This window comes from Paenibacillus koleovorans NBRC 103111 (assembly GCF_004000845.1).
Lineage (GTDB): Bacteria > Bacillota > Bacilli > Paenibacillales > NBRC-103111 > Paenibacillus_AA > Paenibacillus_AA koleovorans.
In genome coordinates this window covers 1-89,881 of the sequence record NZ_BIMA01000014.1, presented here as the reverse complement: position 1 = coordinate 89,881, position 89,881 = coordinate 1, and the positions used below count along the sequence as shown (strand labels likewise).

Below are 89,881 nucleotides of genomic sequence, written 5' to 3'. Positions count from 1 at the left end.
GCCGTGCTGGCGGCTCCGACGGCGCGGCGGGCGGCGGCTCCGCCCGTGCAGCAGGCCGTGCTGCAGCGGCTGGGGTCGCTAGCGGCGACGTGGCGGATGGCGTATCAGGCCACTCTGCCGACGGTGCGGCCGGCGACCGCGCTGCCTCCGCCGGCCGGCTGCTCGCAGGCGCAAGCGATCTCGGCGCACCGGGCGGGCTCGTGCTGCAGGTGCACGGCCACTCCGCCTGGCGCATCGAGGCGGCGCTCGCGGACGCTTGGGCGGAGCTGCGCGCTGCTTTGCTTTAGCGACTCGAGAAAACAGCAAAACTAAACCCGTATTTCCCCAAAAAAAACACGGTCACTGCAGCCGGTCTGAGCCACCATTTATACGAAAAATCGTACAAAGGAGTCACGGGGATGCTCCGCAATCCGAAATAACCTGACTACAGACTCCCATACCCCGAGGCGGCACCATCGATGATGAAAATCAGGCGGATTTTCAGGTAGAACAAGCATGGTTACCTGGAGGGCGGCCGTTTGGGTTGCAGCTACAGGTACTCTCGACTTCAATCACCAGTTTCCCGTTCGACACTTTCAGACTCTGCCAGTAGCCAAGCTTTGAAGTCATATCTCCTCCCCTCCACCCGATTCAGTCCGACTTTTTCGGTTTACGTAACGGGGGCGTGGAGGAATGAGGCTCGTAGTCCGATTCTACCCACTTGCAGAGCCGTTTTCGCCCATCCCCTTCGAAACTCGGCTCTCCAATTCGGCTAATTCGGACTACGTGGTCCATCCGGAAGACGACCGCCTCTCCAGTCCGACTTTTTCGGACTATGAGACTCCCATGCCCAGAGGCAGCCCATAGATGAGGAAAATGAGACGAATTTGTAGAGTACGCGAGCCTCACCGCCCGAAAAAGCTCTCTAGTCCGGATTTGCCGAATGGGAGCGACGTTTTCCGGGAACGGCAAAAAGCCGCTCCCCCAACCATCCGGGAGAGCAGCGACAGCGCCAAGGAACGACCCCGCCTAACTCCAAACAGAAACAAACACATACTGTCCCGAACCGACCTCAAACTCGCATCGATCCTGCTCCTGCCGAATGTGCTCCACATCATCCAGAGTGCTCAAAGGAACCGTCATCCCCAGATCGGCCCACACGGCGGCTTTCGAAGGAATGCTCACGAGCGCCGTGCTATTCACAGGGACGCTGATCTTATAAACGAAGCGCTTCCCCTCGATCGCCCAATCGCTGACAATTTCCCCATATGGGGACTCGTACACGGCTTGAACTCGAGACAGCTTCCCGCCCGGACGCGGCTTGAGCAGAATACGTCGGAACCCCGGAACCTCCGGGTCCAGCTCGATTCCCGCCATATACCGGTACATCCACTCTCCCACCGAACCTAGTGAATAATGGTTGAAGGAATTCATCACCGGCGAGTAGAATCCCGAGTCATGGGTCCATCCGTTCCACCGCTCCCAGATCGTTGTAGCCCCCTGCAGGACCGAATACAGCCAAGACGGGAACGTCTCCTGCTGCAGCAAACGATAGGCCAGTTCCAGATGCCCTGCCTCGGTCAGGACCGGGAGCAAATAGCTGACGCCGATAAAACCCGTGGAGAGATGCTCCCCCTTGGCTTGGATATCGTCGACTAAATGCCGGATCGCTTTCTCCCTCAATTCCTCTGGAAGCAGCTGCATGTGCAAGGCCAGCAAGTAACCGGTTTGCGTACCGCCCTCCACAGTGCCGTCGGATTCCACGAACGCCACTTGAAAAGCTTCCCGAATCTCCCGGAACCAACCGCGATATTGCTCGCTTTCAGCCTCATAACCGAGTACCCGCGCGACTTCAGCTAAAATATGAGTGCTATAGGCGAAATAAGCAGTCCCCAGCAAATCCTTCGGCGTATCGGCTTCAATGGACAACCAATCGCCAAACCCTTCCGCAGGACGCACCCAGTAAACACTGTGCTTCTTCATATAGTGGACGTGCCGAACCATCGCCTCATAATTTTCCTCCAGCAAGCTCCGATCGCCGTACATTCGATACAAGGTCCAAGGCACGATCGTAATCGCATCCCCCCATGCGGCCACTCCCGCCCAAAGCCAGCCCAAAGTCGGCGCAACATTCGTAACCGCTCCCGATTCGTGCTGCGCATCCCTAACATCAAGCAGCCATTTCCGGAAAAAATTCAGCGTATTACGGTTGTAGGAGGCCGTTCTTACAAATATCTGCGCATCTCCGGTCCAGCCGAGACGTTCATCCCGCTGCGGACAGTCCGTAGGAACACTGAGAAAATTGCCGGTCTGCCCGAGCACAATATTGGCTTGAAGCTGATTCAGCAGCGGATCGGATGTGGTGAGGTCCCCTCCAAGCGGCAAATCGGAATAAACCATGATCGCCATCACGTCCTCGGGCTTCAGCTCGCCTGGATATCCGGACACCTCGGCATAGCGAAACCCGTGAAACGTAAATCTCGGTTCATACACTTCCTCTTCCCCGTCACCTCGCATCACATATACATCCGTCTGTCGAGCACTACGCAAATTCGTTGTATACAGGCTCCCGTCAGCCAGCAGCATTTCGGCGAATCGCATTCGAATACGTGTCCCTCTCGGTCCGATCGCCCGGATCTTTACCCAGCCTGAGATGTTGCGGCCGAAGTCCACGATATACCGATCCGGATCGAGCCGCTTCACGGAAAAAGGAGGCAGCTGCTCCACCGCACGCACCATCGGGCCCGGGTGAAACCCGATCTCCGGGTGAGACTGACCCAGGGCCAACCGTTCGACAGGCTGCCAGCCGGAGTCATCGAACCCGGCTTCATCCCAGCCTGCGATCTCCTGAGTGGCGTCATATATTTCGCCCATCAACAAGTCCGAATACTGGATCGGCCCCGAGCTTGTGGTCCACGTGTCATCCGTCGCGATCACTTCCACACGGCCGTCCGCATACTCCACATGAAGCTGCAGCAGGGCGTACGGGCGCTCCCCGTACTGATAAGGCCCGAACATGCCGACGCTTCCGGCGTACCAGCCCGGCCCGACTGCTAGACCGACGGCATTGGCGCCTGGCTCTAACAAAGACGTCACATCATAGGCTTGCGCGATCACTCGCTTCCGATAATCCGTCCAGCCCGGGGTCAACAAATCTTCCCCCACCTTGCCCCCGTTCAAGGTCAGCTCGTAAACGCCAAGCGCAGACGCATACACTGTGGCTCGTTTGATCGTACCGGAGATAAGGAAAGTTTTCCGAGCGTAGAAATTGTGATTCCGGTTCAAATGCGTCGGCCGAGGCGGTACATGGAACGGACCGAGCCATGGAACTTGTCCGAAGGCTGCCGCTCTCACCGCCGCGGGCCAATGAGTGTCATCGAAATCCTGCTCCAGCCACCCGCTTTCAGGAGACGGCGCTCGTTTCCAGTTCTCGTCGGTCGCCACCAGAATCTCTCGTCCGTCGCTCAACTGAACACGCAGCTTGCCGACGAACGCCGCACAATCCAATCCAACCCCGTAGCTCGCTCCAATCGAAACCGACGCCCCAAGCACATTACGTCCAGGTTGAACCAAGTCCGTAACATCGACCCAGTGCAAATACTGAAAATGATACCCGCAAACGATCAGCTCGCCGTTCAAATACACATAGGCCCGGCAATCGCCGGTCCCCATCCAATGCGCTGCCCTTACATGCAACTCCTCCGGCAAGTCGAACGCGAGTCGAAACGCAGCTTTATCCCCTGAGTACACATCTATCGTCTTCGGCTTCCGCCATGTTTCCTCATGCACGATCCAGCTCTCACCCGTCAAATCCATACGCTCCGTGAGATGCAGCTCGGGCTTCGTAATCCAGCTCGCCTTCCAATCATGCTTCTCCAGCAATCCGGTCGACCAACTGTTGACTGCGCTCCAAGGCGAGGGCTTGCCGCTCCGATCCCAAACCATCACCTTCCAATACACTTTCGTATCCGACGGTAAAGGAATGCCCTCATAGGCAATCTGATTGGAAGCGCATGAGCTCACCACCCCGCTGTCCCATGCGGAGCCCAAGTCCATTTCCAGCTTAGCCGGATCCGAATCTACCAAAACGCGATACGCCGTTTGTCTCTGCCCTCTGATGGCGGAAGTCAGCTTCCAGCCAAGAAATGGCTTCGGATTCCCTACCCCTACCGGATATTGCTCGGCATCCACCGTGAGGCCCGCGACCTGAATGGTTGCAGCTGTTCTCTTATTCATCGTTCACCCACCACCTACCCGATTACTAGACACAAGTTCCTCATGATCTAGCTCTATTGTAAAGCGGAAGACTTCAGGCAACTACTTGCATTTCAGACATGCCCACCGGGAAACCGGACATTTATTGTTCGAAAACGATGACTTCGTATTCCCTCAGTTCCTCCAACATCAGAGATAACACCCCGTCCTCACAAACAAAGGCAGGGCTATATGGTATTGGGTTCTCGCCGCTCTCCCGGCTCTCCCGGCTCTCTCAGTTCTCTGAGTACCTATGTATCCACACGGAGTACCATATCTCCAGTTTCGAGGTTGCAAACGGTGATCTGAGAACCAAAGTAAACAAAATCGAAATCTAGCTTCGCGTTCTGTTTACTTTGGTATCCAGTTCGGCTATGAACGCGACAATGAACGAAATTAGGTACTCCAATCGCGAAATTTGGTAATCAGTCGGGGAACTGATGGTCAATCGTACCTCTCATCACTTGCCGCCGCTCTGTCCATCCCACCATGTCGAGCTCCCCACTTCAAAAAAAGGACCGCTTGGGCCTAAGCTCCAGCGGTCCTTGCCTGTTTATTCTACATGATAGCTAACAATATTGACGACTCGCGTGATGACGAATTTGTATTTATCCCAATCCTTAAGAATTTGCCCCATACCCGAGCTGAACAAGGCGATGAGCACCTGGATGCCGATTTCCGTCCGATAGTTGTCGAACACGGCATCGATGACGTCCGTCACGCCATACCCGGCCATGAAGAGAATAAGGGCGGCATCCTTGTAGTCGCTCACGCCACCGGCGCTCTTCAGCGTGACGGCCGCTTGCTGCGCGCTCCGCCCGATGGATTTCATCACGGTGAGTCCCACGACATTCGGCACGTGATCGCCGACCAGGAAGTTCGCGACGCCAAGCTGATTGCGCAAGGCTGCCTGCTCCGCTGTCGAAAGAGTTTTCACGATCCCGAAGGTCTCGTTGTAGTTGTTGCCGTTCGCGTAGTTGATCAGCCCGGCCAACGTAACCATATTGATCGGCTCATTTGACAGCAGCTGATTCACGACGTCTTTCAACGCCCAACGATGGGTGATTACGCCGTTTATGTTGGTTGAACCGTATTGGTACACATCGCGGATAACCCAGAGCACCGGCTGGCCGGAACGATAATAGGCTTGAACCAGAGTCGGCAAATCCGAAAATCCGCCTTCGTCCAAATATTTCAGTATCCAATACCAGCTTTCGTTGCTGCGATACATGCCTTGCGCAATTTCGATAGCCGTAAATCCTTGCCGTTTCAAAATGGGAACGAGCTTACCGTAGCCTCCGAGCGTATGGAAGTACTCTGAGAGCGGATACCCCATGGTCTTCAACCGGATCACACGCTCCTCTGTGGAGTAATCGGCCTCCTCGAGAATCGACGACGCTTTGGCGGCCGGGTAGCCGAGTTGCTTGAGAAGGACCGCGACCGTATCGTCGAAGCCGAATGTTAGCAGACCGCTGATAACGGCCGCACTCGTAAAGCCGGCATTCCTCATGCCGAGCGCGATCGCCCCATGGCTTGCCGCAGGCAGAGCCAGAATCAGAATACGGGCCGGCCTCACGCCTTCGTTCGGATTGTACTTCGTCCTTAACAGCTGCTTGGCGATGCTCGCCGCATCCGTGAAGCCGGTCGTTACGAAGTGCTGCGCAAGCTCTTCCTCCGAGGCGAAGGTCGAGAATCGATTGAGCAGCTCATAAACGATGCTCTCCTTGCTGTAGCCGAGCTTCATCAAGGTGCCGACCATGAAGGTGCTTTCAAGTCGGCCCTGCTTTTCCAGCTCGTTCGCGATCTGGTACGCTGAAGCGCCTTGGAGCTTCAATGTGCCCAAATATCCGAAGAGCGGATCCGTGCCGGAAGCTTGCTGGACGGCCAGAAGAATTCGCGTATTCGTATATCGCGGAATGTAGCTCATGTAGTTAATAGCCGCCGTCATCTCCTCATGGTAAATCTCATGAAGCACGCGGGCTGTCAAATCTATGCCGGCCTCCTGCTCAGCCAAGTAACGGACGGCCGACAGCGAATCCGTAATTCTGGCGCCGATCAACAGCTGAGCCGTTCGGCCGATTTCTTCATTCGCGTGATACACGGCTGTAATGCCGGCGCTGATCATGACTGTAGAGTAGACCGCATCCTGAATCAGCAGCTCCGTCGCTTGCGCCTCGTTCTGGCCGTACCCGTTCTTGAGCACCCGGGTAATGATCGTCAAATCGCCCTGCTCGTTGACTTGATCATAGCCCAGCTGGCGCATCGTCACGATAGCCGCTCGCGGAGTCGTCACATTGCTGGCAGCAAGCACGTCGAGAATCGTACTCTCTTCGTTGGAGCTGTACCCGAGCGCCACCTTGTTCAGAATTTCATTCAAGGTGTACACCCGATTCGGCAGAAATTGGTTGCTTAGCAAGGTCGTAGCCTCTCCGGATGTTCGGCTAAATACGGTCTTCAACACGACAACCATCTGCTGCAACGTGTAATGATGCATCTGCATGAACGGCAGAGCCTGTTCCGGGGTTGTAATCGAAGCGCCGGCCAAAACTTCGCTCATGCCCAGCTCTTGTTGACCATAAACCGAGCGCAAAGCCGCAACCGCAGACGGCAAGTCGTTCACGCCCATGTTGCGTTCCAGGACGACCTTCGTTACCTCGCTCTTGGAATAGCCCGCCATCGCCATGTAATTGATGAACACTCCGAGATCGGTCACGTTCCGGTTGCTTAAATAAGTAGCGACTTGAGCGGCACTGTAGCCTTGGAGCTATCCCAACAAAGATATAGACTTATGTGCAATTTTTTTATAGACTATTATGTATCCATACCTTTTTTAGGATTGACCGTTCATTCCCTGCAAATATAAAAACCGGCACTATCAGTGCCGGTTTTATTTGTGTTGTTAGAGTCTTTTGAACAGGACCGGGAAAAACTCGCCCTCAAATCGTTGCCCGGCATAAGGCCGCGGGCCGAGCTGCTTGATGTTCGGATGGAACTGAATGCCCGGTCGGTATGCGGTTCCGCCCGGCATTACGTGTGCTACGATCGACAATCGAGCCTCATTCGTCCGGTTGGCGCCGGAGCCATGGAACGTCAAGGCGTGATGGAAGCTCGCCTGCCCCGCTTTCAAGATGCACGGCTCCTCCACCCAATCGCGGCCGCCGGCATATTTCTCCTTCAGCTCCTCCATGTTCTGGTTGAAAAACGAATCGCTGCCCGGCACCAAGCCCCATTTGTGCGAACCCAATATCGTCGTCATGCCGCCATTCGTCAAATCCGTATCCTGCAGCGCGATCCACACTGTAACCATATTAGTCGTGCTGGAGCATTGCCAGTATCCGAAATCCTGATGCCAGCCGACATTGCCGGAGTTCGTCTCTTTCTCACCCACCCCTGGCTTGTAAATCACCTGGTCGTGCCACAGCAGAGTCTCATCCACACCGAGCAGGTCGGCGGACAGCTCTCCGATATAAGGGTCAGTCACCGTCGCTCGTATCTCATCGTTGAACCACCAGCCGTTGTCCACCTTGCGCAGCGCCTCCGGATTCGAGGAGCCGAACGGCCTCATCGGCATTCCGTCGCCGTCAAAATCGTTGGTCCAGATACGCTGATGGGCTTGACGCAGCCGCTCAATCTGCTCGTCGCTGATAAGCTTCGGGCTGATCCAGTAGCCGTCTCGATCGAATGTCTCCTTATCCTGCGCGGTAATTTTGTATTTCTGAATCGTTTGTGTCATCGTTGAACTCCTCCTAGTCGGTATTGAGCTTATTATAAAAGGAATCCGGAGGGCTTGACGTCCACACGACTGCCAAGTAGTATCAGAAACAAATGAGTAGAATGGTGTACAAAAAGGGGGACCTTATGGCAGAACCGAAGCGTCACCGCTGGACTTACAACCGGAGCAAGCAAGTCCCCCTGCCAGCCGTTCCCGAGCTGGTTGAGTTCGGTTACGACGAAATTCACAGCGCCATCCAGCTTGGCTATCATCAGCATGAAGGCTACGAATTCGTCTATGTCGAAAAGGGCAAAGCAAGCTGGGAGCTCGACGCTGCCATCTATGAAACCCGCGCAGGCGACGTCTTCCACACCCGTCCCGGCGAAATTCATCGCGGAGGCTTCAATACGATTGAGCCGAGCCGCTTCTGGTGGCTGAACGTGGAGCCGCCGGTCCGCGACAACTGGATGATGCTGCCTCCCGCCGAGGTCGCCGCCATCAGAGCCAAGCTCGAGCACTTTCCTCGGATCGTACCTGTCGGTACGCGTCCGGTTGAAGCGCTCCGACGGATCCGCTCCGCGATCCTGTCCCCCCGGCTCCCTGCAGCCTACGGTTATCCGTCAGGCTATGCTAGATATGGTCTTGCATATCGTCCAACCGGTGGAGGTCGATGATGCTCCTGCCACGGATCTACTGGAGAAGTTCGATATGCTCATGCGCCGCCTCCAGCACGAGCCGTACTGGCGCCCTACAGTGGAAGAATTGGCGAGACTGACCGCCATCAGCCCCTCGCATTTCATGCGGACCTTCCGACAGTACACCGGCTTTTCGCCGATGGCCTACCTCGAACGGCAGCGCATCAAACAGGCTAGCGACTTGCTTATGAACACGTCCCGATCGGTTTTGGAAATCTCGACTGCCTTGGGCTACGCCTCTAGCCAGCATTTCGCCACCGCCTTCAAGCGTGTGACCGGGATGACGCCCCTCGCCTGGCGCAAGTCGTCGCGTTGAGTGCCAAACAATTGACTTTTCCGCCAAAACAGAAAAACCTGCCCGGAGATCGAAGATCACCGGGCAGGTGCATGGTCGTTGAGTTTTACTGTTTCAATTGATCTATTTCCCCAATGGAACGGCCGGCATATCCGGCAGCCGATTGACCGACACCACAGCCTCGGTTCGTTTGACCGGCTTCGTCCAAAACTGCTCGTTCTCGGGCAAGTCATCGAACCAAGCCGCATCCTCCGGGCAATCCAGCACCATAAATTTCCCGTACTGGTTCTCCCTCGACTGGTGGTATTTCAAATACGCTTTTCCATTTTCGATCGATAAAATTTCGATTTTGCCCGATGTATGGCTCATCGAAAGCCTCACTCGTTTCCCGAGCCCGGATGTGAGCGATTTGGCTTTCTCCACAATGGCATACACTTCCCGCAGCGGCAAGACAAAGGACCGATTACCCGCCACAGGGCGGTTGATGAAAAAGTAGTACGGGGTGACGCCCGCCCAGGAGAGCTTGTCGAGCAGTTCGCCGAGGATGTGCGGGTCCGCATTAATGCCTCGAAGAATCGGCGTTTGGTTGACCAGAATGGCTCCCGCTTCGTGCAAGGCTTGAAATCCTCTGACGGCTTCGGGTGTAATTTCTCGGGGATGATTGATATGGCACATGACATAGATGCGTTTCTCGGGTGTGGAATAGGCGCGGATCGTCTCGAGCAGGGCGTCGTCCTCATAAATCCGCATCGGGTTGAACACCGGAATCTTCGAGCCGAGCCGTATAATGCGGACATGGTCGATCTCGCGCAGCCGATGAAGAATGGATCGGAGCTTCGAAGCGGCCAGGATCAAGCTGTCGCCTCCCGTCAGCAGCACATTGCTGATCTCCGGGTGATTGGCGATGTAGTCCAGGCCCTGCTCCACATCGGCCGTCGATTCCTTCACATCGTTGCGGAACAACCGCTTGCGGAAGCAATAGCGGCAATAAGCGCCGCATACTTCGGAGACCAGGAGCAAGGCGGTGGACTTGTACTTGTGCTGGCAGCCCGGGACTACATAATTCGTATCCTCGTCGGAGGCATCCCAGCGTCCGTACTCGAGCAGCTCCTCCTCGTTCGGGATGACGAGCTTGCGGATCGGATCGTCCGGATCGTTCCAATCGATCAAACCCAGATAATAATCGTTGACGCGAAAAACAAATTTATCCGTTATCGCTCTGAGCCGGTTGCGTTCCGACTCGGGAATGTGTGTCAGCTTTCCGATATCGGTGATATACTTCGGTAGAGTCATGCAGCTCCTCCTTCATATATAGGGATAGTCGGAATACGCGTACAGCGAATTCCTTTGTTTGCTACTATATCAGAAGTATCGCATACTTACAACTTTTAATTATTTTAAAGGTTGTTAGTTCATCGGCGGTTCGTTACGTTCTCCAGCCCACTTTAGCTGCCGGAACAGACATGCTATACTCGAAGTAGCGTTTCGACGGCGACGCCTTCTCACTCGCTGGCGGAACCCATCGTTTACCTTACACGCAAAGGCAGGCGTCACTTATGCCGGACTCCACCGGATATAAATCCATCGCGCTCGATATCGCCCACAAAATTGTAAGCGGAGAATTTGCAGTAGGCTCCAAAATATCCGGCCGCTCGTTGCTCGCCAGCCAATACCATGTCTCTCCGGAGACAATCCGCAAGGCAATCGGCCTGCTCAAGGATGAGAACATCGTACTAGTCTCGCAAGGCAAAGAAATCGAAGTCGTCTCCGATCGTTTGGCTCATGAATACATCCACCGCAATGAATATTTGAAATCCGTCTACTCGCTGAAGCAGGATTTGCAGCAGCTTCTGCTGCAGAAGCTCGAGGTGGATAAAAAATTCGAAGCGCTTATAAGTGAAATTATTAACGCTTCGGATCGGCTGCAAAACTTGAAGCCGTATCATCCGATAGAAATTAAAGTGGACAAACAATCCCATGCCGTCGGGAAAACCATTGCCAACTTGCAGTTCTGGCAACATACCGGCGCAACTATAGTCGCTCTGCGGCGTGGAACCGAAGTATCGATCTCGCCTGGACCGCATGTCATCCTTAGGGCGGACGATGTACTTGTCGTTGTAGGCGATTGGCAGGTGCAAGAACGAACGGAGCGATTTTTGAACGGTGCCTGATCAATCGAAAGCGTCCCTCACCGAGGTGGAGAGGGGCGCTTTTTTTGCATACGCGAAATCTTTTGATTAACTAACATCTTAATTTTATTTTAAGGTTGTCAGTTGACAAGGTCTTTGCTATAGTGTTGTCTGTGACTCCCATGTCAACTATACAGTTGGAGTGTTTGAACATGCTGCTTCGTTTGATTCGATTTCCGTGGTTGTTGGATGCGGTTTTGCTGCTCCCCCTGCTCTGGATCTCGTTGAAAGTACGATTGCAATACTTTTTCTACTTGCTCTCCACCCCCCAGGGCCTCCCTGACTCGGCGGACAGCCGCTGGTATCTCAGCTATGCGCGACGGCTGCTGGACGATTTCCAGATCGGCGCCCAGATGAATGACCTGTTCTACCTGAGCTACAACTTGCTGCTGGCCTGCTTGTTGAAGCTGCTCGGCAGTCCGGCCAAGATCGTATTCCTCCAATCGGTGACGGCCGGTTTGAGCGTGGTCCTCGTTTATCTGATCGCTAGAAGATTGTTCAACCGCACGACGGCGGTGATCGCGGCATTCGTTTACGCGTACATGTGGGAAATCACGCTTTGGTCTACGTACATCTTGACGGAGAGCTTCTTTATTAGCCTGTTATTGCTCTGTGTTTATTTGCTCTTGCTGGCTGTGGAATCGCCAAAACTTCTTTTTCGATGGTTGTTTGCGGCAGCTGCACTCGTCCTCTTTTTCTTCCGTCCGACCGGGATGCTTGCCGTTCTCTTTATGCTGTTCTACATTGGGGTTCGGATCGGGCGCGCCAAAATAACCGCATTCATCCGGCCCTATCCTTACACTTGGATCGGGATTGCGATGGCGGTTCTTTTTCTATTCCTGCTTGCGCTCGGCAACGGGCTGCTCGACCCGCTCCTCGCTTCGATGAGATACAATGTGAAGCTGGTGTTGTACAATGTGTACGCCAAAGGCTGGATCTACGATCACCCCAGTGCCCATGACCTTGCCTATCGTCCGGACTATCGGATCGATATCGGCAACAGCCTGATCCTCAGCTTCCTGATTCATAACTGGGACCACATCATGGTACTCTACGCGAAACGAGCCGTCGCTTTTCTCGGTCCTTGGGTGTGGAAGCTCGATTTGACGACTGGTGCGGGGATTCAAAAAGCCGTACGCTTGCTGTTGCCGTCGCTTCTGTTCGCACTTGCTTCGATCGCCGCTCTCTGGAACGGTACCCTTCGACGCGCCAGCATCTTATGGCTGATGCCGGGGCTCGTCTTCCTCTGGTGTTTGTTGTTCTTCATCGACGGCATGTACCGCTATCGCGCGCCCGGCATGCCGTTCATGGCGATCGTCGCCGCCTATGGAGCGGATCGTGTTGTGCGATGGGTGCTGCTGCTTGTGAGAACCCTCGTTGAGCTAGCCCGCCACAAGCTGGCCCGGCGGGATTTTTCCTCCAACGGGTAAAGAACCAGGAGCGGATGTGAGAGGAGCCGCAGAGTCGACCCTCTCCATCTACTTCTGCATCTACATCTACATATACATCTACATCTACATCCTCATCTCCATCTCCATCTAATCTACATCTACATCAGGATCCTCATCTACACCTCCATCTACATCTACATCTACATCTCCATCTCCATCTACTTCTGCGTCTACATCTACATCTGCATCTACATCTGCGTCCTCATCTACTTCCATATCTACACCTGCATCGCACCTTCAACTACACCTGCATCCTCACCTACATCTATATCTACACCTGCATCGCACCTTCATCTACACCTGCATCCTCACCTACATCTATATCTACACCTGCATCACACCGCAGCTAACTGCCCCGATAGAAACCAAAGTATACAAACGATGAACCAAATTTCCTTCTATCAGGTACAAATTTGGAATCTATGAACCTAAGTTCACTGTTCAAGAAGCCAGCTTCCCGAACTATATACTTAGGTTCATAATTCAGTGATTTCAGCGGTTGCTAACGAAAATCGGTTCATAAGCAGCGAACTTGGGTTCGTACGGTTATCCGAGCCGACCGCTCCACCTATCAAGTAGACCAATTATAGCCTTCTTCGACTTCCGCCGACCGTTTCGCTCTCCAAGTAGACCAATCTTCACCCCACTTTTCCTGTGGAAGGCCAAAGCGGAGTATGGAAGAATAAGACAACTATTTCCGGACACACTATCAGCATCAAATTCATTTATGGGCTGAGAGCAAAATGGAGACATCCAATACCGAAATCAAAAACATCGACCAACTTAAGCAAATATTCCTACAATCAAGCGACTTTAAAACCATTCATATCCAAGTTTCCAACCGGCAAGTGAGCCTTTCCTATTTGAAATCGTTAATTGACGAGAAGGCGTTACAGACCAACGTCCTCTTGCCGCTCCAAAACCGCGCGCTGTTCTCCGAGCTAGGAGAGCTGGAACGAATCCAAGAGTGGATTCCCGTATACGACATTGAAGTCACCGATCAAGTCGAGACGGTGCAGTCGAAGCTGCTGAGGGGACATGTCCTGCTTGAATTCGAAGAGAACGGGCGAGTCTGGGCGCTGGTGAGCACCGGGAACAAGGAAGGACTGCGCAAGGAAAACAACACCGAAAACGAGTTCAGTGTCGTCGGACCGAAGATAGGATTCGTCGAGGACTTGGATACGAACATCCGCTTGTTAAGAGCGATGGTCAACATCCCGCAGCTCTATGTAAAAGAAATGATTATCGGCTCTACCTCCCAAACCAGAGTAGCCCTGATCTACATCGACGGGGTAACCAACCCCCAAATCGTACAAACCGCAGAGCAACGGCTGCGTGCGATCGACTACGATGTGATCTGGGATTCAGCCGTACTGGACCAGTTCCTGTCCGACAATTCGTCGACGCCATTCCCACTCTTTCTAACTACGGAACGCCGAGACCGGGTCGTATACGCGCTTGTCAGCGGGCAAGTGGCTATCGTCAGCGACGGTTCGCCTTATTTTATAACCGGCCCCTCCAACTTGTTCGAATTTTTCATTTCGCCCGAGGACTATTATTTGCCCTGGATCCTGGGATCCTTTTTTAGGATGATTCGTATATTGGGTGTTGTGTTTTCTTTATTCGCCTCGTCCATGTATATCGCCATGACCACATTCCATTACGAGGTCATCCCGCGGGATCTATTGGAGCCCCTCATCGCCTCCAGGAAAAACGTCCCGTTCCCTCCCTTGATGGAGGTGCTTTTCCTGGAAATAACCGTCGAATTCCTAAGGGAAGCAGGAGCCAGGCTGCCGACCAAGATCGGTCAAACGTTAGGCATCGTTGGCGGTATAGTGATTGGACAAGCCACCGTCCAGGCCGGCTTAACCAGCCATATTCTGGTCATTATCGTAGCCTTCTCGGCATTGGCCTCGTTCGCTACACCGATATACAAGATGTCGAATGCCATCCGGTTTCTACGCTTCCCTATGATCGTGATGACCGCCATCTGGGGCGGGGTCGGCTTGTTGCTCGCAATCGGGTTTTTGCTTGTACATCTTTCCCGGCTGTCGTCATTCGGCACCCCATACACGGTTCCGCTATACCCCTTAAGAGTAAAAAGCTTGAAAGACAGCTTCCTGCGCCCATCGTATCAATTCATCAACACCAGGTTCAATTTTTTGAGGCCCCTTACTTTCGTCAGATACAACCCCAAGCAGGTGAAGCGCAAAAAGAATGACCTAGATAATGAATGAAGGAGAAAGCGGGAGTTCGAGTTGAAGAAAGCGATTCTGATTTTCGTCCTGATTGTACTGCTCGCGGCTTGCGGCAGCCAGAAAGTAGTGAACAACCTGAAGCTGGTCCAAACCGTCGGTTTTGATATGTCGGAGAAAGGGGTACGCACCGTCGCGATTATTGCCGACTATGAAGAAGGCAAATCGAATTTGGAATATTACTTAACGGAGTCCAACAGCGTGTTTGACAGTTTGCCTCGGCTAAGGACCAAGCTTGATTTTCCCAATGAATATGGGCAATTGAGAATGGCGTTATTCGGCGAAGCCTTTGCGCGGAAAGGGATCCGAAGCGTGACGGATACGATGATTCGCCACCCGGTAATCTCCTCCAGAATGCAAATCGGGGTTGCAGATCGGGAAGCTTTGGACATCTTGCGTGTAATGAAGAACAAAAAAGACCCTTACTTTCTTTTTGACATGATCGAAAACAATATCAAAAATGGCAATTTGCCGTTGATGAATCTGCATATTACCTTGTTTAACTTTTACGGAGAGGGAAGAGATGTTTTCTTGCCCTATTTCACGGTCGAAGATGAAGAAATTAAGATTGACGGACTCGGTTTGTTTAAAGGCGATCAATTCAAAACTCATATCAACATTAGGGAAGCTTTCCTGCTGAAACTGCTGCTCGGCAGCTCTAGAAATGGAAGCTTGATGATTCCCGTGAAAGGTGCGAAACCGCAGAGCGGCGACTATTTCCTGATGAACAGTATTCGTGCCAAGTCAAATTTGAAGGTAACGAATCTGGGACCTCCGGCATCCGTCTCCATCCAGCTGAAGCTGCGTGTAACCGTAAAAGATGCACCGGAATGGATGGACCTCTCCTCGGAGACTCAGCTTGACTCGCTGGAGCAAACGATAGAAACGTATCTGGAGGAAGAAATATCTCGCTTCGTATCGCAATGCCAAAAAAATCAAGTGGACCCGGTTGGTTTTGGCGACCTGATTCGCAGCAAATCGCAGCATTGGGATGCCCGACAGTTCGCTAGCCAGTATGAGGACTTACAAACTACCGTGGATGTCAAGGGCACAATCAGTCATACCGGTGCCAGCCAGTAAAGCAATCATGTAGAGGGAGGCGGGATGCAGCATGACCAACGAAATCCAAGAAAACCATACCATCTCGCCCTTCTTCATTATGTTCCCACTTTATGTCGGTACGGTCGGTGTCGGCATTCTGACATACCAGAGCAAAGTAATTGAGCATGCAGGGTACAACGCATGGATATCCGTGCTAGTAGCAGGGCTAGGCATGCAAATCGTGCTTGGGTTGATTTATTACATCCTCTCCGCCCACCGAGACAGTCCGGAAATCATTACGATCAACCGTACACTGTTCAGAACCATTTTGGGCGGTTTGTTCAACGCAGGCATTGTGTCCTACTTTTTCTTCGGAGCCTTTTTGAAGCTAAAGGTGTTTATCGAAATGATCCAAATCTGGCTGTTCCCTACCATGAATATTTTACCCCTGAGTATGGGAATGGCGCTTCTTATTTATTACGCGGTATCCGGTGGATTTCGAGCGGTAATCGGCATCTGCGTGTGGGGGGCTATCCTGTCCCTTGCTTCTGAAATTCCTGAAGTTTTACTGGCCGTCCCTTTCCTGCACCCCCAGAACATTTTCCCGCTTCTAAACCACTCGGGAGGCGAGCTCCTGCTCTCCTCTAAGAGCATGGCGCTGGAGTTCTTAGGGTTCGAGACGCTGCTTCTCTTTTACCCATTTATCCGCACGCCGGAAAAATCTCGAAAATGGGCTCATCTCACACTCGGATTCATTACCTGTCTATATCTCATGATCCTGGTCTTGACGTTTATGTTCTTTAGCGAAGGGCAGCTGCGTCATTCGATTTGGCCAACCATCGATGTGGTCAGTATTTTCGAGGTGCCCCTGCTTCAGAGGCTTGAATACTTCTTCATTTCCTTGTGGCTGATCAAAATCGTGGCCGGTGTCAGCCTCTACGTCTGGGCCGCTTGCCGGGGAATGAAGACCGCTTTCCACTTCGGAGCGACATACTGTTTGATCGGCTTCTTGATCGTGATGGTCGTATTGAATTATTTCATCGCGGACCACCGGACGATCCATCATATCTCCGATCTATATGGAACGATTGGCTTTTACTTTATATGCGCCTATATTCCGTTTATCGCCGTTTGCGTGTGGATTAGGAAAGGGCTGATGCGACGTTTCCCCGGTAGGCGGCAGGTGTAGAAAGACGAGGCGCTCCTTATCCCCAGTCGATCTGTCCTTTTCTCATTTTGACGATGTAGCACAGTTGCCCGACATGGCTCGGTAGATGCCTGAATTGATGCAGGAGCATCTCCAGCACGGTGGATTGATTGTTCAGGCCGGCGCTATTAAACTCGGGGTAGCTTCGATACGGTTGATCCAGCAGCTTCTCCGGATTCGCCTCGATCCTCTCTAGAACCTTGATGGCACTCTCGTACGACTTCTCCAAAAGCTCTAAGGCTTGCGTCTTAGTCATCTGCAGCCCACGGTCGAACTCATTACTCCTATCCACATAGGGAGCCTCAAAATAAGCAACCTCAAACCAGTAGTACAACGCACCTGATATATGCGCGACTAGATTGGCGATGCTATTGCTCTCAGGTGTCGGCCTCCACACGATATCCTCATCGGACAACTGCTCGATCGCGATTCGAGTCCACTTCTGATCCGCCTTGTACTTCCTCAAGAGATGGTCAATTACAATGGCTGAAGCATCCAATCTTTTCACGCTCCAAGAGTAAGTTTCGTTCGTGTACTCGATTCCCACGATAGTTCGGAAGATAGACAAATACAAACATATGTTCCTGTTTTCCATTATACACGATCATTCCAAACAATTCCAGCAATTTATTCATATTTCCTTTGCCACTGCGCTGCCCATTCCTGATAAGTCAAACCCGTTACTTCCTCTACTGTTCTCCCATCCATGGAGTACACGGCCCCAACCATATTTTTATTTGGAAATGAATATCCTCCTATCGCCTTGCCCTCGCTTAACATGACATAAACGCTCGTACTCGTTTTGTACAATTCTTCTAGGGGATGATCGGAAACTACAAACCGATAAATGGTGATTTCCTTGCCAAAATACGGGTCGGGCTCATTTCGCTGCACCCCCCACATCTGTCGGTACTGTAACGATTCAATTGATCCGTAAAGCTTACTTTTCACTAATATGTATTTGTGGATTTGCCCCTTGTACGAGCTTATTTTATAGCCGCTTGCCTTGACGTAATCAGCAGCTGTTTTTTCGTCCCCTGTGATGGGTTGACTGCATCCGGCAAGGATAAGAAGGAATAACGCAACCAGCACTCCAAAGCCGAAAACCCGCTTCATTCCACACCTCCAAAGATAATCGCGGGATTAACTGCTTGACAAAACTCCTCATTGATCCTCAAAAGCCTGCTCAATGATCTCCAAATAATCATCGCGACCAATCGCTCTCACATTGCTTGGAGTCGAATTATTACAATAAGCCAGCTCGGCAATTTTCTCAAAATCCTCACGTTGAACCCCCGGCAACTCCCTCAGCTTCGGAATCTCTAAGCCGCAAGTCAGCTCCTTCACTCCCCGAATCAGCTTAGCGGTCGCTTGCTCATCCGAATCGGAAGCATCGGCAAACCTCATATGGCGGGCCATTTCGGCATGAATTGCGGTTTCCGTTAGGGCATTGAATTGGAGCACATACGGCAAAAATACGGAGTTCGCCACCCCATGAGGGGTATCGTATAGTCCGCCTAGCGCTTCGGCCAAACAATGAACGGCGGCAACATCGCTTGAACCGAAGCATAACCCCGCCAGCAAGCTGCTCTCCAGCAACGCGAACCGCGCTTTCTCGTCGTGGCCGTCCCGGAATACCGCCGGCAAAGCCGAAGCAATCGTCCCCATCGCCCTTGCGCCCAACGCCTGAGAGATTGGATTCGTCACTTTGCATGAATAGCCCTCCATCGCATGAACCAAGGCATCCACACCAGTGGCAGCTGTAACTGATTTCGGTACGGTAAACGTCAGCCTCGGATCGAGCACGGCTAAGAGTGGACGCAATGCTGCATGTTTGAGCGTAAGCTTCCGATGTGTGGAAGACTCGGTAATGACCGAAGATCTTGTGACCTCCGCGCCTGTTCCAGCAGTGGTCGGTACGCAGACGATGGGCGCAATATTCGTGTAGCTCAGGGTCCCCTCAATATAATCAAGAGGCACTCCGCCATTAGGTCCGAGCAAAGCGATTGCCTTCCCAGTGTCCATGGCGCTTCCGCCTCCAATGGCCACAACCGCCTCCATACGCTGCTCGACGAAGAGCTTCGCTCCAGCCAGACACTCGGTGTCCCGCGGATTGGGAGAGACTGCATCGAATAGCTCCACGCGGTATCCGGCTTCACGCAGCTTATCCAGGATCGGCTGAACGAGCCCGACTCTAACCACGCCTGGATCGCTGACCACCAGAATCGAGCGACCGATCTGCAACGGTTTCAACAGCTCGGGCAGCTGATCAATCTTCCCGGCTCCCATTTCAATTCGCGTATTGCAATAGTAACTAAAGTTGTCCACTCTTTCGATGCTCCTCTCTGCCTCTACCCTAATCCAATTCGACTAGGGATGTCCGTTTCCTTTTCCAGAAATCGAGCATGTTGCACCGAATACAGCGACTTTTCTCCAAAGAGGGATCTGTTGTATTTTCCGATGGCTAATTTTCGATCCCCCCCCCTGCCCGATTGCCCTTTTAAAGCAGTCTCGCTCGAGCGGGGTCAGCGTTTTGAGGGCATCGTCAATCACCGCTCCCAATCAGCATGAAAACCTTGAAGCTTCTCGAAACTTCGTTTGCCGCATCTTTCAACAAATGTGATTTTCCACACCATTCGGGTCAGGAGACACATCGCACTGTCTTCAGCCACACACAGTATGTCGAAATTCCCCAATTCACGAATTACCACATGCGTTCCTTGGCGAAATATGTTTTAATAGACCAAAGGAGTGTGATCCTGTGGACATCAAATCTTTTTTGCATCCGAAACACGAAGTCTCCTACATCACGACATCCTCCAGCATGAGAGAAGCTCTAGACGTCTTGGAATCGTGCCACTATACGGCCATCCCGATCCTGGATGAGCAGGGAATTTATTGCGGAACGGTTTCCGAGGGAGACTTGTTGTGGAAGATGAAGGCTACTCCCGGCCTTAGTTTCGATACGATGCACGAAGTACCGCTTGTCACCATCAAGAAAAAATTCAAGATGGAAAGCGTCCGAATCGGTGCCGATCTGGACGATATGCTGAAGCTGGCAGCCGATCAGAACTTCGTGCCGGTTGTCGAAGAGGGCGGTATCTTCCTCGGCATTATTCGCCGCAAAGACATCATCGAATATTACACCCGGAACATAACGGATTAGCCGTTAAGGGACCCGCTCATCATTGGTGAGCGGGTCTTTTATCGATTATTCTTCAAATCTCCAAATCGTATCCATCCGCCATCTTTACATTCTGAAGCAGTTTGATAAACTGTGGAAAACAGCGAAGATTTCCCATCCTAGAGAGTCGGGTGAACGGGACTGAACAACGAACGAGTGGAACGAATCGTGCAGGAATGGTCGGCACGTGCCGGCAGCCGGGTTCCCGTGCGAGTAGAAGCCAGCTTTCCGGAGCAGAGGCTAGTCGGGGGCAAGTACCATATGGCGTCGCACAGCATTACGTTGTATGTAGAGACGATGAAGCAGCAATGTTTCCTCCTGTTCGGCTCCCTGGACCGGCTGGAGGAGTACATAGCCGTCATCCTGGCGCATGAGCTCGGGCATGCGCAGGACGGCGACCTTCGACAGCTGTGCGAGCGGTTGGACGGCGATCTCTCGGATGCGGAGCGGGACCGAACTTTGCTGCAAATCGAAGTCAACGCCTGGCGATATGCCCGACAGCTGCTGAAGGACTTCGCAGACGCCTCCACGCTGGATACGATCGTCATGGAATCGTTGGCGATGTATAACAGCCGCCAAGCAACCACCAGCGAGGCCGACATCGCTTAGAAACAATACAACCGCCCAATCCCCCAGAGAGGACCGGACGGTTGTATTTTTCATATCACAGAGACTATTGATTTTGATTCCTTTGTTTCTGCTCCTGATCAGGTTGTTGTTGGCCGCCTTGGCGGTTGCGCTCCTCCTGCCGCTTCTTCTCCTCCTCGCGATACCGGTTAGGGTCCATCTCGCGGGATTGTCCGGGCTTCTGACCGAGCTCCTGGTAAAACTCGCGGTCCTGCAAGTTCGTATTCGCCTGTCCACCCTGACGTTCGGCTTCTTCCCGGCTCATCTTCCGATCCTGGTTCCATTGCTGGTTCATGTCTTGCTCCTTGTTCTGGTTCCTGTCTTGATTCTGTGCCATTCTGAATCACTCCTCTGTAGGGTTTTTAACTTACTTTGTATATTTACCCAGCAAAGAGGAAATGAATCAAGCCTATACAAGATGTTGCTCAAGTCTCTTAAGGCCAATCGGCAAGCCGGAACAGTTCAATCGCGGCCTGCTGATGCGCACCGAGCTCGGAGAAATCCAGCTCTTGCGCTTTGAACGTCCCCCACGATTCCAATAGCTTGGGCAAGGTCGCCTCTTCGTTCACCGGGAACTCATAGCTTTTGTTCACCAGCAGCGTCTGCCCTTCTCGGCTCGTCATATATTCCACCAGCTTAATCGCATTTGCCTTGTGCGGCGCATAGCGGGCAAGACCGATGCCGCTAATGTTGATATGGGTGCCTGTTGTTAGCTGATTGGGAAAAAAAACAGCCAGCTGATCGGCAACTCTAGCCTCGTCAGGGTCGGTCGAATTCGCCAATTGGCCGAAATAGTAGGTGTTCATGATCGCCACATCCCCAACTCCGTCGAGGATAGCAAGCGCCTGCTCACGGTCGCCGCCCTCCGGAGCGCGGGACAGGTTCGTTGCAACGCCCTTCGCCCATTGCATAGCCCGATCCTTCCCGTTCAGGGAAATAAATGAAGCCAGCAGCGATTGATTATATAAGCTTTGCGAAGAGCGGACGAGCAGCCTACCCTTCCACTTGGTATCCGTCAGCTCCTCGTAGGTGGACAGCTCTTCCCGCCTGACCCGATCCTTCGAATAGACGAGCACGCGGGCCCTTCTGGTCACCCCAATCCAATACTGATCGGGATCGCGCCATTGCTGAGGCACTTGCCTGTCAATTATCTCGGAGCGCAGAGGCTGGAGCACATCCGCTTGTTTGGCATTGCTCAGGACGCCCCCGTCCACAGTGAAAAACAGATCCGCGACAGCGTTTTCCCTGTCCTGCGCCATCTTGCCGATCAATTCCTCCGCCGTTCCTTTGATCTCATGCACCCGAATGCCGGTTTGCTTCGTAAACGCCTCGAATAGAGCGGAATCCGCCTCATAGTGCCGGGCCGTATACACGGTTACCCCTCCGGCATCCTCCTGCAAGCCTCGACCGAACCAGGCATAGTCGCAGCCCGAACACAGGACGGCCATAATCAAACAGACCAAGACGCTCTTTTTCACGCGGATTCCTCCTTCTTGCTTGCTCCGTCCGGCGTAAGGGGGATGTATAGGGTAACCGCCGTGCCCACATTTTCTTCGCTTCGGATGACCAGCTTCCCCTGATACCGCTCCACCAGCCGCTTGGCGATCGCCAATCCCAGCCCATTCCCGCCCTGGGTGCGCCTTCTCGCCCGATCTACCCGATAAAATCGCTCGGTAACGTAAGGCAAATCCTGCGCCGGAATCCCGATGCCTTGATCTTCGATCATAAGGGTTGCATACGGCACGTCCAGACCAGCTCGAACGTGAATCGTGTTGGCAGCTTTCGAATACTTGACGGCATTGTCCAGCAGAATGAGCATGATCTGTTCCAGATGATCCGGGGAGACAAGCAAGGCGTAGCCTTCCAAGTTCTCTAATTCAAGCTCGATCTCAAAATCAGGATGCAGGGTCATAAACCGCTCCAGTATGGCGCCGATCGTTCCCACCGGGTTCGCAAGCGGCCTCTCCAGAGGAGTCATGTCCTTCTCCGCCCGTGACAAGGTAAGCAGCTCCGAGACCAACCCTTTCAATCGGCTAAATTCATCCAGCGAGGCGCGAAGCGATTCATCCAATACGTTCGGATCGTTTTTGCCCCACCGACTCAGCAGCGTCAAGTGGCCTTCAATAATGGCAATCGGCGTTCTCAGCTCATGAGATGCGTCCTCGACGAAACGGCTGCGCTGCCAAAACGACTCCTCGACCTTGTCCATCATTTCGTTGAATTGCACCATCAGAGTCGAGATTTCGTCGCCGTTGTGGGCGGGAATCATTCTTTCCTGCAAGCCGTTCCGGTTCACATCCCGAATCGTTTGCGACATCGCCTGCAGCGGCTTCAGCATTTTCCGCACAATCAGCCATCCCACGAGCAGGCTTAGCAATACCGCAACGACAGCGAATACTTGCATTACTTCCAGAAGCGTATCGATCAGTTGCTCATACACAGCCATCGATTTCACAATTTCGACCGTTCCGTTGAACTCGAATATCGTAAACGGACTTCTCATCACCAATACAGGGCCAGCCTCCATTCGATAGACCGAAATCTGCTGTACGGAGACGGACCGGGGGGGCGTCAGATGCTCCGCCACATCATTGGAGACCGTCACAATCGGACTATCGTCATCGTCGACAATCCGGATCATCTGATCTTCGCGATTGACTTTGCTTAGGAATTGTTTGATGTCCTTCAGCTGCTCCGATTTGAAGTTCGTTTCCTGCTCCAGAACATGGTTCAGCACTTCGTTCATATTGCGCTGCACGCTGCTCTTTTCTCGATGAATGATCCATTTTTCCATGACCAGATACTGAAGGCCGTAATTACTCAATAGCAGCACCATAATGAGCACGGTGGACCAGAGCGTCAGCTTGAACTTGATCGGTATCCGGGAAAAAAATCGAGCCCAACGAGTGAATTTCATTTGCGCATCACATAACCAATGCCTCTCAATGTTTTGATATAGCTCGATTGTCCGGGGAGGTCGATCTTGAGCCGCAAGTACCGGACATACACATCGACCACATTCGTATCGACCGCCGCCTCGAAGCCCCATACCTGATCCAGCAAAGTTTCCCGCTCCAGCACTCGATTCACATGGGTGAGGAACATGACCAGCAAATCGTATTCCCGTTTGGTCAGCTCGATCACTTCGCCTGCGCGCTGGACAACTCTAGTTTCCGGATTGAGGCTCAAATCTTGAAAAACCAATGTGGAAATCTCATTCGGTTTCGCCTCTTGTCCCCCTTGCCTGCGGAAAACGACGCGCATGCGGGCCAGCAGCTCCTCGATCGCGAAAGGCTTCGGCAAATAGTCGTCAGCCCCGCAATCCAGACCGCGAATCCGCTCCATTACGCTGTCTTTTGCGCTGAGCATAATGATAGGCGTTTGTTTGTGCATCCGGATGCGCCGGCAAATCTCCAGACCGTCCAGTCCGGGCAGCATAATATCCAGCAAAATGAGATCCCAGTCCTCCGACAGAGCCATATGCAAGCCGTCATAGCCTTCGAAAGCAACCGTAACGGCAAAAGACTCGTGCCTCAGCTCGAGATCGATAAATTTCGACATGTTTTTCTCATCTTCAATCAGCAGTACCTTCTTCATGCCAGCCTTTCCGCCCATCCACTGAAAATGATTATCATTATTATCTATTATTCTATAAGATATCGCCTCTGCGTTCAACCTTTTTCTCGGATGGAACCCGGGCGAATCCCCGTAAATGCAAAGAGCGGAAGACACTTATGCATCCGGCACAAGCATCTTCCATTCAACTGATTGCTTCGATTACTCTCGAGGACTGCCGTTGCCGCTTTCCAGTCGGGCAGCTCTCCAATTCGCGCGGCTGTATGAAGATGGAACGGGTCTTCTCATTTCCTTGTACATAGCCGGGATGACCGATGTTACATATTGCCGGAACTTGACGAACGATCTTCCATGGGTCCTAACTTTATATGCAATCGGCACTTCCTCCAACCGGAAGCCCTTGCGCAACAAATTCAAGGTCAACACTTGAGCATAGTTGTAATCGTGAATGATCTCCGCACACTCCATCGCAGACCGGGAAAACCCGCGCATCCCCGACTGGCCGTCGAAAATCCATTTGCGCAGCAGGATAGACTGCACCAGTGCAAAAAAATAGTTGCCCAAACGGCGATTGAGCCTCATTCCCTCGATGCTGCCTTTAAACCGGGACCCGAACGTATAATCCGCTGTTCCTCGAATGATCGGAGCGACGACTTCTGGAATTTGTTCCGGCGGGTACTCATTATCCGCATCGATCATCAGGCCGATATCCGCATCGAGCAGGCAGCTCTGCGCCAATCCTTCCCTAACGGCAGCCCCCAGACCCAGATTGACCGGAAAAGAGTGAACCCGGTCCGCCCCGGCCAGCTTAGCCGCTTCGGCTGTCCCGTCCGTCGATCCGTCGTCGATGACGACTACCTCCACCGTGTAGCGAGGGTGAAAGGTTCTCGGGATTCGCGCAATGACGCGTTCGATGTTTCCGACCTCATTGTGTGCGGGAATAAATACTACAAGCTTCTTGTCCGGCTCGATGTTGTTCATATCGTCAGCTCTTCCTTCCAAGGATTACGGCAAGTTGCATTCGGCTCTATTTTCTAATTGAGAATGAGAATCAACGGTTAAACATGGACATTATAACCCACGAAAATTAGAAAACGATGTGAAAAATAAATATTTTTGTGGCTGCCTATACGTATTGACACCACAATTGATAATCATTATCATTGCACTTGTGCTCAAGCAATCCATTTTTACAACGAGGTGTTCCCATGAAACGGTGGTTCTTTACAGCTATGCTCGTTGCAGCTGCGTTGGTGTACTCGCTGGCGCCTGGTCAAGCCGGTGCTTACTCCTATGGAGATGCGAATACGGAAGATGTAGCCGAAACGTACAAGCTGATCGAAAGCGAACTAAGTGCCGCGACCCCGAACTGGTCAACTGCGGAAGAGGCGTACAAGGTGAGACGTTCGGAGATTGCTTCTCACTTCGGCGAAGAGGTGGCGGTCACGCTCGACAAGAACTTGTCTGCCCGCGACAAGAGCTTGCTGATCGCCAATTTCAGAGCCGTTCTCGTCATGAACCTTGAACGCCGCTTTACGTACTCCCTGCAAGGGATCAGCGACTATGCCGCGACGAAGATTTTGCTCGCCAAAGCCAAGGCTACATACGACACATTAGCCCCATCCATCAATCCGAAGCTTGCCGATATCGACAAAGCTTTCGACGAGGCGTTGAACGCACTTGGCAATCCCGGATTGTTCGGAGTAGGCAAACGCGCGGCGCAGCCTGAGGTGTTCAAAGCGAAAGTGGACGGCATCCTAAGCGCGGTCAAGCCACTGTTCCCTTACAAAGCTTATGTGGCGCCGGCTACGCCTCAACCCACTCCGACGCCTACACCTACGCCGGTCGTCGTGCAGCCAGAACCGTCAACTACGCCGGTGAGCACTACGGCGCCGCAACCGACCCCGACTTCTGCCGCGAGCAGCACGGCGCCACCTGCAAGCACGGCGCCATCGCCTTCCGCGTCGCCGGCACAGACGACCGCCGCGTCGCAGTCGCCGACGCCAAGCACTAGCCCGCAGACGAATTCGTCTGCGACCGGAGCCGCTTCTACGTCCACTCCGAGCGGAAGCCCTGCCGCAACCGCATCGCCATCCTCATCGGCTAGTCCGACCGTAGGCAAAGAATTGGCCGGGCACGCTCCCATGGAGCGGATCGACCGGACGAATCCATGGATAACATTCATCGTCATCGGCGGGGTTATCATCGCGGGAGCCGGAGCGATCTGGTTCGCGCGACGCAAAAAATGGTTGTAACCTTATTTTTAAATATAAAGGAGAGAGAAGTTCATGCGTCGTTTTATGCAGTTGTTGCTAAGTCTTTCGCTCGTCTTATCATCCTTGTTCGTCTTCGTTTCCGCCGCTGGGGCGGAGAGCAAGTTCAAGATTACGGAAGATCCGGTTATTGCAGAACGAGTCAAGGCGTTCGCCGACATCAAGGCTATGTTCACGGACAAACCGGACTTGGCTGCTATCAAGAAGTTCTACGTAGAGAAGTTTCAAACGGAAGTCAAACGTGTAGAAGCCGTGATTAAAGCGGACGATCCGAAAATCGACGCCAGCATTATGCTCGTTGTCGACAGCGCCATCAAGGGCGATCTGCCGGCCGGCTCTGCGAAACAAGCGATCGACAAAGGGCTGCAATGGTACTTCTACTTCGCGCTTCGCGATCTGATCAGCACCGTCGTTCGTCCGGCTATGACTAGCGGCGACCTGGCTGCTGCAACGAAAGGCTTCGACAAAGTGATTCAGCTTTACGAAGGCGTCCTGCTCAGCACAGTTGAGAAACGCGACCTGAAATACAGCATCGATATGGTGAGCACGCTGAAGGGGAATCTCGAGCAGCTGCAGGCCGACATTGCCGGCGGCAAAACCGATGATTTCAATGCACACCGCCAAATTTTGGACAAGACGCTGATCAAGACATACGCCCTGGCTACATATACGTACGCCGAGAGCATCCCAACCAAGGCGCCTGCCGACCTGCCGGCCGCTATTACGGAAGGCTACTTCCTGTACATGCCGGTCTACACCTACCTGAGAGGGGGCGGCACCGCAGAGGCGAACCTGATCCTGAACGCCTTCGCGAACGCCGACATGACCAAGCTGAACAAACAAACGATCGGCGATGCGCTTCAGCTCACTATGGTCGGTAAAGTAAACGAATATTTCAAGCAAGTGTCTACGAAGCTCGAAGCCGGCGACCTTCCAGGTGCACGCGGTTATGTGATGGAAGGTCTGATGTTCCTTTCGACTCAAGAAGTGTTCTTCGGCCCTGACAAGTACAAAGCGATCTTGACGCTGGCTGAGCAGTTCATCCAAGCGGTGGACAACAAAAACTTGGCAGAGGCTGAGCGGATCGGCTTCCAGCTGCTGACTTACAACGCGGAGAAAGAAGGCATTCAACTGAAGCTGAACTCCGTGGATTACAAAGTAGACGGCAAAGCGGCAGTAGCCGAAAACGCACCGTTCCTGAGCCTGGAAACGAGCCGTACGCTTGCTCCGGTTCGTCTGATCGCGGAAGCCTTGAAAGCCGTTGTCTCGTACGATGACGCTACGCAAACCGTTAAGATCGCTAAGGATGGCAAAACAACGGAGCTTGTTGTCGGTTCGGCGGATGTCATTCAAGACGGCATCGTGAACGATAAAGTGAAGCTCGACCAGCCGGTTCTGATCCAGAACGGCAGCTCCTTCATCCCGCTCCGCGCCATCACCGAGCTCTTCGGCAAGCGCGTGTTCTACTACGACGGCTCGATCATCGTAGGCCGTTAATCCGGACGGGCAGCCCATGGATTTGCAGGCGTTCTTAATCACTTTTCGCGAGGCGCTCGAGGCGATCTTGATCGTCGGCGTCATTCTGACTTATCTGGCTCGCATCGAGCAGCGCAGCTGGAGCAAATGGGTTTGGCTCGGCGTATTGCTGGCGCTGTTCGCCAGCTACGCGGTCGCCTTGGCGTTCCAGGTTTATTTTACCGGCTACGCCAGCATCGGCAGCCAGAACTATTTGAAGATCGGCATCATGCTCGTGTCCAGCGTTTTGTTGACCCATATGGTTATGTTTATGAGTCAACAAAACGCGGATTTGCAAGGCAAGGTGCAAAATCAGATTGCGCATATTTTGACGGTCGGCGGCGCACTCAATATGGTCGTCCACTCGTTTCTTGTGGTCGTTCGGGAAGGCGTGGAGACGGTGTTTTTCTTCGCTGCGATTACAGGCGGCGATATTCAGAAGGCGCTCCAGAGCTGGGGCGCACTGGCCGGTCTCATCCTAGCGTTCGTCGTAGGCCTCTTGTTTTTCCGGGGGACCCGGAGGATCAAGCTTCGCACCTTCTTCCGCATCACCAGCGTCTTCCTCATGATGATCGCGGCCGGCCTGCTCGTGCAAGCCATCGGGATCATGCAAGACTTGGGAATTGTCGGCACGATGTACCGGACACCCGGAGGGGAGATCGGCGAGATCTATAACATCACGGCGTTTATGCCGGAGCATCCGCTGGATGAGCAGCAATTCATTCGCGACACCGGCGGCGAGCCGTTCATCAACGGTCAAGTCGGCATCTTCATGAAGGCCTTCCTCGGCTATACGCAGAATCCTTCAATTGAAGAGTTTCTCGCCTATTGGGCGTACTACTTCCTTACGTTCTTCCTGCTGGGTGTTCAGAAAAAACGCCGGGAGCAGAAGACAGAGCATGAACAGAAGCCTGCAGCTTAAGCTGCAGGCTTTTCTTGACATTAAATAACTGGAAGGGCAAACCGTGTGGGTGGTTGCATAGAGTAGCAGGTTGGACAAGTAATCAGTCTCAGGTGTGGCAGGTTGGTGCAAACGGGGGCAGAGAACGAAAGTTGGCTGATAACAAACTGAAGTTTGTTATATTTCGGGTATTATCGGGGGACAGCCGCATAACTAACGGATATTCGTTATTAGCAAACTTGCTGCGGGTATTAGCGGAGGCTGAGTTTGTTATAAAACCCACATGTTCTAGCAAGACACCACCGATTCCAGCCGGTAACTATCCTTTAGGGAGTCGAGCCTAGCTAACTCCATGCCGATGTAGTCCGATTTCCTGACTACGCAGCACCCTCACAGCGTGATTGGAGCTCCAGTCCGAATTCACCCAATTGCAGTGGCGTTTTTACGCACCTCTTGCAGAACCCCTCGCTCCAATCCGGCAAAATCGGACTGAGGAGCAAATCCAGACTACGAGCTGCCCTGCAGTCCGACTTTTTCGGACTGCGTACAAAGGTCCTCTGTGTCCGACTGGGTAAAGTTGGGGCCTTGTTTCGTCTTTGAATGGTGGCCCAACAACGACTAAACTTCAATCCAAGGGCCATGCTTTCAGCAACGGTCGTAACCCCTCTTCCTGTCCTCCTCACGCGCCAACTGAACTCTTTCGCCAGAGGACCTGATCGGTATGCGAGTGCACGTAACCTACTCGCGATATTCATAAAGCTTGATGCGGCTGTAGACGGGCTCGAATAAGGAATTGGAGCGGAACTCCGCCACCTCTCGAAGCTGACTGCTTATGTCATAGCCTTGGCTGCGAAAGCCGCCCACTACATGGTCGGTCAGCAGGATGCGTCGGCCTTCCAGACCTTCTGCTGCTGATCGGAAATAGGGGTAGGTGTAAATACGAGCATGCTCATACTCCGCCCCTGCGTACTGCAGCACGCGCGTTTCTTCCCATGTGTACAGCCGGAACGGCGTGGTTTGGCTTTCCAAATAGCGATGGAGCTGATATACAGCCGGCTCTTCCCCTGCTTGCTGCTGCAGCAAACGTTCCCCGTGCACGAGCTGTAGAGACAGGAGCGAGATGGCCGTGGCGAACAAGGCAATAGGCATCAGCGCCAGGCGGCGGGACTGCCAGTACGCGGCTCCCGTGCGGAAGACCCCTACGTAGAGCAGGAACAGCAGCGGTCCGACGATTGGAGCGATGTGGCGTGGTTTCTCAATGTTTTGGCCGAAAAGCGCCCACAGGGCGTAGAAGGCGGCAGCCCCCGCCAGCCAGATGAAGAAGCGGCGATCGTTTGAAGCGGAAGAGTTCGAAGCGGGCTGGGAAGCGGAATAGCTTTCACCTACACCCGCTTTCTTCTGCATCCGCCACGCGACGGCAAGCAGCACGATCAGAGCAAGCAACAACCCACCTGCCCCTGTTGACCGTGCAAGCATGGCATCCCCTATCAGATTGCTCCCGAACAGATGGAGAACCCGCTCCAGGAATGGCATAGGCGTCGCCACGACACCCCCTCCCCACTCCGAGAAATGCCCTTCGACGAACGCCGCCGACAGCTTCCAGAATCCGGCCGGCGAGCCTTCCGACATCGCCAGACCGCCTACCCAGATTAGCTGCAACAGCCCCGCCGCACCAACCGAAGCGAGCAGTCTGCGGTTGCGAATCGAATTAGACGTTTTGCTCGCTCGATAGCGCCTCCCCCATAGCAGGACAAGCAAGAGGCCGAATGGAAAAAAAGAAAGGCGAATGCCCATCAGCAAACTAAAACAAACGAGTGCCACGAGATGGCGAGCTCTCGATTCGGGCCGCTCCAGAGACTCTCGCACGCTCCATAAGCACCACCAGAGCGCGGCGATACCCGCACATTCGGACATCGGGCGGGCGGCCATCAGCCACAAGTATGGCGTCGTAGACAGCAGCGCGGCGATAAGGAGCCCGCTGGGAAGGCCGACAACGCGTCGGGCTAGCAGGGTGATCGGCAGCGCCGACAGAAGCGCCATCGCGGCATTGAACGCCGAGAGCGCCAGCACGGGATCGCTAATCCAGCGATGCAAGAACAGGCCACCCAGAATGTAGTAAGGGTAGCCTGGAAAATGCGGCTGCATCGCCAGCAGATCGAACCGGTCGAGCGCAAGGGCGAAGTCTACCTCGTCCCAAGACCTTGCCCATGGCGCGGCGTACTGCAGGCTGTAGTAGAAGGAAGCGGCAAGAACCGCAATGGCCAACGCAGCAGCTCCGAACGTCAGGACATGGCGCTTCATCGCTTCTCGTCGTGCAACGCAGCGGACAGCACGGTGCCGCGGCTATGGCTAGGGAACGGCGCCCCTAGCAGGTGAGCGAGCGTCGGCGCCATGGAGATGAGCGATGTTTTCTCATCGATGCGCACCCCTTGCCGAACCGCCGGCCCATGCAGGAAAAACGGGACGAAGCGCTCGCCTTCATCCAGATGCCCGTGTCCCCCGATCCCATCCGCCTGTCCATGGTCAGCGCATAGGATCAAGGTCGCATTCCGCAGCATCCCGCGCTCTTCCATCCACTGTACGAAATGCTCGATCAACCGGTCGGCCCCCGCAATTTTTTGCAAATATTCGTCATACAGTACGCCCTGACTATGTCCGGTTTGATCGACGCCGATGAGCTGCGCCACCAGCAAATCCGGATTTTGCTCCGCCATAATGCGCTTAGCTCGTTCGATAATATTGCGATCCGCTACATCGTTGTGCATGACCGCCGTGACGCTTTCCACATCGTCGCCCATCGAATCGATCAAGTGAGCGATACCGAGCAGACGTCCCTTCTTGCCGACCTTGCGCAGCGAATCGAAGATACTTTCCACCTTGATCCCGAGCTTCCACACCATATTCGAGCGGATGCCGTGCTCCCTTGGGTATGTGCCTGTGAACATGGAGGAGAAGCACACGACGGTTCGCGCCGGATAGACGGTCTCCATCTGGGTGTACTCTGTGCCTTCGGCCCTCAGCCTTTTCAGAAAAGGAGCGTCGGCTTCCTCGAATCTCTCTTTGCGCATACCGTCGATAACGATGACAATGACTTTCTCGTTGATAGCTTGAGGAGGAGTTGCAGGCTTCGGGGTCAGAGGTGCGTTTTCCGCAGGCTTCCAGTCGAACAAATTCGCATGCAGGATATAGCTGTACAGCCACAAGGCGGCGACGAACAGCCCGTAGGGCAACAGATGCTCCTGAGCCCACTCGGAGAATGCACCTTCACCCGGCCCCCCTCCCGATTCGAACAACCGATAGAAATGGTTCCAAATCAGCAGGATGAGCAAAAACTTCGGCATCTGCTCCTGGGCATTGCCGCTTGTGGAATCGCTGTTTTTGAGCACGAGCTTCCAGAACCGTTTGAAATTCCACCAAGACGTGCCGATTCGCAAATGATAGTAGAACGTGCCCCAGAAATAGACGGTAAAAAAGAAAAAGAGGCCGAGCGCAAGCGCGTACAGACCGTAATTTTGAGGCTCCCATAAGAGCACGCCAGCCAACAACGGAAACCACAAATAGTTGCGCAGCAGTAGAGGAAAGTCGAACCAATAATAGAGTACGAGAATCGGTAGCGCTAGTAGAAGAGATAACCCTGTCGCGCTCCAGAAGCCGGCATCGGACCACGAACCGACGCGGAACAGCAGGAACACGCCGGTCACGAAGATGGGCGTAAACGGTTTACCTTCATTCAGCATATTCCAGCAGCGGGCCGCTACGATTTCGAAAGGGGAAGCATGTTTCATCGGGAATTCACTCCTTCTATTGGTGGCGCCTCAGCTTCCGGCGGTTTGGACGGTTTCGCCATGAACCAGCGGGACAGCTCCTTCCAGCCGATCGGCATGCGAATGACCGAATAAGCGCCGACGCCGAAGGAAAACAAAAACTTGAACATATGCGACCAGACGGCTGCGGCATAAGCTTCCTTCCAGCCGATGCCAAGCGCGGCCAGAGAGCCGCTCAAGGTGCTCTCATAGGTGCCGATCCCGCCTGGGGTGACATGCACGACTTGTCCGGCGATCGTCACGCTGTTCGCCCAGATCACCGTGCCTACGCCGAGCTCCAGCGAGGCCAGCTTGGCGATGCCGTACAGCACGCCGGCTTCCAGCACCCAGCTGACCGCAACCGCGAGCACGATCAGCAGCCCTTTCGCCGACAGCATCGTCTCATGGAGCATTGTGAGATGTGCGCCGATGAACGGCAAACGGCGTACCGCCGGAAGCCGGTAGAGCGCGAGGAGCGCCACTCCCGCGGCTAACAAGACGACCGTCTTCACCCACGACGCCGGCAGTCCGAGCCAGAGCAGTCCGCCGCAAGCGATCGTGCCGAGCATCAGCATGTCCAACGCGCGCATGGCGGCGACGGAATGCAAAGCTCGATCCCAACGGGCAGACGCCGCCTTCATGAGGAAGCCCGCCCGCACGAGATCCCCCACCTTGACGGGCGATAAATGATTTACGAGCAGGCTGTAGATGATGCCATGGTAATAAATACGCAGCGGTTCATCGGCCGAACCGGCGTAGGCGCGCCAAGCAATCGCTTTTAGCCCGAAGGAAAGCCAGTACACGGCGAACATCAGGACGAGCCAATAAGGCTCTTGGAGCGTTGCTGTCAGGAGCCGCTTCAGCTCATCCTTGTCGAACCAGAGCCAGGTCATGGCGAGGAATAGCCCGAAGAGGCAAACACCGGCAAGCGGGACGAGCCATTTTTTTAGCGTATACATAGGGGCTGCTCATTTCGAAAAAGGAAAGTCGCACGGTTGTGAGAATCATTCTCAATAATATGCACTAGCTTATTATAGGAGCATTTTGCCTACCCGTCAACCGGAATAATTGTGATGGTAGCTCAGGTACCAGTCGACAAATCGCCGCAGCCCCTCTTCGATCGATACCGAGGGTTTGAAGCCCACCGTCGCGGTCAAATCGTCAATATCGGCATAGGTGGCTTCCACGTCGCCCGGCTGTATCGGCTGAAATTCGAGCTTGGCTTCCTTGCCCAGGTACTGCTCCAGCAGTCGTATGACCCGCATAAGCTCGACCGGCTCGTTATGGCCGATATTGTATAGCCTGTAGGGGGCATGACTAGTTGCAGGATCGGGGTTTTGCCGGTCCCACGATGGATTCGGCACAGGCGGACGATCGATCAGACGGACTACTCCTTCTACTATATCGTCGACGTAGGTGAAATCTCGCTTCATCCTGCCGTGGTTGAACACTTGAATAGGCTGGCCCTTCATAATCCGGTCGGCGAACAAGTAAGTCGCCATATCCGGGCGGCCCCACGGTCCATAGACCGTGAAGAAGCGAAGCCCGGTCACCGGCAGGCTGAACAAATGGCTATAGGAATGGGCCATCAGCTCGTTCGCCTTTTTGGTAGCGGCATAGAGACTGAGAGGGTGATCGGCGGGATGATGCACATCGAAGGGCATCATCGTGTTGGAGCCGTACACGGAGCTGGACGAGGCAAACAGCAGATGACCGACCTCGGCGGCGCGGCAAGCTTCCAACAAATTGACGAACCCAACCAGATTGGCGTCCGTATACGCATGCGGATTGACCAGACTGTAGCGCACGCCTGCTTGAGCCGCCAAGTTGACGACCGCGTCAAATGGGTCGTTCTCGGCGAATATCCGCTCGAGCTCGGAGCGATTTTCCAAGCCTATGCGGTGAAAGGAAAAGCGCCGATTCTGTTGCAGCAGCCCCAATCTCGCCTGCTTGATCGCCGCGTCGTAATAGTCGTTCATATTGTCCAGTCCCACTACTTGGAACCCGATCTCCAATAGTCGGCTAGCGAGATGGTACCCGATAAACCCTGCACAGCCGGTCACTAGAATCTTTTTCGAATGAGAGCTTGAGAGGTTGGTGATCATTGAGGTTAGCACTCCTGTGGTGTGGACAAGGTTGATTCGATTATACTGGATTGAGGTGGGTGTTGGAATAAGGAAAGGAAACTGTACTATGAACATTATTATAATTGGCGCCGGCATCGCAGGATTGGCAACCGCTCTAGCCCTTCAGAACAAAGGGGTTAACGTTAAGGTTTACGATAAAAACGAAGGCTTGGAGACCCGTGGCGCGGCTTTAACGCTTTGGTCCAACGGAACCCATGCTTTAAGGAAACTCCATGTGCTGGAGGAAGTGTTGGAGCATTCCACGATCCTTTCAATGGGAAACCTTTACTCAAGCAAGGGAAAACGGTTAGAAAGCCTGCCAATCCAGTATTCAACACCAACTGTATGTATTCCTCGATATGTACTTTTGCGTATTTTGGCAAACCGATTGGAGCAAGGAACTATCGCCTGGAACAAAAAAATTCGATATTTTGCAGAAAAGGAAGTCCATTTTGATGATGGCCGTTCTGTCGAAGCGGATCTAGTGATCGCGGCTGACGGTATTCATTCTGTTGTTCGAAGTCAATTTATTAATGATTCATTACGTTACAGTGGATATACATCATGGCGTGGAATCTCAAATACTACCCTTTCCTCAGTATATGAGAACGCTATGACACAGTACTGGGGGGAGGGGGGGCGATTTGGTTTCATACCCTTGAAGGGCGGGAAGACGTACTGGTTTGCGACAGCAAACTCCATCGAAGGGGCCTCGAAAAAAGAAGAGGTAACTAAAATTATCAGCTCGTTGCCGAATCAAGCAAGTGCGATCTTCGAGGGACAAGACCATTCTGAAATCATCCATTTGGATATTTATGACCATCGCCCTGTTGATAAATGGTCTTGGGGTCATACCCTTTTGCTTGGAGACTCCGCACATGCCATGACGGCAAGCCTTGGACTTGGCGCTTGTACGGCATTGGAAGACGCCGTCTGCTTCTCCACTTGTTATACTTCATCGAGATCCATCAAACAAATCTTTGGAGAGTTCGAAGCAAAACGGGTTCCCCGTGTTAATGGAATCGTCCGATTATCTAAGCGGATCGGCATGATCGGTCAACTACAGAACCCGCTGTTAGTTCGACTAAGAAATCATGTCTATCCGTTGGTACCGAGGATATGGAAAAAACGCATTTGGGACAAACTTTATGGATATACAGATATTTAAGTTTGGAGAGATGCTGTGACATGCTGGCCGACATTGCCGCTATCATCGATAGAATAACGAAGTCAGACAATCGCAAATCTGTATTTCATTTTACTAGAGCGAAAAATTTAGCAGCCCTCTCCCATTTTGATGAGATATGGTCAAGCAAACGAATGCTGCCTGATTCTGATGGCGAAAGACGTTTGTCTAGCCAAGCCGTAAATTACGAAGGGGTTGAAGTAACGGTCAACGCTCATCTTCGAATACCTGCCGATATGATGGAAAGCAATTGCACCGTTGAACAATTCAGAGCCTGCCTGGACCGGCATGTTTTCTTTTGGCCCACTCGACAAGATTGTCTTAAGATGCTGACTACTTATCAACGAAGAGAACCTGCTGAACATTTCGCCGTGTTGGAGTTGGATGCGAGCTCGCTGCTGTCGGCACACTGGCCATCCGTCCGGTTGTCCAAGTACGATTCCGGCAGTTCTCCTCGTTTCCCGAAGCACTGCCAATACAGGAAGAGCCCTGACATGCTGGTGCCTCTTACCGATTTCGGCCACAAGCCCCATCCTGCCGTTCCCGTAAATCCATCTGAGATCAAAGAGATCCTGATTGAAGACCAAGTGCGCCATATTTCGAAGTTCTTGAAAACGATCTATATCGACAATCTCGAAGATCAACCGAGCCGTTGGTTAGGATGTGCCAAATCGCTGCCGTCCCTGCTAGTGTCAGCAGAAAGTTAGCTAATAACGAATATCAGGGAAGGGGGGTGCGGAAACGGCTCCACAAGTGGGAAAAATCGGACTAGAGCACGTTTCCTCCTTCGCGAAGGCCATAAGTTGGATTTTGCGTCCATCTGATATACAGGTCCACATCTTCCGCACCCAGATTGAACGTGGCTCCCACTGAGTAATCCGTACCCCGTCCGACTAACTCGGGTTCCCCACATCCCGTGGCAATTCCGGGAGCTGAGTAGCACCGCGCCGGCCGAAAAACAAATAGCCGAACAAGGAAGCCATCAATTGCTGCGTCAGCATCCCGACAATCGTCGGAAACGCCACCTGCGGCGGGAAGAACGAGATGGCGAGCACTGCTCCCACGCTCACATTACGCATCCCGCAGTTGAACACCATACACACCGCCATGTCGCGGTCCAACCGCAGCAGCCGTCCCGCGAGCCAGCCGAGTAAGTACCCGGCCGCCACGACGACCACGCAGATGAGGGCGATGTACAAAATCTTCATGTTCCACTCCGTGATGAGCGGGGCAATGACCGAGCTGTTGATGATGATCACGACGGCCAGCCCGATCTTGGAAAGCGGTGACAGCGTCGGGCTCCATGCCTGCTTGACCTTCCCTCGCGTCAACTGGTTCAGCACCATGCCCAAGATAGACGGAAGCACGACCATCCAGACGAGCTGCGTCAGCATGCCGACTGTATCCATCTCCACCTTGGCCCCCACCAGCACCGACAACGTATACGGTACGATGAAAGGCGACAGCAGCGTATCAATCAGAATCATGCTTAGCGTTAGCGCCGTATGGCCACGGTAAATAGACACCCAAATGAAGCTGACGATGCCCGTTGGAATGCTGAGCACGAGCACGATGCCGGTAATCGTAAGCGGATCGTTCGGAAAAGCGAGATGGCCGGCCCCCCAGGCAAACAGCGGCATGACCAAATGTAGCACGAACAAAAACACCAGGATCGGCAAAGGATGCACCAGCACCCGCTGCATATCCCGGAAGTTCATGCTCAGGCTGCCGGCAAACGTCATTAAGGCGAAGATCCAGGGGACCCAGCTCGTAAACGGAGAAAGGACGCCGCCGGCCGCCAGCCCGATCATAACGCTAATCGGCGTAATCAGCGGCATCCACTTCTCCAAACTCTTATTCAATAAGGTTAACATCCCTATTGATTCCTCCTGCTATAATCAGCTGCTCCCACTTCCCCTGAGAATCCAAGGCGTGAAGCATAGCCTGTAAATCATAATAAGCTCCTTCAAACGTACTCTTCACCGACTTTCCCGTCCTTACAGCTTCATAGAAGTCCTCGTACTCGGCTTGATATCCCTCATCCCCAAGAGGGATATGTTCCTTTTCCGAACCCTCAGAGGTCATGATCGTTACATCCTTAAATCCATTATCCACGATGATGGAACCCTCGGATCCAATGATGACCATATTGGCAGGATTTCGATAGCCTATCGTGCTTGCGCTGTTTAGAAAGACACCATTTACTCCATTTTCAAATACAAACTGGTAAATCAGGCTGTCCACCTCTCCCAGGCTGGCACGCATTTGCCGAGGAAAGCCGATTCCCGACTTTATTCGCCCAAACATTTGCCGCAGCCCAGCCATCCAATGAACGCCCCCGTCTAAAATCAATCCGCCTTTCGAGGAAAGACGCCATGTGCTTTGGGACAAATATTTATTCGTCAACCCGATGTTAAAAAAGCTGCTAATTAAGACGGTATGCGGAACGCCGACTCTTCCTTCATCGATATAGGCTCGGAGTTTAGGAAATAAAGGCCAGTACAACCAATTCTCCGCCACCGCGGACACGACCGGTGTTCTGAGGCTTGTCGCAAGCATTTCCTGCGCCTCTTCCATATTCGCTGCAAATGGCTTTTCTACCAACACATGCTTGCCTGCCTGCAGAGTGTCCATCGTAAGACGGTAGTTCATTTCGAATGGGTACGTAATGACGACTGCTTCTACGTCTGGATCGTTCAGCAAATCGTGGTGGCTCGTGCTAAACCTACTGGCCCCCGACAATTGGGCAAACTCGGCGGCTTTCGATTCGCTGCGGCTAGTAACATGCACGACCTCGAATTTCTCCTTCAACTTGTCAATTGCAGGCCAATGAAGTTCCCTGGAACAAATTCCCGTTCCGATGATCCCTAGCTTAACTGGCTTTATAATAGCAATCGTTCCCTTCTGAAAGTGATAAAGTTCTCCACCATAGGCGCGCGTCCCTCTTACAGCTCCACCATTGCCTTAATTACCTGGGATTCCGGTTTTAGCCAGTTGTCAAATTGCCCGATCATAGCTGTAAACGGAGCTCGATGGGTGACATATCGATCCGCGTCGATACGGCCAGTTCGGACCACTTCAAGTACATGCTCGAAGTCCGACTTCGTAGCGTTCCGGCTGCCCATAAGGGTCATTTCTCGCTTATGGAATTCAGGATCGTTGAACGTTATATCCGATTTCACCAATCCGACAAAAACCAATGTACCTCCATGCGCTACATAACGAAACGATTCCGTCATCGATCGAGCATTTCCCGTCGCATCAAATACGGCTGTCGGAAAATGACCATCCGTAATGGCCGTCAGCTGTTCGACAGGCTGATCCAGAGCATGGATCGTTTGATCGACGTTCGCCCATCGAACGCAGTAGTCCAAACGTTCTTGATTAATATCCATGGCGATAACAGTCGCGCCGCAATGCTTGGCAAAAGCCATTACTCCAAGCCCGATAGGGCCCGCACCGATAACAAGCACGGTTTCTCCAGACCGAACCGCAGCTCTTCGTACGGCATGCGCACCGATACTGAGCGGCTCCAATATGGCAGCTTGATCGAGCGTCAAACCTTCCGTCTTGATCAATAGACTAACTGGAACGGAAATAAGCTCCCTCATGCCCCCGTCTTTATGAACTCCAAGGACTCTCATTGCTGTACAGCAGTTTGTTTTTCCATTGCGACAGGCGATACAAGCTCCGCAGTGTAAATAAGGGATCACGCTAACTTGATCCCCTTTGCGAAATCCTGCCGTATTCTCTCCAACTTCTTCAATGACACCTGCAAGTTCATGACCGAGCACCCGAGGGTATTGAAAAAAAGGTTGATTCCCCCTATATGCATGCAGATCCGTACCGCAAATCCCGATCCTCTTAATCCGTATGATCGCTTCTCCAGGCACGAACGCCGGCTCTTCCATTTCTACAAGCCTGAACTGGCCGGGCTGTTCACAGACGATGCCTTTCATACGGTATCAGCCCCGCTATATCCAGCCTGATAGTTGCCGACCGACTCGGACGTTCTCAAATACCGATTGTACACTCGAAAAGAGTAAAGCTTGCCGGCTAATGACGATCCAATCGCGGCAACCGGAGCCCCGTTAACGCTTCGCAAATCACGGCTAAATCGGCCAAAGCCATAATCTCGTTCCGTCCCGCCGTCGCATAGTACGCCGTCAATCAGGAATGTGATAATTTTGGCGCCCTCATCAACGGTGATGACCAGATGATGGAGCTGATTCGGAGCAAGCCTCCCCTTGTCGCTTTCCCAGGAAGATTCCGTTCTGCCGTCGCAGAGCGAGATTTTTACCGTCTCCCTGTCTGTAGTGTGGACAAAAACGCCAACCCCCGCTTCATTTCTTGTATCGAAGAGGCTTTGTCCTATGACGAGCTTGTCGAACCGGAGCCAGAATTCGAGGGAAAACCCTCCGTTCTGCTTGAGCTCGGGCCAAGCGGGCAGGGCAGCCCGAACTTCTCCGGCCTGGCACTGCTCCTCCCCCAGCTCGAGGACCAAACCCGCCCTCGACGTCGTATTCAACTCAGCCTGACTCCATAATCCCTGCAACAGAGTCGGATCGATCTCGTGCACCCTCGCAATCGTTTTTTGCGTTTCGGTTACGAAATAACGCCCTTCCGTTTCGATGAAGTCGGGGTAGCTCATCCGTTCGCTCGGCTCGTCGCCATACAACAGAATTTCCGGCTGCGACCAGTGAATATAGCCGTCCTTCTCCACCCCGCCCGCAAGCCATACCGGGTTTCGGCCCTCATAGGCAGCGGACGGATTATCCGCTAAATTCCGGCCATGGTTATGAAACCATAGCAAGTACTTCTCATTGCTGAATTTCCGAACGAAATTGGCCGCGCGCGGATGTTTGATTCGTCTGCCTCCAGGCGAATACACGGCGTATTCGGGCGGGGTCCAGGTTCGGCCGTCGTCGCGGCTGTACGCATGGCAGTTATGGCCTTCCACCGTACGATAGGTGCAGTACAGGCTGCCGTCCCTTAAGCTCACCAAATTATGCTCATCCGCAATTGGACCGGCAGGGGATCGCAAACCGACTGTACCCTCGGGAAGCGTCTCCCAACGGATCGCGGAGGCGTTCGTCTCGTACAGCATATTGTCGCTCCGCACGAAAGCGCCTTCCGAGGTCTTCATAAATCCGCCGCCAAATCCCCCTACCTTGGACAAGCCGATATACACGGAATCCTTATGTACCATCGGTTTGGACACACTCCAGAAAAATCGGACCCTTCCCTGATAAGGATTGGCGTTATCGATATCGAAGGCTCGAACCGGAATGATATATCTTTCCTTCGACCAGGTTCGACCATGATCATCGGAGTACTTGAAGGCGAAATCGCCCAATGTATCGACGCGTCTGCGAGCATATTCGGTGTCGGCAATAATTTCACGAAGGTTTTCGCTATTATACGTATAGAATGCGTATACTCTGCCGCTCGGCACGATCATTGGAGTAACCCATGAGGCCTCAGGCGGGCCGGATGGTTCGATATCGATCGGCTCCGACCAGGTTTTGCCTTGATCCTGGCTGATCGTAGCCACAATATGCTGATCGCCGTCCCCCTCGTGACCGCCGCCTGTCGTCAGAACACACAACCAGTTACCGTCCTTTGTAATAACAACATATGGCTGATCACAATATTTTTCATTGGGAATGGGAAAACCGGTTACAAGATTGCGCCGATCCATTGCGGGTGTTTGTACGGCCAACGTTATCATCCTTTCTTGTTGCTTCTTATCCACTCTGGTTCGTTTATTTGCTTTTATCGGGGAGAACCGCTTCCGTGACGATGTCCCATTCATGGATTTCGTAGCCTCTGGCTTGCTGAATCACGTAGGGATCCTGATTCACAATGTCCTGCACTTCATCTTGCGAGTCGGCCATGTAAATGACAAGTCCGCCAGCCCCGTCTACGAATCGGCCGTTCGCAAAAATTTTCCCTTCGCTTCGTCGTTTGGCAAGATATTCAAGGTGCTCCGCGCGGTATTGTTGGCTTTTGGCCGCATCAAGCATAGGTAGGAAAACGGCGAAATGCTTCATGATTGTCGACTCTCCTTCACTTCTCTTTTATTTATAAAACCGGTAGAAGGCGCTGTGATCCTCTTTGCTATATCCCTGCTCGGCCAGCTGCTCGAAAATAGTCAGCACTTCCCGGGTGAACTTCACGTTCGCCTCAAGCTCCATGCCCGCAGCTACGGCGTTTCGAAGGTCCTTCACGTGCAGCTCCATCCGAAATCCAGGCTTAAACGTTTCACTGGCGATACCGTTCGTTTTGGTTTCCATGACGCGACTGCCGGCCAATCCGCCCCGAATGGCCTCATAAACAGTAGCAGGAGCGACACCGGCCTTCACGCCGAATGCCATCGCTTCCGATAGCGCGGCAATATTCATTGCGACTATCATCTGATTGATCAGCTTCACCGTATTGCCTGCGCCTACCTCTCCAACCCGGGTAATAGAGGTTCCCATCTTATCCAGGATCGGCTTAACCCGATCAAAGACAGACTCGGGGCCGCCAACCATAATAGCCAGCTTCGCTTCAATCGCTCCAATTTCCCCTCCGCTAACCGGAGCATCCAGAAAGTAAGCCCCGCGCTCCGTCAGGCGAGCGGCGATCATTTGAGAGGTTGACGGACTGATGGAGCTCATATCGATGACGATTTTCCCTGCCGAAATCCCTTCCAGCACGCCGGAAGGTCCCAGGACTACCTCCTCGACCTCCGGCGAGTCCGGGAGCATCGTAATGATCACATCGGAGACCTCTGCCACTTCCTTCGAGCTGCCGAATGGGACAGCCCCCAAACGAACCAGTTCCGTTACAGCAGCTTGACTGCGATTATATACGCTTACCGAATATCCGGCGTTCACCAGATGAATGGCCATCGGTTTGCCCATAATCCCCAGTCCGATGAAACCGATTTTCATGCCGTGTACCTCCTGTTCAAGTTAAACGGATATACCTACCCGAGCTTCCACGTATTATTTCGAGAACGTCTTTCCGGCATTTACAATGTCGTTAAAAGCGGACTGCATGAAGGATGTAATGCCAACCCCGACATATCCCGCCCCCCAGTTCAATTGCGAGACTAGCGTCTCCGCATTGCCGGCTTGAATGCCCACGGTAACGCCGTGTTTGCGGCCGCTTTCCAGCACGCGATCCATCGCCTTCCTGACCTCAGGGTGATTCGGGCCTTCTGCGGCGTAGCCCATCGTGACCGATAAATCAGTCGGCCCAATGTAACACACGTCAATGCCCTCCACACTCATGATTTCGTCTATGTTATCAACCGCTTCGATCGTTTCAATATGCACGGCTACCAGGATCTGGTCGTTCGATTGCTGCAAATAATCCGGACCTCCGAGCTTTCCGTATAAGGCGGAGCGTGTGGAATACGCAACCCCTCGTTTGCCCGCAGGAGGAAATTTGGCCTGGAGTACCGTTTCCACGGCGTCCGACTTCGTATTGACCATCGGAACATGAAGTCCGTAAGCACCCCGGTCGAGCGCTTTTTGAATATCGGAGGCATCATAACCGACGCGAACAATCGGAACGGTTCCTGAGAGCTGTGCAGCTCGAATCATTTCTTCCACTTCCGACCAGCTAAAGGGCCCATGCTCGTTATCAATGACCACGAAATCAAATCCGCTTGCTCCGATCATCTCCACGATGGATGGCGCGTAAAACCCGATAAAACAGCCCGTTGCGGTTTCCCCGTTCCTCAGCTTTTGCTTGACGCTGTTAATCAAAAGAATTGGCTCCTCTCTATGTTGAAGCTGCTATGATTTGGCCTTCAAGTATAACTCCCAGGCTGCAGCCACATTGTTTCCATGCAGCAGCAGACGGTCGGGGGCAACAAAGGCATTCGGCAGCTGCCCCCTTACTTTATCGAGAAGCGCTCCTGCCTTAAAGCGCATATCCAGCTCGATTGGTCCCTCTATAACGAAGGGCTTTAATTCCCGGCTTACACTCGCGCACTTTGCGGCTGCCGAACGGAGCAACGACTCGGTCCTGGATGGCGGATAACAGGCCGCGGCCGTTTCGCCCAAAGACTCTTTCACGCTTACTGCGATCGTTCCCGGGAGCAGCTGCTCCGTCTCCTTGACGCCCTCCGAATCGGCGGTCACCATGACGAGCGGTACCCCGGCTTCACCGGCCAACAGCGCTTCCAGGCCGATTTCGCCAACAACTAACCCATTCACGGACATCTTGATAATATCGTGCTCGTAATTATGGTTAAGCAACGCCCCCGGCGTATCCGCTTTGGCGTGAAGACCTAATAGAATTACGCCGTCAAAGGACGGGTCCACGAAGGTTCGGTTTTCAGGAGAATAATGCGGTTTGCCGCAAATAGCCGTCACGCGCGGATCGAGCCGATTCAAGTCCACATTCGTACCGTAAAAATGGATATCATACAACCAAACCTCGTCATTCTCTTCTTGAAGCAGACCTTCCAGTACGGCAATCAAATCATGCATCATCATGGATTTGCCGAATTCGTAATATTCTCCGCCGGGGGTAACCTGCTGCATGTTGACGACGCCTGTTACACCCTCCATATCTACGCGAACCATCCATTTCATCTTCTGTGCCTCCTAATGGGCTTCAAAGCGCCTTCCATGCTTGTTCAAGCTTGTCTAAAAATATGTCTACGCTTGCCCGCTCCCCTAGGTTGGGATACGGCCTCATCTCGAGCGTTACCGTTGGCCGTTCAGCCCCGCCGAGGTACCCCGCAGCGAAAAGCGCCTTCAGAAATTGGATAAGCTCCGGTACGTCGTGTTCCCCGTCCTCATAGCCCCATGGCGGATGCATGTCTCCATAGAGAGGGTTAGCCGGATTCCTCATCACGCAGCTGCCGAGGTGAATATGTCGGACATACGCGCCCCCGTCTTGAAGCGACTGCGCGAACGTTTCTCCCATAAGCGGCACATGACCCATATCGATGAGCAACCCGATGTTGGACAGTCCCCTTTCCTTCACCTGCCTGACAACCTCTGCTGCTTCGCGGGTCGGCCCGATTAACAAATTTTTGCCGATGGACGTGTCGAACGGTTCGATTAGCAGCTCGATATCCGGTACGACGGCGCACAAAACCGATAAATAATCGACGAACCATGCCGTCTGCTGCTCTCGTTCTTCAGGCCTGGGGTTGGCTCCGCTTGCAACCACCGCCTTGCGGGCGCCAATCTGCTGCGCGCGCCGCAAATGTCGAATCACTTCCCCCTGGGTAGCCAGTCGCACCGATGGATCGGGGCTATGGGGATTGCGTCCGGGGCCAGTCATCAGCGGGCAATTATATACCGGCTCTTTGCCGCTGCGTGCGACGTATTCGCCCTCGAGCTTGGCCGTATTCCCCTCTTCGGGGATGAACATATCAACGACTTCGAACTCCGGGTAGGCCAGCACCTCCGGCAATGATCGGAGGTGCGCCTCTACCGACTCGAAAGTGTCGGGAAACAACAAATGATGATTAATGCCTATACGAAAATACTGGCGCCAAGATTCCTGCATAAGTTCCTCCCGAATAAACTCTAGTAATCCAATACGACGATCTGATGGCATTCCACTTTAGGAACCACTAGACTGACCACACCTTGCTCCTGACGGAACGGGATTTCGATTCCTTGCGGCGCCAAATACGCCTTTTTAATCGTTTTATCTACGCGCAATGTTGCGGGTACATCGTACAGAGGCGGAAGATCTTCAATGACTTGCACCCGGCCGCGCTGAATCGGCGTTGCATATAGAAGATGAAGGACGTATCTTGCTTCGTGACGCTGATCCACAAATCGGGCGCGCCCCGAGCTGGGCATCGTTACCCTCATCGCGGGCTGCCGATAGATCAATTCAAGCGCCTGAATGAAATAATCGCGATGGAATTGAGCTCCGTGCTCAAAATAAAGCTTGCAGACCGGATGCGCCAAATAAATAACGTTTCCTCTTCGTACCGCCCCCGCCTGTTTGGGTGTATCAAGCGTGTAAGGGGTATTTTGATGGGAGCAATAATGGCTGTAAGTACGGTTGAAATAAGGCTCCCGGACAGCGGCGAGTATTTCGGCGTCCGTCGTCCAAATCTGCTCGGCGGCTTCATAAAATAAGAACGGGCTCGTAATTAGGCCGGCGGCCAGCTCCGAATTTTGAAGCTGCAAATAATCATTTTCATATTGCGAGGGCCCTTGATAATGAGCTCCGATATCAACCATGAATTGGGTCTTTCCTTTGTTCAAACCGCTTTGTCCGGTTAACAACACGCCGCCGCCGTTCTCTATGAATCGATTGAGTCGGCCGGCTTCCGTCTCGTCCAAAGAAATTCGATCCGGGAGGATGAGACAATCGTAGCGAACAAGCTCCTCATCGGGCAAAACGATATCAAAATCCATTTGCTCCTCAAGAAGAATCTTGACTAACCCCTCATCCGTTTTCTTCTCGCCGGAAAGATAAATACCGAGACGGGTCGTCTCTTCCGCATCAAAGCACCACGGCTCAATTTTCTCCACATATTGGTAGGCTTCCCCGATCAGCCGGTACGTTTCGAGATCCATTTCCCCGCCCGGATGCATCTGGTCGCCGACTTCACAGCGGGCACCATAGGTCAGCATGGCTGCACATTCGTATCGCAACGCGGCTGACGGCTTGAACCCGCCGAATTCCCCCCACATCGTATGGAACTTTCCGGTCTGTCCGACGTAATCTTTGCCGGTTCGCGCGAAGAACTTGGCCCTCGGCGGCATCTTATCGTAGCCGCCCCAAGTAGTGGGAAGATCCTCCAGCTCAAAATGAGACTGCCAGGCATGCCATTCCGGTGCGTAGGGATCGGCTCCGCCGTTGAAAAAGATAGTTGCCTCCGGATGACGTTCTCTTAAAATGCTAGTGCATTCCGTCATCAACCTCTGCCATTTCAGGCGGTTATATCGGTTGGCCTCCTCATCCTTATCTGGGTCAAGGGCTTCCCGTTTCATGCCTTCCAGGCAGGACTCACACCAACACGGACGAAAGCATATATCATAGAACAATCCGTCCAGCTCGGCGTACCGTTCGCAAATTTCCCGAGTCTGGGCATAAATTAAGTCTGCATATCCTCCATTCGGACACAAAAATTTCCAGGATACGATGCCACGTTTATCTTGGGGTTTGGCCTTTAAATCATAACCGCCCGTTGTAAACACGGAACCATCCTTTTTCCTCGCCACCCATTCGGGATGATTTTCCGCATCGTTAGACGACCACCCGACCGTAATGTACACCGGCGCGCGGACCCCGATTTCATGGGCCGCTTCTATCATGGCGCCGGTCAAATCGAACGATAAAGTCGGATGCATCATCCCGGCCTCGGTAGGATAGTAGCTCCAGCTATGATGGCATTTGGCGAAAATGGTGATGGAGTTTAACCGCCCCAATTTCAACGCATTCTGGAAGTTAAGCTTATCAAATTGTTCCCCTACGCCCGGCATGAACTCCGAAGTATGGAAATCCAAATGAACTTGTCTTGTCGGTATGCGAATCATGGCCGTTTGCCCCCATTTTAAAATTTCGGAACCACAAGATCCGCGAGAAATTCGTCGGTTACCCGTTTGCCCACCAAGAAGAACTTGCGATCCGCATGCCAGAGCACATTGTTATTGTTGCGGGTGGTGAAGCTGCTGTACACCCCGATATCGTTGCAACGGAGAGCGCCTGGTTCGCCGAACTTGATGCCGTTGGCGCTAACTCCATCATGGTGCAGGAATTCCTTCGATTCGCTGAACCATATAGGCTGATCCGCCTCGGAACGGAATTCTCCTAGAGCCAGATAGGCCGGATAACGCGGACCGTAGGTCGCTTCCTTGTTGATGCCAAGATCACCTCGGTTGTTATGGTGCAGCAGAACATATCGGCCATCGGACAGCTGGTAGATTGGAGAGCAGCTTACCGGTTGAAGGATAGGTTGCCCGTAATCCTTTCGCAAGAGCGGCCTTGGGTTGCACCACGTCTCCCCGTCATCGTTCGACAGACTGTACCAGATATAACCGCTATTGGACCTCATGGCGCAGAATAAACGGTTATCAGGCAACCGTACCATGCTGGGCTCCTGCGCAATACTTAAGAGAGGGTCTTTATAGTACGGTGCACGCAACGCTTTATCGCCCCATGCCGAATAACGGACGCACAAATCTTGCGGCTCAGGATTGGCATCGACGTTCTCAAATCTCATGAATTCCACTACAGATTCCGTCTGCGTCCAAGCCTCGATCTTCTTATAATACGCCCTTGCTTGATTTAGCCAGTGCGTATATCCAACGATATAGCCGCCTCTGAGAGCGCGAGTCGGATTTTGCCATACAATCCATTCGCCCGGAATCTTCCCTTCGGGGTCATCGTACTGGCTGACGGGCATCGGGATATTTTGCGGGTTGGACCAAGTCGCACCGTAATCGTCGCTGTAGATCCCCTCCATAACACCGGTGTGCATGTGTACCCAACCGCCCACTCCCTGGTAACGGTTGTATATGACATATATGCGACCGGATGCCGAAACGATTGGGAATCCCCAGCTTGCCATATAGGTCGGATCAAGATCGCTTTCCGGGCCTACCAGACGTCTCGGCTCGGTCCAAGTCACCCCGTCGTCGTCGGATCTGGCAAACATCAACCGGTTGATCTGCGTACCGATCGCGGGGGAATTGTCGCCCTGGGTCCATACCGCCATCATGGATCCGTCCGGCCCCTCGAATACTAGGATGTGCTCATTCTTGGAATCCCTCGCCGAACCATCGAAGTGCTTGGGGACATATAAGAAATAATCTGGCTTGCTGCGAATTATTTCCCGCGCCAATATTTCGTTGACTGCCTGACTGCCATTCATTCGCCTCTGCCCCTTTCCGTTTCTAAGCGCTTACACATTAATATTCTATAGTTATTCCCCTTCCCGCGGTTGTGGATTATTTGGAGGTTGATAATAGATTCTTTTGATATTTACAGACTGGTAAACTGCGCATTCATAGTCATTTGCCCTCCCGCGCAGCTTGCCAGCAGCTGTTCATTTCTGAAATGGCCATCGAAACCAATCGGGCGCTGCCCCCTCTGACGAATACATCAACGGATCGGGTATTCTGATTCGGCATGATTCCTACCGGCATATAGAGCTCTCCGCCATTGCCAAATATGGTGATTGCGGTTCGGTCTACCAGCACTCTGAAGCTGACCTTTCCCTCTTTATGCTCGAAGGAAGCGGAGACATCCTGGCAAATCAACCTTTTTTCCAATAGCTTGTAAACGATTTGAATGCCATTGACAAGGAGATGGATCTCCGAAGCCGATCCGACTTCCATTTCGGCGTTTAGATCAAGTAGCTCTGCCTCTATGTTCGTCTGCAGCATTTTTTCGCCATTCAGATTCATATTTTCATACGTGTATAGCTTTGCATGCAGCTTCTCGATTTCCTTCACCGGGTAATAGCAGAGTCGAAGCCCTTCGGGTGTTGTTCTTAAAGACAATGTGCAGGGAAAGGTCAAGAAGCTGTTAAATGGCATGCCGGGCAAATGGGTTCTAGACCAAGCGGTCTGGATCAACCGCCCGTCTTCTTCGGGAATACCGCTCCAAGTCTGGGCGGCATAGTAATGCGGGCCGAAATGATTGCAGGAAACTAAGCTTTCTTGAATAAACGTCTTCCCATCAAAGCTTCCGACCATATAGCTTCCCTTCGGCTCCCAGAAGACCCACTTTTTCTGATTACGATCGTTGTCAACTGGAAGCTCGAAAAGCTCAGGACACTCTCGCCCGTTCGGGAAGTGAATATCGCAAGTTTTTTCCCATTCCTTAAGATCTGGAGAGGTAAGCAAAGCAAAGTCATTTTTATCTAGATATAAGGCCATGACCCATTTCTGAGTGGGCTCATGCCACAACACCTTCGGATCACGATTATTCCCGATTATATTTCCTAGAACGGGATTATGCTCATATTTCGTCCAGGTTCGGCCGCGGTCGTTGCTGTAAGCAAGGCATTGGGTGTAAGCCACACCCTTGGATCTCGGAGCTTCATTGCCTGCCGCCGTATAAATAAGCACCAACGGGCTTTCTTCGCCAGTCTGAAATCCAGTAGTATTATGATGATCCACTATAGCGGAGCCCGAGAACATGGTTCCCAGCTCGTCAGGATAAAGCGCGATCTCCAGCTCTTCCCAATGCACCAGATCCTCGCTCACTGCGTGGCCCCAATGCATATTTCCCCACTTTATCCCGTACGGATTATGCTGATAAAAAAGATGATACTCCCCCTTGTAATAAACCAGTCCATTGGGATCGTTGAGCCACCCCCGCTTGCATGTGAACTGCAGCTGAGGGCGGTATTTTTCGCTGTATATATCCTCCCTGTTTTTTATAGTGTCGCTTAGAAGGATAAGATCGGCCAAATCAGTCTTTCCTTTATAGCCCTCGAGCTTAACTTCCAAAGTTTGTCCCAAGTATTCCCGAAGATCGCTGAAAACCCAAAAGTCCGGCTCCCCATCGGTCAGCTCGATATTAAATTCCCTAACCAAACTTTCGTCCGAATAGAAACGGATGAAGGTTTTGCTTGCATTGTTTTTGACGGGCAAATTCATGTACCTATCGGTAACGGCCAGCTTCAACGATGACATCTATTTGTTCCACTCCTTCTTCAATAGTCCCATGGATCGGGCCGGCAATCGGATCTTCTCCCTGCACCGAGGTGCACGAAAATCCCCCTTCTTACCAAAGGGGGAATTCATGAGGAGCGTTCGCGTCTGCGAGACTGTAATCGGGTTAACCGCTGCGGCCCGCTCCGCTGAAGAACACGCGGAAGTCGCCGCGCAATGCATACAATCTGCTGTTCACAAGGTGAAGCTCGATCATAATCGTTCTCCCTACGAGGTCGCGCAACGACTTGCCGTCCTTCCACTGCGGCTCCCACGATGTGCTGTCGGACGTGAAGGGGATGCTCTCGTCAAGCGAGTAGCCCTTAAGCACTTCCCCTTTCTGGGGATCGGCCGATTCCGTGAAATCGATGATCTGTGCCCGGGCACGACCGCCTTCGCTCTGGACGTTGACCGTAACCTCGCCGTCCCTCAAATAAATCGGCCTCGTGCGGACGATGCCTTCTCCGCCGCCGGCTTCCAGATATACGAAACCGTCTTGCCGCATCTGGTACGTAACGATGGAGCCATTGTTCGGAGCGTTGTTGTTGCCGTGCTCGAACCGGCTGGCTGCCGCATATATTCGGAGCGAGCCATCCTCTCTCTGTACGATGGAGGAGGGGAACACACAGCCTCCCGTCGGTTCTCCGGGACCTCCGTTCGAGACGAACGGATCGCGGAGGCTCCGCTGGAAATGCCAGCCGTTAAAGCTGTATGCCAACTGGCAATCGATTTTTCCGTTGACATACTTGCGGGAGTGATACTGATTAATATCGGTGGTGGTATGAAACATCCACAACAATCCGATATAGTGACCTTCGTACGGCACGACCGGCATCCCGTATATTTCAGCGTTCGGCGTATCCTGTGAATCGGCTTGGAAGAGCAGCTCAGGCTTGGAGTAATCGCTCCAGTCCTTCGTCTCATACACGACAACGCGCCGATCGTTGTTGGCGGGCCTGCTAGTGAATACGTAGCTCTCCCGAATCTCATTCCAGAACACGGACCAGTTGGGATCCGTCCCATCCTTTTGCCACTCGACTCCTTCCTTGAGCTTCCATTGGATTCCATCCGGCGACACCCATAGCCTGGTCCCGATGCCCTTGCCCTCCGACTCGTCGCGACGGTATGTCGACAACCCCTTCACCCGTTCGGAAGGTATCGCGTGGGGATCGATGTAACAAGCGCACATTTCCAGGAAGCGAGCAGTTGGCAGCACCTGATTGTCCGCCAGCCTGTCATCCAGTTGGATATCGTCAGTCGTATTCCGGGGAGCCCAGTTCACTCCGTCTTCGCTATCGGCCGCAAGAGCCACCCTTTGCCGCTTTTCGCCCTTCGCGGGGATGTTGTTCCCTTGGTAGATCATCCGCCACATCCCCGTTGCTTCATCCCGAAAGACAGACGGATACGAAAATTGCAAATTGAGGTTCGGATCGCGGTAAACGGAGAGAAGCTCCGGCTGGCCGATCTTGCGAATCATGTTGTGTCTGAGGCTCAGTAGTTGATCGTCAAAAAATAATAGCGTTTTGGGTTGTAGCTGCGAATTGCTCATGGTTTCGAACCACTCCTGTCCATCTTTTATTTAACCGTCTCAACGAACGATGTCTATTTTTTCAACGCTTCCGTAAGAGCTTTATTCATTTCCTCGTCGGCCTCGCGAAGGGCCGTGTTAATATCAGCTTGCTTAGTGACCACTTTCGTGAAAGCCGTCTGCAGGATTTTAGTTTCCGATGCTTCCACAATGCTTGGCGTTATCGGCGGAGCTTGCTTGAGCATAAAGATCGCCTTCATATTTTTCCCCTTCAACGCTTCGAAGTCAGACCCGAAGGCATCCTGGATCGGCTTCGAATTAAGCACCGGAACAAGCCCATTTTTGCTCATAGCCAATTGCACTTCGTCGGACAAAATGGTTTCCAGCACGAGCATGGCGGCATCCTGATTTTTGCTCTGTTTGGTTACAAAGCCCATGACCCTACCAGAATAGCCGGTCACATAACCCGGATTGCTTGGCATTTGAGGAGCCGTGACTACGTCCCAATTGAATTTCGATTGATTGATCGTCCGCAAGATGTTGTTGCTGCCGCCGGTTCTCATCGCCAGCTGGCCGTTCAGGAACACATCGAACACGCTGCCCGAGGTCGGGAAGTTAAAATCCCATTGGCTTTCCCAGAAGCGGAAGAAATCCTGCCATTTCTGTGTGTTCATCGTGGCTTTATTCGTTGCTGGATCGTAGAACTGCAAGCCGGCTATTTCCTTGCCAAAAATCGCATTATCGGGGTGGAAGCCACGGTAGGACACACCGCCATCCTCCCGATTCAGCTTGTTCCCGAGCGCCCTGATCTCGTCATACGTCATCCCGTCTTTCGGATAGCCGATCGCAAACTTGTCGAACAGATCCTTGTTGTAATACAACAGACTGACGCTGAGATACAGCGGAATGGCCGCGATATGGGAAGTGCCTACTGCCATCTTCCCCGTTTCCCATACATCGGTAGTAATGCGGCCCGTGTTGAACTGGTGAGCTTTAAGCAGCGCATCCATATTTCCGATAATGTCTACGCTTTTATATTGCTGGAACTGTCCGGCATACAACGATACGATATCGGGAATATCGCCGCTTGCGACCAGCTCCGTGATAGACGATCCTTTTTGGCCCGGATCGAGCCGCTTTACCGTAATATTCGGGTATTTCTTCTTGACCGGTTCCGCTACGAATTTCTGGAACGATTCTTCCGGCCAAGGTCCCGTGGTGGCCAAGAACGTTACCGTTACCGGACCTTCAACCACAGGCTTCGGTGCCGTCGACGATGCTGGCGACCCTGACGGAGTAGTTCCGCTGCTTTCTTTGCCGGAACCCGCGCCGCTGCAGCCTGCCAAGAGAGTGAACACCATGATACTCGATAATACAACCATCCACATTTTTTTCATACCGCATACCCCTCCTTAAGATAAGTGACTTCTTAACCCTAATGATGAAAATAAATATCTACTTGGATGCTTCTGAAAGCGCTTTGTTAAGTTCTTCGTCAGCTTCGCGAAGAGCCGTGTTAATGTCGGCTTGTTTATTGATCACTTTTTGGAACGCATTTTGCATGATTGTAGAGTCCTTGCCCTCTACGATACTAGGCGCCGATGCCGGAAGCTCCTTCAGCATGAAGACCGCCTTCATGTTTTTTTCCTTCAATTCCTTGATGTCCGTACCGAAGGCATCCTGGGCCGCTTTCGACTGGATCACCGGAACAAGACCGTTTTTACTCAAATCCATTTGCACTTCGTCGGATAAAATCGTTTCAAGCACCAGCATGGCCGCATCCGCATTTTTGCTCTGTTTGGTCACAAAACCCATGACCATCGCCGAACCCGCATAGCCGGGTTTTTTCGGACTTTGCGGAACCGTTACCACGTCCCAATTGAATTTCGCCTGATTGATCGTCTTCAGGATGTTGTTGCTGCCGCCGGTTCTCATCGCCAGCTGACCGTTCAGGAACGAATCGAACACGCTTATGTTAGCCGGGAGCACGTAATCCCACAGGCCTTCCCAATAGCGGAAGAACTCCTGCCACGCTGACGTGTTCATCGCCGATTTATTGGTTGCCGGGTCGTAATACTGCAGGCCGAATTGTCCTCTGCCGGAGCTTGGTTTATCAGGGTGGAAGCCGCGGTAGGACACGCCGCCATCCTCACGGTTCAGCTTATTCCCCAATGCCCGGACCTCTTCATACGTCATTCCATCCTTCGGATAGCCGACGCCGAACTTGTCGAACAAATCTTTGTTGTAATACAACAGATTGGCGCTGCGATATAGCGGGAGGGCCGCGATATAGGAAGTTGCGACCGCCGTTTTCCCGGACTCCCATACATCGGGGATGATTCGGCTCGAATCGAATTGATGCAGCTTGAGACGCTCATCCATGTTTCCGATTATGTCGGCCGTTTTATATTGCTGAAATTGCCCGGTGTACACCGAGACGATATCGGGAATAGCTCCGCTTGCGATCAATTCCGTGATAGACGATCCTTTTTGGCCCGGATCGAGCCGCTTCACCGTAATATTCGGATATTTCTTCTTGACCGGCTCCGCTACGTATTTCTGAAACGATTCTTCCGGCCATGGCCCCGTAGACGACAAGAAGGTTACCGTTACCGGACCTTCAACCACAGGCTTGGGAGCCGCCTTCGGCGTAGGCGATCCTGAAGCTTGAACCTCTCCGCCTTCGCTGCCGGAATTCGTCCCCCCGCACCCCGATATAAGCGCGATTGCCATGATACTCGACAATACAGCAAGCAACATTCTTTTCATATCGCATCCCCCTAAAAATAGTGACTAGTTGAATATTCCTAAGTCTGCAGGTACCCCGTCGAAAAGTTAAGCGCTTTCATGAAGTGTGTCTGCTTCTAGTCTTATTGTTGGGTTTGATGTGAAGAAGCCGTTACGATTATTGCGAGGATCACCAAGGATTCGTTGCTCTCATTTCCCATTTGTTAACGTTCTTCGCCACGACCGCGCCGTCCTTAGCGAACAAGCGGAATTGCTTGCTGTCCTGACGCATCGGGTACACGCGCTGCACAATACAGATCTCGCCGTTGACGAACACCTCGATTACGGATTTATCGACAAAGATGTCGAGCGATACCGGTTTCCCTTCTGGCCAGGCATACGGAACGATATGCAGCCTCGCTCGCTCTTGTTCGGTTTGTTCCGTTTCATTAAAGCGATAGCTGCCGCCGTAGCCAAGCGACTTGGAGGTGCTCGCATGCGCGAAATCAACAATCCATTCCTGCCGCTCTTTATCGTACGTGAATATCGTTTCCTCTTCCTGATCCGGCGAGCATAGTAGCTTAAATCCAAATTGGTTGGCGCTTGGGGCTTCGATCGACATCACGACTTCCATGCAATCCGAGGACAGCTCCTCGATAACAACCTCCTCCCCTGCGGACAGGGCGATATCCCCGATCACTTGCTCGTCATAACGCAGCTGCTTCAATTCTTCTACAGGCGTAATTTGCAAGCGGTCGCCAGGCAAGGGAGTGAACAGCCACGGCAAGGTCATGATGGAGGTCCAGCCTGTATCTTCGAATCTTCTCGAATCGCGAATGGTACCCCAGAAAATTCTCCTGCCCTTGTCATCGATCAAGGTCTCGGGTCCAAACATTCCGCTCCCCGGATAGTTCAACTGTCCGTGGACCTCGGGATAAAACTGCTCGTTCTCAAACCTGCCGATATAATACTGGCACTTGAAATAGGGAAAGTGCGTATGCATCAGCAGCATATGCTTGTCGCCGAAGGGGAAAAAGTCAGCGCAGGAACAGTCTTCGACTTCTTTCGTCCATTTGCGGTCCGACTTGTAGAAGGGGCCGATATATTCCCATTTCCGCAAGTCCTTGGACTTCAATAAACTCGTACAATCGCCCTCGTAGCCCGGCCTCTCATTTTTATTGCCCATCAGCATGTAATAGGTGTCGCCATCCTTCCAGGCGAACGGATCAAAGATCTTGCACTCCGGCAAATCCGAACCGACCGGAATGACCGGGTTCTCTGCTAGCGGTACCCATCGATCCAGGTTATCGTCATGACATTGATAAATAACAATTCCTCTTCGCGGCATATTGGCAATGATGGTGGGAATCTCCATCCCTTCCATCGCATCGCCGCTGTTGAAATAATCGCCCTTTTCCCCTTCCAACGGTTCGTCCAGGTAGGCCTCGTGATATTGCCAATGCAGCAAATCCCGACTGGATATATGCTGCCAGCTGGAGAAATCTCTCTTCCCCGGACCATTCTTGAGCTTCTGCAGATAGCCCAGGTGGTATCTTCCATTCCAGAATGTGGCCCCGTTGATATCGTTCCATCGGCCTTGCGTAGGCAAGAAGTGGTATTTCGGCCTGAACTTATCTGCGATCATCTTATTGCGAAGCCGGTAGATGTCCATATAAAAATCGTCAATGTTCTCCATGGAACCCCCCCTTTTATTTAGCGACCCCTGCCCAGCATTGTAACCACTTTCATAAAGTGAAATATGTAAAAGCACACACCCCCTTTCCGTGCAAAATGTAGTTGTTGGTCCCCTTTCATTATAGCAGCCAAAGTTAGATATGTCAATATTCGAAATAACAAACCAAAATAATAAGTAATTTTTCAGCTAAAATAGAGATCTTATGAATGTATTTAAACTAACTATCGAGAGAATAGGGTGATGTTCCCATTATTGGAATCCATAACATCTCTCACCACTCAGCAACGGTACCGTCAGCATTGCGCCATATCGGGTTTTTCCAGTTATGACCGACCTGGGCCATCTGGCGAACCTTCTCTTCGTTCACCTCAATACCCAGTCCCGGGGCCTGAGGGATTTCAACGAAGCCGTTGCTGTAGCGGAATACTTGGGGATTGAAAAGGTAGTCTAGCAAGTCGCTGCCCTGGTTGTAATGAATGCCCAAGCTCTGTTCCTGGATGAAGGCATTCGGCGAGCAGGCGTCCACGTGCAGACAAGCCGCTAGCGCAATCGGTCCCAGCGGGCAATGCGGCGCAAGCGCCACATCGTAGGCCTCAGCCATTGCCGCAATCTTGCGCGTCTCCAGGATGCCGCCAGCATGAGAGACGTCGGGTTGGATGATGTCGACGATGCCCTGTCGTAACAGCTCCTTGAATCCCCACCGTGTATACATCCGCTCCCCTGTCGCGATGGGCGCCGACGTATACTTGGCGATTTCCTTCAAAGCTTCATTATTCTCCGGAAGCACCGGCTCCTCGATAAACATCGGTCGGAACGGCTCCAGCTCCTTGGCCAACACCTTGGCCATCGCTTTATGCACCCGTCCATGAAAATCAATACCGATACCAAAGCTGTTCCCGCCCACTTCGCGGACGGCAGCGACTCTCTCGAGCACGGCTTCGACCTTGTCGAAGGAATCAATGTAATGGAGCTCCTCGGTCCCGTTCATCTTGACCGCTGTAAAGCCGGCTTCTATCTGTCTGCGAGCCGCAGCGGATACGTCGTTCGGCCGGTCGCCGCCGATCCAGTTGTAGACGCGAATGCGTTCACGACAGGCGCCGCCCAGCAAATCATAGATCGGAGCGTTATAATATTTGCCCTTGATGTCCCATAGCGCCTGCTCGATCCCTGACATGGCACTGGTCAGAACAGGGCCTCCGCGGTAAAAGCCGCCTCGGTACATAACCTGCCATAAATCCTCAATCCTCATCGGATTTTGACCGATCAAATATGGGCATAGCTCTTCCACCGCCTTAAGAACGGTATCGGCACGGCCTTCCACGACTGGCTCGCCCCAGCCAACCAAGCCGTCGTCCGTCGTCATCTTTAGAAACAGCCAGCGTGGAGGCACTTTGAATAATTCGATCGAGTCAATTTTCATGGGTACCTTCCTTTCTTACTATTTCTGAGCATACCCGTCTTGCGCTTCACAACAGGATTGACAGACGAACTTGTACAACCTATCCTAAAAATAAACATTTACGAAAGAGATGCCGCTTACTATGAATGGAAACGCTGAAATGAACGACCAAAAGGGAAGTAAATTAAAAATCATTCAAACGATCCGGATGATGGGAAAGGTCTCACGGATTAATCTCACGCGGCTAACCGGTTTAAGCAGAGCTACCATCTCGCTCTCCATCGCGGAGCTGATCCAAATGAACATCGTCCAGGAAACAACCGAGCGGTATTCCACTGGCGGCAGACCTGCCACGTTTCTGGAGTTGGTTCCGAATTCTTGTTATGTTCTCGGGGCGGACTTTGCTAATCGAGCATGGACGCTTGCCGCATTCGATCCTACCGGAGAAGTCCACAGGAAGATTACGATTCCTGTAGCCAACCCAACAGCCGAAGAAACGATCCAGACTCTACTTGAAGAAATCATTCCTTTTGCCCGTCAATTGGACAAGCCCCCCGTTCCCTTGCTTGGAATAGGAGCTCCAGGCCTGGTCGATGCGGATCACAGCACGATCCGAAGCGTCCCTGAACTGGGATGGAATAATATAAATCTCGGAACTATCGTAAGTAAGAAAATCGGTTGGACATCCGTCATCATCAATCGTCATCGGGCGAGAGGGCTGGCTGAATGCCGATATGGCTCCGGTCAGCAATATACGAACCAGATCTATATTGGCATCGGATCGGGAATCGCGGCCGGAATCTATATCGATCGGCGGTTACTGCCGGGCACCCGAGGAGGCGCAGGAGAGATAGCCCACTCCACGGTCGAACCGGATGGACCGTTATGCCCTTGTGGAAATAACGGTTGTTTGCATGTGTTATCAAGCGCTTCTGCCATTGAGCAGGAATTCCGCAAGCATGTCAGATCCCGTGGCATCAATTACAGCAAGCAGGACCGGAACTACGATCTTCAGCTGGTTAGAGCGACGGATATATGCCTAGCCGCAGAACAAGGAGATGAATCGGCTGCGGCCGTTATCAGAATGGCTGCGTCCTATTTAGGGATTGTCATGGCTAATCTGGTCAATCTCATTAATCCGGAAGCGATCATTTTAGGGGGCAGCATTCCGAACTCCAGTCCTCTGTTTGTACAAACGGCTACCGAGGTCATGCATAGAAGAGCGATGCATTCGCTGGCCGCAGGTACGGAAGTGAAGGTTAACAAATTGAAGGAGATTGGCGGAGCTTTAGGCGCTGCCAATTTCGCACTTGATGAAAAAGCCGAGATCTCCATGTTTGGTCCATAACTCCCGTATATAGAGGATCTCGGCAACCGGTCATACGGCTCTTAATAAACCCGGCTGTTGCTGCGATTTTCGTAATAATCGGGATTGGAGCCCAGCTTGCGTAGAACCGGTTCTGTAATTTCATTCAATCTGGCCTTAACGTCGGAGGTAATCGGGTACAGCGCACCTCGAATATTCGCTTCCAGCTGCTTGACATTACGCGAACCGACAATGGTCGATGTAATGGCTTCGTTCGCTACAGTCCACGCCAGCGATAGAGTCAGGATATCGGTTCCAATCTCTTCAGCCAGCTCCTGAATCTCCTGGATAGCGATTGCCAATTCGGCTTCTGCGCCTTCCTCGCCATGTCGGGTACCTTCCCCTCTGCTATGGTGGAAATGTCTTGATCTGGTTTGCATCGGCTTCATATCGTCCAAGGTTGGATAGGTTCCTGCAAGCAGCCCTTGGGCCAGCGGCATGTAGCCGATTACCCCAATATGATTCTGTACGCAATAAGGCAGAATGCTCTCCTCAATCGCTCTTGATACCAAATTATAAGGAAGCTCGTTCGTAACAACCGGGACCCCGGTGGCTTGAACCTCCTTCATTTGCTGGACGCCATGGTTGCTGATCCCGATATGGCGAATTTTTCCTTCTTTCTGAAGACTGAATAGCGCTTCGAACACTTCTTGAACGCCAGGAAGCTGGTTCACTACGTCGGGATCGGCAGAAAAATGTTTAGCGGATATTGGATTGAGCGGCCAATGCAGCATGTACAGATCCAGATAGTCTGTCCCCAGACGCTTCAGACTGGCCTCGCAGCGCTCCTTTAGAACGGAAGGACGTACATTCGAGGTGCTCACTTTATTTCCGATGATCACCTGATCCCGTTTTCCCTTCAGCGCAATCCCCAATGATCTCTCGCTTTCCCCGTCATTATAAACCTCGGCTGTATCGAAGAAGTTAATTCCCATATCCAACGCCCGGTGAACAACCTCGTCCACGTCCTTCTGCAGCTGTGCGCCCCAGTAGGCTCCTCCGCCATACTGCCAACAGCCCATGCCGAGCACACTGACCTTCAACTCCGATTGGCCTAGTTGCCGAATTATCATGAGTCCCGAACGACACCTTTCTTCAGAATAATATTTCCTTTAAAAGCCTGGTCACCCGTCGAAACAACGGCAAACGCTTGGCTGGCGCGCTCGTAGAAAGCAAAACGCTCGACATATTCAAAATCGATAAAGGACTCGGATTGCCCGCTTAAAAGCTTACGATACGTATCCCACACTGGAGGCGCCTGATCATGGCCAACAAGCGACATCACGGCAACGGGGTTAGGGACAGCATGATCAAGCGGAAAGTAGGGTAAAACCGCACTCAGCAAATGTGAAATCAAGTGCCCGTCGGCCCGAATAACTCGCTTGCCGCATGTATCAGCCGGAAAGTTCCTGTCTGCAAATACGATTTCATCTCCGTGTCCCATTCTCATCAGCGTATTCATCAAGTCGGGAGAAATAATAGAAGGTATTCCCCTCAGCATGCCTATCACTTCTTTCAAGCGGATTTTCCTGCCATCTATTTCCCGGCAAAGAGCGCCTGCGCCTGTATGATCTCAATAACCTCCATCGTCTTAAGCGCATCCTCGAAGCTGGAGCCAGGCTGTCTGTTCTCGCGACAGCAGTCTACAAACTCTCTGATCTTCGCATGAACGCCTGTGAAGACGTAGTTCACTCGGCTGTCGGAAATCTCCTTGGCATCGAACTCGATCCCTCTCGTGTCCCCGTCCGCATATAGATAGCCTTTGTTATCGTACTCCGCTTCCGCGCATATGCCCGGGGCGTGAATTTCGATGTCAAAAATACGCCTGCCGCTGCACCAGCTGTTGATGAAATAACCGGTGGAGCCGTTGTCGAAATGGAGGGTTCCCGATATGAAGCTGTAGGTTGAGGTTTGTATGCTTTTCACTTCGCTCTCCACCTTAACGACTTCCCCGCCGCAAATCCATCGAAGCGTGTCGATCGAGTGCGCAATGTCGTCCGTCATATGGTTCTGCACCCCAAGCGACGGTTTCAATTGGTTCTTGTAGAACCGGCATACCGCATGAGTAATCGGCCCTCTCTTCAGGCACTCCTCTCTCAGCTTCACTGCCATTGGAGCAATTCTCCGCTGATAGCCGACTTGCGTAATGCAGCCTTTCTGCTTAGCCACATAAGTCAATGCGCGTGCCTGGTGAATCGTTAGCGCCATCGGCTTTTCAATAAACAAATGAAGACCCCGGTTCAGGCACCACCTCCAAATGTCGTACATCAAATGGGGATGTCCAATCGCAAACACGGCATCCGGCTTCACTTCTTCGATCATTCTTCGGTAATCGAGCACCGTATCCCCATAGCGACCTTCGATCCCATATTGATCCGCTGACAGGTTCAGCCTTTCCTTATCGATATCGCACATCGCCACCATTTCAACATCATCCATGGAAGCGATTGCCGGGAAAAACGCGCCTTTTGCCCTGCTGCCCGCACCTATCATTGCCACTCTGAACGTTCGAGTCACCGGTATACCTCCTATAAGCGGATCCGATATCACCACGGATTAGTTGCTTCCATTTCCCACTTGATTATGTTCTTCACCGCGATTGCACCGTCTGTAGCGAACAAGCGGAATTGCTTGCTGTCCGGTCGCATCGGATAAATACGCTGTACGATACAGAGCTCACCGTTGACAAATAGCTCGATTACGGATTTGTCCACGTATAAGTCAAGCGATACTGGACTCCCTACAGGCCATGCGTATGGCACGATGTGCTGCTTCGCAAGCTCTTGTTCAGTTGGCTCCGGGTTTTTGTTTCGAAAATAGGGGGCATATCCCAGCGAACGATCGTTGCTAGCATGCTCAAAATCAACCACCCATGCCTGCCTCTTCGCATCATACGCGACAATCGTTTCTTCTTCCTGATCCGGCGAACACAGCACTTTGAATCCAAATTGGCCGGCGCTCCGGACTTCGATCGACATCGCGACTTCCATGCAATCAGAGGACAGCTCCTCTAACACAACCTCATCCCCTGCGGATAGGGAAATATCCCCGATCACCTGCTCGTCATAACGAAGCTGCTTCAATTCTTCTACAGGCGTAATTTGTAAGCGGTTTCCTTCCAGCGGAGTAAAAAGCCACGGCAAGGTCATAATGGCGGTCCAACCCGCATCCTCGTAATTTCTCGCATCGCGAATGGTAGCCCAGAAAATTCTTCTGCCCTTGTCATCGATTAAGGTTTCGGGTCCATACACTCCGCTCCCCGGATAGCTTAACTGTCCGTTGACCTCAGGATAAAACTGCTCGTTCTCATATTTGCCGATATAATACTGGCACTTAAAAAAAGGATGATGGGTGTGCATCAGCAGCATATGCTTGTCGCCGAAGGGGAAAAAGTCGGCACAGGCACAATCCTCGACTTCTTGCGTCCATTTGCGGTCCGATTTGTAGAAGGGGCCGATATACTCCCATTGCCGCAAGTCCTTGGACTTCAGAAGACTTGTACTGTCGCCCTCATAGCCCGGCCTTTCGTTCTTATTGCCCATCAGCATGTAGTAGGTATCACCCTCCTTCCACGCAAACGGATCAAATATCTTGCACTCCGGCAAATCCGAACCAATCGGGATGACCGGGTTCTCTGGCAGCGGCACCCATCGATCCAGGTTATCGTCATGACATTGATAAATACAGATTCCTCTACGCGGCATATTGGCAATGATTGTAGGGGTTTCTCCCCCTTCCATCGCATCGCCGCTGTTGAAATAATCGCCCTTCTCGCCCTCCAACGGTTCGTCCATATAGGGCTCGTGATATTGCCAATGCAGCAAATCCCGGCTCGATATATGCTGCCAGCTGGAGAAATCCATCTTCCCCGGACCGTTCTTGAGCTTCTGCAGATAGCCCAGGTGGTATCTTCCATTCCTGAATGTGGCCCCGTTGATATCGTTCCATCGGCCTTGCGGAGGCAAGAAATGGTATTTCGGCCTGAACTTATCTGCGATCATCCTATTGCGAAGCCGGTAAATCTCCATATAAAAATCGTCGATATTCTCCACCACTATCGCTCAGCCCCGTCTCTCGGCCAACAAGGACTGCGCAAGTATGATCTCGGCGACTTCCATCGTCTTCACTGCATCCCCGAAATGGGAACCGGGCTGTCTTCCCTCCCGGCAGCAATCGACAAATTCGCGACACTTCTCCTTTACGCCTGTGTAGGCATAACTTTCATTGCTTTCGGCTATTTGCCTTGTGTCGAATTCGATTCCCTTGGTGTCTCCGTCGGCATACAAGTAGCCTTTGTTCTCATGCTCCGCCTCGGCGCAAATATTCGGCGCATGCATCTCGACGGAGAATATTCTTCTGCCGCTCGACCAGCTGTTGATCAAGTAGCCTGTAGCGCCGTTATCGAAGTGCAGGGTCGCAGAGATGAAATTGATATCCGGCGTCTGCACCTTTTTGCAATGGCTCTCTATCTTGGCAATCTCTCCGCCGCAAATCCAGCGCAGCGTATCAATGGAATGGACACAGTCGTCCATCATGCGATCGCGTGCTCCTAGATACGGCTTCATCTCCGACTTATAGAAGCGGCATACCGCATGTACGATCGGCCCCCGCTTCAGGCACTCTTCACGCAGCTGCGCCACCATCGGCGTGCTCCTGCGCTGGAAGCTCACCTGGGTGATGCTGCCGTTCTGCTGCGCTACCAAGGCAAGAGCTCGGGCCTGATGAATCGTGAGTCCGAGCGGTTTCTCCACATACAGATTCACTCCCCTCCGCAGGCACCACATCCATATATCATATTGCAAATGCGGCTGCCCAATTGCGAATACGGCGTCCGGCTTGACCTCCTGAATCATGCGCTGGTAATCCACAATCGATTCCCCGTAGCGGCGATCCACATTGTATTTATCGGCCGTCTTCGCAAGAGCTGCCGGATCGATATCGCAAATGGCGGCAATCTCGACATCCGGAAGCGAAGCGAGCGCCGGATAAATGACCGCATTGGCTCTACCGCCCGCTCCGATCATAGCTACTCTGAATTTTGCTTGATTCTCCATACCCCTGACCTACCTTTCCTTATACAAATCTATTATTCGAACAAGGACTTGGCGTAAGCGATGTCCTCCGCAATCAATCGATCCACCTCATGCTCTGCGCTGTATTCCGCCGTCAGGCAAATCACGCCTTCATAGCCCCTCTGCTGCAGAAAAGCAGCCGCTCTCGGCCATGACGCCAATCCGTGCCTTCCTGAAGTGTATTGCCGCCTCCAGACCGCCGCTGTCGCTTCCGGTCCGTTAGACCTCATGTAGTACGCATTTTTGAGATTGACCATACATAAGTACGGCCATACAATGTCCAACCCGAATTCCGGCTGCTGCCCCGCCAGTCCATCGTGAGCGGCATCCCAAATCGCGCCTATTCGATTGGCATCCAGCCCTTCCAACAGATGCAACAGTCCCATCGAGTCCACCACATTATTGCCGCAGTGCTGCTGCACGCCCACCTTTACTCCATATTTCTCGCACAGCGGCAGCAGAGCCTCCAGCTCTTCCCGCGCTTTCTTCTCCGAAGCCATATAGCCGACCTCCGGCAGCATCGTCGGCATGATGCGGATCACCGGAATGCCTGCTTCCGCACAGCCTGCAAAAACATGCTCATCGGTACTGCTGGCGACACTGAAAATTTTCAGCCCATGGTCGGCAAATTGCTTCACAAGCTGGGGCAATTGCGCTGCATTTTGCGGCTCCAGCTGATATCCGCCGCGTAGCGGAAATTCGATCCCGTCAAATCCAAGTCCGCTCACAAATTTACCCAAATCCCAAATCGATTGCGTCTTCCAAGGCTTGGTGAAAACTGAAAATTGCACCTTTGCTTTTTCCACAAGCGGCACACCCCTTTTATATTAGAATTGGCTTGCGTAGACAGCCTTGCTCCGGGTCATCCTTGTTATCAAGGCACATCTACGCCCCGCGCTGCTTTGTACAAGGTAAACCATTGATCTCTTGTCAGTCGCATGTCCAACGCCGCTACAGCGCTTTTTAATCTTTCGATCTTACCGGATCCTACAATGGGCATAATTCGGGCTGGAAGCGCCAGCAGCCAGGCATACATCAAGGAATCGATATCGTTGCCATCCATTTCCTTTGACACGCTCTCCAACGCCTCTTTCAGTTGAACCGCTTTTTCATCCGACGCGGTATGAATTTTCCCGCCGGCCACCGGATGGTAGGCCATGATCGGGAACTTTTTCTCCAGCGCCTGCTCCAAGGTGCCGTCCATCAAGTGATTATAGCTATACAAGGACAATAAAATCTGATTCGTGACAAGAGGCGTGTACGCACTCAGCATATTCATCTGGGCAGGGGTAAAGTTGGAAACGCCGAACGCTCTAACCTTCCCTTGCTCCTTCAACGTATGAAAAGCGTCGGCGACCACTTCCGGATCCATTAACGGGTTCGGTCTATGCAGCAACAGGACATCAATATAATCCGTGTTCAGATTAGCTAAAGAATTGTCGACCGAGCGGATAATATGCTCCTTGGTATGGTCGTAAGCTTTTATCGTATATTGGGGCATTCTGGGTGTAGGGAAAATGATTCCGCATTTCGTCACCAGCTGAATTTGCTGCCTTAGTTCAGGCTTCAACCGAAGAGCCTCTCCAAAAATGGCTTCACACTCATATCCGCCGTACAGATCGGCATGATCGAATGTAGTGACGCCGAGAGCGATACTTTGCTCTATATAGCCCAACAATTGATTGGCGGTGTACCCCCAAGCTTTCGTTCTCATCATGCCAAGGATGATTCGGGAAAAGTAAAGATCATCGTTGATTTGGACTTTTTCCACCCTTTTAACTCCTTCCACGCGTAATGGCTGCTATGGTATGAATCCGTCGGTTCTTATCTTTATTATAAGGATGACCCTCGCTTTCCGGTTGTATATTGTTTTGGAGTTGATATAATAATCTTTAGATCCTGCTAAATATGCTTTAGGGGGTTACCTGATGCAAGTAGCATTTGAAACCGCTTCCGAGTTGAGCAACGCCATCGACGGACTGCTGAAGGAAGCTCAGGCGATCATGTATTACCAGCTTGACTCTGTTGCTCCCTTTCATGATTTTCAAAGCCATAACGGAATTGAAATGTATTATATTTGGCAGGGCTTAGGCTCCTATTTGGTGGGCAATCAGGTTTATACTCTTCAGCCGGGCACTCTGATCATTACGAAGCCCTATATAGCCCACAAGGTGCTGCAGACGAAGCCCGACCTTGGAGTTTGCCGGCATAATTTCATCTGGCATGAGAATTTGCTGGCCTGCTACCGATTCGATTGCCCTGATGCCAATTTGCTGAAGCGCACGAACGCGGAGAGCATCTGCATATACAGTTCGGGCAGCGAACGTGAAATGATCGAATCTATCTTTTACTTGGCTAATGAAGAATTAAAAAATAAATCCTCTGGTTATTCCGACATCCTGAGAAGTCTTATCGTGCAGCTGCTCACCATTTGTTCTCGTATCTACAGCCGGAATAAGCCGGACGAGCTGCCCCGGCCCGACACCAATACGCTTCCTCCGGAAATCGTATTCTTGATTCAATACATCGGCTCCAGATTCCAGCAGCAGCTCTCCTTGGAGAAGCTTTCCGAGCTTGTGCATATGAATCCTACCTATATGACCACTTTGTTCCGCAAGCATACCGGCTTCAGCATCGGCAAATTCATCATTCAGAAGCGAATTCATCACGCCAAAAAGATGCTCATCGAAACCTCCATGCCGATCGGCATGATCGCTCAGGAATCCGGCTTTACTTACAGCTCGCATTTCATCAAAATGTTCAAGCAAAACGTTGGATTAACACCGGAAGCATTCCGCATGAGGTAATGGAATTCTTCTGGCGTAGGTGTAACCATGTGGGAATTTCCCTGATGGTCCTTGGCCGTGGCATTCCGTTAGCGCGTGGGGAGGGCAGGAAGAGGGCCCGAATGTCAAAGAAAAACCTCTGGAGAAAGCGCTCCAGAGGTCGTTGATTGTGGCTCGATCGCCACAGCAACACTTGAATAGATTAGTACATGCTTTTCAATTCCCAGATGCTCAATTGCTTGATAAACGCGGTACCGCCCGCTGCATATAATTCAAACGGCTTGCTTCCGAAATCCTGAATATAGCAAGCCGAGAAAGTGAACTCTCCGTCCTGAACAAATATTTCAATGGAAGTCACATCAACCAGTATTCTTAGCTTAAGAATCGTTCCCTGCAGATTGGTTCTAACTGATTTGCCGAAGCATTTCAAGTAGCGGTCTTTCGCATTGTACCGTATCGTTTCATCATGGATGCGCAAGCCGATTTTCTCCGCGTCCTGCAAATCGATTTCCAGCTCGATGTCAAATAGCCGGCCCTCTAATTCGGGGATGAGAGGTGTGTCCTGAGAAAGAAGCAAGTTGGTCCAACCTTGCTCCCTGTCTCTCAACATTTCAATTTCCTTGGCCGGATTTCGAAACATTCGCACCCCATTCCGAGTGTTCCTTAAGGTCAATTCGCAAGGAAATGTCAATTGCTGGTTGAAAGGCATATCGGGATACAGACCAAAACGCATCCATGCAAGCTGCACCCTTCTCATGTAACCATCCGGTGAATGGGCAAAGGATTGAGTAGCCGAAAAATGCGTACCGTATTCAAACGTAATCAGTCCCGCTTCCGAAACAAAATGATGGCCGTCGAACTCCCCCAGCATATAAGTGCCCTGAACGCCAAGAAGGACCCACTTTCGATTGTTGACATCGCCGTCTACAGCAAGCTCGAATACGTCGGGGCATTCATGGATCCCGGGAATATAACTCAGAAACTCCCACGATTTCAAATCCTGCGAGTAGTAGAACGCTGCCGAGGATTTGCCGGCGATTGCCTTATATACGGCCATGATCCATCGCTGCGTCTTCTCATGCCAGAAAACCTTCGGGTCCCGGAAATTGTTGTCCGGTTCATTCTCCGAGGTCAATACAGGATTGTTCTCATACTTGGTCCATGTTCTTCCGTCATCCGTGCTATAAGCGAAGCTTTGAATCTGGCCTCTGGGTCCATGCGCATGGCTGAAGAAGGCAACCATCCCCTCGCCGCCGTCGAAGAGTCCGGACGTATCCTTACTATCAATCAACGAGCTTCCGGAATAGATCATTCCCAGATCGTCGGGATACAGCGCCACCGGCAGCTCTTCCCAATGGATCAGGTCCTTGCTGACCGCATGCCCCCAGTGCATATTGCCCCAGCCGACGCCAAACGGGTTATGCTGGTAGAACAGATGATATTCGCCCTTGTAATAAATCAGCCCGTTCGGATCATTGATCCAGCCCTTCCGGGTCGTAAAATGGAATTGCGGCCTGTATGTTTCCTTAAATAGATCATCCTCCACAAGAAAGCGGTCCCCGATATAGAGACTTTCAAGAATGTTCTCCTCCGCACCTGACGGTTCCGGCATTCGGATTTCCATAGCCTTGCCGGCAAACTCACTGATGTTGGTGGAGACCCACAGATCTACTGGCTCATCCATATTTTCTGCCAGCTCGATTTTAAAATGCCGCACCGTCTTCTCGTCAACGATTAACTGGACAAGCCGTTTAGGAGCTTTGTTTCTTACCGGCAGATTCAAATAATCTCCGGTGATCTGCAACTGTTTGCTGTACATGCCTCAGCCTCCCAGCCTACCAAATGGATTTTAATTCCCATACATTCAATGCTGTGACCTCAGCATCGGCGAGTTCCGTAAAGGCTTCGACCGTAACCTCATGGAGGAAGGGCATGAAAGAGAAGGTTGCGCACTCCAGCCCATCGTTAATGAAGATCTCAATAACCGATTTGTCCAGGAAAGCATGAATCTTCAGCTTTTTGCTTGCATTGCAGAATCTCGCCGATTCGGCCTTGCCTGTAAACTCAAACCTGTAACCGTTATAAGCGATCACAAAATCGGCATGCTTCCTTTGCGCGCATTTGAATCGGATTCCAATCTTGGCATCGATATGCCTGTCAAACTCCGCAATGACTTCTAGCATATTGGTTCCCGTTGCAACGGATACATTTACTTTGGGCTTCAACGGGATTGCCGAAGCCTGGTAGGCTTTTCCTCTGAGGGCGCTTAGCTCCTCGGCCGGCTTTTGCAGCAGTCGAAGCTCGGAGTCCAGCGACAGCCTTCGGGGCAATGCCAGCACCCCGTTCCAGCCTTTTTTCTGATTAAAATACTCTCCGCTATTCGGAATCCAGCTAAATAAAACCTTACCCTTCTCATCCTCCAGAATATTGGTGGCATGAAAGCTGCTGCCCAGATCCATTCTCGCGCTCAATTCGGGAGCAAACGTATATTCATCCATGTTAAAGGTACCGACTCTATACATCATAGGCCCCAAATGAAGCAGAACGTACTTATGATCCAGCTCAAAAAAAATGGGGCACTCCGGGTACCCTTGATAGCCTCCGGAATTATCCGTAACGCGGTATAAGATCCCCCTGTATTCCCAGCTTAATAAACTGGCGTCGACGGCCTCATGCAGGGTGACTACTCTTTGTTCTTCTATCCCTCCGCATAATACCATAAACGTCCTTTGCCCGACCGTGAAGACATAGGGGTCCTGCATATGAAGGTTAAAGGTCAGACTGTCATTCGCCTTTGTCGTGACTACCGGATTCCCTTCGTATTTCTTCCAGCGAATCCACTCCTCATCTTCCGGGAACGCTGCCCATTGCTGTCTGGGGTAGGCGCCTACACTGGAATACAAGATGACGGGCTTGCCATCTCCGTCTATCCATACGCAGCCCGAGAAGATCTGGCTCTCCTTTTTCTCAGGAGAAGGCGCTAGCGCGATAGGCAAGTGCTCCCAGTTCACAAGATCTCTGGATCTCGCGTGGCCCCAATGCATGTTTCCATGGGTTTCTCCGAACGGGTTATGCTGATAGAACACATGGTAATACCCATTATGGTAGAGCGTTCCATTCGGGTCATTCATCCATTGCGCTGGCGGTCTAAAGTGAAAGGCGGGTCTTCCGGGATCCTGCTCTGCCTCATCGATTTTATCCATGACTCCAGCCATGGCTTTCTTAATCAGAGGATCGTCTACTAGCGCCAGATTAAATGATTCAAACCCTTTTTTCGCATTTGCGTTCAATTGCCTTCCCCCTCCAGAACCTTTTCGATTGCGCTGTTAACAGCGCTGCCATCCTTCTTCATTATAAGGACGGGCTCCCATAGCCGGTTGTGTATTATTTGGGAGTTGATATAACAATCTTTGGCTCCTGGACTTCTACTCCCCCAACAAGGTCAACCTTCCTCTTCGGGATACGCTTTATATATATTCGGAAGCCGTATGGTGAATCGTGATCCGTAGCCTACCTTGCTTGTCGCTTCGATGATTCCGTGATGAGCCTCCACCAGAGCCTTCGAAATGCTTAGACCAAGCCCTACCCCCCCGCTGAAGCGGGAACGGGACTTATCCGCCCTATACAGTCTATTGAAAATATAAGGCAAATCTTGCTGGCTGATACCGATCCCCGTGTCCTCGCAAGCCAAAATCGTCAGATCCTCCGTCCAATCTGCATATAACGTTACCGTTCCACCGGAGGATGTATATTTGATCGCATTCAGCACAATATTGGTCAGAACCTGCACGATTTTGTCCCGGTCCACTTGCGCATAACACGGGACATTCGTCGTCTCGATCAACAGCCTGATCCCATTACTTTTCGCCAATGATTTGTGTTGGTTGTACACTCGCCTCACTAATTCAACCATATTCGTGCGTTGAATATTCATCGAGAATCGAGCCGCCTCCGCTTCAGACAACCGTTCCAGATCATTGACCAATCGGGTGAGCCGTTCCAGCTCTTCGTACATTTCGTTCATCTGATCGGAATTGGGTTCAAGCAATCCATCCACGACTGCCTCCACCCTGGAAAGCACGGATGTGAGCGGGGTACGCAGCTCGTGCATGAAATCCTCCATGAGGTGATGCCGCCAATCCTCCTGCCGCTTGAGCTCTGCCGACATATTGTTCAGTACCCCGGCAAGCCGCCTTACCTCTTCCGGACCTTTCGTCGGAATTTGCACATCCCGCTTCCCCGAACCTATTTCTTCGGCAATGGCATGTACATGGCTTAAATGCCTGGACAATCTTTGAGCAATCAGATAACTAAAGAGAACGGCGGTTAAAATAATGACCGAATACAATACGCGCGTTCGGAGTTGAAGCTGATCCTGAAAAATTTGGTAAGCCGGGTCGAGCGTGCTTCGCTGTTCCATATACGCAAGCTTGAGCTGACCGGGCTTGGCCTCTTCGTTCACGTAGGGCAGCTTGATTTCGTTATCCCGATCCGCTTTTTTGCCTACCCGAGTGAACGTATCGAGGTACACCACCGTTTCTTCCTTGTTGCTATATTGCAAGAGTACGCCGAATAAGGCTGCACGGCGTTGGAGCCACTCCCGTTGCTCCAGGGTTAAATCTCGTTCAATATGTTTCCCGCGCATGTCGTCGATGAGCAAATACCCGACCTTTTCCAAATCCTTATTAATGAAATTCGCAAACATATGATTCCAATTGAGATCGGTCAGCTTAGTCGTCAGAAGCAGGATGAATGTAGAGAACAGAATAAACGAAAGGAACAACTGCACATTCATTTTTCGCAGAATTCGGCGAAATCCCTTCATCGCTATACTCCATCGGCTTTCATGCCAAATTTATAGCCCAGCCCGATCACAGTCACGACATAAGAGGGCTGTGTATGATCCGGCTCGATTTTTTTGCGCAGGTTTTTAATATGCGCGTCAATCGTTCGGTCATCGCCCTCAAAGCTATGTCCATGGACCAGTGAGACCAATTCTTCACGACTGAACACACGCGCCGGTCTCGCGCTCAAAACTTGAAGAAGCTTGTATTCGGTCCCGGTCAAGCTTACATGCCGACCTTTTACAAGCACTTGCTTCTCTACAGGCAGAATGGCCAGTTGACCGCCATTAAATACACGCGCCGGCTCCTCCTCCTCCGCTTTGGTCCCTGGCCCAACCCGCCGCATGAGCGCATGAATGCGAGCTACCAGCTCCTTGGCCCTAAACGGCTTGACGATATAATCGTCTGCGCCTAGATTCAATCCCTTGACCGTATCCGATTCTCTTGCCCTTGATGTCAGCATGATGATCGGCACACTGGATTGTTTTCGAATGAGACCGCAAACCTCTTCCCCCTGAAGCCCTTCCAGCATGAGATCAAGTACAATCAAATCGTATGGCTCTCGTCCGAACATTCGAATCGCTTCATTGCCGTTAGGGGTGTAGTCTGCGTTCCATCCTTCGTTCTTGAAATACAGGATCAGCATCTCGCGAATCTTCGGTTCGTCTTCTACTATTAATATCCGCATGCTTTCTCCCCCGATCATGGATGTCAGCCGAGACAAGTTGTTATCACTAGTATATCCCATAATGCTCTTCATGTCGGGCTTCACGTTCAAACGGTCAGCCAACCATTACGTTTCCCCAACCAACTTCAATTCCTCGGGTTTCATCGCCTTAAGCTGCTTCTCGTACAGCTCCCGATAAAGTCCGTTCTGGCTCAGCAGCTCCTGGTGGGAGCCGTTCTCGACAATTCGGCCCCGATCTATCACAAGAATCTGGTCCGCCCGGACGACGGTGGCGAGTCGGTGCGCAATGACGAACGTTGTACGTCCCTTCATCAGCAGCTCGAGAGCCTGAGTAACGAGCTCCTCGGATTCCGCATCAAGCGCCGATGTGGCTTCATCGAGAATGAGGATGCGCGGATTTTTGAGCAACGCTCTGGCAATAGCGAGCCTCTGCTTCTGTCCTCCCGACAGCCTGACCCCGCGCTCGCCGAGCATGGTCTCGTAGCCCTGCTCCCATTCCATGATGAAGCTATGCGCATGGGCGGCATGGGCGGCAGCATACACTTCTTCAGGCGTCGCTTCCGGTCGGCCATACACAATATTCTCATAGACCGTGCCCGAGAATAGAATGTTGTCCTGCAGGACAAGCGCGATTTGATTGCGCAGATCATGCACGTCATACTCCCGGAGATCGATGCCGTCGAGCAGCACGGCTCCATGGACGGGATCGTAAAATCGCGGGATGAAGTTCACGATCGTTGATTTTCCCGCGCCGCTAGGCCCGACGAATGCGATCACTTGCCCTGCTCTCGCATGAAAGCTGATGCGGTGGAGCGCATCGCTCCATTCCGTAATCATAGGCGGCGGTTCGGGTCGAGTCCTGGGCGGGATGAAATAAAAAGGCTTCGACGGCTTCTGAAGAGGCGCCCGGTCCGGATCCCAATTGCCAATCCGCGCTCTTGTGTCCATTCGTTCCGTAACATAAGTAAAGGACACCTCGCGGAACTCAATATCCCCCCGGCATTCCGCAGGAATCCGAATGGCTGCCGGCTTGCTTGCAACCTCTGGCTCCTCGTCGAACACTTCGAAAATACGTTCGATGTTGGCAAGCGAGTTCTGAATGGTGACATTTACTTCCGAAAATCGTTGAATCGGCCCGTATAGTTGGGACAAATAGGCTTGAAAAGCAATTAATCCGCCGATCGACATCTCCTTATCGAGCACGAGTGAGCCGCCGACCAGCCAAATGATCAACCCTCCTGCGTCGTTGAACGTCTGGCTCAATCTGCCCAAGCCATTGGACAGCAAGTGGGCGCGCATGGCGTATTGGTATTGCCAGCCTGCTTGACGATTAAAGCGATTCATCTCGAGATCCTCTCGATTGAAAGCCTGTACGACCTTCATGCCGGCGATCCTCTCCGTGAGCACGCCCGACATGCGCTCGTGCTGGCGATGTACGGACCGCCAGGCGAACCGAATGCGGACATTTAAATTCGTAAACGTCAAGTAGTGGAGCGGCAGCAGCCATAAGGACAACAGCGCCAGCTTCGTATCGAGCTGAAACAGCATGAACCCCGCGAACAAAACGAGAAACAGATCGATGATCAGATTGATGATCCCTCCGCCGATAAGGTTTTGGGCGCCATTCACGTCGTGCAAAATCCGGGACACGACACCGCCGACTTGCCGGGTATCGTAGTAACGTTGCGATAATCTTTGCATATGAGCATACAGCTGCCGGCGAATATCGACGACCATTCGATTGCCAAGCCGGGCGGTCACCCAGTTGCGGATAAAATTAATCAGAATCCCATAAACGGATAAAATCGCCAGCACGCCGACCACCTTGGTAAGCGACCAGGCCCCCTGGACACCGGGAAGCACCTGGTCAAGCATAATCTTGGTCATCCACGGCGTTGTCAGCGGCACGATAAACTGCGCAACACCCAAAACAATAATCAGTATGATCCAGTATCGGTATGGTTTGACAAAACGTAAATATCGGCGAAATAGTTCCCGATTAGTCCGTTCCTTCTCATCTCTCACGGATAAAGCCCCCATATCCATTCATATCATGATTAAAAAAGCCCCGATTCATTACCGGGGCTACGTTGCTATTCCACTAAACCTGTTCGTTCCACACTTTCAATGAACCAACGTTGAGCAAATAAATACAGGAGAAGCGGCGGCAGAACGATCAGGAAAGACCCGGCCATCCGGATCGGCCCATCGAATATGGAAGGCCCCGTCTCCGCAGCCTGTGCGGTAAGTTCGGCGGATATTTGCGAGATTCCCAGAGAAAGCGGCAAGTCCTTTACTCCAGGCAAATACATGCCCGGTGTGTAGCTGTCATTCCAGGTCCAGACAAAGGAGAATAGAAAGACTACAAGGATCGCCGGTTTGGCCAGAGGCAGCATGACCCGCGAGAACACGCGGAAAGCGCCCGCACCGTCAATCCTCGCCGCTTCCTCCAATTCCTTCGGCTGCGTGGAGAAAAACTGTCTGTAGATGATGACAAATAAGGCGCCTTTAAGTCCATGACCGAAGATGGCGGGGACAATTAACGGGTAATACGTCTTCATCACATGGAAGATTTGGCTTGCCGCAAGGATGTTAGGCAGAATGATGACCTGAGGCGGGACGATAAAGGCCAGCAGCAAGCAAAAAAACCAAAAGTTCTTGAACGGGATTTCCAGCCGGGCAAATGCATAGCCCGCAACGGCACACGAAAGAGTCTGGAGCAACGCGACAGAAACGGATAAGGAGAGACTGATGCTGAACGCCTTCGGGAATTCCACCTTCCTCCAAGCGTCGGTCAGCGTACCCGTAAAGATGGAATGCGGAATCCATGTGACCGAGGGGTCGACTAAGTCGGTTGCGTTCTTAACCATCGTCGAGACCATATAGAATAGCGGATTTAAGTAAATATATGCGGTATCGATCAGGATCAGGTAAATAAAGAGCTTGAACAATAAGCTTTTATCTGCCTCCTTGCCAAGCAGAAAGAGCCGGGTTTTCGTTAAATAGGTCCGAATCGAGAGCTTTTGAATGCCGAATCGTTTATTCCTGATTTCTTGCTTAAGCATCTGTGTAACCGCTCCTTTCTTACCCTACAGGGGGCTTTATGCTACGGAATACCCGATTGAACAGAAGGAAGGCCAGTCCAAGAAACAGGAATATAATTGAAAAGTAAATCCATGCCAATGCGCTTGAAAGTCCATAATCGGCCGTATTCACCCTCGTCAATATCGGATTAGACGGATACGTGAACAAGTCGACCGTCGTATAGATGAGATTCAGGAGGATAAAAGGCAGCATGGCAGGCAAAGTGATTTTCCAGAACACTTCCCAAGGATTGGCCCCGTCGATTCGGGCCGCTTCGTAAACCGAAGGGGGAATCGTCTGGCGACCGGCAAGAAAAATCAATATTTGCACGCCGGAATACCAGAGGACAAGGACGAAAGAATTGATGACCCCGACAATCGGCGTTGCCCAAGAGGAAGGTAAGTAAGTGAGAATCAGAGCCGTTAAGTTATATCGCTCGAGAAAATTCAAATCGCCCTTGCCTTGCGAAATAAATTCATTGATGACTTGCCCGGTTGTAAATATAACCGGAAGAAAGAAAACCGCCCGGAAAAACGTCCGGCCCCAAAACTTCTGATTCAGAATAATCGCAATCAGCAGGGAAAACACGACAATGACCGGCAGCATAAGCAAAGCTTGGCGAAGAAACGGAAGCAATTGATTGTAAAGCAGGTCGGCATTTTCAAATAGAATATATTTATAGTAGAAAAAGCCCTTTGGTACGGTTGTTATGCCTGAGGCGGTAATCTTGACCTGATGAAAGCTCATATAGAGCGAATACCCTAGCGGAAACGCCATGAATAATAAGAACCCTGCGATCCAAGGGGAGAGGAAAAGAGCTCCTTCGAGCTTACGAATGGTGGATGACTTGAATCTTCTTGCCGGAGCATTCACGGTTTTCCCCCTCCTCGAACAACCAGGTAATTTTTCGGCGGTACGCTCATTCCATTGTACGAATAGGAGGTTACGCCGTAGTTGACTACAATACGTTTGCCGTTCTCATACGTGGTTTCCCGAACCTCGCTGGAAAGGATCCGGTGATTGACGATGAATTGATCCTGTACGTCTCCAAGCGCCTCGCTAAACTTCAGGTACTCCTGAACGGCCGCCTGCTCCCAATCCTTGTACGAGGGATTGAAGAACGATAAGTGCTGCATATACTTCAAGTTGCTCGAATCCGAGCCCGTAAACAGATAGGACGGATTGGAGCCGAACTCCAGATCATGGAGAAACTGCTTCTGATATTCGTCCCGTTCATTGGATGGCTTGGCTGTGTACGGGATGAGACCGTGAAGGGCAATTTGGAGAAACGGTACCCCGGTAGCTGTAAAAAGGTCCTTTGAATAATCATCCTCAAGGCTCGCTACTCCATCAACTAGAGGTGCGGCGAAAAAGCTGGGTCGGTACCCGATTACTTTCCCTTGCGTCTCGCGAAGCTTCTCGATGATCGATTGCTGCAGGCGTGTGCTTTCGTCGCGGGATGTGCCGGATCGGCTATTATAATCGCTGCTTAAATATTCGCCGATTCCATGAAGCTCGACTCCGTCCATTCCGAGACTTTGCAGATACGGGATATCTTCATTTACGATTCGATTGATAAAAGGCAGGCTCGCGAACTTTTCAATCGGATTCCCTCCCTTACTGCGCAATCCGTGGATTCGGCTAAAGAAGCCCCCGGCTCCGGTCGTATTTCGCGTATAGTCCAACCGCATATAAACGGGAATATCCAGAGAGTGGGCAAACGCAATAAAATCCTTCATTCCCTTGTCGCCGCCGAGTCTGGAGTCGACCTTGGTCAGACCGCCCGTTTCGCCAAATCCGCCTTTTTGCCAACCCCAGTAACGCACAGTCATATTGTCTATACCGAGTCCGTATAGTCTTTGAAGCAATCGCATAGCTTCCGATGTCGACGTCGCCTTGATGTAGCGATCCCAGAGCAGTCCCTTCGCGCTGTCTCCGCCGACTACGATAATATCCATCGGCAGATGGCTGGATTTAGGCTTGACCTTGGTCAGCTTGTAAACATCCATTAAGTAGCTTCTAAATCGTTGAGCCATCCCGCTGTAATCAGACGCTGACCTGTCGAGCAGAAAATATCTTGCCGTTCTGTCGCTTCGGAATCGTTCGTTTTTATCGTACGTTTCGAAGGACAGATTTCTCTCGCGGTTCGTTACTTGACGAAATTTCAAACGATAATTCCATTGACTGGTTACCCAATTATAGGAGCTGAACGCTCCTGCAGGGGAGGCTACAATCTCGGCATACTCGGCTCCTTCCTCAAGCACGGCCAGGAAGGCCCGATTTTCATTTTTGGCACCGAAAACCGGGGCGAATATTTTATGCCTTAGGTTATTGGTGGCTTGCGGGGTCGGATTGATTCCCGGAATCGGAAGGCTGGTCAATTGAAAGCTAAAGTCATGGCCATAGACCGGTTCCTGGTAAACCCGGTTTCCATTGATGCTCCCTGGGTCGTACTGGATGAGTGCGCCGGAGCCGTCCGGAATAAACATATATCCTTGCTGGCCCTCCGATCGTTCCGCGCCGAAGAACGGATACAGGCGAATCCACATTAAGCTTAAATTCCCTTCTTGCAAATCGGAGTCCAGTATACGGGTAACCACGGAATCCTTCTCCAGCTTCACTTCCACCGGAATGGAGAATTCCTTGGAGGGGATATCGAAGGTCAGCCGGAAGCCGCCGGCGACCATCTGCAAATTTCGGATCGTCCCCCGTTCCTCCAGAAGATTCGTTTCCCTTGGCTGTATTTTTCCCGTCGTCAGATCGGCAAACTGCAGCATGATAGGGGAACGAAGATGGGTTCTCCACAAGCTTCCTACCTTCTCGTTCGCCCACTGTGCCGGGTCCGGGTACGATCGCCAGATGCGCCCGTCCTTCTTATCCTCGACAAGAAAATGGGCGGTTTTGGCGTCCAGCTTAAGCCGAAAGCGGTCGTTCTCGCTTACAGTTTGAAAGGTGGACTCATCGGGCAGCTCGGCAGGTCCCGGATTGACCTTCTCCGCTCCCGGCGAATTGGTGGCAAGCTTCTGAGCTTGCCTGTGAATCGTTTCGATTTGGAGATTAGTTGCGACATAAGCGGTAATCCCAAGCAGCACCAGAAGGGTAAGACCTATTTTATAATAACGCCGGATATAGCCTCTCATCGCAACCTCACCTCCTGGTAAATTTCAAATAGGAACGATTTCAAATCGCTAGACAAACCGAAAATGATCCCGCATAAAACAATCAAGACGGAAAAGGCAAAGGTCGTGTACACCACGTTCCTTAATGTTTCGCCCACCGTATAATTTTGCAGAGACTGAATTTTCCAAATAAAGAGAAACCCGAGCCAAATGAGAATGGCATTCTTCATATAATTGAAAATGGACAGCTCCGACAAAGTCATGATATTGGAAATCAGCGCTAACGGGATCCCAATGATAATAAACGGAAATAAAGCATAGCTGCTGGCGATAAACACATCGCGGAAACGCCCCTCCCCTTGTAGAATCGAGCTCACCAGGTAGTTGCAAATGACCCAACCGAGCCACAAAACAGCAAATTCGCCCAAGAGGATCAACACATTAAACCTGTCCGGATTAACCGGGTTGAAGGTGAAGCTTGTTTGGAGTCGGGAAAATACGAGAGCGGCAAACGTAATCGCGAGCAATACGAGAGCGCTGCCATAGCTGCCCTTCCCCTCGTGGCGCAATGCGCTAAACCCGTCGATCGGATGTTTTAATATCGTGAAGGTATGTCTCAGCTGTTCGAAGATGGGGAACGGATTCCGCTTTCGATTTCTCCAGGATTGTCGCCATTTGCTGCGGCGCGTCAATCGGTTGAAAAGGACGACACCAAACACAAATGCCAGTACAGCCGTTATCAGCGTGGAAAAATGGGATTGGAACCACTTCAGGCGGATTTGCCAATATGCATCCGAATAGCCGGAGCGGCTTCCTCCTTCATAAAAGTAAGCTTGCGCAAGCTTGTAATCCCCTTTTTTAAAGGCGGCCTTCGCAAGCCCCAGATGGGCTGGCGTGAAGAATGCATGATACCGAAGCACCTCCTGCCACAATTCCTCGCTTTCCTCGTATCGTCCCTCGATTGTGAGCATGTTCGCCTTGCTCACCAACGAGCCGAATTCAGACTGGCGAAACCATTGAATGTTTCCTTCCGTATTGTCCAGAATCAGGAGATCCCCTTTTGAATTCGAGTCAACCGCCGCCGGATTTTTAACCAATCCCAGACGGGTGGTGGAGTTAGACGATATTCCACCCCAGTAGTAGAGCAGGTTGCCGCTGGCGTCATATCGGCTGATGACCTTATAGCTGCTGTCAATGGTGGTGATATTTCCGTCCAGATCGACGGCCAGGTCGATGAGCTGAGTCGGCAAGTAGCCTTGCCCGGAAATAAATATACGTCCCGAAGGAGGGATCTCGCCGAACTCCCGGCTCTTTTTCTCGCCATTGTTGTTGTTGTACTTGAGCATGTTCTGACCGCGAATACTAAGCTTCTTCACTTGATTGGAAGTCACCTTGCCCGCGGTCGCCGTATAGATAAAACCATCCCTATCAATCGCGACACTGCTAATGGAGCCCGGCAGCTTGCTGATTTCGTTGGCATACATTTGATCGGTGTAGAGCATTCGCTTAATGCGATCGAGCGGAGTCAGTTCGGTTGTATTCACTCCGTAGAATCGTTGAAACTCCCCTTCTGGATCCAACTGCAGCAACCCCTGATAGCCGCCTAAGGTAGCAATGTATAGAAATCCCCGTTTGTCGACGACGAGCCTGATCGGGTCATACTTGAACGCATCCGGGATATAGTTTGATTCGGGTTTTTCGTAAGCTCGCACAAGCTTTCCTTCCGGCGTCAGCTTTACAACCCGTTTGTTCCCGGTGTCCGCGACATAAATATCTCCCTGCGGAGTGACGAAGATTCCTTCCGGCTTATTCAACGGACTTTCCGGAACCTTCAAGTACCGCAGCCAATTCCCCTGATCGTCGAATTCGATCAACCGATTATTGCCTGTATCGACCACATAAATATGATCCCGGCTATCGATGAACAGATCTTTTGGACTCGCCATCGGAGAAGGCTTGAGCACCTGGGGGTTGTCCTTCTCCGGCTCCATCAGCCCAGTTCCGATAACTCTTACCGGGGCATAGGCAGGATGCGTCCGGAGGATCGTCCCTTCGTTATCCTTGGTGTAGGTGATATATTCCACCTCCGCGGCCGCGGTTAACGGATAGAGCAAGAGCATGACAGCCGCACACCCTGCCAGAATAGCACCAAGTATTTTTTGTAAACGCCGATCGTTTGTCATAGCCACCACCCCCCGCCGATCATTTAATTCCGGAATGCGCCATAGTTGCGATAACTTTGCGCTGAAATATCATAAAGATAATCAAATTCGGTAAAAACAGGATCAATGCCGCCGCGGCCGCAGCCCCCTGTCTGGCTACACTGTTCGCGAGCCCGTTGGTCAGCGTGGACAGGAAGAAGGGGAACGTCTTCATGGCTTCATCCTGCATAAACATGGCGGACGCTTCGGTGCTGCTCCAAATCCCTTGGAAGGCTAGAATAGACACCGTCGCCACAGCCGGCATACAAATCGGTATGACAATCCGTAAAAAAATCATGATCTCCCGCGCCCCATCGATCCGTGCCGCTTCAATCAGTTCATTGGGCACTTGATCGATAAATTGTTTCATCAGGAAGACGCTGACGGGAGCCGCCAGATAGGGAAGCACATGCCCCCAGTAAGTATCCATGATATGCAAGTTGACGGCGACCAAATAACGAGGAATGGCTACCGTTTCCGGGGCAAACATGAGCGACAGCAAAATGATGGCAAATAGAAGGCGATGTCCAGGAAATTTATGCTTGGAAATCGGATACGCGCAGAGCGAGCTCACGATGATCGTGCTGATCACGACCATCGCGGAGACAACGATGCTGTTAAACAGATAACGAGTGATCGGAATGACCGATGTGCTAGTAATCGAAAACAACTCCACAAAGTTCTGAACGGTAGGTTGTCGAACAAAAATATTAGGCGGATATATAAACAGCTCGCTAAACGGCTTTAGCGAATGATTGAAAATGTAAAACAAAGGCAAGAGCATAAAAACGGAGAAGAAGGTCATAAACAAATACAGCAGCTTCTGAAAGCCGTCTGTCGAATAAATCTTGGTTTTTCGCCGAGACGGGAGCAAACTTTGAATTTTTCGTATGACCTGTGCCATTATTCGTCCCCCTTCGTACTGAACAGCCGGAAGCCTAGCCGATTAGCCAAATACATAATAAAGAGCAAAAATACGGAGATGGCCGCAGCGTAACCCATTTCGAAACGGATGCTGCCGTAATCCTCGATGTGGCTTATTATCAAGGTTCCGGCATACTGAGGCGTAGGAAATTGTCCGGACAGCTCCTGGCCAATCGACCCTGCCTTAAACGTGCCGACAATGGACATGACGGCCCCGAAAAGCATCTGCGGCTTCATCGAAGGGATGGTGATATACCATATTTCCTGAAGCCTGCTTTGAAGTCCGTCCAACCGCCCGGCCTCATAGAGCTCTTTATTGACGCCAAGCAGCCCGGCCAGCATCGCTAGAAATCCGACTCCCATACTGGACCACAAGGTGACGACAATCATGGAATTCATCAGATGAGCTTTATCCGTAACCCATAGAATAGGGTCGTCGATGAATCCCCAATTTAATAGGAAGCTGTTCAGATAGCCGATTCGGTCGCCGTTTAACAGAGGCAGCCAGACGATCCCCATCGCAATGCCTGCCGTAAGGGATGGCGTGTATAGGGCCAACGCGTACCATATGCGGGCATAGCTCGGCAACTGAGAGATTAACCACGCGAGAGTAAATGCCGCAATATACCCGCCCGGCCCTACAACTATCGCAAACTTGATGGTGTTCGGCAAAGCATGCTTCAGGAAAATAATGTCCTGCGACAATAAATACTCGAAATTTTTCCAGCCGATAAACCGCGGCCTCTCCAGGGCATTAAAATAGGTAAAGCTAAGCCCAATGGCAACCATGACAGGGACAAAGATGAACGCCGTAAACAAAGAGACGAACGGCGCGATAAAGAGGTACGATAGGCGATAAGACCACAGCAGCTTCAAATACTGCTTAAGTCTAAAGAGAAACGGTTCTTTCCTGCGATTCGTTCTCCCGACGGCAGCACTCGCGTTACTTGGCGACATACTTGTCTACCCCCTCCCATGGATTCTTGATTTCCGGCAGATCCAACGTGTGCACGATTTTGCCCGCCGCATCGACAAACCCGAATTCCTGCTCTTTGCGCAGCATTTCTCGGTCGATATTGACGATCGCTTCCTCCAGTGATTCCCGATAATTCAACCCGTCCACAACGGTGCGATTCCAGGCGTTCGTCATCTCGCGGCTCAGGAAATAAGAGCCAGGCAAGTTCGGCGCCTCCTTATACCAGCGCCATTGCTCCAGAATGACCTTCAGGTCGTCCTTCTGCCAGGGGAGTCTGGTGAATGCTTCGACATTCGCCGTGTTCCATCGGAATTGAACGCCGTTAAGCGATTCGAGCTCGGAGCCGTAGCGTTCTTGGGCATCCGCCGATAGGAGCCATTTGAGGAACTCCCACGATTCCTGCGGGTATTTCGTATTTTTATAAATAAATCCGGTCGATTGCCCGCCCGAGGCCCATCTTGAGACCGTGCCGTCCGCCTGCTTCACGCCCGGAATAGGCGCGATTCCCCACCATCCGGCAAGCTCGGGAGCGGCAACAAGAAGCGTAACGTACATGTTGTAGTCGGCTACCCCGATCGGAAAGGTGCCCTTTCGGAAATGCTGGTAGAAGCTCGGCACCGATTTCTCCAAATCATAGATGTTGAAGAGATCGACCCATTGCTTGAACCCCTTAAACGCCTCCGGCGTATTCATGTTCGTTTTCATGCCGTTCTTGGCAAAAAACTCGGCTCCGTTCTGGTAGAAAAAGGTTAAATAATCGCCAGCCGGCACATAAAAGTTATATCCCTTTTGCTGCAAGGTAGGAAGCATCTCGTACACATCCTGCCATGTATCGGGAATGCTCAGCCCGAGGCGGGAGATGATATCCTTGCGGTAAAACATCACTTTGAACGACTGCGTTTCCGGAAGCGCATAATATCCGCCGTTGTAGAAGAACGGAAGCAGCGCTCCAGGGGCAAATTGATCTGCCGTTTGCTTGAAATCGGGGAACTTGCTCAAGTCATATAGAGCATTGCGCATCGCGAAATCGATCGATTTATCTTGCGGCTGTCCAATGGCTACATCCGGCGACAGACCGGCGGCATTGGCAAGCACAAGCAGGTTTTCGTTCGGCAACAGGTTGACCTTGACCCTGATTCCCGTTTCCGGCGTAAAGGTGTCATTCACCATCTCTTGCAGCAAATTTACATAATCGCGCCCGCGGTTTACCCAAACGTTCAGGACGCCCTCCTCTACCTTTCCGATATCCCGCGTTCTAGTGAACGAATAGAAAAAATTGCGAATCGATCCAGCCATCTTCTTCCAGAATCCGGCCTCCATACGAGGAGGCTCAACGCCCGAAGGAATAATATAGATTTGATCGAGCTGCAGCGGAGTTCGAACCAGCGTCTCTCGCACCGCTCCAATTCGCTCGATCATGTTCGAAATTTCGCTCATATGATAAGGAATCTCATTAGGCCGCTTCAAATAGCTGGTCAAATCGCGAATCGCCGTTTCAATCGTTTGAACCGTATTGTCCCGGCGGCCATTTGCCGACAGCATCATTTCCGCCATTCGCTCCAGCTCGATTCTGGTTTGCTCCAGGTACTTAGGCAAATTCGGAAAGTCCTGCTCCACTCTCCACGTACGGTTCTTATCCACCTCGCCGCCCGTCATTCCGCGAATTTCCTGGTCGACCAACCGGAGCTTATCCATGGCCCGCGAGCCTTGCACAACCACACTCTGGAAGGGAGCCGTTGTCGCCGTCATGCTTAACGTGTGGGTGCCCTTCTTCAAATAGATTTCGAACGGGTTGCCTTCCTCGTCGCCAAGAATGATCCCCTTCCATTTCGGTGAGTAGGGGAACCGGTAAGCTAGCAGCTCCTGGAAAGGAGCGATTCCGTCAATGGCAATCGTACGGAATACGGACATGTTGGAAACGAACCTCTGCAAGGTACGAAGTCCGATCCGGTAACGTCCATCCTCCGGCACCTCGAATTTCCAGGCTGCCGTTTGGCCGCCCGCCTTCCAACGTTCTCCGCCTATCGAATTAAAGCGTTCATACCCGTTTGCGTAGGGCTCTGACATCGGATCCTGATCCGCTATCATCTGAAGTCCGACATCGTTTTTCCATTCCAGCTGCTCGGCTTGCAGGATAATGATTTCTTTCGATTGCGTCTGAACTTGAGGATAGGACTGGGAAGCTTGCTGGTAATCGGGAACCTCCTGCGGAGGCTTAATTGCAATCGATCCGATCACGACGGGATCAGAGCTCGTTAGACGAATGGTATGCCTCCCTTTAGGTAAAAACCATTGCAGCGGCTGAACGTACCAGCTCTCGGAGTCCCTAAGAGGCTCCGTCATCCATCCGGGCAGCTCGATTGGCCGCGGCCGAATATCGTCGCCATACTCATCCCGGACGAGCGGCAATAAATCTTTGAATTTACGTCTCAATAATACGGCTCTGGCTTCCCGATAAGGAAACGATCCGTCGATCTGCAAAGATAAATTGGTTGGCCGCCTGCTGGCGGAGAAGCTGTTGCCCTGAGAATCCTGATAAGGGTGATACTCCATCTCGATCTCGTAGAGCCCTTCCTCCGGTACGTCCAGCTGGTACTCGATCCAGTTCTCCTGGTCGCTCTTCCATATCAGAACGCCGGTTTTTCCTTCGTATGCGCCCGTAGAGGTCATACTTCTGTTCGATTGAGCCGATATCGATGCCCCCGATACCGTTATAGTCCGGGATGCATGCTTGTAGCCCTTCTGCTTCCAATCCGCCAAAACTTCCTGATAATAGGGGCCGAAGTCATCGGTTCGGAATGTGACTATCTCCTTGCTGGCCGCGCTGTTCTCGGCAGCGAGCGGCCTTCCGGGGGACACCGTGCCCGAGGAAACGAGCACAGCCAAAGCGCACGTTGCGGCAATCCATCGCCGCATGAGCCGTTTCTGCATCATACGTCTACCTCATCCTCTCTTCGCTCCTCAATCTATAATCCGCTCGCCCGTATCCCGGTTGAAAAACAGCGCCTTATTCATATCGATGGCAACATTGATTTTCTCATCTTCCTCGAATTGATTGCGGGGGTTGATCCGAACGACCAGATTCGTCTGGCTCCCAATATTAAGATAAAGATATCGGTCCGCCCCCATCAGCTCGCTTAACAGATGAACGCCAGGAATAATCGCTTTCGGAAAGGCATCGAACATGATCGGCTCAACGCTAATATTTTCTGGCCGAATGCCAAGCAAGACGACTCTCTCATTCTTGAGCGAGGCCGCTTTGCCAGGTGGGATTTCCAGCACGAATCGGTTGGTATGAAACTCGAGACGGCCACCTTCGTCAAGCAGCCTGCCTTCAATAAAGTTCATGGGCGGGGAGCCCACAAAACCCGCCACGAACGTATTGGCCGGATTGTTATAAACCTGCTCAGGCGTATCCACCTGTTGAATGACACCGTCCTTCATCACCACGATCCGGCTCCCCATCGTCATGGCCTCTGTCTGATCATGCGTGACATATACGGTCGTAACGCCCAATTGCTTATGCAGCTTAATGATCTCCGTTCGCATCTGCACCCTAAGCTTCGCATCCAGATTGGAGAGAGGCTCGTCCATAAGGAAAACGCGCGGTTCCCGAACAATCGCTCTGCCTAGCGCGACCCGCTGCCGCTGTCCGCCCGATAACTGCTTCGGTCTTCTCCCGAGAAACGACTCAATCTCCAGTATTCGGGCAGCCTTCTTGACGCTGAGGTCAATTTCATGCTTGGGCAATTTACGAAGTCGCAAACCGAAAGCGATATTTTCGTAAACCGACATATTCGGATACAGCGCATAGTTTTGAAAGACCATGGCAATGTCACGATCTTTCGGAGGCAAATCGTTAATGAGCGTATCCCCGATATAAATCTCGCCCTTGCTTATTTCCTCCAGCCCGGCAATCATCCGCAGCGTTGTCGATTTGCCGCAGCCGGACGGACCGACGAACACCACAAACTCCCCTTCTTTTATTTCCATATCGAAATCCTTCACTACTGGTAAATGATCTTTGCCGTACTGCTTGTACACGTGGTTGAACAAAATACGCGCCACCTGTCAACCCCCCTAACATACGAATGAATACGCTTTAAATGTAATGTAACCGGAGCGTATGAATATCGTGTGAACAACCGACGAACAATCGTTTATTTTTTGGTGATCGACATTGCCAAATGATGGAGACGCTGATCCCTAGTCCGAATAAATCGAACTAGAGCGTATAGGCCTTTTCATCCCGCCGTTCTGCACCGTCTATAATTTCCTATACAATAAAAAAAGCAGCAGCAAAGCCGCTAGGGCAGTGCTACTGCTTTTTTATTGGATCAGTTGGATGCTTGGCCATCAAAGCAAATCGCGCAGGACACGGCAGAAGAGCATCTTTCTACCGGATCCTAACTATCTGGGTTGGACAATCGGCGCATGAAAGGGACTTTCGGTAATAAGCCAAACAGAGATCCGTGGTTTCGGGTTTGTTTCTGTCCTATTTGCCATAAGGCACATCCAGGAGTACGTCCACCTTAACCCTACCCTATATTCGAAATCGTTACTCGGCTAACTTCACTCCGCCGCTTCGCATTAGCGTCGCGAGCTTGGCAAGTCCCGCGTCACTTAATTTGTTCATCGGATAATGAGGCTGGCCTTCTCCGAACCCGAGCAGTTGAGGAGCCGCCTTCAACACGGACAAGGAGTACCCTTCCATCCCGAGCGAATCCTCAAGCTGCACGACAAAATCCTGGATGCGATAAGCTTCCTCCAGCCTGCCTGCCTTCACGGCCTCATACAACTGAACCATCTGTTGCGGAATCATATTGCCGACCCCCGGAATTAATCCAGCGGCTCCCATCTGCAGGCTGATTACACTGAGAACTTGAACGCCTTGCAAGACGGAGAAATGCTCCATGTGGCTAGTTAGTCTAATCGTCTTCTGAAACTGAGGCATATTGCCGGAGCTGTCCTTGAAAGCCACGATTCCCGGAAATTGGGCGATTTCATATACCGTCTCGGCGTCAATCGGGTTGCCCGTATAGACCGGTACGTTGTAGACGATAATCGGAAGCTCCGTATTCTCGCGAATGGCGGCAAAATGCTTCACGATCTCCTTAGGTTTGACGCGGAAATAATAAGGGGACACGGCTACAACCGCATCCGCGCCGATCTCCTCGGCTTCCTTCACAAGCTCCAGCACTCTGGCGGTGCTCGTCTCCATGACGCCAACCAGGAAAGGCACCTTGCCCTTGCATCCGTCCCGGATCGCGAGCAATGCCCGCAGCCGCTGCTCTCTGGTCAGCATCGGGGACTCTGCAGCCGTTCCCATCGCAAAAATCCCGTTAACGCTGCAGTCAAGCATATGGCGGATCAGCCCTGTTAACGCTGCTTCATCCACGCTATAGTCAGACTTCAATGGAGTAATGATTGGAGGAATTACGCCTGTCAGCTTCTCAAAAGGTTTCATTTTGTTTCTCTCCTTATAGTTAGTGTTAGTAGGATTTCTAATCATCATGCTCCATGGGAATGCCCCAGTTTGGCCGAAATGTTAGAGACGGTAGCCATCAGCTCGCGAACGATACGCTCTTCGTTCTCTTCCGTAAAATCATGCGCGGGACAGGAGACGCTAACAGCCGCAACAACCTCATCGCGATGGTCGCGAATCGGCGCCGCAATGCAGCAACCGATCATGGACTGCTCTTGCCTGTCTACCGCATAACCGTTCAATCTGACCTTCGAGAGCTCGTTCAAATAACCGGGAACATCCGTAATCGTATTCGGCGTCTTGGGCGCCATCTCGATTCGATGCAGCATTCGCTCAACCTCTTCCCGAGGCTTCCAGGCTGTGAGCGCTTTCCCTAGCGCCGTGCTGTAAATAGGCACCTTCCGGCCGACAGGGGCGCGGCTTATGACCGAGCGGACTCCCTCCCAGCTCTCGATATACACGACTTCATCTTCCGACAATATAGCCAAATGAGTCGTTTCTCCCAGGCAATGGACCATACGCTTCAACTCTTGAGCCGCTACATCGTTTAGCCGTCTGCTCTTGAATAAATAACCTTGAAGCTGAAGCACCTTCATCCCCAGAAAATATTTTTTGCTCTCCGGCTCCTGCTCTACGTAGCCTCTTTGCTCAAGAAGCGATACAAGTCTGTGGGCAGTCGATAAATTCAGACTCTCCCGCTCGGCCAAATCTTTAATGCGGATCCCGTTCTCACAGCCCGCAATCGTTTCCAGCAAGTTCAACGACCGCTCTACGGACTGTACGGAGTAAATTGTCTTCTCAGCCATCGGCATCTCCTCTATTTCATAATATGAGATTTGATTTCACAATATAAATTAATTGTAGATTGCAGGTCTACTTCCTGTCAATCTATTTTCCGGAAAGCTGCTCTTTCTGCTGTACCCTCTGTCATGAATATTCAATCTTGCTAGTTGCACAAAAAAACATCAGGGAAGATCACCCGGATGGTCCTTGGTCGTTGCATTTAGTTAGCGCGTGGGAGGGGGTTCCGACCGTCGTTGGACGCATGTCCTTGAGCTGACCTTATTCCCTCTAC

The 89,881-nt window shown here is 52.0% G+C and carries 72 protein-coding genes and 1 pseudogene; 17 read left to right on the top strand and 56 right to left on the bottom strand.

Annotation, left to right across the window (positions count from 1 at the left end; translation table 11 throughout):
• Positions 1–287, top strand: a 287-nt coding sequence (locus PKO02S_RS32880; RefSeq protein WP_218033910.1) for a hypothetical protein, incomplete at its 5' end; no start/stop codon positions are given.
• Positions 288–1,008: 721 nt separating this feature from the next.
• Here the strand turns inward: PKO02S_RS32880 and PKO02S_RS06985 are convergent.
• From PKO02S_RS06985 to PKO02S_RS06975, 3 genes are all read right to left on the bottom strand, one after another.
• On the bottom strand, positions 1,009–4,215 hold the full coding sequence (locus PKO02S_RS06985; RefSeq protein WP_127580398.1) for a family 78 glycoside hydrolase catalytic domain: 3,207 nt from the start codon (positions 4,213–4,215) through the stop codon (positions 1,009–1,011).
• 571 nt (positions 4,216–4,786) lie between these two features.
• A complete protein-coding gene (locus PKO02S_RS06980; protein WP_127580396.1) occupies positions 4,787–6,946 on the bottom strand; it encodes a hypothetical protein in 2,160 nt (719 codons plus the stop codon).
• Positions 6,947–7,132: 186 nt separating this feature from the next.
• Complete coding sequence (locus tag PKO02S_RS06975; RefSeq protein ID WP_127580394.1) at positions 7,133–7,966, bottom strand: phytanoyl-CoA dioxygenase family protein; 834 nt, start codon at positions 7,964–7,966, stop codon at positions 7,133–7,135.
• 125 nt (positions 7,967–8,091) lie between these two features.
• On the opposite strand from PKO02S_RS06975, the gene PKO02S_RS06970 reads away from it, so the two are divergent.
• Both PKO02S_RS06970 and PKO02S_RS06965 read left to right on the top strand, forming a co-directional pair.
• Positions 8,092–8,619, top strand: coding sequence for an AraC family ligand binding domain-containing protein (locus tag PKO02S_RS06970; RefSeq protein WP_164821333.1), 528 nt, complete (start codon positions 8,092–8,094; stop codon positions 8,617–8,619).
• The gene (locus PKO02S_RS06965) at positions 8,573–8,956 is read left to right on the top strand and encodes a helix-turn-helix transcriptional regulator (RefSeq protein ID WP_127580389.1); all 384 of its coding nucleotides are present in this window, start codon (positions 8,573–8,575) and stop codon (positions 8,954–8,956) included. Before PKO02S_RS06970 ends, PKO02S_RS06965 begins: the two co-directional genes overlap by 47 nt.
• A gap of 102 nt (positions 8,957–9,058) precedes the next feature.
• Here the strand turns inward: PKO02S_RS06965 and PKO02S_RS06960 are convergent, their stop codons facing one another.
• Complete coding sequence (locus PKO02S_RS06960; protein WP_127580387.1) at positions 9,059–10,228, bottom strand: KamA family radical SAM protein; 1,170 nt, start codon at positions 10,226–10,228, stop codon at positions 9,059–9,061.
• A 263-nt stretch (positions 10,229–10,491) separates the two neighbouring features.
• Between PKO02S_RS06960 and PKO02S_RS06955 the strand changes: the two genes are divergently transcribed.
• Positions 10,492–11,106, top strand: a complete 615-nt coding sequence (locus PKO02S_RS06955) for a TrkA C-terminal domain-containing protein (protein ID WP_127580385.1) — start codon at positions 10,492–10,494, stop codon at positions 11,104–11,106.
• A 170-nt stretch (positions 11,107–11,276) separates the two neighbouring features.
• Positions 11,277–12,554 (top strand): glycosyltransferase family 39 protein, encoded by a 1,278-nt coding sequence (locus tag PKO02S_RS06950; protein ID WP_164821332.1) that lies wholly within the window; start codon positions 11,277–11,279, stop codon positions 12,552–12,554.
• A gap of 108 nt (positions 12,555–12,662) precedes the next feature.
• Here PKO02S_RS06950 and PKO02S_RS33610 read toward each other — a convergent pair whose 3' ends face one another.
• Complete coding sequence (locus PKO02S_RS33610; protein ID WP_281280411.1) at positions 12,663–12,791, bottom strand: hypothetical protein; 129 nt, start codon at positions 12,789–12,791, stop codon at positions 12,663–12,665.
• A gap of 527 nt (positions 12,792–13,318) precedes the next feature.
• On the opposite strand from PKO02S_RS33610, the gene PKO02S_RS06945 reads away from it, so the two are divergent.
• From PKO02S_RS06945 to PKO02S_RS06935, 3 genes are read left to right on the top strand one after another with little or no spacing between them, the layout of a single operon-like run.
• The gene (locus PKO02S_RS06945) at positions 13,319–14,812 is read left to right on the top strand and encodes a spore germination protein (protein WP_127580381.1); all 1,494 of its coding nucleotides are present in this window, start codon (positions 13,319–13,321) and stop codon (positions 14,810–14,812) included.
• 21 nt (positions 14,813–14,833) lie between these two features.
• Complete coding sequence (locus PKO02S_RS06940; RefSeq protein ID WP_127580379.1) at positions 14,834–15,910, top strand: Ger(x)C family spore germination protein; 1,077 nt, start codon at positions 14,834–14,836, stop codon at positions 15,908–15,910.
• Positions 15,911–15,941: 31 nt separating this feature from the next.
• Positions 15,942–17,060 carry a GerAB/ArcD/ProY family transporter gene (locus PKO02S_RS06935; RefSeq protein ID WP_127580377.1) on the top strand — a complete coding sequence of 373 codons (1,119 nt, stop codon included), beginning with the start codon at positions 15,942–15,944 and terminating at the stop codon, positions 17,058–17,060.
• 16 nt (positions 17,061–17,076) lie between these two features.
• On the opposite strand, the gene PKO02S_RS06930 is transcribed toward PKO02S_RS06935, so the two are convergent.
• From PKO02S_RS06930 to PKO02S_RS06920, 3 genes are read right to left on the bottom strand one after another with little or no spacing between them, the layout of a single operon-like run.
• Positions 17,077–17,652, bottom strand: coding sequence for a DinB family protein (locus PKO02S_RS06930; protein ID WP_164821331.1), 576 nt, complete (start codon positions 17,650–17,652; stop codon positions 17,077–17,079).
• Positions 17,653–17,705: 53 nt separating this feature from the next.
• Positions 17,706–18,194 (bottom strand): putative periplasmic lipoprotein, encoded by a 489-nt coding sequence (locus PKO02S_RS33150; protein ID WP_127580373.1) that lies wholly within the window; start codon positions 18,192–18,194, stop codon positions 17,706–17,708.
• A gap of 48 nt (positions 18,195–18,242) precedes the next feature.
• The gene (locus PKO02S_RS06920; protein WP_127580372.1) at positions 18,243–19,406 is read right to left on the bottom strand and encodes an iron-containing alcohol dehydrogenase; all 1,164 of its coding nucleotides are present in this window, start codon (positions 19,404–19,406) and stop codon (positions 18,243–18,245) included.
• A 433-nt stretch (positions 19,407–19,839) separates the two neighbouring features.
• Here PKO02S_RS06920 and PKO02S_RS06915 point away from each other — a divergent pair, with 433 nt between their 5' ends.
• Both PKO02S_RS06915 and PKO02S_RS06910 read left to right on the top strand, forming a co-directional pair.
• Positions 19,840–20,244, top strand: a complete 405-nt coding sequence (locus PKO02S_RS06915) for a CBS domain-containing protein (protein WP_127580371.1) — start codon at positions 19,840–19,842, stop codon at positions 20,242–20,244.
• A gap of 186 nt (positions 20,245–20,430) precedes the next feature.
• Positions 20,431–20,871 carry a hypothetical protein gene (locus PKO02S_RS06910; protein WP_127580370.1) on the top strand — a complete coding sequence of 147 codons (441 nt, stop codon included), beginning with the start codon at positions 20,431–20,433 and terminating at the stop codon, positions 20,869–20,871.
• A 64-nt stretch (positions 20,872–20,935) separates the two neighbouring features.
• Here the strand turns inward: PKO02S_RS06910 and PKO02S_RS06905 are convergent, their stop codons facing one another.
• The 5 genes from PKO02S_RS06905 to PKO02S_RS06885 form a co-directional block, all read right to left on the bottom strand.
• Positions 20,936–21,226: a hypothetical protein gene (locus PKO02S_RS06905; protein ID WP_127580369.1), complete on the bottom strand. Its 291-nt coding sequence runs from the start codon at positions 21,224–21,226 to the stop codon at positions 20,936–20,938.
• A gap of 97 nt (positions 21,227–21,323) precedes the next feature.
• The gene (locus PKO02S_RS06900) at positions 21,324–22,367 is read right to left on the bottom strand and encodes an extracellular solute-binding protein (RefSeq protein ID WP_246066865.1); all 1,044 of its coding nucleotides are present in this window, start codon (positions 22,365–22,367) and stop codon (positions 21,324–21,326) included.
• Complete coding sequence (locus PKO02S_RS06895) at positions 22,364–23,806, bottom strand: HAMP domain-containing sensor histidine kinase (RefSeq protein ID WP_127580368.1); 1,443 nt, start codon at positions 23,804–23,806, stop codon at positions 22,364–22,366. Before PKO02S_RS06895 ends, PKO02S_RS06900 begins: the two co-directional genes overlap by 4 nt.
• Entirely contained in the window at positions 23,803–24,486 is a 684-nt protein-coding gene (locus PKO02S_RS06890; protein ID WP_127580367.1) for a response regulator transcription factor, read from the bottom strand. The genes PKO02S_RS06895 and PKO02S_RS06890 overlap by 4 nt, the downstream gene beginning before the upstream one ends.
• Before the next feature lie 180 nt (positions 24,487–24,666).
• Positions 24,667–25,446 carry a glycosyltransferase family 2 protein gene (locus PKO02S_RS06885; protein WP_127580366.1) on the bottom strand — a complete coding sequence of 260 codons (780 nt, stop codon included), beginning with the start codon at positions 25,444–25,446 and terminating at the stop codon, positions 24,667–24,669.
• 227 nt (positions 25,447–25,673) lie between these two features.
• On the opposite strand from PKO02S_RS06885, the gene PKO02S_RS06880 reads away from it, so the two are divergent.
• The 3 genes from PKO02S_RS06880 to PKO02S_RS06870 are packed head-to-tail and all read left to right on the top strand — an operon-like array spanning position 25,674 to position 29,175.
• Positions 25,674–26,720: a hypothetical protein gene (locus PKO02S_RS06880; RefSeq protein WP_127580365.1), complete on the top strand. Its 1,047-nt coding sequence runs from the start codon at positions 25,674–25,676 to the stop codon at positions 26,718–26,720.
• Positions 26,721–26,753: 33 nt separating this feature from the next.
• A complete protein-coding gene (locus PKO02S_RS06875) occupies positions 26,754–28,235 on the top strand; it encodes a stalk domain-containing protein (RefSeq protein WP_127580364.1) in 1,482 nt (493 codons plus the stop codon).
• A gap of 16 nt (positions 28,236–28,251) precedes the next feature.
• Positions 28,252–29,175 carry an FTR1 family iron permease gene (locus PKO02S_RS06870; protein WP_127580363.1) on the top strand — a complete coding sequence of 308 codons (924 nt, stop codon included), beginning with the start codon at positions 28,252–28,254 and terminating at the stop codon, positions 29,173–29,175.
• 717 nt (positions 29,176–29,892) lie between these two features.
• On the opposite strand, the gene PKO02S_RS06865 is transcribed toward PKO02S_RS06870, so the two are convergent.
• The 4 genes from PKO02S_RS06865 to PKO02S_RS06850 all read right to left on the bottom strand — a co-directional run bounded on the left by PKO02S_RS06865 (position 29,893) and on the right by PKO02S_RS06850 (position 35,062).
• Positions 29,893–31,455: a glycosyltransferase family protein gene (locus tag PKO02S_RS06865; RefSeq protein WP_127580362.1), complete on the bottom strand. Its 1,563-nt coding sequence runs from the start codon at positions 31,453–31,455 to the stop codon at positions 29,893–29,895.
• Entirely contained in the window at positions 31,452–32,939 is a 1,488-nt protein-coding gene (locus PKO02S_RS06860; protein WP_127580361.1) for an alkaline phosphatase family protein, read from the bottom strand. Before PKO02S_RS06860 ends, PKO02S_RS06865 begins: the two co-directional genes overlap by 4 nt.
• A complete protein-coding gene (locus PKO02S_RS06855; RefSeq protein WP_127580360.1) occupies positions 32,936–33,916 on the bottom strand; it encodes a lysylphosphatidylglycerol synthase transmembrane domain-containing protein in 981 nt (326 codons plus the stop codon). The genes PKO02S_RS06860 and PKO02S_RS06855 overlap by 4 nt, the downstream gene beginning before the upstream one ends.
• A gap of 96 nt (positions 33,917–34,012) precedes the next feature.
• A complete protein-coding gene (locus PKO02S_RS06850) occupies positions 34,013–35,062 on the bottom strand; it encodes an NAD-dependent epimerase (protein ID WP_127580359.1) in 1,050 nt (349 codons plus the stop codon).
• Between the two features lie 88 nt (positions 35,063–35,150).
• Here PKO02S_RS06850 and PKO02S_RS06845 point away from each other — a divergent pair, with 88 nt between their 5' ends.
• Positions 35,151–36,251 carry an FAD-dependent oxidoreductase gene (locus PKO02S_RS06845; protein WP_127580358.1) on the top strand — a complete coding sequence of 367 codons (1,101 nt, stop codon included), beginning with the start codon at positions 35,151–35,153 and terminating at the stop codon, positions 36,249–36,251.
• A gap of 20 nt (positions 36,252–36,271) precedes the next feature.
• Positions 36,272–36,976 carry a DUF7002 family protein gene (locus PKO02S_RS06840; protein WP_127580357.1) on the top strand — a complete coding sequence of 235 codons (705 nt, stop codon included), beginning with the start codon at positions 36,272–36,274 and terminating at the stop codon, positions 36,974–36,976.
• Between the two features lie 186 nt (positions 36,977–37,162).
• On the opposite strand, the gene PKO02S_RS06835 is transcribed toward PKO02S_RS06840, so the two are convergent.
• The 17 genes and pseudogenes from PKO02S_RS06835 to dgoD form a co-directional block, all read right to left on the bottom strand.
• A complete protein-coding gene (locus tag PKO02S_RS06835; RefSeq protein ID WP_127580356.1) occupies positions 37,163–38,143 on the bottom strand; it encodes a bile acid:sodium symporter family protein in 981 nt (326 codons plus the stop codon).
• Entirely contained in the window at positions 38,124–39,131 is a 1,008-nt protein-coding gene (locus tag PKO02S_RS06830; RefSeq protein WP_281280412.1) for a Gfo/Idh/MocA family protein, read from the bottom strand. The genes PKO02S_RS06835 and PKO02S_RS06830 overlap by 20 nt, the downstream gene beginning before the upstream one ends.
• Positions 39,132–39,214: 83 nt before the next feature.
• Positions 39,215–40,228, bottom strand: coding sequence for a zinc-binding alcohol dehydrogenase family protein (locus PKO02S_RS06825; protein WP_127580354.1), 1,014 nt, complete (start codon positions 40,226–40,228; stop codon positions 39,215–39,217).
• Entirely contained in the window at positions 40,225–41,877 is a 1,653-nt protein-coding gene (locus tag PKO02S_RS06820; protein ID WP_164821330.1) for an exo-alpha-sialidase, read from the bottom strand. The genes PKO02S_RS06825 and PKO02S_RS06820 overlap by 4 nt, the downstream gene beginning before the upstream one ends.
• A 157-nt stretch (positions 41,878–42,034) precedes the next feature.
• A complete protein-coding gene (locus PKO02S_RS06815) occupies positions 42,035–42,322 on the bottom strand; it encodes a YciI family protein (protein ID WP_127580352.1) in 288 nt (95 codons plus the stop codon).
• A gap of 27 nt (positions 42,323–42,349) precedes the next feature.
• Positions 42,350–43,210 (bottom strand): annotated as a pseudogene (locus tag PKO02S_RS06810) (2-hydroxy-3-oxopropionate reductase); the annotation flags it as partial.
• A 51-nt stretch (positions 43,211–43,261) separates the two neighbouring features.
• Entirely contained in the window at positions 43,262–44,029 is a 768-nt protein-coding gene (locus PKO02S_RS06805; RefSeq protein ID WP_127580350.1) for an HpcH/HpaI aldolase family protein, read from the bottom strand.
• Between the two features lie 30 nt (positions 44,030–44,059).
• Complete coding sequence (locus PKO02S_RS06800) at positions 44,060–44,863, bottom strand: M55 family metallopeptidase (protein WP_127580349.1); 804 nt, start codon at positions 44,861–44,863, stop codon at positions 44,060–44,062.
• Positions 44,864–44,885: 22 nt separating this feature from the next.
• A complete protein-coding gene (locus PKO02S_RS06795) occupies positions 44,886–45,791 on the bottom strand; it encodes a sugar phosphate isomerase/epimerase family protein (RefSeq protein WP_164821329.1) in 906 nt (301 codons plus the stop codon).
• 20 nt (positions 45,792–45,811) lie between these two features.
• A complete protein-coding gene (locus tag PKO02S_RS06790; protein WP_127580347.1) occupies positions 45,812–47,785 on the bottom strand; it encodes an alpha-amylase family protein in 1,974 nt (657 codons plus the stop codon).
• A gap of 17 nt (positions 47,786–47,802) precedes the next feature.
• Entirely contained in the window at positions 47,803–49,122 is a 1,320-nt protein-coding gene (locus tag PKO02S_RS06785) for a sialidase family protein (protein WP_127580346.1), read from the bottom strand.
• A gap of 139 nt (positions 49,123–49,261) precedes the next feature.
• Positions 49,262–50,893 (bottom strand): glycoside hydrolase family 32 protein, encoded by a 1,632-nt coding sequence (locus PKO02S_RS06780; protein WP_127580345.1) that lies wholly within the window; start codon positions 50,891–50,893, stop codon positions 49,262–49,264.
• Positions 50,894–51,038: 145 nt separating this feature from the next.
• Positions 51,039–52,460, bottom strand: coding sequence for a glycoside hydrolase family protein (locus tag PKO02S_RS06775; protein ID WP_127580344.1), 1,422 nt, complete (start codon positions 52,458–52,460; stop codon positions 51,039–51,041).
• A 53-nt stretch (positions 52,461–52,513) separates the two neighbouring features.
• A complete protein-coding gene (locus PKO02S_RS06770) occupies positions 52,514–53,836 on the bottom strand; it encodes an extracellular solute-binding protein (RefSeq protein WP_127580343.1) in 1,323 nt (440 codons plus the stop codon).
• A 58-nt stretch (positions 53,837–53,894) separates the two neighbouring features.
• Complete coding sequence (locus PKO02S_RS06765) at positions 53,895–55,208, bottom strand: extracellular solute-binding protein (protein WP_127580342.1); 1,314 nt, start codon at positions 55,206–55,208, stop codon at positions 53,895–53,897.
• A 148-nt stretch (positions 55,209–55,356) separates the two neighbouring features.
• On the bottom strand, positions 55,357–56,862 hold the full coding sequence (locus PKO02S_RS06760; RefSeq protein ID WP_127580341.1) for a glycoside hydrolase family 32 protein: 1,506 nt from the start codon (positions 56,860–56,862) through the stop codon (positions 55,357–55,359).
• A gap of 271 nt (positions 56,863–57,133) precedes the next feature.
• Positions 57,134–58,282 (bottom strand): galactonate dehydratase, encoded by a 1,149-nt coding sequence (gene dgoD / locus PKO02S_RS06755; protein WP_127580340.1) that lies wholly within the window; start codon positions 58,280–58,282, stop codon positions 57,134–57,136.
• Between the two features lie 139 nt (positions 58,283–58,421).
• On the opposite strand from dgoD, the gene PKO02S_RS06750 reads away from it, so the two are divergent.
• Positions 58,422–59,609, top strand: coding sequence for an ROK family transcriptional regulator (locus tag PKO02S_RS06750; RefSeq protein ID WP_246066864.1), 1,188 nt, complete (start codon positions 58,422–58,424; stop codon positions 59,607–59,609).
• Between the two features lie 41 nt (positions 59,610–59,650).
• Here the strand turns inward: PKO02S_RS06750 and PKO02S_RS06745 are convergent, their stop codons facing one another.
• From PKO02S_RS06745 to PKO02S_RS06715, 7 genes are all read right to left on the bottom strand, one after another.
• Positions 59,651–60,700, bottom strand: a complete 1,050-nt coding sequence (locus tag PKO02S_RS06745) for an aldo/keto reductase (RefSeq protein ID WP_127580338.1) — start codon at positions 60,698–60,700, stop codon at positions 59,651–59,653.
• Complete coding sequence (locus tag PKO02S_RS06740) at positions 60,697–61,128, bottom strand: RbsD/FucU family protein (RefSeq protein WP_127580406.1); 432 nt, start codon at positions 61,126–61,128, stop codon at positions 60,697–60,699. The genes PKO02S_RS06745 and PKO02S_RS06740 overlap by 4 nt, the downstream gene beginning before the upstream one ends.
• A gap of 35 nt (positions 61,129–61,163) precedes the next feature.
• The gene (locus PKO02S_RS06735) at positions 61,164–62,144 is read right to left on the bottom strand and encodes a Gfo/Idh/MocA family protein (protein WP_218033909.1); all 981 of its coding nucleotides are present in this window, start codon (positions 62,142–62,144) and stop codon (positions 61,164–61,166) included.
• A gap of 29 nt (positions 62,145–62,173) precedes the next feature.
• The gene (locus PKO02S_RS06730; protein WP_127580337.1) at positions 62,174–63,682 is read right to left on the bottom strand and encodes a glycoside hydrolase family 32 protein; all 1,509 of its coding nucleotides are present in this window, start codon (positions 63,680–63,682) and stop codon (positions 62,174–62,176) included.
• A gap of 6 nt (positions 63,683–63,688) precedes the next feature.
• Entirely contained in the window at positions 63,689–64,681 is a 993-nt protein-coding gene (locus PKO02S_RS06725) for a Gfo/Idh/MocA family protein (RefSeq protein WP_127580336.1), read from the bottom strand.
• A 32-nt stretch (positions 64,682–64,713) separates the two neighbouring features.
• A complete protein-coding gene (locus tag PKO02S_RS06720) occupies positions 64,714–65,505 on the bottom strand; it encodes a sugar phosphate isomerase/epimerase family protein (protein ID WP_164821328.1) in 792 nt (263 codons plus the stop codon).
• A gap of 68 nt (positions 65,506–65,573) precedes the next feature.
• A complete protein-coding gene (locus PKO02S_RS06715) occupies positions 65,574–66,470 on the bottom strand; it encodes an aldo/keto reductase (RefSeq protein ID WP_127580334.1) in 897 nt (298 codons plus the stop codon).
• Between the two features lie 157 nt (positions 66,471–66,627).
• On the opposite strand from PKO02S_RS06715, the gene PKO02S_RS06710 reads away from it, so the two are divergent.
• Positions 66,628–67,506: an AraC family transcriptional regulator gene (locus tag PKO02S_RS06710; protein ID WP_127580333.1), complete on the top strand. Its 879-nt coding sequence runs from the start codon at positions 66,628–66,630 to the stop codon at positions 67,504–67,506.
• Between the two features lie 181 nt (positions 67,507–67,687).
• Here the strand turns inward: PKO02S_RS06710 and PKO02S_RS06705 are convergent, their stop codons facing one another.
• From PKO02S_RS06705 to PKO02S_RS06635, 15 genes are all read right to left on the bottom strand, one after another.
• The gene (locus tag PKO02S_RS06705) at positions 67,688–69,304 is read right to left on the bottom strand and encodes a glycoside hydrolase family 32 protein (protein WP_127580332.1); all 1,617 of its coding nucleotides are present in this window, start codon (positions 69,302–69,304) and stop codon (positions 67,688–67,690) included.
• 16 nt (positions 69,305–69,320) lie between these two features.
• Positions 69,321–70,775 carry a glycoside hydrolase family 32 protein gene (locus PKO02S_RS06700; protein WP_127580331.1) on the bottom strand — a complete coding sequence of 485 codons (1,455 nt, stop codon included), beginning with the start codon at positions 70,773–70,775 and terminating at the stop codon, positions 69,321–69,323.
• Positions 70,776–70,927: 152 nt separating this feature from the next.
• The gene (locus PKO02S_RS06695; RefSeq protein WP_127580330.1) at positions 70,928–72,310 is read right to left on the bottom strand and encodes a sensor histidine kinase; all 1,383 of its coding nucleotides are present in this window, start codon (positions 72,308–72,310) and stop codon (positions 70,928–70,930) included.
• Positions 72,311–72,312: 2 nt separating this feature from the next.
• Positions 72,313–73,119, bottom strand: a complete 807-nt coding sequence (locus PKO02S_RS06690; protein WP_246066863.1) for a response regulator transcription factor — start codon at positions 73,117–73,119, stop codon at positions 72,313–72,315.
• A 3-nt stretch (positions 73,120–73,122) separates the two neighbouring features.
• Complete coding sequence (locus PKO02S_RS33605) at positions 73,123–75,042, bottom strand: ABC transporter ATP-binding protein (protein WP_281280410.1); 1,920 nt, start codon at positions 75,040–75,042, stop codon at positions 73,123–73,125.
• 68 nt (positions 75,043–75,110) lie between these two features.
• Positions 75,111–76,082, bottom strand: a complete 972-nt coding sequence (locus PKO02S_RS06680; RefSeq protein WP_127580328.1) for a carbohydrate ABC transporter permease — start codon at positions 76,080–76,082, stop codon at positions 75,111–75,113.
• Between the two features lie 19 nt (positions 76,083–76,101).
• Positions 76,102–76,974 carry a carbohydrate ABC transporter permease gene (locus PKO02S_RS06675; RefSeq protein ID WP_246066862.1) on the bottom strand — a complete coding sequence of 291 codons (873 nt, stop codon included), beginning with the start codon at positions 76,972–76,974 and terminating at the stop codon, positions 76,102–76,104.
• On the bottom strand, positions 76,971–79,241 hold the full coding sequence (locus tag PKO02S_RS06670; RefSeq protein WP_127580327.1) for a DUF5696 domain-containing protein: 2,271 nt from the start codon (positions 79,239–79,241) through the stop codon (positions 76,971–76,973). The genes PKO02S_RS06675 and PKO02S_RS06670 overlap by 4 nt, the downstream gene beginning before the upstream one ends.
• Entirely contained in the window at positions 79,238–81,403 is a 2,166-nt protein-coding gene (locus tag PKO02S_RS06665) for a YIP1 family protein (protein ID WP_127580326.1), read from the bottom strand. Before PKO02S_RS06665 ends, PKO02S_RS06670 begins: the two co-directional genes overlap by 4 nt.
• A gap of 19 nt (positions 81,404–81,422) precedes the next feature.
• The gene (locus PKO02S_RS06660; RefSeq protein ID WP_127580325.1) at positions 81,423–82,325 is read right to left on the bottom strand and encodes a carbohydrate ABC transporter permease; all 903 of its coding nucleotides are present in this window, start codon (positions 82,323–82,325) and stop codon (positions 81,423–81,425) included.
• Positions 82,325–83,302, bottom strand: coding sequence for a carbohydrate ABC transporter permease (locus PKO02S_RS06655; protein WP_127580324.1), 978 nt, complete (start codon positions 83,300–83,302; stop codon positions 82,325–82,327). Before PKO02S_RS06655 ends, PKO02S_RS06660 begins: the two co-directional genes overlap by 1 nt.
• Complete coding sequence (locus PKO02S_RS06650) at positions 83,289–86,255, bottom strand: extracellular solute-binding protein (protein WP_127580323.1); 2,967 nt, start codon at positions 86,253–86,255, stop codon at positions 83,289–83,291. Before PKO02S_RS06650 ends, PKO02S_RS06655 begins: the two co-directional genes overlap by 14 nt.
• A gap of 27 nt (positions 86,256–86,282) precedes the next feature.
• Positions 86,283–87,389, bottom strand: a complete 1,107-nt coding sequence (locus tag PKO02S_RS06645) for an ABC transporter ATP-binding protein (RefSeq protein WP_127580322.1) — start codon at positions 87,387–87,389, stop codon at positions 86,283–86,285.
• Positions 87,390–87,879: 490 nt separating this feature from the next.
• Positions 87,880–88,788, bottom strand: a complete 909-nt coding sequence (locus PKO02S_RS06640; protein WP_164821327.1) for a dihydrodipicolinate synthase family protein — start codon at positions 88,786–88,788, stop codon at positions 87,880–87,882.
• A gap of 44 nt (positions 88,789–88,832) precedes the next feature.
• The gene (locus PKO02S_RS06635; protein ID WP_164821326.1) at positions 88,833–89,612 is read right to left on the bottom strand and encodes an IclR family transcriptional regulator; all 780 of its coding nucleotides are present in this window, start codon (positions 89,610–89,612) and stop codon (positions 88,833–88,835) included.
• Positions 89,613–89,881 lie beyond the last annotated feature (269 nt).

Bases quoted from the DNA above. Each gene is read 5' to 3' on its own strand.
- PKO02S_RS06815 (WP_127580352.1), bottom strand. From the start codon at position 42,322: ATGAAGCATTTCGCCGTTTTCCTACCTATGCTTGATGCGGCCAAAAGC.
- dgoD (WP_127580340.1), bottom strand. From the start codon at position 58,282: ATGAAAATTGACTCGATCGAATTATTCAAAGTGCCTCCACGCTGGCTG.
- PKO02S_RS33610 (WP_281280411.1), bottom strand. From the start codon at position 12,791: ATGGAAGTAGATGAGGACGCAGATGTAGATGCAGATGTAGATGTAGAC.
- PKO02S_RS06985 (WP_127580398.1), bottom strand. From the start codon at position 4,215: ATGAATAAGAGAACAGCTGCAACCATTCAGGTCGCGGGCCTCACGGTG.
- PKO02S_RS06850 (WP_127580359.1), bottom strand. From the start codon at position 35,062: ATGATCACCAACCTCTCAAGCTCTCATTCGAAAAAGATTCTAGTGACC.
- PKO02S_RS06895 (WP_127580368.1), bottom strand. From the start codon at position 23,806: ATGAAATTCACTCGTTGGGCTCGATTTTTTTCCCGGATACCGATCAAG.
- PKO02S_RS06935 (WP_127580377.1), top strand. From the start codon at position 15,942: ATGACCAACGAAATCCAAGAAAACCATACCATCTCGCCCTTCTTCATT.
- PKO02S_RS06800 (WP_127580349.1), bottom strand. From the start codon at position 44,863: ATGAAATGGATGGTTCGCGTAGATATGGAGGGTGTAACAGGCGTCGTC.
- PKO02S_RS06710 (WP_127580333.1), top strand. From the start codon at position 66,628: ATGCAAGTAGCATTTGAAACCGCTTCCGAGTTGAGCAACGCCATCGAC.
- PKO02S_RS06785 (WP_127580346.1), bottom strand. From the start codon at position 49,122: ATGAATGGCAGTCAGGCAGTCAACGAAATATTGGCGCGGGAAATAATT.
- PKO02S_RS06770 (WP_127580343.1), bottom strand. From the start codon at position 53,836: ATGAAAAAAATGTGGATGGTTGTATTATCGAGTATCATGGTGTTCACT.
- PKO02S_RS06725 (WP_127580336.1), bottom strand. From the start codon at position 64,681: ATGGAGAATCAAGCAAAATTCAGAGTAGCTATGATCGGAGCGGGCGGT.
- PKO02S_RS06835 (WP_127580356.1), bottom strand. From the start codon at position 38,143: ATGTTAACCTTATTGAATAAGAGTTTGGAGAAGTGGATGCCGCTGATT.
- PKO02S_RS06950 (WP_164821332.1), top strand. From the start codon at position 11,277: ATGCTGCTTCGTTTGATTCGATTTCCGTGGTTGTTGGATGCGGTTTTG.
- PKO02S_RS06845 (WP_127580358.1), top strand. From the start codon at position 35,151: ATGAACATTATTATAATTGGCGCCGGCATCGCAGGATTGGCAACCGCT.
- PKO02S_RS06880 (WP_127580365.1), top strand. From the start codon at position 25,674: ATGAAACGGTGGTTCTTTACAGCTATGCTCGTTGCAGCTGCGTTGGTG.
- PKO02S_RS06965 (WP_127580389.1), top strand. From the start codon at position 8,573: ATGCTAGATATGGTCTTGCATATCGTCCAACCGGTGGAGGTCGATGAT.
- PKO02S_RS06635 (WP_164821326.1), bottom strand. From the start codon at position 89,612: ATGGCTGAGAAGACAATTTACTCCGTACAGTCCGTAGAGCGGTCGTTG.
- PKO02S_RS06705 (WP_127580332.1), bottom strand. From the start codon at position 69,304: ATGTACAGCAAACAGTTGCAGATCACCGGAGATTATTTGAATCTGCCG.
- PKO02S_RS06750 (WP_246066864.1), top strand. From the start codon at position 58,422: ATGAACGACCAAAAGGGAAGTAAATTAAAAATCATTCAAACGATCCGG.
- PKO02S_RS06760 (WP_127580341.1), bottom strand. From the start codon at position 56,862: ATGGAGAACATTGACGATTTTTATATGGACATCTACCGGCTTCGCAAT.
- PKO02S_RS06650 (WP_127580323.1), bottom strand. From the start codon at position 86,255: ATGATGCAGAAACGGCTCATGCGGCGATGGATTGCCGCAACGTGCGCT.
- PKO02S_RS06745 (WP_127580338.1), bottom strand. From the start codon at position 60,700: ATGATAATTCGGCAACTAGGCCAATCGGAGTTGAAGGTCAGTGTGCTC.
- PKO02S_RS06795 (WP_164821329.1), bottom strand. From the start codon at position 45,791: ATGCAGGAATCTTGGCGCCAGTATTTTCGTATAGGCATTAATCATCAT.
- PKO02S_RS06855 (WP_127580360.1), bottom strand. From the start codon at position 33,916: ATGTATACGCTAAAAAAATGGCTCGTCCCGCTTGCCGGTGTTTGCCTC.
- PKO02S_RS06970 (WP_164821333.1), top strand. From the start codon at position 8,092: ATGGCAGAACCGAAGCGTCACCGCTGGACTTACAACCGGAGCAAGCAA.
- PKO02S_RS06695 (WP_127580330.1), bottom strand. From the start codon at position 72,310: ATGAAGGGATTTCGCCGAATTCTGCGAAAAATGAATGTGCAGTTGTTC.
- PKO02S_RS06840 (WP_127580357.1), top strand. From the start codon at position 36,272: ATGCTGGCCGACATTGCCGCTATCATCGATAGAATAACGAAGTCAGAC.
- PKO02S_RS06765 (WP_127580342.1), bottom strand. From the start codon at position 55,208: ATGAAAAGAATGTTGCTTGCTGTATTGTCGAGTATCATGGCAATCGCG.
- PKO02S_RS06825 (WP_127580354.1), bottom strand. From the start codon at position 40,228: ATGAAAGGCATCGTCTGTGAACAGCCCGGCCAGTTCAGGCTTGTAGAA.
- PKO02S_RS06975 (WP_127580394.1), bottom strand. From the start codon at position 7,966: ATGACACAAACGATTCAGAAATACAAAATTACCGCGCAGGATAAGGAG.
- PKO02S_RS06665 (WP_127580326.1), bottom strand. From the start codon at position 81,403: ATGACAAACGATCGGCGTTTACAAAAAATACTTGGTGCTATTCTGGCA.
- PKO02S_RS06875 (WP_127580364.1), top strand. From the start codon at position 26,754: ATGCGTCGTTTTATGCAGTTGTTGCTAAGTCTTTCGCTCGTCTTATCA.
- PKO02S_RS06655 (WP_127580324.1), bottom strand. From the start codon at position 83,302: ATGTCGCCAAGTAACGCGAGTGCTGCCGTCGGGAGAACGAATCGCAGG.
- PKO02S_RS33150 (WP_127580373.1), bottom strand. From the start codon at position 18,194: ATGAAGCGGGTTTTCGGCTTTGGAGTGCTGGTTGCGTTATTCCTTCTT.
- PKO02S_RS06790 (WP_127580347.1), bottom strand. From the start codon at position 47,785: ATGATTCGCATACCGACAAGACAAGTTCATTTGGATTTCCATACTTCG.
- PKO02S_RS06740 (WP_127580406.1), bottom strand. From the start codon at position 61,128: ATGCTGAGGGGAATACCTTCTATTATTTCTCCCGACTTGATGAATACG.
- PKO02S_RS06860 (WP_127580361.1), bottom strand. From the start codon at position 32,939: ATGAAACATGCTTCCCCTTTCGAAATCGTAGCGGCCCGCTGCTGGAAT.
- PKO02S_RS06660 (WP_127580325.1), bottom strand. From the start codon at position 82,325: ATGGCACAGGTCATACGAAAAATTCAAAGTTTGCTCCCGTCTCGGCGA.
- PKO02S_RS06775 (WP_127580344.1), bottom strand. From the start codon at position 52,460: ATGAGCAATTCGCAGCTACAACCCAAAACGCTATTATTTTTTGACGAT.
- PKO02S_RS06865 (WP_127580362.1), bottom strand. From the start codon at position 31,455: ATGAAGCGCCATGTCCTGACGTTCGGAGCTGCTGCGTTGGCCATTGCG.
- PKO02S_RS06680 (WP_127580328.1), bottom strand. From the start codon at position 76,082: ATGCTTAAGCAAGAAATCAGGAATAAACGATTCGGCATTCAAAAGCTC.
- PKO02S_RS06945 (WP_127580381.1), top strand. From the start codon at position 13,319: ATGGAGACATCCAATACCGAAATCAAAAACATCGACCAACTTAAGCAA.
- PKO02S_RS06885 (WP_127580366.1), bottom strand. From the start codon at position 25,446: ATGAACAACATCGAGCCGGACAAGAAGCTTGTAGTATTTATTCCCGCA.
- PKO02S_RS06905 (WP_127580369.1), bottom strand. From the start codon at position 21,226: ATGGCACAGAATCAAGACAGGAACCAGAACAAGGAGCAAGACATGAAC.
- PKO02S_RS06870 (WP_127580363.1), top strand. From the start codon at position 28,252: ATGGATTTGCAGGCGTTCTTAATCACTTTTCGCGAGGCGCTCGAGGCG.
- PKO02S_RS06670 (WP_127580327.1), bottom strand. From the start codon at position 79,241: ATGAGAGGCTATATCCGGCGTTATTATAAAATAGGTCTTACCCTTCTG.
- PKO02S_RS06640 (WP_164821327.1), bottom strand. From the start codon at position 88,788: ATGAAACCTTTTGAGAAGCTGACAGGCGTAATTCCTCCAATCATTACT.
- PKO02S_RS06960 (WP_127580387.1), bottom strand. From the start codon at position 10,228: ATGACTCTACCGAAGTATATCACCGATATCGGAAAGCTGACACACATT.
- PKO02S_RS06890 (WP_127580367.1), bottom strand. From the start codon at position 24,486: ATGAAGAAGGTACTGCTGATTGAAGATGAGAAAAACATGTCGAAATTT.
- PKO02S_RS06955 (WP_127580385.1), top strand. From the start codon at position 10,492: ATGCCGGACTCCACCGGATATAAATCCATCGCGCTCGATATCGCCCAC.
- PKO02S_RS06780 (WP_127580345.1), bottom strand. From the start codon at position 50,893: ATGTCATCGTTGAAGCTGGCCGTTACCGATAGGTACATGAATTTGCCC.